Here is a 111832-nt window from a genome sequence, read left to right as displayed (position 1 = left end):
CGGCCACCGGGTCGACCACGCCGGCATGGCCCAGCCCGTCGAGTCGCCACAGCGCGATGTCGGCCAGCTTTCCGACCTCCAGCGACCCGATCTGGTCGTCCCAGCCGAGCACCCGGGCCCCGCCGATCGTGGCCAGCTCGAGCGCGTCCCGCACCCCGAGCGCCTCCGGACCGCCTCGGGCCCGGGCGAAGAGCAGCGCGTGGCGTGCCTCCTCGACGAGGGAGGACGCCTCGTTCGACGCCGCACCGTCCACCCCGAGCCCCACCGGCACCCCTGCGTCGCGCAGGTCGCGCGTGCGGGCGATGCCGGCACCGAGGCGGGCGTTGGACGAGGGACAGTGGGCGACACCGGTGCCGGTGGCCGCCAGTGTGCGTATCGCGACGTCGTCGAAGTGGATGCCGTGCGCGAGCCACACGTCGTCGCCGAGCCAGCCGAGGGACTCCAGGTAGGCCAGCGGGCTCAACCCGAATCGCTCGGCGCAGTAGCGCTCCTCGTCGGTCGTCTCCGCCAGGTGGGTGTGCAGCCGCACCCCGCGGTCACGAGCCAGGGCCGCGGACTCGCGCAAGAGGTCGGCGGTCACCGAGAAGGGCGAGCACGGGGCCACGCCGATCCGCAACATCGAGTCGGGTGACGGGTCGTGGTGCGCGTCGACGGCGGCCGCCGKCGCGGCGAGGATGGTGTCGAGGTCCTCGACCACGTGGTCGGGGGGCAGTCCGCCCTGACTCTCGCCGAGATCCATCGAGCCGCGAGCCGCGAGGAATCGCAGGCCGATCCGTCGCGCCGCGTCCACCTCGGCACCCAGGACGTCGCCTCCGTGGCGGGGGAAGACGTAGTGGTGGTCCATCGACGTCGTGCACCCCGTGCGGGCCAACCAGCCGAGCCCGGCTGCTGCGGCAGCACCGACCACGTCCTCGTCGATGCCACCCCAGACGGGATAGAGCTCGGTCAGCCAGCCGAACAGCGTGGCGTCGACCGCCAGGCCCCGGGTGGCCCACTGGTAGAGGTGGTGGTGGGTGTTGACCAGGCCCGGCGTCAGCAGGCAGCCGGTCGCGTCGACCACCTCGGCCGCACTCCCGTCGTCCACGTGGCGACCCGGTGCGACGGCGACGATGCGCGACCCCTCGACGACCACGTGGCCGACGGCGTGCTCGGTCCTGGCCGGGTCCATCGTCACCACCGTGCAACCGTCCAGGACCAGCCGCGCGACGGTCGCCACGGTCACGACCCCCGGTAGGTGGAGTAGCCGAACGGGTTGAGCAGGACCGGCACGTGGTAGTGCTGGTCGGCGTCGGCGATGGTGAAGACCACCACCACCTCGGGGTAGAACGCCTCGACGCCACGCCCTGCGAAGTAGCCACCCGAGGCGAACCGCAGGCGGTAGTCGCCCGCCTCCAGCCGCTCCGGACCGATGCTGCCGACCCGCCCGTCGCCATCGGTGATGCCGTCACCGATCGCCTGTCCCCCGGAGCCAGTCGTATCAACGGTTTCCAGCACCACCGTGATGCCGGCCGCGGGCTTGCCGAGGCTGGTGTCGAGGACGTGCGTGCTGAGGGTTCCCATCAGGAGGCCACCTGTCGGAGTCGGAGCAGCGCGATCTCGCGCAGCTGGGTCACGGTCTCTTCGCGCTCGGCGGCGTCGTCGTTGCCGAGCCGGCGGTCCAGCTCTGCGAGGATCTCGGGCGCGGAGCGGCCTGCCGCCCGGATGAGGAACACCCGGTCGAAACGCGCCTCGTATGCCGCGTTGCCCTCGGCGAGCGCGCGCGCCACCTCGGCGTCGGCCGGGTCCACCCCGGACTGCTCGCGTGCACTGGCGGCCGCGTTGTGGTGCGGCCCCTCGGCCCGTTCACCGATCCTCGGGTGGCCGGCCAGCGCCGCCTCCAGCTCCTCGTCGTCGAGGTGCTGGGCGGCGGCGCCGGCGGTCGCCTCGAGGTCCTGCCACGCGGCATACGGTCGGCCGTCGCGGACGGCGGCGACCCAGCGAGGCACCGGGAGGCACGCAGTCAGCTGCCCCTCCAGGGCCGACGCCGGCAGCGCGTTGAGGTTCTCGAGGGTCATCGACCCTCCACGAACCGGGTGCGGGCGGAGTGGATCGGGTTGGCGTCGGCCACGAGGTCATCAAACCGGTAGCCGGCGATCTTGGCGATCTCCACCAGCGCCGAGGCGTGTTCCTGCGCCTGGGAGTTGTTCAACCGCTCCCAGCCGGTGCGCACCACCTGGTCGAAGGAGTCGCGGTCGCGGACACACGTGACGAGGGGGAAGCCGAACCGGTCCCGGTACTGCGAGGTGAGCTCGGCCAGCTCGCCGTGACCCTTCTCGTCGAGACGGGTGAGCCCGAGCGAGGACTGGTCGCGCAGCGAGTCCGGCCCCTCGTCGCCCTCCGCCACGCTGTCGGCGCCGAGGTCGGGGTAGGAGTCGATCAGCTGTCGCTGCTCGTCCTCGTTGGCCGAGAACAGCGCCTCCTGGAACGCGCGACGCAGGTCACTGGTGTCGCTGAACGGCCGTGAGTCGAAGGCGCGCTCGACCACCCAGCGCGGACCCTGGAACAGGCTGCCGAAGGTGTCGGCGAAGTCCTCACGCGACATCTGGTTGACCTCGCTCAGCCGCACCAACGACCCAGGAGCGCCGGCCACGGCCGGACCCCGGCTCGACCCGACGTGGTGGAACAGGAAGTTGAGCACGATGGCGGTGATCGAGCCGAGGGTGATGCCCGAGCCGAGGATGATCTGGGCCCAGTCCGGGACGGCCTTGGCCACGTCGGGCTGTGCGGTGACGTACATCGCGAGGCCGACTGCGGTGGCGACGATGACGACGTTGCGGTGGTCGTGGAAGTCGACCCGCGACAGGGTCTGGAAGCCCACGACGGCGACGGTGGCGAACATCGCCAGCGCGGCACCACCGAGCACCGGGTGCGGGATGCCCGCGACGATGGCGCCGGCCTTCGGGATGAGGCCGATGACGACCATGATCAGCCCTGCCGTGGCGACGACGTAGCGGCTCTTGACCCGGGTCAACCGCACCAGGCCGACGTTCTCGGCGAAGCAGGTGTAGGGGAAGGAGTTGAAGACACCACCGATCGTGGTGGCCAGACCGTCGGCGCGCAGGGCACGGGCGATGTCCTCCTTGCCGACGCGCTTCTCGACGATCTCGCCGGTGGCGAACACGTCACCGGTGGTCTCGACGGCGGTGATGAGCATGACGACGATCATCGAGATGATCGCGGCCACGGAGAACCTGGGCCAGCCGAAGTGGAACGGCGTCGTGACCCCGATCCAGCCCGAGTCCGAGACCGAGTTGAAGTGCGCGTCACCGAGGATCCAGGCGATGAGCGTGCCGACGACCAGTCCGATGAGGACTGCCACGGTGGCCATGAATCCCTTGAAGATCCGCTGGATCGCGACGATCAGCCCGAGCGTGCCGAGCGCGTACGCGAGGTTGCGCCCGCTGGTGGGGTCGAGGGTGGGGCCCGCGCCACCGGCTGCGTCCGCAGCCGCGACCGGCAGCAGCGCGAGGCCGATGATCGTGATGACCGAACCGGTGACCACCGGGGGGAAGTAGCGGATCAGCCGGCTGAAGTAGGGCGCGACGAGGAAGGTGAACAGGCCCGCCACGATCACCGCCCCGTAGATCACGAGCAGGCCGTCGGTACCGCCGCCCGCGGCCATCCCGATGGCGATCATCGGCGAGACGGCGGTGAACGTGACCCCTTGCAGGAGAGGCAGTTTCACGCCGACCTTCCAGAACCCGACCGACTGGATGATCGAGGCGATGCCGCACGTGAAGAGGTCGGCGTTGATGAGGTGGATGAGCTCCTGGGTCGACAGCCCGATGGCGCTGGCCAGGAGGATCGGCACGATCACCGCACCGGCGTAGAACGCCAGCACGTGCTGGAAGCCGTAGATCGCGAGCTTCGGGATGGGCAGGACCTCGTCGACCGGGTGGCGGGAGGCGCGCTGGGACTGGGGTGTTGCGGTGGCTGCGCTCATGACAGGCCTTTCTGTCTGGAGCTATGTCGGGAGGCTCCGGGAGGAGGAGAGGGAATCAGATGCGTGCGGGAGCCGGCGCGGGCGTCGTGGGGTGTACGGGCGCCGGCCCCGAGGAGCGGGGACGAGGAGTGGCGACGAGGAGCGGAGGGGCGTCAGCAGAAGCCGGGCACGGTGAGCCAGGCGTCGCCCGCGTCCGAGCCGCTCTCGCGCTGGACCGTGGCCTCGATCAGCCCGTACGGGCGGTCTGCGGCGATGAACACCTCACCCGGGTTGTCCAACCCGAACGGGGACAGGTCGACCAGGAAGTGGTGCTTGTTGGGGGCTGAGAACTTGATCTCCGCGACCTCGGGGTGAGCGGCCAGGACGGCCGACCCCATCGCGTAGAGGCTCTCCTGCAGTGCGCGGCTGTAGGTCGTCGCGAACGTCTCGAGGAGGAGCGACCGCACGTCGTCGAACGACTTGTTCCAGTCCACGCCCTCGGTGGACTCGTAGCGCCAGCGCGCCACGAGCGAGGTCGCGAGGATCCGGTCGTCGGTCTCCTTGAGGGTCGTGTACTCGTCCTTGAGGTAGCCCTTGAACTCCGAGCCGGTCGACTTGAGGACCACGAGGTCCTTGACGCCGGAGACGACCCAGGCGCGCGGCTCGTCGCCGCTGCGGTCGCGGGTGACGACGGTGGTGCGTACCTCGCCGCCCCGCTTCACGAACGCGTGGTCGTGGCCGGTGCCGCCGACCTCGATGCGGTCCCAGGCATACTCCTCGACCTCGATCCGGCTGGCGGTCGCGGCGGGCGTGACGTCGAGGAAGCGCTGGCCGAGGGTGAGGGCGTAGTCCTCCGGTGAGGTGACGCCGTGCTCCTTGGCGAACGCGAAGGCGGTGTTCTTCTGGGTGTCGGTGGGCAGGATGCTGGCCTGGTCACCGGTCGTGTGCGCCTCGGTGAAGTCGCCGCGGAGGGCGGTCGACACGTTGAGGTCGCGGATCTCGTGGCGGGCGGTGTCGCGATAGACGCGGACGACGCGGTTCTCCGCCTTGCCGTACTGGTTGGGTCCGAGGACGAAGCTCATGGTGCTCCTTGCGGTGCCCGCCGACCCTGGCGGGGTCGGCGTGGGTGGCGCGGGGATGGCTTCCCGAGCGATTCGGAGATCTTCCGAATGGTGGAAACCTGTTTACGGATGATGGAAGGATAGGCGCGCCAATGTGACCCAGTCAACAATCTGTTGAAAGTTTCTCCGGTGCAGGCCTGCGGGGGCGGCGAGCAGTCGACAGTCCCAGGACGACCGGGTATGCCGCGTCAGCCGGCGGGCTCGGCCGCCGAGTCCCGGATCCGGTTGAGGTAGTTGTAGACGGTGAAGCGGGTCAGGCCCAGGGCCTCCGCGACGGTCTCCGCGCTGCGGCGCATCTCGAACGCGCCGCGCTCCTCCAGCAGGCGCACGGCGTGCTGCTTCTCGGCGCGCGGCAGGGTTGCGAGCGAACCCCCTAGCTCGCGCTCGACGTCGGCGATGAGCCGCGACAAGCCGTCGGTGAAGTCGGTGGCCCCAGCACCGGCCCCAGCACCGGCCCCGGCACCGGCCGCGGGGGCGGCGGCGGTCACCGCGTCGACGTCACCGAGGGTGAGGGTGACCCGGGTCGCGCCGTGGGACAACGCCTCCTTGAGCGCGGCGCCCACCGCGTCGACGACCACCTCGGCCTCGCCCTCGACCGACGTGCCGAGCGGTCCCAGATCGGGTGACAACCCGGCATACCGGAGTGCGTCGGCGGACGCGGTCACGTGGGCAGGCAGCTGGCCGTCCTCGCCGTGGAACGGCTCGGTCGTGAACTCCACCCGCACGCGCATGCGGCCAACCTACCGGCGGACGGCAGACAGGTCAGGTGGTCGGGCCCGTCAAGCGCCCTGACGCGTCAGGCGGTGGTGCGGCGGGCCAGGCGGTCGATGGCGGGGCGGTCCAGGCCGGTCAGGCGATGGACCTCCTGCTCGTCGGTCGCCCCGCAGTCGAGCGCACGGACCACGAAGTCGGACAGCGCTCGGGCTGTCGCGGGTTCATCCATGACGCCCGAATCCACCTGTCCCACATAGTTCTTCAGCCGTTGGCCGGCGGCCGAGAGCCCCTCGCGGTAGAACGCGTAGGTGGCGAGGTAGCGACTCGGGAACTGTGCGGGGTGCAGGTCCCAGCCCTGGTAGTAGCCCCGCTCGAGCGAGCGTCGCACCAGCCGCCCGTGCAGCCGCCAGGCGGCCAGCACGTCGTCGTGACTGCCCACGGGGAGCACGTTGGTGGAGCCGTCGGACAGGTGCACGCCCGTGCCGGCCGCAGCGACCTGCATGACCGCCTTGGCGTGGTCGGCGGCCGGGTGCTCCATCGACTGGTAGGCGGCGGCGATGCCACACGAGGCCGAGTAGTCGTAGGTGCCGTAGTGCAGCGACGTGCACCGGCCGGCGGAGGCATGGACCATCCGGGCGACGAGCGCCGTGCCGTCAGGTCCGCAGATCGCCTGCGGCGTCTCGACCTGGATCTCGAAGCGGATCGCCCCCGGCGAAAGCCCGACACCCTGCTCGACCCTCTCGCAGGCCACCACCATCGCCTCGACCTGGTCGACTGACGTCACCTTCGGGAACGTCACCACGAAGCCGTCTGGCAGGCGACCGTCCCGGGCCACCGCAGCGACGAACCGGGCGAAGGTGCGCAGCCCGCGTGCGCGCGTCGGCGCCTCGAAGCTCTTGAACCGGATGCCGCTGAAGGCAGTCGCCCCACCGGCGTCCACGGCACGGAGGAGCGCCGCAGCCGCCGCGTCGACGGCGGCATCCTCCTCGTCGTCGGACCGCGTGCCGTAGCCGTCCTCGAAGTCGATGCGCAGGTCCTCGATGGCCTCGCGCGCGAGCTTGGTGCGCACACGCGCGTACAGCTCGGCTGCCAGCTCCGACGGAAGCCCGAAGGCCTCGGCCGCCCCCTCGGCGCCGCCGCCGTGCTCGTCCAGCGCGGCGACCGCCTCGGCCTGCCACCGCGACACCAGGTCGGCGTCGTAGCGGTCAGCCGGCACGTAGACCGTGTGCACCGGCTGGCGCACCGGCCGCTCGCCGGGGAAGCGTGCGGCCAGCTCGGCATCCGCGTCACGCAGGTGCTCGTCGAGGGCGGCGCCGAGGGCGCCCAGGTCCACGGTCATCGGGCCGGGGCCTGGCTCGTCGGGATGGCGGGGGTGGCGGCGGGCGGCGCGGTCGCCTCCCGCGTGGCGCTGCCGGTATGCCGCGTGGCCGGGTCGGCGTGCCGTCCACCGGCCGCCTGCCGCACGGCAGCTGCCACCGAGGGCGCGACGTCGGCGTCGAAGACGCTCGGCACGATGTAGCTCGCGTTGAGCTCGTCGGGGTGGACGCAGTTCGCGATGGCCGCGGCGGCGGCGATCATCATCTCGTCGGTGATGTCGCGGGCGCCGGCGTCGAGCAGACCGCGGAAGAAGCCGGGAAAGGCCAGCACGTTGTTGATCTGGTTGGCGTAGTCGGAGCGTCCGGTGGCGACGACGGCCGCGTGGTGGCTCGCCGCGACGGGGTCGACCTCGGGGTCGGGGTTGGCCATCGCGAAGACGATGGCACGGTCCGCCATGGTGGCGATGTCGTCGCCGTCCAGCAGGTTCGGTGCCGAGACGCCAATGAAGACGTCGGCCCCGCGCAGCACCTCCTTGAGCGTGCCGGTCGTGCGGGAAGGGTTGGTGTTGCGGGCGATCCAGCCACGGAACTCGTCCGCGTGGTCGGCCTCCGGGTCCAGCGCACCGCGGCGGTCGCACCCGATGATGTCGGTCGCGCCCTGGGCGTCGAGGAGCCGGACGATGGCGTGGCCGGCCGCACCCACCCCCGAGACCACGATCCGCACGTCCTCCAGCGTCTTGCCCACCACGCGCAGGGCGTTGCGCAGGGCGGCGAGGGTGACGATCGCGGTGCCGTGCTGGTCGTCGTGGAAGACGGGGATGTCGAGCTCGTCACGCAGGCGCGCCTCGATCTCGAAGCACCGCGGCGCGCTGATGTCCTCGAGGTTCACGCCGCCGTAGACCGGGGCGATCGCCTTGACGATCATGATGATCTCCTCGGTGTCCTGGGTGTCGAGGCAGACCGGCCACGCGTCGACTCCGGCGAACTGCTTGAAGAGCGCAGCCTTGCCCTCCATGACGGGCAGGGCAGCGGCCGGGCCGATGTTGCCGAGGCCGAGGACGGCGGACCCGTCCGTCACGACCGCGACCGTGTTGCGCTTGATGGTGAGGCGGCGCGCGTCCTCGGGGTTCTCCGCGATCGCGAGGCAGACGCGGGCCACCCCCGGGGTGTAGGCGCGGGACAGGTCGTCGCGGTGCTTCAGCGGCACCTTGGGCACGACCTCGAGCTTGCCGCCGAGGTGGAGCAGGAAGGTGCGGTCGCTGACCTTGCGGACCGTGACCCCCGGGACCGCCGCGATCGCCGCGGTGATCCGGTCGGCATGGTCGGCGTCGGAGGCGTTGCAGGTCACGTCCACGACCAGCTTGTCACCGTGGGACTCCACGACGTCGAGGGCCGTGAGCGCACCGCCCGCCGACGCCACGGCGGCAGCGACGGCACCCGTGGTGTCGATCGCGGCAGGCGCCTCGGCGCGGACGGTGATGGAGTATCCCGGGCTCGGTGCAGACATCGCTCGACCTCAATCTTCCACGATACGGACTTCAATTTCTGTTCAACGGAACTCTAGAGCGATGAATCTCTCCAGACAAGGCCGCCCCGGGGCCGAGCGGACCGCACCTAGGCTTTCGCCCATGGCCTCCACGCGCGTCTCCGTCGTCATCGCCAGCACCCGCCCGCACCGGATCGGTCACCTCGTCGCGCAGTGGGTGCTCGACGCAGTCCCGGCGGGCTCCGAGGTCACCGTCCACGACCTGCGCGAGCTGGCGCTGCCGTTCCTCGACGAGCCCGGCCAGCCCGCCGACGGCAACTACGCCCACGAGCACACGCGGAAGTGGTCGGCCGCGATGCAGGCCACGGACGCGCTCGTGCTGGTGATGCCGGAGTACAACCGCGGCTACAACGCGGCGCTCAAGAACGCGATCGACTTCCTCTACGCCGAGTGGGAGGGCCTGCCCGTGGGCTGCGTCGGCTACGGCTGGCACGGCGCGAGCTATGCGAAGTCGGCCCTGCGGCAGACGCTCGAGCGGGTCAAGATGACGGTCGTCGACGGCCCCGGTCTGGCGTTCGGGAAGACCCTCACCCAGGAGGGTGAGGTGCTCGCCGGCGAGGCCGACCAGCTGGAGCTCGCCGCGATGTTCGCCGAGCTGCTCGCCACGGCTCGCACGTAGGATGGGCAGCTGGAACAACTGGTGTGCCGGGAAGCCTGGTCGGCGGCGTCTGCGGACGTCTGACCCGACGTCGACCCCGAAAGGCCCGGTGTGAGCCTCAACCCCCTGCGCCCACGGCTCTTCGCCCGCACGACGTGGCAGGAGGCGCAGCGCGTCAGCGGCGCCCTGCGCACCGAGACCGTCGGCGGCGCCCTCCTGCTGTCCGCGGCGATCGCCGCACTGGCCTGGGCCAACTCGCCCTGGTTCGAGACCTACGCCTCGCTGCGCGACTGGCAGGCAGGCCCCCAGGCGTGGCACCTGCACCTCACCCTGGGGCAGTGGGCCGCCGACGGACTCCTTGCGCTGTTCTTCTTCGTCGCCGGCCTCGAGCTGAAGCGCGAGTTCCTCGTGGGCGAGCTGCGCACCCCCGCAAGGGCCGCGCTGCCGGTGGCCGCCGCCCTGTGCGGGGTCGCGCTTCCCGCGATCGTGTATGCCGTGACGGTCACCCTCCTCGGTGCCGGCGCTGGTGCCGGTGGTGGGGCCGTTGGTGGGGCGGGTGGCGGGGCGTTGCGCGGTTGGGCGGTCCCGACGGCGACTGACATCGCCTTCGCGCTCGCGGTGCTGGCGGTGATCGGGACGCACCTGCCATCGGCCCTGCGGAGCTTCCTGCTGACCCTCGCCGTCGTCGACGACCTCGTGGCGATCACGATCATCGCGATCTTCTACACCCGGAGCCTCGACCTGGCCGAGCTCGCGCTCGCGCTGGTGCCGCTCGCGCTGTTCGCTGCACTGGTGCAACGACGGGTGGCGCACTGGTGGTTGCTGCTCCCGCTGGCGGCCCTGACGTGGGGGCTCGTGCACGCCTCCGGCATCCACGCCACCGTCGCCGGGGTGCTGCTGGGGCTCGTCGTGCCGGTGAAGCCCCGGGGTCGGGCCTCGCGGGTGTCCCGGGTGCCGCGGGTCCGCCCCCTGGACGCCGACGTCGACGTGGCCGAGCGGTTCGAGCACCGGTTGCGGCCCCTGTCGGCCGGGGTGGCCGTGCCGGTCTTCGCGTTCTTCGCGGCCGGCGTGCGGGTGGTGGGGGGTGGCTTCGGCGACAGCCTCGGGGACGAGGCGGCCCTCGCGGTGGTGCTCGGGCTCGTCCTCGGCAAGCTGGTCGGTGTCTTCGGTGGCACGTGGGCGTTCGCCCGGTTCACCAGGGCCGAGCTCGACGAGGACCTCGCGTGGTGGGACGTCTTGGGGCTGTCCCTCCTGGCCGGGATCGGCTTCACCGTCTCGCTGCTCGTGGGCGAGCTGGCGTTCGGGACGGGCAGCCCCCGTGACGAGCACGTGAAGCTCGCCGTCCTGGTCGGGTCGGCCACTGCGGCGGTCCTGGCGACCGTCGTGCTGCGTGCCCGGAACCGCGTCTACCGGCGCCTGGCCGAGCTCGAGTCCCGCGACGACGACGGGGACGGGGTGCCGGACTGCTTCGAGGTCTCGGATGTGGAGCCCGGACGACGCCGTTAGGGTTGGGACGCCGCACCACCGGACTTCAGGAAGCGCAGGTGAACGCGCATGGCCACCAACCGCGTGAACGACCAGACGGGCACCCAGGCGGGCACCGGCTCAGGCGCCGAACGGACCATCGGACAGCTCGTCGCCGATGCGACCCACGACGTCTCGACGATCGTCCGCAGCGAGATCGCGCTGGCCAAGGCCGAGATCGCGGCCGACGCGAAGAAGGCCGCCGCCGGTGCGGGGATGTTCGCGGCCGCGGGCTTCGTCGCCCTGCTCGGCCTGATCTTCCTGTTCCACACCGTCGTCGCCGTGATCGACATCTGGCTCCCCGAGTGGGCCGGCTACCTCATCACCACCGGGCTGCTCTTCCTCGTCGCCGCGGTCCTGGCGCTCGTCGGCCGCAACAGCGTGAAGAAGATCAAGGGCAAGCCCGAGCGCGCCATCAAGAACGCCCAGGACACCGTCACCGCCGTCAAGTCCGGGTCCTGACCCGGCCAACGCCCCCTTCTCGACCCGGCCAGCACGACCCGCGACCCGCCCCCGTCACCAGCCGAACGGCATACCCAGTCATGAGTCTCGATGCCTCGATGGCCCTCATCGAAGGCCCGTGGGAGCACCGGTTCGTCGCCGCGAACGGTGCCCGCTTCCACGTCGCCGAGCAGGGTGAGGGGCCGGTCGTCCTGCTGCTGCACGGGTTCCCGCAGTTCTGGTGGGCCTGGCGGCACCAGATGCAGGCGCTCGCCGACGCCGGCTACCGGGCGTGCGCGATGGACCTGCGCGGCTACGGCGCGTCCGACAAGCCACCGCGCGGCTATGACACGCGCACGTCGGCCACCGACGTCGCCTCGGTGCTGCGCTCCCTCGGGGCCTCGCGCGCGGTCGTCGTCGGACACGGGTGGGGCGGCTGGATCGCGTGGAGCATGCCTACCCTGCAGCCGACCGTCACCCGCGCCATCGCGTCGCTGTCGATGCCGCACCCGCTGGTGTTCCGCAGGGCGTCCTTCGCGAACCCCCGCCAGCTCAAGGCCAACGCCTACCTCGGCGGCCTGCAGCGGCCGTTCGTGCCGGAGCGCCAGATGACGGTGCACGGCGGCTACGTCCAGCGGCTGCTGCGCGAGTGGGCCTCACCCGAAGGCATCTGGCCCTCACCCGAGGAGGCGCGGACCTACGCCGACGCGATGGCCCTGCCGTTCGTGGCGCACTCTGCGGCGGAGTACTACCGCTGGGTCGTGCGCAGCCAGTTCCGCCCCGACGGCTGGCGGTTCGCCGCGAGGATGCGCACGACCATCACGCTCCCCGTGCTCCAGCTCCACGGCGAGCACGACCGGGCGGTGCTGCCCGACACGTCCAGCGACTCGGCGGACTACGTCACGGGTCCGTTCCAACGACACCTGGTGCCCGGGGCCGGCCACTTCCTGCCCGAAGAGGCTCCGGGGGTCGTCAACGACCACCTCTGCGCCTGGCTCGCCACCCTCCGCTGACCCGCTGGCCCGCTGTCCCGCTGCCCCGTGGGAGCAGCGGGGTATGCCGCGTGGGTCAGCCGGCGACGCAGGCGCCGGTGTCGACCGGTGAGGCGGCGCCTGACGCTGCATCGAGGACGGGACGGGCCTCGTCCATGGTCAGGGCATAACCCGTCCTGGAGTCGTCCAGGGACTTGGCGAAGACCACCCCGACGACCCGGCCGTCGGAGGACAACAGCGGACCCCCGGAGTTGCCGGGCTGGATCTGGGCGAAGAGCGAGTAGACCTCACGACTGGTCCCCGGGCTGCCGTAGATGTCCGAACCCCGCGCGTCGACCACCTCGCGGACACGGGCCGCGTCGAGCCGGTAGGGCCCGTCCAGCGGGAAGCCGGCCACCACGCCGCTGTCGCCGCGGGAGAGGTCCGGCCCCTGGCGCAGCGGCTCAGCGGGAAGGCCTGGCACCGAGAGCACGGCGAGGTCGCGCTTGGCGTCGAAGACGACGACCTTGCCGGTGTAGGACCGGCCGGTGCCGTGGATGCGCAGCGTGGCGCTCTCCATGCCGGCCACGACGTGGGCGTTGGTCACCACCCGCTCGCGGGCGACGACCCAGCCGCTGCCCTCCTGACCGCGGTTGCAGGCCGCCGCGACTCCGGTGATCTTGATGACTGAGGCCGCGGCGTCACGAACTCCGGCGGTCTGCGCCACGGACGGGTCCGGGGGCGCGACCGGCGCGATCCGCTCAGTCTCGAGCCCGTCGAACACCCGCGGGAACCCCTCGCGGTCGAGCACCTCACGGAACGATGCGAAGAGCCTCGACGTGCCGGGGGGCACCACGTTGTCGATGGTGCGCAGCACCCGGGACTCACCGATCGCCTTGGCGATGGGTGCCGGGGCGCCACCGCGCAGGGCGCCGGCGATGAACCACACGAGGATCGCTGCGGACAGCACGACGGCCACCGCTCCGAACGTCGCGTCGAACCACTGGGCCGGCTTGATCTTGAGCCGCGACCGAAGCGATCCGCCGATCGCCACGGCCACCGCCTGCCCGCTCGAGGCGAGGATGAACACGCCGGCGATGAGGACGACCGAACGCAGCAACGGTGACGACTCGAGCTCGGTCCAGTGGCCGATCGCCAATGGCAGCAGCCACATGGCGAGTGCACCGCCGAGGAAGAAGCCGGCGAGGGACAGCACGCTGACCACCAGACCCTGTCGGAAACCGGTGAGGCCGTAGCTGATGAAGAGCAGGATCAGGAGGTAGTCCAGGACGGTCAGTCCGAGGAACATCAGGCTCGGCCTTCCGTCGCGGTCTTGGTCAAGGCGTCCTGTGCCCCACCCGGCCGGTAGCGGTCGGGGAGTGGACGCTCAACGCTACGGTCCCACGGAACGGTCAAACCTCCGAAATCGAGCACAGCGGACAACAGCCCCGCGGTGAATCCCCACACGAAGAGGCCGTCGAACTCGAAACCCGGCCCTCGGTAGCCACTCGGGTGGGACACGGTGAACCGGGCTGCCGGGTCGAGCAGGTCGGCCAGGGGCGCCCGCACGGCCCGGTGCACCTCGACCGGGTCGACGGCATCGAGCGGCCCGGCCTCGCGCCACCACCCCAACACGGGCGTGACGACGAACCGGCGTGGGCTGAGGTAGATGTCAGGAAGGGTCGCCACCACGTCGATCGTCCCCGGGTCGATGCCCACCTCCTCCTGCGTCTCGCGCAGGGCGGCCGCGGCGGCCGAGGCGTCCGAGGGCTCGCGCTTGCCACCGGGGAAGGAGATGTCGCCGGGCTGGGTGCGCAGGGTGTGGGCGCGCTCGGTCAGCACGACGTCCTCGCCCTGGCCGTCGTCGGAGGGGCCGAACAGGATCATGACGCTGGAGCGCTGCCCGCCCTCGGGCGGCGGCGCGAACGTCTCGAAGTACCCCTCGTCGGCGGCCGCGATCGCGTCGCGGGCACGGTCCAGCCAAGCGGGTCGTGCCGTGGTCACGAGGCGGAGACCTCCGCCGCGGGTATGCCGCGTGGCTGCGGCGGCGCGGCACCGGGGGCGGGTGCCGCCGCGGCATACGGATTGGTCGCGCCCGGGGCGAGCTCGAACTTGAGCAGCTTGTCGGCCTTGACGGGGTCGGTCTCGCCGATGCCGTACGACGGGCACAGCCGCGCGACGGGACAGGCTCCACAGGCGGGCTTCTTGGCGTGGCAGGTGCGCCGGCCGTGGAAGATGAGGACGTGCGACAGCATCGTCCACTCCTTGCGCGGGATCAGCGCCCCGACGGCGTGCTCGACCTTGACCGGGTCGTCCTCGGCGGTCCAGCCGAACCGGCGGACCAGCCGCCCGAAGTGGGTGTCCACGGTGATGCCCGGGATGCCGAAGGCGTTGCCCAGCACGACGTTGGCCGTCTTGCGCCCCACGCCGGGCAGCGTGACGAGGTCCTTCATGCGCGGGGGGACCTCGCCGTCGAAGCGCTCGACGAGCTCGGCGCCGAGCTTCATCACCGAGCTGGTCTTGGCGCGGAAGAAGCCGGTCGGCTTGAGCAGCGTCTCCATCTCCTCGCGGTCGGCACCGGCGAGCGCGGCCGCGTCGGGGTAGCGCGCGAACAGCTGGGGCGCGACCTTGTTGACCATGACGTCGGTCGTCTGGGCGGACAGCACGGTCGCCACCAGGAGCTGGAGGGGGTTCTCGAAGTCGAGCTCGCAGTGGGCGTACGGGTAGTGCTCGTGGAGCGCCCGGTACATCCGCCGGGCACGCCTGGTGAGGGCGACGGGGGACTCTTCACGGGCGGCCGGCACAGGGGATCCAGACACCTCCACAGACTACGGGGCGGCGCGGACATCCGACGTGGCACACTGTCGCCCGTGGATCACGACGTGGTGAAGAAGGCCCCTCTGTTCGCTGCGCTGGACGACGAGGCGTCCTCGACGCTGATGGCCTCGATGACGCAGACCCGTCTCGAGCGCGGCGACGTGCTGTTCCACGAAGGCGACCAGGGCGACCGGCTCTACGTCATCCGTGAGGGCAAGGTCAAGCTCGGTCGCCGCAGCGCCGACGGCCGCGAGAACCTCGTGGCCATCCTCGGGCCCGGCGAGATGTTCGGCGAGCTGAGCCTGTTCGACCCGGGCCCGCGCACCATGACGGCGACCGCGGTGGCCGAGACCCAGCTGCTCGGCATCGGCAACGACGACCTCAACGGCCTGCTCGAGGGCCGCCCCAGCGTGGCGAAGGTCCTACTCGCGGCCCTGGCGAAGCGACTGCGGCGCACCAACGAGAACCTCGCGGACCTGGTCTTCACCGACGTGCCCGGCCGGGTCGCCAAGGCGCTGCTCGACCTGTCGGCCCGCTTCGGCCGTCCCGTCGAGGAAGGGGTGCTGGTCGCCCACGACCTCACCCAGGAGGAGCTGGCCCAGCTGGTCGGCGCCTCCCGCGAGACCGTCAACAAGGCCCTCGCCGACTTCGCGACCCGCGGGTGGCTGCGCCTCGAGGCCCGCGCAGTGCTGCTGCTCGACGTCGAGCGCCTCCAGCGTCGCGCCCGCTGACTCCGAGCGCCCGGTGACTCAGCGCAGGTAGTCCAACTGGGCTGCCACGCTCTGAGCCGCTGCCGGCCAGACCTCCCGGGGCACGTCGGCATACACCCGCTCGACCACGGCCTGGACCACGTCCGGCGCCTCCGCCGCTCCGTCAGCCAGCGCCTGCCGCACCTGCTCCAGCCGTTCGGCGCGGTGGGTGCGGTAGAACGCGACCATCGCCGCGGCGTCCGGCACGACCGGCCCGTGCCCGGGGAGGATCGCGGTGACCTCCCCGTCGCCGGTCAGGCGGGCGATGCGCTCCAACGACGCGAGGTATGCCGCCAGCTCACCATCGGGGTGCGCCACCACCGTGGTGCCGCGGCCCAGGACGGTGTCGCCGGTGAGCAGCGCATGGTCGGCTGCCAGGGCGAAGGACAACGAGTCGGAGGTGTGACCGGGGGTCGCGACGACCCGCAGCTCGAGGCCGCCGGCCGTGACGAGGTCACCGTCGGCGAGGTCGTCGTGCCCGCGCCCGACCGCCCGGGTCGGGGCACCAGTGAGCTCTGCGAAGCGGCCCGCACCTTCGGCGTGGTCGGCGTGACCGTGCGTGAGGATCGTCTGGGCGACCCGGGCCCCGCGGGCCGACACGGCCTCGACGACCGCCTGCAGGTGGCCCTCGTCGAGCGGGCCGGGGTCGATGACGACCGCATCGGTGGCACCGGGCTCGAGCAGCACCCAGGTGTTGGTCCCGTCGAGGGTCATCGGGCTGGGGTTCGGGCACAGGACACACAGGGCACGTTCGGTGACCTGACCGCCGTGCCAGTCGCCGAACGCCGCCGACGGAGCAGGCGGCTGCGCCAGGCTCATCGCGGGAGTTCCGCCCGCATCACCAGGCCGTCGCCGGTGTCGACCAGCTCGGGCTGCACGGGGGCGATCACGGGACGTTCGGCGATGAACTCCGCGGCCGACGTCGCGGCGGCGACCTCTTCGACGGCCACGACGGTGGGCGGCAGCATCAGGGCGGCGCCGTCCTGCCAGGCTCGCAAGAGGTCCGCAGGGCGGACCCAGTCTGCGACGTCCGCCTCCGTGGTGTCGTCGTCGGCACGCTGGCCCTGCGGGACGGCCGCGCTGAAAAACCGGGTGTCATAGCGCCGCACCTCGAACTCGGGGGTGACCCAGTGGGCGCGGTAGCCGAGCAGGTCGGACCGCAGCAGCAGGTCGTGCTCGCGCAGCACCTCGGACAGCGAGGCCTCGCGCTGGAGCAGGCGTCGGCGCTGCTCGTGCCAGTGCGCCCCGCTGACGTCGGCGATCACCCGGTCGGGCGTCGGACCGGCCAGCAGGACCCCGCACTCCTCGAAGACCTCGCGGACCGCAGCCGCCACGAGCACCCGAGCCGTCGCCTCGTCCACGTCGAGCCGCGCCGCCCACTCGGCCGGCGTCGGTCCGGCCCACGGCAGACCGGGGTCGGCGTCGCGCGGGTCGACCCCGCCACCGGGGAACACCATCATCCGCGGGGCGAACTCCATCGTCGCGACCCGGCGCAGCATGAAGACCTCGACCCCCGAGTCACCGTCGGAGGCCCAGTCGCGCACGAACATGACCGTGGCGGCCCGCTTGGGCACCACCGGGCCGTCGGGCGAGGGCGCACTCAGCCAGGAGTCCGCCCTGGCCCGGAGCGATGGTGAGTCGGCGATCGGGAACTCGCGCCTGACCAAGCGCCGGACCACCCGGGACTACTCGTCGGCGAGGGCGACGACGATCTCGACCTCGACGGGGGCGTCCAGGGGGAGCACGGCGACCCCGACGGCCGACCGGGCGTGGATGCCCGCGTCGCCGAAGGCCTTGCCCATCAGCTCGCTGGCGCCGTTGATGACGCCGGGCTGACCGGTGAAGGACGGGTCGGAGGCGACGAACCCGACCAGCTTGACCACCTGGGCCACCTTGTCGAGGTCGCCCACGATGCTCTTGACCGCGGCGATGGCGTTGAGCGCACAGATCTCCGCCAGCTTCTTCGCGTCCTCCGGCGGCACGAGGCCGTGGCCCTCGCCGACCTTGCCGGTCTGCACGATGGCACCGGAGACCATGGGCAGCTGCCCGGAGGTGTAGATCCGGCGCCCGTCCTGGATCGCGGGGACGTAGGCGGCCACCGGCTTGGCGACGTCGGGAACGGTCAGGCCGAGCTCGGCCAGACGATCTTCAACTGCACTCATCAGGCTCTCTCCCGCTTCAGGTAGGCGACCAGGCCGTTGCCGTCGGGACCGGTGAGGACCTGGACGAGCTCCCAGCCGTCCTCACCCCACTGGTCGAGGATCTGCTTGGTGGCGTGGACGATGAGCGGCACCGTCGCGTACTCCCATTTCTGCATGTCCCGCAGCCTATCCCCGTGATGACCGGGCGCCGACGGGCAGGAGTGCACGAGGATGGCCCCATGGCCACCCACCGCGACCCCAGCCAGGTGCTCGACGAGGTGGCCGCGCCCCCCACGCGCACGACAGCCTACGGCGACGATCCCGCGCAGGTGTACGACGTGCGCCTGCCCGACCGGGTCACCCGCGGCCTCACGGTGGTCGTCGTGCACGGCGGGTTCTGGCGTCCCGAGTACGACCGCACCCATGCCGGTCGGCAGGCCCAGGCGTTCGCGGATGCGGGCTACGCGACAGCCGTCGTCGAGTACCGCCGGCCGGGCATGCCCGGTGGCGGGTGGCCGGGCACCGCTGACGACGTCGCCGCCGCCATCACCGCCGTGCGCCGCGACCCCGACCTGGGCCACCCGCCGGTGCTGGTCGGCCACTCCGCGGGTGGCCAGCTCGTCGCCTGGGCCGCCGCCCAGCCGTGGGCCCACGGCCTGCGCGGCATCGTGAGCCTCGCGGGCGTCCTCGACCTCGGCCACGGCGCCGAGACCGGCGTGGGCGACACCGCTATCACCGACTTCCTCGGGGGGTACCCCACGGATGCCCCAGATGCCTACGCCGCGGCCGACCCCGTCAGGCTCGCACCCGGCATACCTGCGCTGTTGGTGCACGCGCGCGACGACGACGTAGTGCCCTTCGACCAGAGCGAGCGGTATGCCGCGGCGCACCACGCGCCGAACGTGCGCCTCACGCCGGTGAACAGTGGCGGGCACTACGGGCTGATCGACCCGGAGCACCCGGCGTTCGCGCAGGTCCTCGCAGCGGTCGACCTGCTCGCCTCCTAGGCTGGCGACATGCCCGAGACCACCCATGACCTGTCCAAGGTCCGGCTCCACGTGGTCACCGGCAAGGGCGGCACGGGGAAGACCACGGTGGCTGCCGCGCTCGCGCTGGCCCTCACCCGGCAGGGCAAGCGCGTCCTGCTGGCCGAGGTCGAGGAACGCCAGGGGATCTCGCAGACGTTCGACGTGGCGCCCCTGGGGCACACCGAGACGCGCATCCTGACCGACCGCAGCGGCGGACAGCTGTGGGCGATCTCGATCGACGCGAAGGCCTCGCTGCGGGAGTACCTCCAGAAGTTCTACAAGGTCGGCAAGGCGATGACCGTGCTCGACCGGTTCGGCGCGGTCGACTTCGCCACGACGATCGCACCGGGGGTCCGTGACGTCCTGCTGATCGGGAAGGTCTACGAGGCCGCGGGGCGCCGCACCGGGAAGGGTCCGACGGCTCCCGCCTACGACGCCGTGGTGCTCGACGCCCCGCCGACCGGGCGGGTGGTGCGGTTCCTCAACGTCAACGCCGAGGTCGCCGACGTCGCCAAGGTGGGTCCGATCCGCTCGCAGGCAGACTCGATCACCCGGATGCTCCGCAGCCACACCACCGCGGTCCACGTGGTCACGCTGCTCGAGGAGATGCCCGTGCAGGAGACCGTCGACGCGCTGGCCGAGCTGCGCCGCACCGACCTCCCGCTGGGTGCCATCGTCGTCAACCAGCTGCGCGACCCGCTGCTGACCGACAGGGCCTTCAAGGCGGTGCGCGGCCGGCGGACGGCCAAGCTGGTCGAAGGGGTGGCCGCAGACCTGGCGGGCGTCGGCGTCCGCGTCACGAACGGCATGGTCGCGGGCCTGCTCGCCGACGGCGCCAACCATGCCGACCGGATCGCCCTCGAGCGCGAGCAGGACGCGATCCTCGAGGAAGAAGGCCGGCTCACGATCCGGCTCCCCTTCCTGGCGGAGGGCACCGAGGCCGGTGGCATCACGGTGCTGGCGCAGTCGCTGGACGAGCAGGGGATGGTCTGATGGCCTCGCGCACGCCCACCCGGGGCACGCCCACCCGGGGCACGCCCACCCCGGGCAGAGCGGCCACGCTCGACCTGGCGGCTCTCCTGACCGACCCTCGGACAAGGATCGTCGTCTGCTGTGGAGCGGGTGGCGTGGGCAAGACCACGACCGCGGCCGCGCTGGGGCTGTGGGCGGCGGAGCACGGCCGCAAGGTCGTCGTCCTCACCATCGACCCGGCTCGTCGGCTCGCCCAGTCGCTGGGCCTGACCGAGCTCGACAACACGCCTCGTCCGGTGGCGGGGGTGCGGATGACCGGCGGTCCCGGCGACCCGGAGCCCGACGGATCGCTCGACGCGATGATGCTCGACATGAAGCGCACCTTCGACGAGGTGGTCGAGCAGCACGCCACCCCTGACAAGGCCGCCCAGATCCTCGCGAACCCCTTCTACCAAGCGGTCTCCAGCTCGTTCGCGGGCACGCAGGAGTACATGGCGATGGAGAAGCTGGGTCAGCTGCGAGCCGAGGCGGGCCGCGACGGCCGCTGGGACCTCATCATCGTGGACACGCCCCCGTCGCGGTCGGCGCTGGACTTCCTCGACGCACCCAAGCGGCTCGGCTCGTTCCTGGACGGCCGCTTCATCCGGCTCCTCTCCGCCCCTGCCAAGGCGGGTGGGCGCGCGGGTTTCAAGGTCTTCAGCGTCGGGGTCAACGTCGTGACCAACACCTTGTCAAAGGTGCTCGGGGGCCAGCTGCTCCAGGACGTGCAGACCTTCGTCGCGGCCCTCGACACGATGTTCGGTGGGTTCCGCGAGCGAGCCGACCAGACCTATGCGCTGCTCAAGAACTCGGAGACCGCGTTCGTCGTGGTCGCCGCCCCCGAGCGCGACGCGCTGCGCGAGGCCTCCTTCTTCGCCGGCCGCCTCGACGAGGAGGGTATGCCGCTCGCCGGGCTCGTCGTGAACCGGATCCAGCGCGTGGCCGCACCCACCCTGACGGCCTCACGAGCCCTGGCGGCCGCGGAGCAGCTCGCCGATGCCGACGACCCCTCCCCCACGGCGGCGACGGCCGAGGGCCTGCTCCGCCTGCACGCGTCCCTGGCCGAGACGGCGGCGCGACAGGAGCGGCTGGCCGCCCGGTTCACGGCTGGACACCCCGGCATACCGGTCGTCGAGGTCCCGGCGTCCGCGCAGGACATCCACGACCTCGACGGCCTGCGCGAGATCGCCGCTGCCCTGACCCGAACGCCCTGACCCGCACACCCCAGTCGCGCACACCCCTGACCCGCACACCCCAGACACGACAAAGTCCCTGGAACCGGGGGGATGGCCAGGGACTTTGTCGGGCTGTGAGGGAGTCAGGCGCTCTCGGCCTCGGCCGGGGTCTGGCTGCGGGCCTGGGCGAACAGTGCAGCCCAGGAAGAGATGTTGGGTCGGCGCTTGAGCAGCGCCCGACGCTCGCGCTCGGTCATCCCGCCCCAGACGCCGAACTCGGTGCGGTTGTCGAGGGCGTCCGCGAGGCACTCGGCGATGACCGGACACCGCTGGCAGACGACCTTGGCGGTCTGCTGCGCGGCCCCCTGGACGAACAAGGCATCAGGGTCGGACTTGGAGCAGGAGCCCATGGGCGCCCAGTCATCCATCCATGCCGTGCCGACAGCCTGTCCGCCCGGTCGCGCTGGTGCGATGGTCATCTCAGTGCCTCCAGATACTGCTGATTCAGACGCTTCACAGTGCGTCTTATGTCCGTATCGACGTTTGAAAACGATAGGAAGTAAAGGCACCTTCATGACATGGCCCATTCGTGTAGTTCTGCGATGGCCAAAGGGACTAGTCATTTCGAACCATGCCTTCCCTGCACGGAGGGGTGATGGCCAAACACGGCAAACGTCACGAGTGGGAGCAAATCGAAGCGCTCGTCGTCCGGAGCCGGGTTACCCCATGTTCGGCAGTTACCCTGTGGCCATGCACGAACGCGCCACCGACCTCGGAAAAGTTGTCAGCCTGCTCGGAGCCTTCGTCGCCACGGCGATGGTTGCGGGCATCTTGGCGGCCGGTCTGCTGATCCCCGCAGCCTTCGCCACGGGCCGCACGGCCACCGGTGGAGTGAAGATGTTCGACGACCTCCCGGGGGAGTTCACCGCCACCCAGCTGTCGCAGCAGTCCACGATCAAGGACGCGCGCGGCGGGATCCTGGCGACTCCCCAGCAGGAGAACCGGATCATCGTCAACCTCAAGGACGTCGCGCCGATCATGCAGAAGGCGCAGATCGCGATCGAGGACAGCCGCTTCTACGAGCACGGTGGCGTCGATCCCCGCGGCATCCTCCGCGCGGTGGCGTCCAACGCCCAGGGCGGTGACGTCCAGGGTGCCTCGACGCTGACCCAGCAGTACGTCAAGCTCACGCTGCAGGAGAACGCCCTGCGCAACAACGACGAGGAAGCCGCCCAGGCGGCGGTGCGCAAGAGCGCCTCTCGCAAGGTGCAGGAGATCAAGTACGCGGTCACCCTGGAGAAGGAGATGACCAAGGACCAGATCCTGCAGGGCTACCTCAACCTGGCCTACTACGGGGACCTGGCGTACGGCATCGAAGCCGCAGCCCAGCACTACTTCAGCGTCAGTGCCAAGAAGCTCAACCTCCCCCAGGCAGCCCTGCTGGCCGGCCTCGTCCAGAACCCGGGCAAGACCGACCCCCGCAACAACCCCGAGAAGGCCCAGGCCCGCCGCGACGTCGTCCTGGACCGGATGCGCGCCCTCAACATCATCACGGACAAGGAGCTCAAGGCCGCCAAGGCCATCCCGGTCCGCAAGATGCTCAAGCTGAAGAACCCGCTGAGCAACTGCGCCGCGTCGTCCGAGCCGTACTTCTGCAACTACGTCATGGCCTACCTCAAGGACACCAGCAACCACGCCCTGGACGCCCTCGGCAAGTCGGAGCCGGAGCGGATCAAGAACATCACCGGCGGTGGCCTCACCATCCAGACCACCCTCGACCCGGTCGTGCAGAAGATGGCGCTCAAGGAGCTGACCAAGCGCGTGCCGGTCGGCAACAAGGCGCTCCGGCGGGCCAAGGGCGACAAGTCCAAGAGTGGCAAGACGCAGTTCGTGGGCGCCGCGGCCAGCGTCGTGGCACCGGGGACCGGCCGGATCGTGGCCATGGTCCAGAACACCAGCTTCCCCAGGTCCAGCAAGGACACCAGCGTCTCCTACAACCAGGTGAACTTCAACGTGGACCGCAAGTACGGCGGCACGGTCGGCCAGCACTTCGGCTCCACCGCCAAGATGTACGCGATCGTCACGGCGTTGCAGAAGGGCATGTCGGTCAACGGCACCGTCCCGTCCAAGTACGCCAACACCAAGCGGCCGGCCGTCTACACCCCCCAGGAGCAAGGGTCGTGTGGCTCCCAGGTCCCGTGGGAGGTCCGCAACGACGAGTCGATCGGCGGCAAGCCGATCCCCTTCAAAACCGCCACCGCGAAGTCCGTCAACACGGCGTTCGCCTCACTGGTGCTCAAGCTGGGTGTGCCGAACGTCCGCAAGACGATGACGACGATGGGGCTGCACCAGGGCAGTGGCGCACAGATCGAGTGCTACCCCTCCCCCGTGACGCTCGGCTCGTCCGACGCGACCCCGCTGACCCTGGCCGCGTCCTACGCGACGCTCGCCGCGGACGGCAAGTACTGCCCGCCGAACCCCATCCTGTCGATCACCACCGCGGACAAGAAGCCGCTCAAGATCGGTGCCAATCCGTGCAAGCAGGTCATCGACAAGGACATTGCCCGCGGCACGACCGAGCTCCTCAAGGGCGTCATCAAGGACGGCACCGGTAAGGGCGCGTCCCTCGGCAGCCGGCCCGCCGCGGGCAAGACCGGAACCACGGAGGACAACGCCGAGGGCTGGTTCATCGGCTACACCGCCCAGCTCTCGACGGCGGTCTGGATCGGCACCCCCGACAGCCAGTCCAGCCTGCGCAACCTGACGCTCGGCGACCGCAGCTACGGCGACATCTTCGGTGGCACGCTGTCGGCCCCGACGTGGCGGGCGATCATGCTGGGAGCCTCCGAGGGGATGCCCGAGCGCCAGTTCGGCGAACCCAGCACCAAGGTGCTCAACGGCGATCGCATCGCGGTGCCGGTCGTGAGCGGCATGTCGGTCGCCGAGGCCAGCGCGCGGCTCAGGGAAGCCGGCTTCCTTGCCCAGATCGCCGGCCTGACCAACAGCGGACTCCCGCAGGGCGTGGTGGTCTACACCGACCCGAGCGGCACAGCCATCCGCGGGTCGACGGTCGGCCTCTACGTCTCCTCCGGTTTCGCCCCGATACCGAAGCCGACGAAGACCCCGGACCCGAAGCCGACCAAGCCCAGGAAGCCCGGCCCCGGGCCGGGCCAGACGCCGCCACCTCAGTGAGCAACGGGGCCCCTCACCACAGCGGTGAGGGGCCCCGTTCGTTCGGTATGCCGCGGAGCCCGCCCCGCGGCATACCTCAGGCTTTGGTGAGTGAGGCCTTGACGGCAGCGGCCACGCGGCCGCCGTCGGCGCGCCCTGCCACGACGCCCTGGGCGACCTTCATGACCTGGCCGAGCTGCGGCATACCGGTCGCGCCGGTCTGCTCGATGGCAGCGGCGACGATGGTCGTGAGCTCCTCGTCGGAGAGCTGGGCGGGCAGGTAGGCCTCGAGCACGAGGAGCTCGGCCTCCTCCTTGGCCGCGAGCTCGGGACGGGCCGCGCCGGCGTAGGCAGTCGCGGCCTCCTTGCGCTTCTTGGCCTCCTTGGCGAGGACCTTGAGGACCTCGTCGTCGCTGAGCTCACGGGCTTCGGTGCCGGAGACCTCTTCGTTGGTGATCGCGGTCAGCGCCAGGCGCAGGGTGCCCGAACGCACCTGGTCGCGCTGACGGATCGCGTCGGTGAGGTCGCTCTGGATGGTGGCCTTGAGGCTCTGCTCGGTCATGCAGCCAGTCTCTCAGGCGGGTGGTGGTCCGACCTACGGGGTTTCGTCGTGAAGGCAGGGAGCCTGCACGCATTTCGTGTGCGAGCAGGGCGTTTGCAAGGATGGCGGCGATGAACACGATCCTGGGGGCAGCAGCCGGCGTCGCCGCGCTCGGCGTGGCCGGTGTCGGCTATGCGAGCGTGGTGGAGCGGAACTGGTTCGCGCTGCGCCGGTTCACCGTGCCGGTCCTGGCTCCGGGCGCTCGTCCCCTGCGGATCCTCCAGATCTCCGACCTGCACCTCGTGCCCCGGCAGCGCCGTCGCATCGAGTGGGTGCGTGGGCTCGCGACGCTGTCACCCGATCTGGTCGTCAACTCCGGTGACAACCTCGCGGCGCTCGACGCAGTTCCGGGGGCGCTGCACGCGATGGAGCCGTTGTTCGCGTTCCCCGGCGTCTTCGTCATGGGCTCGAACGACTACTACGCGCCCGTCCCCAAGAATCCCGCTCGCTACCTCACGCGGCGCCACGCGGAGGCGCCGGCCAGCCTGGTGCACCTGCCCATCGAGGACCTGCGCGCGGGCCTGCGCGACGGTGGCTGGGTGGACCTCGACAACGTGCGGACGACGCTCACGGTGGCGGGCACCGAGGTCGAGCTGGTCGGCACGGACGACGCCCACATCCGCAAGGACAGGTATGCCGCGGTCGCCGGACCCGCATCCACCTCGGCTGCGCTGACCATCGGGGTCACGCACGCGCCGTACCAGCGGGTCCTGGACCCGATGGCGGCCGACGGTGCGCGGCTGCTGATCGCGGGGCACACCCACGGTGGGCAGCTCGCGCTGCCGTTCCACGGTGCGCTCGTGACCAACTGCGACCTGCCGACCGACCGCGCCAAGGGGGTCTCGCGGTGGTGGCCTGGGGCAGGTTCGGCGCCCTCCTCGGCGGCCCCGGCGGACGCCGCGTGGCTGCACGTGTCGGCCGGGCTGGGCACCTCGCCCTACGCACCCGTGCGGTTCGCCTGCCGCCCGGAAGCCAGTCTGCTGACCCTGGTGCCCGTCGGCTCCTGAGCAGGCCCCGGGCCGCCGGCATACCGATTGGGAGCGGCCGGGTGTGGTGGGCTATCCTTCACTGTCGCTGCTCCCGTCGAACTGGCGTGGGTGGCGATTGCCACGGGGTGTGGCGCAGCTTGGTAGCGCGCTTCGTTCGGGACGAAGAGGCCGCAGGTTCAAATCCTGTCACCCCGACCAACAAAACCGCAGGTCAGAGGCCCTCCGTCAGCACCGCGACGAGGGCCTTTGTCGTGCCTGAGTGCGTGCCTGAGTGACCAACTGGCTTCCACGGATCTCGAAGTCCGCCACCTCGGAGGCCGAGGTGGCTGCGAGACTTCTCATCGGCTGCGACCGCCGGTGACAACGCGCTGCGCGCATCAAGGGAGGTCAACGAGATGAGACCACTTCGCTACTCGATCAACGTCACCCTCGACGGCTGCTGCCACCACGAGGCAGGGCTCCCACCCGACGAGGAGTCGATGCGCTACTGGACCGCTGAGATACAACGAGCCGATGCCCTGCTCTTTGGCCGGGTGACCTACGAGATGATGGAGTCGGCGTGGCGGCAGCCGGCCACGGGCGGGTGGCCCGAGTGGATGGACGAGGTGCAGATCCCGTTCGCCGAGGCCATCGACCGGACCAAGAAGTACGTGGTGTCGAGCACGCTGAGCAGGGTCGACTGGAATGCGGAGCTGGTGCGAGGCGACCTGGGGGCGGCTGTTCAGCGGCTCAAGCAGGAGCCGGGTGAGGGCCTGTTCGTGGGTGGCGTGACCCTTCCCCTGGCGTTGGCAGATCTGGGACTGATCGACGAGTACGTGTTCGTGGTGCAGCCGGTCCTTGCCGGACACGGGCCGACGTTGCTCGCCGGTCTGCGCGAACGCATCCAGCTCGAGCTCGTGGATCGCCGTGAGTTCCGGTCGGGGGCGCCCCGGCCATTGGGCCGGGGCCTTCCGCGTTGGACGAACTCCGTTGCTACTGCACCACTCCCAGGGCGTTGACGATCCCCGCGCCGTAGAAGGCGTTGAAGTCGTCGGTGCCGTTGCAGGTGGCGGTGTATGCGGCCGAGCGGCCCTCCTGCAGGTAGGACTGCACGCCGCCCGGCGGGCAGGCGTGGTTGGTGGCGGTGGCCATCATGAGCGAGGCCACTGCGTCAGGCGACATGGTCATGCCGCGGTTGCCGTCCACGGTGCCGTGGGCGCTGACCGCGAGGGCGGCGACGCCGGCGGCGTGCGGTGACGCCATCGAGGTGCCCTGCAGGAACTGGTAGTAGCCGCAGGCGGTGTTGGCGCCCTTGGTCACGCAGTCACGCTGGACGCCCGCTGCCAGGCCGTCCTCGTTGATGGTCCCGTCGGCGTCGACCAGACCCTCGGCCTGGAGCACGTGCAGCGGAGCCGTGGAGAGGATCAGGTTGCCGTTGGTGCGGTAGGTCGGGGTGCCGAAGCCGTCACGGAACCATCCGCCCGGACCAGACACCTCGAGCTCACCGGACGTGAGGTCGGTGGCCCAGTTGGAGTAGTCCGACTTCTTGCCCGACGGGCCGAGTGCGGAGACGCCGATGACGTGCGGCCCCTCGACCGGCAGGTCCTTGCAGGTGGCGTTGTCGATGGTCCGCTCGTAGGGCGTGTTGTCCCAGGAGAGGGCCGGGTTGTCGTAGTCCGGGCTGGAGAAGTCGTGCCGCGGGCTCGAGATGTTGTCGTGGTCGTTGCCCAGGGCCGCGACCTGCGTCACTCCGTGGGCGTACGCGTAGTTGAGCGCACGCGTCATACCCTCGATGATGACCTGCTGGTCGGCCACCGCCGGAGCTGAGTCCTGCGGCGCACCGTTGGCGCAGTTGTAGAGCCACGGGTCGACGTAGAAGGACATGTTGACGACGTCGATGCCGGTGTCGCCGGAGTAGGTGAGCGCACTGGTCACCGGGCCGAGGAAGAAGTAGCCGCTGTCCTGGCCGCCGCGGACGTTGACCAGGGTGACGCCGGGGGCCACACCACTCACGCCGAGGCCGTTGAGGGCCGCGCCGATGGTGCCGGCGACGTGCGTGCCGTGCCCGTTGTCGTCCACATCAGCAGGGTCGACACAGCCCGCGTACTCACAGGGACCGTCGATGCCGACGATGTCCGTGGTGAAGTTCCGCGACTTGGCGAAGTCGAAGTTGGCCTTGAGGTCCGGGTGGTTGCCGTCCACACCGGTGTCGATGATGCCGACGGTGACGCGCTTGTCGCCGCTCTCGATGGCGTGGGCCGCGGAGCGGTTCAGCATGTCCATGCCCCACAACTGGTTGTCGAGGGGGTCCTCGCCGGACTTGCGCGCCTCGTGCTTGGCCTGCCCGGAGCCCTTCGTGGTCGAGGCGGCGGCGAGGTGCTCGCGCTCCACGGCGTCCTTGGACACGGCGCCCTGCGGAGTGGAGCCGATGGACACGTCGGACGCGACCCCCTTGACCCCGGAGATGGCGCCGGCGGAGGCGCGGAATGCACTGTCGCGTGACGTCACGCTGATCAGGCCGATCGCGGTGTTGGCCCGGGTGACGGTGGCTCCGGCGGCGCTGAGCTGGGCGGCGACGGCTGACGTCGACGCACCCGCGTCGAGCAGGACCACGTAGTTTGCCGCAGCACCGGCGGCGGTGACCGCCGTCGTCGCTGCCGAGGCTGTGGTCACTGCACCGGTGATTCCGGCCGCAACCATCGCCCCGGCGGTAGCCGTGGCGAGTAGGCGTCCTCTACGCATGGGTAACTCCCTTCGTGTGTCACGACCTCGTTGTCGCGCACGATTTGCAACCTACGACCCTTCGACGCCAGGCGGAAGATGCAGCGGGGGGACAGTGCACCGGGAGTGGTGGGCCCCTGCGGCTGGGCCGACGCCGTCGTCATCCGCCTCCACTGATGCCGTACGCGACGACACCCAGGAAGGCCACGAGCACGAGCAGGAGGACGGGGATACTCAGCGCGGTGGCCACCCAGCCCTGAACGTCAGCGAGGGCCATCAGATGTGGCGTGACCGCCACCAGTGCCACCACCACGGTCCACCCCTGCTCGGGGCGTTGACCGCGCTGGCGCCGCGTCGACACAACTCGACGATAGGGGCTGCGCGCCACACCGTCACACCTGGCAACGCACGTCGGCGCGGGGCGCTGACCAGCAGTTACTGACCAAGAATTTACCCATACCACCCATATCGCCGGCCACAACTCGGGTCACACTGACTCGGTTCGCCCCCGGCCAACCCGGGTGCGACGCCTGCAGCTCAGGAGGACCTGCAGGATGACTGAAGGGACACCACCGTGACCGGACGCATCACGCGCCGCGGCATCACGACGATCGCTGGGATCGCTGCGGCAGGACTTGTCGCAGCAGCAACCGCCCCCATGGCGGGCGCAGACCCCGGAGACCGCGTAGCCGGAAATGACAAGACCCCCACGGCCCAAACGGCCCAGGGCAAGATCAAGAAGCCGAAGGCGAACGACAAGCTCGGTCAGCACGACCGCGAGCTGCTCACCCGGGCCCAGGACAAGGGCACCCCGCGGGTGACCATCATGGTCGCCACCGGCAAGGGGCAGGCCACCGCAACCGCCAAGAGCATCAAGGCCGCCGGCGGCTGGGTCGCCAAGGTCAGCGACAAGTACGGCTACGTGAGCGCCAGCGTGCCGACCGGCAAGGTCGACGCGCTGGCCAAGTCCTCGTCCGTCCTCGCGGTCGACCTCAACGAGTCGATCCCGCTCCCCAAGCCCGAGGCGGAGCAGCCCGCCGGGGCAGCCCTGGCCGCGCCGCAGCCGGCACCTGGTGCGGGCACGCCGAACGACAACCCCTACATGCCGACCCGCGACATCGGCTCGATCGCCTTCAAGAACGCCCACACCACGTGGGACGGGCGGGGCATCACGATCGGTGTCATCGACTCGGGCGTCGACCTGGACCACCCGGCCCTGCAGACCACCAGCACCGGCGAGCGCAAGATCGTCGACTGGGTGACGGGCACCGACCCGCTGATCGAGAGCGACGGGTCCTGGCGCGCCATGCTCACGAGCGTGACCGGTCCCAGCTTCACCGTGGCCGGCGTCGCCGGCACGTGGACCTCGCCCGAGGGCACCTACAAGTTCCAGCGCGTGGCGGAGAGCATCTCGGCCAACGACGAGGCGGCCGGTGACTTCAACCGCGACGGTGACAAGACCGACCGCTGGGGCATCCTGTACAACGAGACCACCCACGACATCTGGGTCGACGCCAACCAGGACCAGACGTTCTCCGCCGCCGAGAAGATGCGGCCCTACAAGGAGCACTTCGACGTCGGCCACTTCGGCACGGACAACCCGGCCACGGCGATCGCCGAGTCGATGCCCTTCACCGTCGAGTACCGCGAGGACGTCGACCTTGCCCCCGCGGGCCTGCCCGGCCAGAAGGCCGACTTCGTCAACATCGGCGTCGTGGAGGCCGCCCACGGCACCCACGTCGCCGGCATCGCAGCCGGGCACAGCCTTTTCGGCGGAGCGATGGACGGTCAGGCGCCCGGCGCCAAGATCGTCTCGACCCGCGCCTGCTCGTGGGGCGGTGGCTGCACCGCCGTCGCGCTGACCGACGGCATGGTCGACCTCGCCGAGAAGCGCGGCGTCGACGTGATCAACATGTCGATCGGTGGCCTGCCTGCCCTCAACGACGGCAACAACGCCCGGGCCCGGCTCTACGACGCCATCATCGACGGCGGCGTCCAGCTGGTCATCTCGGCCGGCAACAGCGGCCCCGGCATCAACTCGATCGGTGACCCGTCGGTCGCCACGAAGGTCATCAGCGTCGCCTCCTCGGTGACGAAGGAGACCTGGCTGTCCAACTACGGCGCGGAGGTCTCGTCGGCCTTGGCACTGCACAACTACTCCTCGCGCGGCCCTCGTGAGGATGGTGGCTTCAAGCCCAACGTCATGGCCCCCGGGTCGGCGGTCTCCTCGATCCCGACCTGGCAGCCTGGTGGCGCCGTCCCCGAGACCGGCTACTCGCTGCCTCCGGGCTACGCGCACTTCAACGGCACGTCGATGGCTTCGCCGCAGACTGCCGGCGGCGTGGCACTGCTCCTGTCGGCTGCCAAGGCCACTGGTGTGGACGTGACCACCCGACAGCTGCGCGACTCGCTCTACAGCTCGGCCGACTACGCCACGAACGTCGAGGCCATCGGGCAGGGCGCGGGTCAGGTGGACGTCCCCGGAGCCTGGGAGCTGCTCAAGACCAAGCCGTCCGCGCAGGACATCACCACGACGGCCCCGGTCTGCACGCCGCTCTCGGACCTCCTCGCGACGCCCAAAGAGGGTCCGGGTGTCTTCAACCGCTGCGACGCAGCGCACGGCGGCCAGGTATCCGGCGAGACCAAGACCTACATCGTCAAGGCGACGCGCACGAGCGGAACCGGTGGCCGGGTGGCGCACAACCTGCGCCTCGTCGGCAACGACGGCACGTTCTCGCTGCCGACCACCAGCCGTCCGATGCCCAAGGGTGAGTCGGTCGACATCCCGGTGAAGGCCCGCACGAGCACCCCGGGTACGCACTCGGCGATCCTGGAGATCGACGACCCGGCGACCAAGGTCGTCGACCAGCGCGTGCTGCTCACCGTGGTCCTCTCGCAGGACCTGGCGGCACCGTCCTACGCGAAGTCCACGTCCGACTCCGTCGAGCGCAACCTCACCAAGAAGGTCTTCGTGACGGTCCCGCAGGGCGCCAAGGCCCTGCAGGTCAACCTGAGCGGTGTGCAGGCAGGTGGCCAGGTTCGCTGGATCGCCTTCAACCCGTATGGCGTTCCGGTCGAGTCGACGTCGTCGCTGGTGTGCTTCACCAACTTCAGCGACCCGTCGTGCAACAGCACCTCACGGAGCTATGCCAACCCGCTTCCCGGCATCTGGGAGCTGGAGGTCGAGGCCCGGCGCACCACGCCGACCCTCGCCAACCCGTTCACCATCGCCGCCGCGGTCCAGGGTGTGGTCGTCGACCCGGCGTCCCAGACCCTCGCCTCGGTGACGGCGGGCCAGCCGGCTCCCGTGTCGTGGACGGTGACGAACCAGTTCGGCCAGGTCAGTGCCACGCCTCAGGGTGGGGTCCTCGGCAGCGCGGTCTCCGGCCGCAACACGATCGCCAACCACGAGGTGAAGGAGTTCCAGGTCGTCGTGCCCGCGGGCGCCACTCGCCTCACGGCAACGATCGGGCGGCCGTCCGACCAGGGCGCCGACCTCGACCTGTTCGTCCTGCGCGGCGGCGCGATCGTCGCCCAGCAGGCCGACGGCGACTCCGAGGAGTCGGTGACCATCACCAACCCGGTGGCGGCCACCTACACCGTGCGGGTCGACGGTTACGCCGTGCCGAGCGGCAGCACCCAGTACGACTACCTCGACGTGTTCTTCAGCCCGGCGCTGGGTTCGTTGACGGTCCCCGCGACCGCCCTCGACCTCGCCCCCGCTGCCTCGGCGCCGGTCTCGGGCCAGCACCCCCCAGCCATCGTGGCTGCGGGGTCCAGTGCTTTCTCGCCGGTATGCCGCGTGCCCGAGCACCCGGCCCACGGAAAGTCAGCGCTCCAGCACCTCGTCCACCCAGAGCGGCCGGCCCTGTTGGCAGGTGGTCGCCATCCCGTTCACCGCGGTGCCCCGCAGGGTGACCGTGTCACCGGCCGCCAGCCCCGCCGTGTGACCCACCAGGAGCCACAAGCCTTCGCCCTCGCCCAACAGCAGGCAGCCGGCCCCCACCCCCTCGACCACCGTGCCGGCGACCGTGATCACTCGCCCCCGGCCCGCGGGAGAGGTGACAGTGAGGTCCTCGGTGAAAGAGGACGGCGAGGACGAGGCCGACGACGCTGAGGACGACGACGCTGGGGTGGTCGACGCTGGGGTGGTCGACGCTGGGGTGGTCGACACTGGGGTGGTCGACACTGGGGTGGTCGAAGTCGGGCCCAGCGCAGGGGTGTCCCCGGCCGCGCTGCAGCCCGTGACCGCCAGCAGCAGGCACCCCGAGATGACCATCCGCATCCTCACGCTCCCATCATCCCCCGTGCAGGACTCCCGTCACTCAGTGGCTGCGCAGGGCGTTGACCAGCTCGGCCTTCGACATGGAGGACCGACCGTCGATACCGATCTCCCTCGCACGCTTCATCAGCTGGTCCTTGGTCCAGTCGTCGTAGTCACCACTCTTCCCGCCCTTCTTCCCGACCGCGGAGCGGGACGAGTTGGCAGCGGCGTTGGAGATGCGGGCGGCCTTCTCCTTGCTGGCACCGTCGTCGCGCAGTGCTTCGTACATCTCCGGGTCCTTCACGGACGGCCCTGGCTTGCGTTGCGGCATGACAACCTCCTGATCCGTCGAGGCGCCGGTCGGGGACTCCGACCGGGCGACTTCCACGCTCAGCCTCGTGCCCACCGACCGCCACCCCAAACCCCTCCTGGGCCGGATCGGGTGACGAGCTTTGCTGTGGTGGTGGTTTGGACCGGCACCTGTGAGGTACATGTGGACCATGACCGAGGACACTCTCAACCGTGGGCGCCACGAGACCCCAGAGGAGAGGCTCGACCGCAACTGGGACGAGCTGCTCCAGGAGCTGCGCGTCGTGCAGACCGGTGTGCAGATCTTGGCGGGCTTCCTGCTGACCCTGCCGTTCCAGCAGCGGTTCACCGAGATCGAGGACGTCGACCGGACGGTCTACCTCGTCGCGTTCTGCCTCACGGTGGTGGCCACGGCGTTCCTCGTCGCTCCGGTTGCCTCCCACCGCCTGTTGTTCCGCAGGCGTGAGAAGGCCACCCTCGTCGCCATCGCCCACGTCTGCGCGCGCATCGGCCTGGTCGCCCTCGCCCTCGCGGTCAGCACCGTGGCCTTCGTCATCTTCGACGTCGTCACCGGCACGGGCGGGGCGGTCACCGCCGCGACTGCCATCCTCCTGCTCTTCCTCGTGAACTGGCTGGTGCTGCCCCTGGGGCTGCTGCGCCGCGACCAGGCCTCCGGGCGACGGGCCTCCGCGGGTGACCACACCTGAGGTGCGCGAGGATGAGGGTATGCCGGACATCGCACCTTCCCCGGGCGGCGTGCGCATCCAGCGCGTCGTCACCGCAGGCACCTTCGACCGACCCGAGGGCGCGCTCACCCTCGAGAACAACACGTGGGTCATCGGCGACGACTCGGAGTGCCTGGTCATCGACGCCGGCCACGACGGCCGCGCCATCGTGAAGTCGATCCCGCGCGAGCAGCGGGTTCAGGGCGTCCTCGTCACCCACGGTCACTTCGACCACCTCGATGCGGTCGGTGAGGTCTGCGACGGCACCCGCGCCCCGGCATACCTGCATCCACGGGACCGGTTCCTGTGGGACGAGCTCTATCCGGTGACGCCGGACCGCGAGCTGGCCGACGGCCAGGCGCTGACGGTCGGCGACGTGGAGCTGCACGTCCTCCACACGCCGGGCCACACGCCCGGGTCGTGCTGCTTCCACGCACCCTCGCTCGGGGTCGTCTTCACCGGCGACACCCTGTTCCCGGGCGGGCCCGGCGCGACGCGGCACGACTACAGCGACTTCGCCACGATCATCGAGTCGGTGCGCAGGCTGTTCAGCCTGCCCGAGGACACCGTGGTCCTTCCCGGGCACGGGGACTCGACCGTCATCGGCAGGGAGCTACCCCACCTGCAGGAGTGGGTCGAACGAGGCTGGTGAGGTCAGGTGAAGAGCAGCACGCCGGCGATGACGAGCAGGACCGCAGCCGCGTAGACGAGCAGGACTGCGACGGCGATGGCAGCGGCGCTGTGGCTGAGCCACCACTTGGTCTCGTGGTGGGGGACGTGCAGGTGGGCGAGTGCTGTGCGCATGGGCGCACCCCCTCGGGGTTGGGAACCGGCCTGCTTCGAGAGTAGGACGCCCACCCGATATGTCCAGTCAGCCACGCCGCCCACCGGGTGGCTGCGGGCCTCAGCCCCGGTAGTTCTCCACCGTGCCGGCGTCTCGCACCTCGGCGCTGGCCGGGTCGTCCCCGAACTCGCGCTTGGCCCGTCGCTGACGAAGCAGGTCCCAGCACTGGTCCAGCTCGACCTCGATGGTGCGAAGCCGCTGGTTCTCCTCCTCGACGCTGATCTCGCCGGCGCCCAGGCTGCTCCGGAGCCCGTGCTCCTCGTCGATGAGTCCCCTGATGTGCTGCTGGATGTCGATGTCGTCGGCCACCCGCTCACTATGGCACCGCCCACTGTCGGTGGCGAGGACGCGCTGGTTTCATTGACGCGTGGCACCGCTGGGCGTGCCGAGCCGGGATCCGCTGGCCTGCATCGTGGTCAGGGGCGGGGACGTCGACGCCCTGGCCACCGCCGCCCGCCGGCTGGACGCCTCTTGGCAGGGACCCGCCCTCGTCCTCGCCCGCCTCTGCCAGCCGACCCCCGTGAGTGCCGTCGCGGTCCACGCGGTGGTCGACCTGCTGCACGATCGGGGATGCGCGCCGGTGACGGTCGGCACCAGCCTGCATGCCTACGACCGCGACCGCGGGCACCACTCGGTGGCCGACCTCGCGCGCCGGGCCGGCCTGCAGGGCCGCACGTCGCGGGGCCGGTCCTATGACGTGGTCGACCTCGGCGCAGCGCTCGTCGAGGCGCCGGTGCCCGACACGAGTGTGCTGGCCGGTCACCAGGTCTCGCGCCTGTGGGCCGAGGCCGGTGCGCGGGTGGTGCTCGCCCGGGCCGTCACCGACCTCGTGCACGGGTATGCCGCGTGCCTGGCCACGCTGCTGGGTGCGGCACCGGAGGTCGCCGGCGCAGATCCCGGCGACGTCGCGGCCGACCTGCTCGCGCACCTACCCCCCACCCTCGCGGTCGTGGATGCCCTGTCCGCCAGCGTGGGACCGGACGGCGCCCGACTCCCGCGGGTCATCGACAGCAACGTGATCGTGATCGCGACCGACGTGCTCGCCGCCGACAGCGCGTGTGCCGCCCTGCTCGGGCTGGACCGCTCCGCGTCAGGCCTGATGGAGAGGTCGATCCTGGCCCATGGCGCCCCGGCGGGCCGCACCGAGGGGCTGCTGGCGCCCCTCGCCGGTGCGCACACGACGCACCCCCTCGCCCGCGCCGCCGCGCGATCGGTCGCTGCCGAGCCGCGACTGGCGCGAGTGCTGAGCGCGGCCACCGGCGGTCCGGACGAGGGGGCGCGACCTCCCGATCCGGTGCTCTCCACCGTGCGAGCCGTGCTGACCCCGCTCGTGGGCGCGGCGGACGACACCGTGGGACACCTGCCCCTCACGACGATCCTCGGTGGCGTCGCCACCCTGCGACAGGGGACGCTCGCCTGGGCGACCGGCGCGGACAAGGCGACCGTCGACCGCCGGGAGGTGCCGCTGGGCTTCGACCTCGCGGCATACGAGGAGGCGGACTTCGACGGACTCCCGGCCTTGGTCGCACCGTTCGAGGCCCTGCTCGACGGCGTGCCGGACAACGCCGACGGGATGCGCTGGCGGCTCGTGGACGGCGCCACGGTCTTCGAGGTGGGGCGCGACATCCGGGCCGACTTCGACGAGTTCGTCGCCCGCGTGGACGTGGCGGCCGGGATCAGCCTGATGGCCGACTACCTGGGTGGCCGACGGGTCGTCCTGTCGAGTCCGGCCGGCGGATCGGAGAAGGCCGCCGTGGCTCGCACCAGACAGGCCGAGCGCAACCTCTACCTTCCCCAGCCCAACTACCTTGCCGCCTGGGGCGGCGAACCGATCGACGTCTGCAAGATCGAGCTCGTCGAACGAAGCGCCGACTGGCACCGGCTCACGTGGCGAACTGTCAAGAGCCCCAACGGTTCTGCCGAGTTCGACGACGGCAGCCTGACGTTCAGCCGCACCACGTCAGGCACGCACGCTGTCGTGCGTGGCCGACAGCTGTTCGCCCTCCCCAACGCTTGGGCCGGGGTGGACCTGGCGGCACTGCCAGAGCTGCGCAACCCACTCCTCGAGGAGGCCTACCGGAGGTTCTTCACCACGACGTTCGACAACCTCGAGGCATGCTTCGAGGGACGCGAGTTCCGCATCGGGCGCCCAGCGATGGACCCCACCGAGCCGTTGCTCACGCAGTCCCTCGACCTGCTGCTCGGCGCCGTCAGCCAGTGGCTGGGAGACACGACCGACCGTGGAGATCCCGCGACTGCGGCCGGGCGCAGCGGACCGGGCACGGGCGGGTCAGCCGTCGACGACGTGGACTCCCAAGGCTTCCGGCACGTCAGGGGGCACCGGTGAAGGTCGCGATCACGGGCGCCACGGGCATGGTCGGCGGACAGGTGGCGAGCGCCGCGCTCGCGGCCGGTCACGAGGTCCTGGCCGTCACCAGGCCCGACCCCGAGCGGCGCGAGGCGACCCTCCGGATCGGCGGACACCCGGTGTCGAGGGCCGCGGCGGCCCTCACGGACAGCGCATCCCTCACCCGAGCGCTGCGCGGCTGCGACGGCCTGGTCCACTGCGCCGCTGTCTACGCCTTCGGGGCGGCGCGCGCGGGCGAGGTCGAGCAGGTGAACACCGAGGGCACCAGCGCCGTCCTGCATGCAGCCGCCGCGGCGGGAGTCTCCCGCGTCGTCGTGACCACTTCGTCGGTCACGTGCGGTTCGAGCCTGCTCCCTCGGGCGAGGTCGGAACACGACCACCTCGGCACCGAGCCGGCACCCGCCTACTACGCCAGCAAGGTCGCCCAGGAGGAGGTGGCGCTGGAGACCGGGCAACGCCTCGGCCTACCGGTGGTGCTGGCCCTGCCGACCGTCGTGCTCGGCGGGCCGTTCACCCGCCTGGCACCCAGCAATGCCATCGTGCTGCGCTACCTCCTCGACCCCACCCGCAGCACCTTCGCGGGTGGCTGCAACGTGGTCGACGCGCGCGACGTCGGCGCCGGACACGTCGCGCTGCTCGAGCGCGGCGTCGCCGGCGAGCGCTACCTCCTCGGCGGCGAGGACCTCGGCTGGCGGATGCTGCACGCGCTCGTCTCCGACCTGGCGGGGCTGCCCGGACCGTTCGCCGAGATGCCCGCCGGGAGCGCGTGGGCCCTGTCCGCCGCCGCCGAGTGGTGGGCCGGGCTGCGCGACGAGACCCCGCTGACCACGCGCGAGGAGGCCTCCACGGTCGGCCGGTTCTACTGGTACACCTCGGCCAAGGCGCAGGACCTCGGGTATGCCGCGCGACCGGCTCGCGCCGCCGTCGCCGCCTCCTTGGCGTGGTTGGCCGTCAGCCCCGACCTGCCGAGGTGGGCGCGAGAGGGCCTGCGGCTGCACCCGGAGGTGCGCGCCGCCCGAGAGCTGGTGGCGGCCCCCCTGGCGGGTACGAGCGACCTCAGTCCGCGACCTCGACGGTCACCTCCAGCGTGGCCTCGTCGCCGCCGCTGACCTCCACCCGCCCGACGTACTGCTCACCCGGCTGGACCACGTCCTCGTCGAGGTTTGCCTCGATCCGCACCTGGTACTCACCGCCGGCAGGGATCGTGACCCGGTCGGGGTCGACGGTCAGGGTCACCGCCACCACGGTGCCGGTGGCGTCACGCAGCTCGCTCGGCTCTAGCTCGACTCGACGCGCGCGCGGGTGGCGGTTCACGACCGTGACCGAGGACTGCGCGGTCTGCCCGACTGCGGCCCGCAGGAGCACCCGCGCCCGCCGCACCCCGTCGTCCTCGTCGTGCGGGGGTGCCGGCGGGGCTGCGCCGTTGCGGGTCTCCGCGGCCCCTCGGCGCGTCCGGGAGCCAGCACCGGCCGTCGTGGCGTCGCTGATGATCCGGGCCGCGCTCCGAGTGCCCAGCGCCATCAGGTCACTCGCGTAGTCGAAGCCGAGCGCGCCGGCCTCCCGCCAGTAGCGCGCACCCTCGCGACTCACGGCGTCGAGGTAGGCCCGGCTCGTCGACGACCGGTCCACGTCGCCGGACAGGGTGGCCCGCCCCAGCTCGAGGGACTGCTTGGCGAGGGCCGCCTGGGCCTGAAGGGCTTGTCGGGCGAGCTCGGTGATGCGCGCCAGGGTCTCGTCCGCAGCGGCGGTGTTCTTCGAGTCGGTCATCTCGGTCCTCCTGTCAGCAGCAGCATCCGCAGTCACACCCGACCTCGACGGCGTCGCAGTCCGCGGGGAGCACCACGACGGCCACGCGCTGCGACCGGGCGCACCCCTCGAAGCGGACGTCCGCGTAGGCGCTGGCGCACGAGTCCACGTCGGTCGCCCGTCTCGTCCTCGCGACCGTGACGTCACCGGCGACATCGAGCGTGGCTGTCGCGCCCCTGCCCTCCTTGGTGTCCTTGGTGTTCGACGAGCCGTCGTCGGCTGGGCCACGGGTCGAGAGGAGCAACCGGACGACCCGGTCCTCACACGGCCCCAGGACGAGCTTCTTCTCCTCCAGCTCGGCGCGGATCTGGAGGTCGTCGCCCGAGCAGCGGTGCCATGGCCCGATCTCCAGGGACACCTCGCGCTCCCGGCGCCACGGATTGTGCAGCCGGAAGGGCACCACCCGCACCTCACCAGCCCTGGCATGCACGACGACATCGGCCTCCGGTACGCAGCAGTCGCACGCGTCGCCGCACCCACAACTGTCGTGACACCCACAGTCCTTCGCGCCGCAGTCCCTCTCGCCGTGGTGGTGACCCTCGTGCTGGTGACCGCGTGCGCCGCCGGGAGCACCCGGCATACCCAGGCCGGCGGCGGCCACCACCGGCGACCAGGCCTGTGACCACTGGTCCCAGGCCGCGGTCGACTGGTCCATCCACTGCTGCACGGCGCCGGCGAACCCGTCGCGGAGGGTGGTGAGGTACTCGGGTGCGGTCGTGCTCATGCTGATCACTCCGATGGGTCGCGGGGCAGGATGATGACGTCGAGATCGGCTGTGCCGACAGGGATCCGTGCGGTATGCCGCCTGGTCGGGTCGAGCTCCTCAGGCACCGTGAGGTGGCCCTCGAGGACGGTCGTGCTACCGGGTGCCAAGGTCGCCGCAGCAGTCAGCGTCAGGGTGACGTCTGGACCGGCGTCGGGGTCCGGGCTGCCGTCGTCGGTGTGAGCGCGCACGACCGAGGCAAGGGGGATGGTGATGTTGCCGTCGTTGGTGACGGTCAGGGTGAGCGCGTTCGCTCCCACCTCGGCGAGGACGCGGCGCGGCGAGACGTGCATCGAGAGGTCGGCCTCGACCCGGAGCACCGCTTCCCGGCGGATGCCCCCGACCTCGACCTCCGCGGCGTACTCGCCCGGTGGGGTGTCCGGATCGAGCCGGAACGACACCGGCAGGTCGGCCGTGGCGCCGGGCGCGATGACCGCGGCGCCAGACCCGGTCAGGGCCGCTCGACCAGTGCGGTGCAGGGTCAGTCCCCGGACGGCGACCCGTTGGTCGACGGCGTTCTCGACCGAGACCGTGGCGCGCACCAGGCTCGGCGGCCCGGTCAGGACGATGGTGTCCACGGCTGGCTTCTTCGCGGGAGCGCGCGTCGCGCCCGCGGCCGCCTTGGTCCCGGCGGCCGCCTTGGTCGCGGCGGTGGTCGCCTTGGTCGCGGCGGTGGTCGCCTTGGTCGCGGCGGTGGCCTTTGTCGGCTTGCGTCGGGCGGTCGTCATGGAGGGCTCACAGGTCGATCACGACGGGACCGTGGTGCTCGGGCCGGATGTGCGTCGTGGTGCTGCCGCGCACCGTGATCGCGAAGAGCTCCAGTCCGAGCACCGTCCAGCCCCAGGTCTGTTCGTACGGCATGCAGACCTCGGTCGCCGGCGGGGGACCCAGCTCGAGCCGGACGCAGGTGTCCACCGCCACGGGCTTGAGGTCGACCGAGGACGTGGAGTCCACGCTCGAGGTGGTGTTGACGGTCGACGTCGTCGTGACGGGTTCGAGCGTGACGGGTTGGAGGGTGATCGTCGAGTCGGTGTGGACGGTGTTCTCGCCGTTGTTCGTGTTGGTGGTGCCCCCGGCGAGGGTGAGGTTCATCTTGTCCAGCCCGGTCAGGGTCGAGGTCACGTCCGCGGTGACGTCGGAGCTGAACGTGTTCCCGCCGAAGACGGTGGTGTCGATCGAGTAGTCGGCCATCAGAGTGCTCCTGCGGGACGGTGTGCATCGGACGAGGGGGCGTCGGGACTGACGAGGTAGGAGTGGTGGAAGCCCAACCGGGGGTCGCCCCAGGCCCCCAACCGCGAGTCGAACTCCTGGAGCTCGGGCATGACGATCCGGTCGCGGACCTCCAGGGACGGGTAGTCGTAGACGGTGATGTGGTTCTGCCCGCGGTTCGCGGTGAACAGCAGGGTCTGGTCGGCCGAGAGCTGGCAGGCGTAGATCCCGTCGACCAGGGCGCCACGGCTGACTCGCAACGACTCGGCATACAGCTGGGAGTTGCTGAAGAAGTTGCCCCGCATGACCGACTCGGCCAAGGTCGTGGCCGACTGGCGGGTGAGCGCGAGGCTCTCCAACGCCCCCGGGTGCTCGTCGATGAGCCGGTGCTGGCTCAGCGTGAGCAGGTCGACGAAGACCACGGTGTGGCTGCCGCCGGTGCAGAAGATGAGCTCGGAGTCGGAGATCGTCACGTCGGAGTTGATGTGGGCCGGCAGGTCGCGGTCGGCCGCCCAGTGGCGCACGATGCGGCCGTCCTCGGCGTCGATCTCGAAGGCGTACTGCCGGAGCCAGGCCATCCCCCAGTGCTCCCAGTCGGAGCGGTCAGCAGCATTGACCCTGAAGGAGATTGCGTAGAAGACGTCGAGGACCGGGTGGCAGACCACGTGCCAGCAGGTCGTGGGCAGCACGATCCGGCGAACCTCCCCCGTGACCGTGTCGAGGATGCCGACCTCCTTGGCCTCACCCCGGGTCGGGTGGTCCATCCCGCCGTAGATGATGTACCGACCGGAGGCGGTCCGTTTCATGGCGTGGGGGATCTTCAGCCCGTGCGGCGCGATCTGCTCGGCCTTGGTCAGCCGGTTCACGTCGAGCTTCCAGAGGTGCTCGCCGATCGAGGTGACGAACTGGGTGTCGTCCAGCCAGACGACGTGGGTGCTGCCCTTGATGGTGGTGTCGGGGACCTCGAAGCGCAGGGTCGAGACCCGGTCGGCCTCCTCCAGCGTCGCGAGGTCGTAGAAGAGCAGGTGCTGGCCGGTGTTGCCCAGGAAGCCGATCCGCCTGCTCGGGTCCACGCTGGGCGCGTGACCGCCCGAGGCGCCTGCGAAGTAGGTGACCTTGTAGGCATGGTCCCCGGTCACCGGGTCGTAGTGGAACAGGCACACGCCAGCCCTGCCCTCGAGACCGTTCAGTCCGTTGCCGTCGAGGGCGACGTGAAACGCGTATGGGTAGGTCCGCACAGGCAGCCCCGGCCTACTCGAGTACCCGACGGACCCCGGCGGACCGCCGCTTTCACCGTACTCGGGGTCCAACGGCCTCGAAAGGGCCCAAGGGCCACCCAGTGAGACCAACCGGGTCCACCCACACCAGGATGCCCGTAATGTCGGAATGACCGGTGCGGTGGCCGGAACCGGGACACGGCCGAAGGTAAAGACTTCGTCAACTACGTCATGGTGCGTAACCCCTGTGACCGCCAGGGCGATGACCACCGTGGAACCCCGTCCCCGCGAGTTAGGACCGTCATGCCCCGCTCTCTCCCCGTTCGTCGCAAGGTCCTCGGCGCCGGCGCCGCCGCAGCGGTCCTCGGAGCCATCGGATTCAGTGCCGCGCAGGCCGCAACCGCGCCGGTCTCCCACCCCCGACCCGCCGTCTCCGCGACCACGAGCGCGGACGAGAGCGAGAGCCCCGAGCCCACCGAGTCCGACACCACCGAGTCCGACAGCGAGTCCGAGCCCACCGAGTCCGAGACGTCGGAGACCTCGGAGGCATCGGAGACCTCCGAAGCCACACACGCCGAGCCCTCGACCCACTCGCACACCACCACGGCGACCCACACCGAGTCCGGCGACGACCAGGGTGAGGATGCCGACGACCAGGGCGAGGACGGTGACGACCAGGGTGAGGACGACGACCAGGACGAGCACGAGTCGTCCAGCTCGACCAGCACCCACGGCGACGACCACGGGGACGACCAGGGCGATGGCGGTGACGACGACCACGACGGCGGCGACAACGGCTCCGACGACTGACCGGCGGTTCGCGGACGCATTCGCGACCCTCGGGTACCCAGCGCTGTCACCCTGACATCCGTGAACGCGGTCACCGACGAGCTGGTCGCTGCGGCCGTTGCCGGTGAGCCCGGGGCGCTGCGGTCGATCTACGACGCGCTGGCGCCTCGGGTCGCCGGGTACCTCCGCGGCCACGGGTCCACCGACCCGGAGGCGCTCACGCAGGACGTGTTCCTCACGTTGTTCCACCGCCTTCCTGAGCTCACCGGTGGTGCCGCGGGCCTGAGGACCTTCGCCTTCTCGCTGGCGCATGCGCGGGTGGTCGACGAGCTGCGGGCCCGCCACCGTCAGCCGGTCAGCGTGCCGTACGTGCCCGAGGACGACCACCGCGCCACTGAGTCGGCCGAGGCCGTCGCCGTTCGCACCCTCGGGTCGCAGCGGGCCCTGGCGCTGGTCGAGTCGCTCAACGACGGGCAGCGCGAAGTGGTCCTCCTGAGGGTCGTGGCGGGCCTCAGCCTCGAGGAGACAGCCGCCACGACCGGCCGCAGCATCGGCGCGGTCAAACAGCTCCAGCGTCGCGGCCTCCTGGCCCTGCGCACCACGGCTCGAGCACAGGGCGTAACCCCAGGACCGGACCGACGATGACACCTAGCGACATGAACTCCACTCCCGAGCGCGCCCCGCAGACCGATCTCGACGCGGGCACCGTCGAGGCGGTCCTGACGGGTGCCCAGCCCACCGGCGACCCCGCGCTCGATACCGCTCTCGACGTGCTGCGCGCCCTGGTCACGGCGGCACCCGAGCCGAACGCCGAGCTCACCCGACTGCTGGGGCCAGTGGTCGCTCCGACGTCGGCTCCCGCGTCGGGGGACGAGCTGGGGCGGCGCAGGCAGGGCGGCGCCCGCCACGTCGCGACCGGCACGACGGTCGTCGCGGGGATCCTGCTCGCCACCGCGACGGCGGCGGCCGCCATCGGCGGCCTGGGAACCAGCGACCGCTCGACGTCCCCGGGGCCCCCGACGCCCCCGCCGACGGTGGTGTCACCCGGGACGCCACGGGCCCCGCACATCGCCGACACCACGTCGACCCAGTTGCCCGTCCTCCCGGTCGGCTCGCCGGATGCGACCCACGAGGAGTCCGACCCGGCCACACCCAGTCATCATGAGAAGGCGGGCCCCGCCGTGGCGACCACCAACGCTCGCCASGGCGACGACGCGGACGAGGCCGACGAACCCGCTGAAGCCGCTGAGACCGAGGACGGTGGCCACGAGGGTGAGGACGAGCCGTCGAGCGCGCACAGCACAGAGCCCGCGGACGACAACGAGGACTGGTCGGGCCCGAGCACGGGCGACGACGACACGGAGGACTCCGGTCGGAGCTCCGCTGACGACTCCGGCTTCGGATCGGGCGGCGGCTCCGGCGACGAGGCCATCACGCGCTAGCCACCGCCACGATGTTGCCTGCCGCCTGGAAGGGGCCGGTCAGCCGACTGGGGTCAGGTGTCGGGCCAGATCATCGACCACCGCGAGGCGAGAGCCTTGCGCGTCCGGGGCGACAGGTTGAGGCCGACGATCTCCGGCAGGCTCCACCACAGCGCGGACGACCCGGTCACCGTGGGCAGCAAGGAAGGCTCGGCTCCGCACTCGAAGACCAGGTGCACCACGTGCAGGTCTCCGTCGACGACGCTGTCGACGTCGATGACCTCGGCCCTGGTGGCTGTCAGCGCACCCGCGGCGGAAACCAGCCGCCGGACGCGGATGACCGGGTCCTCGCCCACCTCGATGACTGCGCTGGGCAGGCCCCAGAACGGCTGCTCCGGCGGCTGGGCCCGGTCGAGGAGCACGCGACGGTCGGGGTCGATGCTGAGCACGTGGACGGCGATACAGGTCCTCACCGGCACGGCTTTGGCCAGTCGTAACATGCCAACTTCCCATCAGGCAAACGGTCGGTAACCCCCCAGTCCCCACTGTTTGTCGGACAGGACCGCTCCCGGTTCCGGTTCGACGGCGCCAGACTAGTCGAGCGGCCCGGTCAAAGCCACGGGCGTCTCGCGGGCCCCTCCCGCTCCGACCCGACACCCGCGTCCCTCGGGCCCCGGAGCGCCGCTGGTCACCCCTTGAGGTCGGGGAACTGGTCGTCCCGGAACTCCTCCGACAGAGACCTCCCACCGTCGAAGGCCTGCTGCTCGCGGTCGCGCAGCTCAACCCGGCGGATCTTGCCGGAGATGGTCTTGGGCAGCTCGAAGAACTCGACGCGTCGCACCCGCAGGTAGGGCGCGAGGTGCGTGCGGGCGTGCGCCAGGATCGCCTTCGCGGTGTCGGCGTCGGGCTCCCAGCCGGGAGCCAGCGCGATGTAGGCCTTCGGCACCGCCAGCCGGGTCGCATCGGGCGCGGGCACGACCGCCGCCTCGGCCACCGCCGGGTGCTCGATCAGCACGCTCTCGAGCTCGAACGGCGACACCTTGTAGTCGCTCGCCTTGAAGACGTCGTCGGTGCGGCCGATGTAGGTGATGTAGCCCTCCGCGTCCCGCTGGGCCACGTCCCCCGTGTGGTAGTAGCCACCGGACATCGCCTGGGCCTGCCGCTCGTCGTCACCGAGGTAGCCGGTCATCAGGTTGACCGGGTGCCGGGACAGGTCGAGGACGATCTCCCCCTCGTCGGCGGGCTCGCCGGTCAGCGGGTCGACGAGAGCCACGGGCACACCGGGCATGGGTCGCCCCATCGACCCGGGCTTGAGTGGCTCACCGGCGATGTTGCCGATCTGGAGGGTCGTCTCGGTCTGGCCGTAGCCGTCGCGGATGGTCAGGTCCCACGCGCGCTGGACCTGGCTGATGACTTCGGGGTTCAGGGGTTCGCCCGCAGCCAGGAGCTCTCGCAGGTCACCGCTCCCACCGCTGAGGTCGGCCTGGATCAGCATGCGCCACACCGTCGGTGGCGCGCAGAACGTCGTGACCCCGGCCCGCCGGATCTGGTCCAGCAGCGCCCCTGCGTCGAACCGCGTGTAGTTGTGGACGAAGATCGTGGACTCCGCGATCCACGGCGCGAAGAAGCACGACCACGCGTGCTTGGCCCACCCGGGCGAGCTGATGGCCAGGTGGACGTCGCCAGGTCTGGCACCGATCCAGTACATCGTCGACAGGTGACCGACCGGGTACGAAACCTGAGTGTGCTCAACGAGTTTCGGCTTGCTGGTCGTGCCCGAGGTGAAGTAGAGCAACAACGGGTCCGTTGCCGCGGTGACGGTCTCGAAGGGGTGCGGCTGCACGGCATACGCGTCCGTGTAGGTGTGCCAGCCGTCCACGTCGCCGACGCTCACCCGCACGTAGTCGCCGGGCACCTCCTCGAACTTGGCGGCGTCCGCGCCGTTGGCCACGACCACCCGGGCGCCCCCGCGCTCGACGCGGTCGCGCAGGTCCGCCGGACCGAGGGCCGCCGTCGTCGGCATGATGACGGCGCCGAGCTTGAACACCGCGAGCATCGTCTCCCACAGCTCGACCTGGTTGCCGAGCATGAGCAGCACCCGGTCGCCCTTGGCCACGCCGAGCCCCGACAGCCAGACCGCGACCTGGTCGGAGCGCGTGGCCATCTCGTCGAAGGTCAGCCGCTGCTCGGAGCCGTCCTCCTCCACGAGCCACAGCGCCGTCGCGTCGTTGCCGCGGGCGATGGCGTCGAACCAGTCGACCGCCCAGTTGAAGCGCGCCCCGACGTCGGGCCAGCTGAACTCGCGGACAGCCCGGTCGTGCTGCCCGGTGAGCGCGACGAGCGTGTCGCGAGCCTTTCGGTATGCCGTCGTGCTGGGACTGGGCTCGGCCGCGGACGTGGGTGCCATGGCACCGACTGTGCTACGCCTGCCCGAGGTCAGCAAGCAGGGTGGTGAACCAGTCGACGGAGGAGTCGAACGCCTTGCCCCCCTTGATCCGGTCGAACTCGATGGCGCGCAGCGTGTCGCCGCGCTCCTCGTCGTGCCCCACGACACCGGACTCGCCACGCAGCGCCGCGTCCACGGCATACGTCGTGCAGTCCTTGATGAGGGCGAGGTCCGCGTCGTTGGCCGCGGCCGACCGCGCGAAGTAGCCGCTCTTCTGCACGAGCACCTTGTCGGCCCCGAGCTGGTCGGCGAACTGCTTGGCGAACCACGCCCCTGGGTTCACCTTGTCGAGCTGGACGTGGCCGAACGGGTCGCGCGGCACGTCCTGCCCGGCGGCCTCCATCGCCTCGACGATCTCGGTGACGCCAGCGCCCTCGGAGACGAAGAGGTTCACGCCGTCGTAGTCGTCCATGACGCTGCGGAGCCGCTTCGCCTCGCTCGCGATGTCCAGCGGACGTTCCGGCACGAAGACACCGTGGACGTCCCACCGCTCCGCGGAGTTCTCCAGCCAGCCGCTGAACTCGGCGCCCTGGACCCATCTGTGGTGTGCGAGAGCCGTTGCGGCAGTGAGCCATCCGCAGTTGCGGCCCATCACCTCGTGCACGATGAGCATGCGAGGGTTGGCGGAGTGCTCAGCGATCACGTTGCGCGCGAACGACGCGCCCTGCTCGGCGGCGGTCCAGGCTCCGAGGGACTGCCGGATCGGGATCACGTCGTTGTCGATCGTCTTCGGGAGCCCGACGACCGTGAGCTCGTAACCGTTGGAGTGCAGGAAGGCCGCGAGATCGGCCGCCGTGCCGTTGGTGTCGTCGCCACCGATCGTGTGCAGGACGTCGACGCCGTCGCGGGTGAGCTGCTCGGCCGCGACGTGCAGGGGGTCCTGGCCCTCCTGGACCAGGCCGCGCTTCACGCAGTCCTTGACGTTGGTGAGCTTGACGCGGCTGTTGCCGATCGGGCTGCCGCCGAAGCCGTGCAGCAGGTGCGCCTTGGCGCGCACCTCGTCAGTGACCTCCACGGAGTCACCGGTGAGCAGGCCGGCATACCCGTTGCGGTAGGCAATGAGGCGCACGTCGGGCGCGACCTCGGAGTAGCGCTCGATGAGCCCACCCACAGCGGACGAGAGGCAGGGGGCGAGGCCACCAGCGGTGAGCATGGCGACGGTTTTCACGGTCATGGGCCCACTCTGCCGTGTCGGAGAGGGCACGGCCACCGTGGTCTCAGCCGGTCGACTCAGCTGGTCGCCGGGCTCAGCTGATCGACATCACGGCGCCGGAGCGTTCCCAGCGCATCACGGCCAACAGCGCCGACGTCGGCAGGGAGACGCAGCCGGCCGTCCCCCTGCCGGTGTCGACGTGGAAGAAGATCGCCGAACCCCGCCCGGGCGTCCGCCCCTCGTTGTAGCCGATCACCTGGGCGTAGTTGTAGGCAGGCGTGTTGAGCAGGTTCTCCGCCGAGGTCCACCGGCCGTTGGCCGGCTTGCGCTGGTGGGTGTTGTAGAGGCTCGACTGGCTGTCGTCGACCCAGACGTCGGAGCCGTCGACGCGGAACCAGCCTTGGGGGAGACCGGGATTCGCGCGAGCACCGAAACCACCCCGCAGGGGGAAGGTGCCCGCCGGTGTCTTGAGGTCACCCTCGCGCTTGGACCAGCTGACGCCGTTGAGCCCGACGTGGCCGTGGTAGGGACCGAGGTCGAGGACGTAGCCAGTGGAGGTCCGGCGGCAGGCGCGTACGGTCGCGCTGGAGCCCGCCGACCTGACCGTCACGACCTGCGACGCGCGCACCCCCGAGGGAACGGAGCAGCTCGGCGCGGCCTGGGGTTTCGGACTGGGCTTCGGACTGGCCTTGGTGCTCGGCGGGGTGGATTTCGGCGTCGACCGGGTGGTGGTGGACGGCTTCGGCTTGGGTGCCGTCGTCGTCGTGGTCGAGGTGGTCGTGGCCGGTGTCGTCGTCGAGACGGTGGCGCGCGACGTGCGGGCCGTGGCCTCCGGCTGGCCGGAGCAGGCGGCGAGCGCCGCGACCGCCGTCAGGCAGAGCGCAGCCGACACGGCACACCTGCCACGTGGGTGGCGAGGGAGAACCCGCGTCATCGGTCGAAGTGCTGATAGTCGGGGTGTGACCACAGGCCGCCCCAGCGCAGGCCCTGGCTGGTGAACGCCCGCACTGCGGCACTCCCGCTGGACGAGAAGACGCCGGGCGCCGGGCCGCGCCGGCTCAGCCAGTAGCGATCGGGGTAGACCGTCCCGTTGTCGGCGACGTAGGGGTTCTCGAAGTCGTTGACGTCGATCGCCGTGCCGTAGGCGTGCTTGCTGTAGACCTTGCTCGCCTCCTGGCCCCCGACGTAGCGGCAGTTGAACGCGGAGGTGTTGTCCGCCTCCATCGCCGCGTAGTCGTTGGCGCCCGGGCCCTTGGGGTTGCGGCCCCACGACGAGTCCATCGGCTTCATCTGGCGGATGCGGAACTGCAGAGCGTAGAGCCGGGCGAACGCAGCGGCCGTCTCGTCGGCGATCGACGCGTTCACGACGAGCGACCCCCTCGACCGCTTGCCGTCGAAGCCCCAGAAGTTGACCCGCACGTACCGCAGCTGCGAGCGCCCCACCGGGCACCCCGCGGTCCACGAGTAGCCCACCATCGCGTTCCAGACGCCGTCAGGGACGCGGGCGACCGAGGCGTTGGCGCCCGAGCCGACTGCGGATTCGTTCCGGGGGAAACGCACCGCGGGCTCGGCACCCGCCCGCGGGACCGGTGCCAGGCTCGTGGCCGCCGGGCGCTTCGCAGCAGCCGTCGTATGCCGCGTGGCCGGCGCCGGGGGCTTGGTGGCCTTCGAGGGCGTGGCGGCAGGCTTCGTGGTGGTGGTTGTCGTGGTCGTCGCGCTCGTCGTGGCCGAGGTCGGCGCGGGCGACGTGGACGCAGCGGTGGTGGCGGCGGAGTCGGGCTGACCGCCACCGCACGCGGAGGCGAGGACGGCACACAGGAGGGAAACGGCATACACAGGGCGAGACGTCATGGGGCACCCACTGTGCCTGTTCGCCCGCTCCGATGCCAAGCCCGGGACGCGGACGCTCTCAGGTCGTGGTCACTTGCAGGGACGAGCCACCGTGGGCACCGCCTGCGTGGGTCGGGGAGGCAGCGGGGGCACGTCGGCGACCGGAGTCAGCTCCGTGAACGCGTTGCCGATGACGAGGTCCACCCCCGCTCCGAGGCGGTCGTCCTTGACCAGCTGGGCGCCCGGGACGTGTCCCTGCAGCAGGGTCGCGGCCAGGTCACCCTCCTCGCCGTAGCGGATGACGGCGGTGCCCATCTGCAGGGTCCGCAGCGGGTCGTTGGACACGTCCTTGACCTTGAACCCGCGGGCGGCGACGGCGTCGGCGACGGTCTTGGCCAGCCCGGTCTTGTAGGTCGTGTTGTAGACGTTGACCTTGACCTCGGACGGAATGGGCTTGAGCCGCGCCGGAATCGCAACCAGCTGCTGGTAGCCCAGGCCCACGACGACGTCGACCGAGGTGCCCGTCCGGGTGTCCGCGAACAGCTTCGCGCCGGGGATCTGGGAGGCCGCCAGGAGCGCCTGGTCGAGCCCCTTCGGGCCGTGGTGGACGACGGCGGTCTGGGTGACGTACCAGGACTCGGGGGCGTTGCTGATGCCCCCGACGGTGAACTTGCGCTTGGCCAGGCCGACGGCCACCTCGGCAGCCACGCCCTGGCGTCCGGTGGCGTTCATGACGTTGACGGTGAAGGAACCTCGTGCCGGCGCGGGGACGACGACAGGGGTGCAGGCGGGCTTGGGCGGCGGCGGGCTCATCCAGCCCGCCGAGTAGGCAGCCGTGATGCTGGCCGTGCCCAGCAGGACGCCGGGGATGGTGACGAAGAGCATGACCTGGCGCATCCGGTGCTTGCGCCACAGCTGGGTGGGTGTGAGGTCCTCGTCCTTCATCTGGTGCCCCCTGGCTCGTCCCTGATCGTGAGTCACAATCGTCACACCAGTCACACCAGTCACATGTCAAGCGACACGCGGACGACACGATTCGTCATCCACCCGTGATCCCGCGGCCCGACGAGGGCGTGCGCGAGGATGTGGGCCCATGACCCCCACCAGCACCCAGGCCGCCAGCGCCCCGCGACGCGGTCTCGTCGGCGCGATCGCGACCGTGCTGCTCGCCGTCGCACTGGTGACCGTGGCGGGTTGCGGCGGACCGGACGGGATCGAGGGCCAGGTCATCGCGGTCGACGACACCGGCCAGAAGGACCGGCCCCTCGGGGGCGGTTGGGTGGCCGTGCTCGAGGACGGCTCGCTGTTGGACTTCCTCGGGAAGGCCGGCATCGACGTCCCCAGCAGTGACGACCTGCCCTACGTAGGCGGACGCGTCCTGCACGACGACGTCACGGCTGCCGGCGGTGTCCTGGCGACCATCGACGAGGACGGGAAGTTCGCGCTCGAGGTGAGCGGGCGGCATACCGTGTGCCGGATGACGGAGGCGGCGCAGGTGGACGTGCTGCACGGCTGTGCCGTCGTCGACCTGCCGCAGGACGGCAGGCTCCAGCTGTCGGTCGGGGAGGCCGGCCTGCGCGCGACCCTCGACGACTGAGGGCCAGCCGACGACTGACGGTCAGCCGACGACGGTCAGGTCCTTCGCGACCAGCTCGGCGACCTGCACCATGTTGAGCGCAGCGCCCTTGCGAAGGTTGTCGCCGCAGATGAAGAAGTCGAGGGTGTTGGGGAAGTCCAGCGCCTGGCGCAACCGCCCCGCGAACCGCGGGTCGGAGCCGACGATGTCAGACGGCGTGGGGAACTCGAGGCTGTCGGGGTCGTCGAGCACCACCACCGCGGGCGCCTCGACCAGGGCCTGGCGGGCTTCGGCCACGTCGATCTTGCGGGCGAACGTGGCGTGGACCGCGACGGAGTGCGTCGTGATGACGGGGACCCGCACACAGGTCGCCGAGACGCGCAGGTCGGGCAGCCCGAGCACCTTGCGGGTCTCGTTGCGGATCTTGAGCTCCTCGGAGGTCCAGCCGTCCTCGGCCGCCACCCCGATCCAGGGGATGACGTTGAGGGCCAGGGGCGCCGGGAACGGCGACTCGGCGCCGAGCTCGTGCTCGATCAGCCGCCGCACGTCACCCGGCTGGTGGCCGAGCTCGCGGTGGCCGGCGACGACCTCGAGCTCGTCGTAGAGCCGGCCCATGCCGACCCGTCCGGCACCGGAGGCCGCTTGGTAGGAGGCCACGACCAGCTCGGTGAGCTCCCAACCGGCGTGCAGGACGCCGAGGGCGTCGATCATGGTCAACGTCGTGGCACCGGGATTGGCGATGATGCCCTTGGGCCGGTTGCGGATCTGCAGGGGGTTGACCTCGGGGACGACCAGGGGGATGTCGGGGTCGCCGCGCAACGCCGAGCTGTTGTCGATGACGACCGCACCACGGGCTGCGGCGATGGGCGCCCACAGGGCAGCCACCGGGGCAGGGACGTCGACGAGGGCGATGTCGACGCCGTCGAAGAACTCGGGCGACAGCTCCTGGACGACCACCTCGCGGCCGCACACGACCAGCACGGTCCCGGCATCCTCGGCGCAGGCGGCGGCCCGGATCTCGCCCCAGATGTCGGCCCGCATCGCGAGCACCTGCTGGGTCACCGCCCCCACGGCTCCGGTGGCTCCGACCAGTGCGAGGGTCGGGCGCGGGGCCCTCGAGGCGAGTGAGGTCACCGGCCGGTGCCCCCGTAGACCACGGCTTCGCCCTCGGTGGAGTCCAGCCCGAAGGCCGAGTGGACCGCTCGCACGGCGTCGTCGAGGACCTCGGCCCGCGTCACCACCGAGATGCGGATCTCAGACGTCGAGATCATCTCGATGTTGACGCCGGTGTCGGCCAGCGCCTTGAAGAACGTCGCGGAGACTCCCGGGTGCGACCGCATCCCGGCGCCCACCAGCGACAGCTTGCCGATCTGGTCGTCGTACTGGATCGAGGCGAAGCCCACCGACTCCTGCACCTTCCTCAGCGCATGCACCCCGGTCTGGCCGTCCGTCTTGGGACAGGTGAACGAGATGTCCGTGAGGCCGGTCTCGGTCGCGGACACGTTCTGCACGATCATGTCGATGTTGATCTCGGCGTCGGCGCAGGTCTGGAAGATCGCCGCCGCCTTGCCGGGATGGTCCGGGACGCCGACGACGGTGATCTTGGCCTCGCTGCGGTCGTGGGCGACACCGGCGATGATGGGGGCTTCCACGGTGTCTCCTTCAACTGGTTTGTCCGTGACGATGGTGCCCTCCTTCGCTGAGAAGGAGCTGCGAACGTGGATGGGGATGTCGAAACGGCGGGCGTACTCGACGCTGCGCAGGTGCAGGACCTTCGACCCAGAGGCCGCCAGCTCGAGCATCTCCTCGTTGGAGATGCGGTGGATCTTCCTGGCAGCCGGGACGATTCGCGGGTCGGCCGTGAAGACCCCGTCGACATCCGTGTAGATCTCGCACACCTCTGCGTTGAGGGCGGCCGCCAGCGCGACGGCGGTCGTGTCGGTCCCGCCGCGGCCGAGCGTCGTGATCTCCTTGGTGTCCTGGCTGACGCCCTGGAACCCGGCGACGATGACGATGTGGCCCTTGTCGAGGGCGTCGGTGACCCGACCCGGGGTCACGTCGATGATGCGGGCCCTGCCGTGCGACGAGTCGGTGATGACGCCCGCCTGGCTGCCCGTGAACGAGCGCACGGTGTAGCCCAGGTCGGCGATCGCCATGGCCACGAGCGCCATCGAGATGCGCTCCCCCGCAGTCAGCAGCATGTCCAGCTCGCGGGGCGGGGGCTGCGGGCTCACCTGGTTGGCGAGGTCGAGCAGCTCGTCGGTGCTGTCGCCCATGGCGGACACGGCGACGCACACGTCGTTCCCGGCCTTCTTGGCCTCGACGATCCGGCGGGCGACACGCTTGATGCTGGCTGCATCGGCCAGCGATGAGCCGCCATATTTCTGGACGACGATCGGCACGGTTGGAACTCCTGTGGACCCGAGACGGCGGTGCGGCGGTGCGGAGTCGCCAGCATAACTGCCGTCCTCATCGTGGGACGTGGGTGCCGCATGCCGGACGCGGGTGAGTACGAAAGCCCATGGCAGGCGGGTCCTGCACCGCTAGCCTTCGCGCATGAGCATCGAGGTACAGGGGGTGCGGCGAGCGTTCGGGGACGTGCTCGCCGTCGACAGCATCAGCCTCACGGCCCAGCCGGGCGAGGTCACGGCGTTGATCGGTCCCAACGGTTCGGGCAAGACGACGCTGCTGCTGATGATGGCGACGTTGCTCGTGCCGGACCAGGGGCAGATCCGCATCGACGGGCTCGACCCCGTCAGCCAGCCGACCGAGGTCCGGGCCAAGATCGGGTGGATGCCCGACGGCTTCGGCACCTGGGACGCGCTCACGGTGCGCGAGGTGCTGCACACCATCGCCGCGGCATACCGGATGCCGGCGGACCGGGCACGGGCCCGCACCGACGAGCTGTTGCACACGGTGCACCTCGACGACCTCGCGGACCGTCGCGCGCGGGTGCTCTCGCGAGGGCAGAAGCAGCGGCTCGGCCTGGCCCGCGCCCTCATCAACGACCCCAGCGTGCTCCTGCTCGACGAGCCGGCTTCCGGACTGGACCCGCGCAGTCGCATCGAGCTGCGCGATGTGTTGAGATCCCTTGCGGCACAAGGCAAGACGGTGCTCGTTTCCAGTCACATCCTCACTGAGCTCCAGGAGGTCGCCGACCGCGCCGTCATCGTGGCGCGCGGGCGGAGCCTCGAGACCCAGAGCCTCGACGCGGACTTCGTCGCGACGGCGATGGCCTCCTGGCGCATCGACTCGCTCGACCCCGAGGACCTCACCAGCTGGCTCGAGGAACACCACGTCCCCGCGATCCGGGTCGGAGGCGGCCTCACCGAGGTCGAAGTGGCCGGGGAGGAGAACGCCGCGCGGCTGCTCGCCGACCTGGTCCGCGACGGCATCCGGGTCATCGCCTTCGCTCCCAGTCAGGGCGCCCTCGAGTCCGCCTACCTCGCAGCGACGGAGGACCGGCGATGAGCTGGCACGGCATCCGGACGATCGCAGCCCTCGAGCTGCGTCAACGAGTCCGCACCTCGCGCTGGCCGATCGTGCTGGCGGTCTGGGTCATCCTCATCGCGGGGGTCACCTTCCTCGCCTACTGGGCGACGAACGACCCCGACCTCAGATCGGGATCGGCGATGTACGACATCGTCGTCTTCTTCGTGCTGGGCCTGTCCATGCTCATCGTCCCCTCGCTCACCGCGACCTCGGTCAACGGCGACCGTGAGCACGGGGTCCTCGCGACCCTGCAGACGACGCTGCTCTCACCCTGGGACATCGCGCTCGGCAAGCTGCTCTCGGCGTGGGCGATCTCGCTGGCCTTCCTCACCAGCGCGCTGCCGTTCCTGGCCTGGGCCTGGTTCGAGGGAGGCATCTCGGCGGGGGGCATCGTGATGTCCCTGGTGGTGCTCGTCCTCGTGCTGGCGGTGGTCTGCGCGATCGGCCTGATGTTCTCCACGCTGACGGCGCGACCTGTCGCCTCGGCCGTGCTGACGTACCTGACGATGGGAGCCCTGGTCTTCGGCACCACCATCGGGTTCGGGCTCAGCGCCTTCCTCGTGACCCAGGAGGAGACCCAGCAGGTCTTCGGCATCCCCGAGTCGTGGTACCAGACCCACCAGGCCCCCGCCTTCGACCCCAACGACCCCAACCTCACCCCCGAACAGCTCGAGCAGATCCAGAAGAGCCAGGTCGAGCCGACGCGCGCGGACTGCACCACGTTCACGCGTCGCACGACCGTGGCGCACACGGAGCGCATCTGGTGGATGCTGCCGCTCAACCCGTTCGTCGTGGTCGCCGACGCCGCGCCCTCCCAGCCCCGCAAGACCAACGGGATGTACTCCAGCGGCTTCACTCCCATGCGCTGGATCAGCGCCGGCTCACGGATGGCGCGCAACGGGCCGGACGCCGTCGCGCAGGAGTGCGCCGGCTTCGTGGGCCCAGGTCAGGGGGACTTCACGGACGAGAGCTATGTGGACCCGCTGGACGAGGCCCTCGAAACCGCTCCGGTCTGGCCGTTCGGTCTCGGGTTCCTGCTGATCGCCGGCGTCGGCGCCGGGGTGGTGGCGGGTCAGCGGCTGCGGACGCCGATCCGCCGACTGCCCAACGGGACCCGCATCGCCTGACCGCTCGCGCCGCCGGAGATGCGTCGCACTTCCGGCGAGACGGGTATGCCGTACCTCTAGTACGTCGAGCCCCTGCGCCAGGCCATCTCCTGCAGCTCGAAGCTGTTGCCGTCAGGATCGGAGAAGTTCGCTCCCTTGACACCGCCGCCGAAGTCGTGGATCTCGCTGACCTCCACGCCTCTGCGGACGAGCTCGGCACGGGCCTCCGTGATGTCCTCCACGACCAGGTGCAGGCCCCTGGCACTCCCCGGCTCACCCGCGTACACCTCCAGCCCCGTCCCGAAACCGATCGAACAACCCGAGCCCTCTGGCGTCAGCTGGACGATCCGGACACCCTCGGCGGGCCGCACGTCAACGTCCTTGGTGAAGCCGAGCTTGTCGCCGTAGAAGGCGATGGCCCGGTCAACGTCCGCCACCGGGAGCGGAATCAGTTCCAGCTTCATCTGCATCGCAGTCGAACCCCCTCGGTCTGCTCTCGTTTCACGTGCTCTTGCAGCGCGTCTCAGTGATCTTGCAGCACGTCCGCACGTCCGCGCGTCCGCACGCCCGCACCGCCGCGCGGGTGTCAGGGGTGCAGGGCGTCGAACTCGGCCTCGGAGACCCGCTCCTCGTCGGCGTCGAGCCGGATGTGGCCGAGCAGGGACTGCAGGACCCGCAGGGCGGAGGCCGCCCGCTCGCCCCAGTCGGAGAGATAGCTGAACTGCCACCACCAGAGCGCCTCGGACATCCGCCCGGCGTCGTAGTGCCGCAGCCCGTGGGCGAGTGCGGAGGCGACGACCGTCACGTCGTTGGACAGTGATCCGGTGGCGAGCTCGGTGGAGGTGACGGGGTCGACGAGGTCGGCGTACTCGTCGAGTCCCTCGAAGAGGTTCGCGACGCCCGTGCGCAGCGGGTCGAGCTCGGCCTCGACCGTGTCGGCCTCGAACCGCTCCGCCGGGAGGATGTCCTCGATGGCGCCGAGCCGGGCACCCATGACGAGCGCCTGGGACAACGCGAGGAGCGTCATCGGGATCGCCGCGTCCGGCGCCGTCCCCGAGGCCACCTCGGTGACCGTCGAGAGATAGGCGCGGGCGTCGGCGGCCGACTCGTCGGCCAGCACCCGCAGGTCGTCAGACATCGAGAAGCCTCCTGCCTTCGAACGCCCGGCCGAGGGTGACCTCGTCGGCATACTCCAGATCGCCACCCACGGGCAGACCCGACGCGAGCCGGGTCACCCGCAACCCCATGGGCCGCAGGAAACGGGCCAGGTAGCTGGCCGTCGCCTCGCCCTCGAGGTTGGGGTCGGTCGCGATGATGATCTCGGTGACCTCGGCCGACGCGAGCCGGGTCATCAGCTCCTTGATGCGCAGGTCGTCCGGCCCGACACCGTCGATCGGGCTGATCGCCCCACCCAGCACGTGGTAGCGCCCGCGGAACTCACGGGTGCGCTCGATGGCGACCACGTCCTTCGGCTCCTCCACGACGCAGATGGCGGTGCCGTCACGGCGCGGGTCGGCGCAGATCCGGCACTGCTCGGACTCCGCCACGTTGCCGCAGGTCTCGCAGAACCGCACCTTGGCCTTGACCTCGGTGAGCACCTCGACGAGGCGCTTCACGTCGACCGCGTCGGCCTGCAGCAGGTGGAAGGCGATCCGCTGGGCGCTCTTGGGACCGACTCCGGGCAGTCGCCCGAGCTCGTCGATCAGGTCCTGGACCACGCCTTCGTACACACCAGTGAGCCTATGCCCTCGCGGTGTCGCTGGTGGGCTGGACCCGCTCGCGAAGCCCTGCCGCCAGGCCCATGACGGTGAGCTGGTCGAACAACCCGCCCAGGTGCTCCGCCACGAACCGGTGCCTGACCGGCGCCAACCGCAACCGCAGCTGCACCCGGGTGCGTCGGCCACCGACAGATGTCAGCCGCAGGCACCAGGTCAGGTGGGTGCGGCCGCGGGTCGAGCCGTAGAGCAGGTGCCGGGCCGGTGCGAGCTCCACGACGGTGAACGTCGCGTCCGCTCCACCCCAGTCCGGGATGACGTCGCCGACCGAGAGTGCCTGGTGGCGGTCATCGAGCCTCCGCAGCCCTCGACGGGCGGGCGGCACGAACCGCTCGACCGCCGCGGGGAGGTACCACCCGGCTCGCCGCTTCCCCAGCTGGACGATCCACGGCCACACGGCGTCGGGGGGAACCTGAAGGGTGAAGGCACGGTCCATCACGACGTCCGCGGGGGCCACGACGTCGTCGCCGGGCAGCGACGACGCCCGCTCGGCTGCGGTCGGACGCGTGAGGAGCTCGGCGACCTGCATCGCAGCGGTCAGGGACCTTCGTCGATGACCTTGCCGCCGAGCAGTCGCTCGATGACCGGCCTGCCGACCTCGCCCAGCTCGGCGATGTCCTCGTCGTCGGCACTGGCGGCGCTGTCATCGGCGACATAGGTGTCAGGCGTGCGCGCTGGCTCCTCCGCCGCCACGGCAGCCTTCGCCGCGGCCAGCCTCGAACCGGTGCCCGGCTCGGCGGCGGGCGCGGTCGCCGGCTCGGGGGGTGGGGTCGACGCAGCCCCCGCCACGTCGTCGCTGGCCCAGCTCGGGCCGTTCGACGGGCCGGACGAGGCGGTCGCCCAGCCGCCACCTGTCTCCGGGGGTGGGCTCGAGGCAGCGAGGCCCGCGTATGCCGCCGGGCCGCCAGAGCTTCCCGCCGCACCGCCGTCCGTCCCGCCCCGGGCGCGCGACGGCGCGGGGTTGTCGCCCTTGACTGCCGGGTCGTCGGACGGGAACCGGTTGGCGGGAGCGACGGTGGGGTGGGCCTCGCCGCTCGGTGCGGAGACGGCGGCATCGGGGGTGGGGATCCCCTCGACGCGTGCGTCCACGCCGAGCACGTCGATGAGCGCCTGACGGACCAGGTCGGCGTGCGGGCCGTGCCGGAAGGTGTTGGCGATGCCGACGGTCGAGATGCCCAGGACCACCTTGGAGCCGTCGTAGTCGTAGACGGTCGCATGCTCGGAGAGCAGGGTCCACGTGGTGCGCTTGTGCTTGAAGATCCAGCCGAGGATGTCCGGCCACGCCCGGCGGATGGCCGCGACGTCGATGCCGCCGGTGGGGGTGCTGGTGCGCGGCGCCTCTGCGGCAGCGGCCGGCTCGGTCGCCACTGGCTCGGTCGCTGGGGGCTCGGTCGCCACTGGCTCGGTCGCCACACGCTCGGGCGGCCCTGACTGGTGCTGCGGCTCCGTCGACAGGTCGTGCGGCTCGACCGCCCGCGCCGGTGCGGGGGTCGGGACGGGCTCGGGCTCGGACGCAGGCACGGCTACCGGCTGCGGGGTGGCCGGCGCCGCGGGGGCCGAGGGCGACGTGGGGGGGACGGGTGCTGCCGCTGCACGGGCCACTGACGGGACGCCCTCGACGTCGAGGCGACGTTCGAGGCGGTCCAGGCGCGCGGCATACCCGGACTCACCGGAGGCGGCGGGGAGCAGCACGCGCGCGCAGATGAGCTCGAGCTGGAGTCGCGGCGCGGTGGCGCCGGTCATCTCGGTGAGGCCGGCGTTGACGATGTCGGCGGCCCGCGACAGGGCACCGCCGCCGAAGGCGGCCGACTGCTGACGCATGCGTTCGAGCTGGTCCTCGGGCACGCCGCGCAACACCGAGGACGCGCCATCCGGAACCGCCGCCACGACGATGAGGTCGCGCAACCTCTCCAGCAGGTCCTCGACGAACCGACGCGGGTCGAGGCCGGTCTCGATGACGCGGTCGACCTGGTGGAAGACCCCTGCGGCGTCGGCCGCGGCGAAGGCGTCGATGATCGCGTCGAGGAGCTCGGCATCGGTGAAGCCCAGCAGGGCGGCCGCACCCTCGTAGGTCAGCCCCTCGTCGCTCGACCCGGCGATGAGCTGGTCGAGCACCGACAGCGAGTCACGCACCGAACCGCCGCCCGCGCGCGTGACGAAGGAGAGCACGCCGGGGGCCACCGCGACGCCCTCCTGCTCGCACAGGCTGCCCATGTAGTCGGAGAGCTGGCCGGGTGGGACCAGCCGGAACGGGTAGTGGTGGGTGCGGCTGCGGATCGTGCCGATGACCTTCTCGGGCTCGGTCGTCGCGAAGACGAACTTCACGTGCTCGGGCGGCTCCTCGACGATCTTGAGCAGCGCGTTGAAGCCCTGCGGCGTGACCATGTGGGCCTCGTCGATGATGTAGATCTTGTAGCGGCTCTGCGCCGGACCATAGGACGCGCGTTCGCGCAGGTCACGGGCGTCGTCGACACCACCGTGGCTGGCGGCGTCGATCTCGATGACGTCGACGCTGCCGGCGCCACCGCGGGCGAGCGCGACGCACGAGTCGCACGTGCCGCACGGGGTCGGCGTCGGCCCCTGCTCGCAGTTGAGGCAGCGGGCCAGGATGCGGGCGCTGGTCGTCTTGCCGCACCCGCGAGGCCCCGAGAACAGGTAGGCGTGGTTGACCCGGCCCGTGCGCAGCGCTTGCATCAGGGGCTCGGTGACGTGCTCCTGGCCGATGACGTCGGCGAAGGTCTCGGGCCGGTAGCGGCGGTACAACGCGGTGCTCACCTCGGGAACCCTAGTCGCCCCCGACGACATCCGCGGCGTCCGCGCGCGTCGGGCGTCCAGACCCGGGTGGCACACTGACGGCGACGAAGGAGGCAGATGTTCGCACGGCGCAGACAGCCCACCGCCGAGCCGGATCCGGGCGGGGAAGGGACGACCCAACCGCTGACCCTGACGGCCACCGGAGTCGCCAAGGAGATCGACGGCAACGTGCTCCTGCGGCCCGTCGACCTGGCCGTCACCTCCGGGCAGTGCGTCGTCCTGCGCGGGGAGAACGGCAGCGGCAAGACCACCCTGCTGCGGATCCTCGCCGGCACCCTCGACGCCTCGTCGGGCACTGCCGGCCTCGACGGGCAGCCGCTCGACGAGCGCGACCCGGCCACGCGCGCCCGGGTGGCCGCGCTCATCGGCTCGCCCACGGCATACCGCGACCTGACCCTCATCGACCACCTCGTCCTCATCGACTCGACGTGGGGCGGGGCCATCGGCACCGCGGACGAGCGGGCCGACGCGATGCTGGCCGAGCTGGAGGTGGACCACCTCTCCGAACGGTTCCCCCACGAGCTCTCGTCCGGGCAGCAACACCTCTTCCACCTCGCGATGGTGCTGTTCCGCCCGGCCCGGGTGCTGCTGCTCGACGAACCTGAGCAGCGGCTCGACACCCACAAGCGCGCGCTGCTCACCGACATCCTGCTGGCCCGCAAGGCCACCGGCGCCGCGCTCGTCGTCGCCTGCCACGACCCCGGCATGACGGCCGCCCTGGGTGACGCGGTGGTCGACATCGTCGGCCCATGAGCGACCCCTCCGTCGAGGTCGCCGGACCGGCGACCGACCGCGAACGCCTCGCCCAGGCGCGCGAGGTCATCCGAGGCGGCCTGCCCGACAAGGGCAACGGCAATGCCGTGTATGCCGCCTACGTCGCCGTGATCGCGTCCCTCGTCTACGGGGTGCCGGCGTCGCGGGCCTTCTTCGAGTTCGTCGACCCGGCGTGGCTCTCACGTCACCTGACCGGGGTCCAGGGTGTCCTCGTCGTCGGTGCCGTCGTCGTGGCACTCCTGCTGCTCGCGCACCGGCTCGGCTCGGTGCGGGGCCCGGTCGTGCCCGACCTGCCCTACCTCGACCACGTCGTGGTCAGCGGCCTCGACCGCGCCGTCGTGCTGCGCCGCTCATGGCGGCTCAGCCTCCTCGGCTGCCTGGTCGGCGGGCTGCTCACCGGTGCGGTGATCGGCACCGGCATGGTGGTCGCCGCAGTGGCGTCGCCGCTGGCCCTCGTCCCGACCACTCTCGGGGGCCTGGCGGTCGGGCTCGGCTTCGCCGGCGCGTGGCTGTGGGGGCAGGTACGGTCCTGGCCCACCGGCACGAGAGGTCCCGGGACGGTCCTGCGCGAGGTCCGTTCGCTGCGGGCCCTGCACCACGTCAGCCTGCGGACCCAGGCCGCGCGCGCCGTGACGATCGGGGGTGCGGTGCTCGCGGGTGACCTGCGCGCTGCCCGGCTCGACGTCGCCTCCCCCACGACGCGGCTTCGTCGTCGGCGGCTGCGTGCCCGCGGGCCGGTGGCCGTGGTCGCCGCGCGTGACTGGCTGGGGCTGCGACGATCACCCGGAGCGCTCATGGTCGGCGCGATCCTTTCCGGTGGCGGGTGCTGGGCGCTCGCCCACGCGGCGACCCCAGGGGTCCCGAACATCGTCGCCTTCGTCGGCATCGTCGCCTGTTACCTCGGCTACGGCGCCTGGGCCGAGGGGATGCGACTGCAGGGGGACAACGCCGGGACGACGCCCCTCATCGGGCTGGCGTACGGGCAGGAGGCGCTGGCCCACCTGGTCGCCCCCTCCCTGTTGTATGCCGTCGTGGCGCTGCTCGCGGGCGCCGCGGTCGCGTTGACGTCGACAGGCGGCGTCGCCGTGGTGGTCTGGCCCCTTGCCATGGTCGCCCTTGTGGCGGGCGCGCACCTCATGGCCGCCTTCCGCGGCCTGCCGCCGGTGTCCTTGTTCTCGCCGGGCTCGGCCGTGATGTCGGTTGCCTTCTGGTACGCCCGCCCGCTGCTGCTCACGGTCATCGGCGGGGTCGCCGCCTCGGCGCTGCTCACCCGGTCCGGCGCGTCGAACGCGCTCATGGTCCTGGTGCTCGCGTCCTACGCGGCCGTCACCTTCGGCCGGCGCCGCGTCCGGCTGCTCGACGAGGGCCACCGGACCTGAGCCGGCCGCGCCAGGCATTCGGGGCGAGTGGCCGAAAGTACGGCGTCAGGACCCGCCAAGCGCCCGTGCTTTCGGGCGAGTGGCCGAAAGTACGGGCGGGCACACACGGGGACACCCCGCGTACCTGGAAGAGCTCTCCTACCCTTGCTGCATTCCTGCCCTGGGGGAGTTCGGAGAGGTACCACCACACGGGGTGCCTGCCGCCAGTGTAGACGGGGGGCCAGCGGGTCTGCGAATCCGCTGGCCCGGCCGGCACGCCGGACCTGGCCGGACCTGGCTGCGCCATCTGAGGCGATTTCAGGGCAGGCCGTTCGCTCAGGTAGCCTCCTCGGCGGAGGATTCGCATAGTGGCCTAGTGCGCACGCTTGGAAAGCGTGTTGAGTGAAAGCTCTCAGGGGTTCGAATCCCCTATCCTCCGCCAACCAGACAAGGCCCCCCACGCAGGTGCAGGGGGCCTTCGTCATGGATGAGGCGACCGGAGGGCTTTAGAAACTCCGGCGCCCACCCGACAACCGGGCGCGAGACTGGCTCAGCGCAGGGTTCCGAGACAGGATGTCAACACATCGCTCGGAGGGAGCACCAACCAGATGGCTCGACAGATCTCGTGGCGCGGAGTGCTGAGCCCGGACGGCCCCGGTGACGGGCGGCCCGAGGCCCAGCGGTTGTGGCGGCCGGGCAGCCCGGTGGTCCCGCCGCGCTCGATCGTCGACAGCGTCCGGCTCATGCAGTTCGGCGCCGCGCTCGAGGTCGCCGAGATCGTTCGTGGCTTCCTCACTCGGGGCCAGCTGCACGACGCCATCGCCCGCGAGGCCGCCGCCAGCCACCTCGTCGCGACCGAAGCGGACATCGACGGCGTGCTGCGAGTCAGCCTCACCGTCACCACGGTGACCGCGGCGCTGGCCTGCGCCCTCTGGCTCTACCTCGCCCGCGTGACGGCACGCGGGTCCCGATGGGGACGCATCGTCGCCAGCGTGTTGTTCGCGCTCGCGGTCGGGAGCTTCTTCGGCGGACTGCTGCCCACCGCCGGCCTCTTTGCCCAGGCCTTCGCCCTGGCCCTCCTCGCGGTCGGCGCCTGGACCCTGGTCCGCTTGTGGCACCGGGACTCGAGCGCCTACATCAAGTACCAGACCCGCCCTCAGGAATGACCGCCGCCGCCTGACGGGGCGGCTTCGCACCCGCACCGCTCTGGCGGGTCCCCCCGTGGTGCCGCACGATGGCGGGATGGACGATCGCGGGATGGACGATGGCGGCAACGGCGGTGCCGGCCTCAAGGGTGGCGGACTGGGCAACGGCGCGTACCGCGCGGCATACGAGCGGAGCCTCAGGGACCCGGACGGCTTCTGGGGCGACGCGGCGAAGGCGATCGACTGGATCACTCCCCCGCAGCGGGTGCTGGACGACGACCGGCCGCCGTTCTACCGGTGGTTCACCGGCGGCACCCTCAACACCTGCTTCAACGCCCTCGACCGGCACGTCGCCGCCGGGCGCGGCGACCAGGCTGCGCTGCACTACGACAGCCCCGTCACCGACACCCACGAGACGATCACGTATGCCGCGTTGCTCGACCGCGTCGCGACGTTCGCCGGCGCCCTGGCCTCGCTCGGGGTAGAGAAGGGTGACCGGGTCGTCATCTACATGCCGATGGTGCCGGAGGCAGTCGTCGCGATGCTGGCGTGCGCGCGCCTCGGCGCCGTCCACTCGGTCGTCTTCGGGGGCTTCGCCGCCGCGGAGCTCGCGGCACGCATCGAGGACGCCAAGCCCACTGTCGTCGTCGCGGCGAGCTGTGGCGTGGAGCCGACTCGCGTGGTCGAGTACAAGCCGTTGCTCGACGCGGCCCTCGACCGCAGCTCGCACAAGCCGGAGTCGGTGATCGTCCTGCAGCGCGAGCAGGCCCGCGCGGCAGTCGGCGAGCGCGACACCGACTGGGAGGAGCTCGACTGGGACGAGCTGGTCGCCGATGCCGAGCCCGCCGACTGCGTCGAGGTCGCCGCGACCGACCCGCTCTACATCCTCTACACCTCTGGCACGACCGGGCGGCCGAAGGGGATCGTGCGCGACAACGGCGGCCACGCCGTCGCGCTGCGGTGGTCAATGGGCAACGTCTACGGCATCGACCCGGGCGACACCTGGTTCACGGCCAGCGACGTCGGCTGGGTCGTCGGCCACTCCTACATCGTCTACGCCCCACTCCTGACGGGCGCGACTTCCGTTCTCTACGAAGGGAAACCGGTCGGCACACCGGACGCGAGCGCGTTCTGGAGGGTGATCGCCGAGCACGGGGTGAAGGCCATGTTCACGGCCCCCACGGCCTACCGGGCCATCAAGCGCGACGACCCTGACGGCGCCTTGATGAAGGGGCACGACCTCTCCTGCCTCCAGACGGTCTTCCTCGCCGGGGAGCGCCTTGATCCCGACACCTACGAGTGGGCGAGCGAGCGGCTCGGGGTGCCCGTGGTCGACAACTGGTGGCAGACCGAGACTGGCTGGCCGATCGCGGCCAACCTGCGCGGCCTGGAGCCGATGCCGATCAAGCCGGGCTCCCCCACGGTGCCCGCGCCGGGTTACGACGTGCGGATCCTCGGCGAGAACGGGCAGGAGCTGCCCGCCGGCGAGGAGGGCGCCATCTGCATCAGGCTCCCGCTCCCCCCAGGCACCTTGCCCACCCTGTGGGGCGACGACGACCGGTACGTCGCCGGCTACCTTTCCGCCTTCGACGGTTACTACCTCACCGGTGACGGCGGCCTGGTCGACGAGGACGGTTACCTCTACGTCATGGGCCGCACGGACGACGTGCTCAACGTCGCTGGGCACCGGTTGTCGACGGGCTCGATCGAGGCTGCTCTCGCCGGCCACCCCGCCGTGGCGGAGTGCGCGGTGATCGGGGTCAACGACCAGCTCAAGGGACAGGTCCCCCGCGCGCTGGTCGTGCTCAAGGCCGGGGTCGACGGTGCGGCCGACGGTGAGCGGATCCGCGCCGAGCTCCACCAGCGGGTGCGCGACGAGGTGGGTGCGATCGCGTCCCTGAAGCAGGTCGACATCGTCACCGCGCTGCCCAAGACCCGCTCCGGCAAGATCCTGCGCAAGACGATGCGCGAGATCGCCGACGGCAAGACCCCCAACGTGCCGGGCACCATCGAGGACGCCTCGGTCCTTGAGACCCTTGCGCCGGTCCTGCGCCCGCCCACCTAGCCTGTCGGTGTGCAGGGCGTACTCAACGGGTTCACGACGATCGCCGTCGTCATCGCCGTCGGCGCCCTGCTCGCCCACCTGAGGATCGTCGACCTCGGTGCACAGCAGGTGCTTTCACGCATCGCCTTCTTCGTCGCCAGCCCTGCCCTGATGGTGATCACGCTGTCTCGGGCCGACGTCCACCAGGTGCTGTCGGCCAACCTCATCGCATCGGTCGCCGGCGTTGCAGCGGCAGCCGGCATCTACATCGCGCTGGCACGGCTGGTCTGGCACCGCTCGCTCGGTGACACCACGATCGGCGCCCTGTCCGCGGCATACGTCAATGCCGGGAACCTCGGCATCCCGGTGGCGAGCTATGTGCTGGGCGACGCGGCGTTCGTCGCGCCCACCCTGCTGCTGCAGCTCCTCGTCCTGCAACCACTCGCGCTGGGTTTCCTCGACGCCGATGCGCACGGGCGGTCACGGTGGTGGCAGCTGCTGACCCGTCCGTTCCGCAACCCGCTGACCGTCGGTTCACTGGTCGGGCTCGGCCTGTCGATCACGGGCTGGACGCTGCCCACGATGGTCGCCGCGCCCCTGGGGCTGCTCGGCGACATGGCCGTGCCGTGCATGTTGGTCGCCTACGGGATCGCGCTGCGGCTGGGCCCGGGGCTGGGCCGGGCCGGCTCGGTGGCCGAGCTCGCGTCGACGTCGGCCCTCAAGCTCTTCGTGCAGCCAGCGGTGGCCTGGTTCGTGGCGAGCGTCCTGCTCGGCGTCGACGGGCACGCGCTGCTCGCGATCGTGGTCACCTCGGCGCTGCCGACGGCGCAGAACATCTTCGTGCACGCGACCCGCTACAACCGCGCCACGGTGCTGGCCCGCGACACCATCCTCATCACGACGGTGGGCGCCGTGCCGGTCATCCTGCTGGTCGCCGCCCTCCTCGGCTGAGCCACTCAGCGGGAGCGGCGGGCGGTGCCGAAGATCGAGCGGGTGATCTCGCGGCCGAGCACCGTGCCGGCCGAACGCAGTGCCGACTTGAAGGCGCTCGACCTCACGACCTGCTCGACGATGCCCGGCTCCTCCTTCGGTGCCCGCGGAGCGCGCTCCGGTGCCGGGGCCTTCGGAGCCGGAGCCTTGGGAGCCGGGGCCTCCTCGGGAGTGGGCGCCTGCTGCAGTCGCGCCTGGAGCTTCTCGTAGGCGGACTCGCGGTCGACCATCTCGGCATACTTCGACGACAGGGGCGACGCCGCGATGATCTGCTTCACGGTGGCCTCGTCGGACGGGGCCATCAGCGACTGCGGCGCGATCATCCGGGTCCACGCGACAGGTGTCGGGGCGCCCCGCTCGGACAGGACGGTGACCACGGCCTCGCCCGTGCCGAGCGAGGTCAGCAACTCGGCCAGGTCGTAGCCGCTGTGCGGATACGTGGACACAGCCGCCTTGAGGGCCTTGGCGTCGTCGGGCGTGAAGGCCCGCAGCGCGTGCTGCACCCGGTTCCCGAGCTGGGCCAGGACGTCGCCGGGCACGTCCTTGGGTGACTGCGTCACGAAGAAGACGCCGACGCCCTTGGAGCGGATCAGTCGCACGGTCTGCTCGATCGCGTCCTGGAACGCCTTGCTCGCGTCGCTGAACAGCAGGTGGGCCTCGTCGAAGAAGAACACCAGCTTGGGCTTGTCGACGTCCCCCACCTCGGGCAGGTCGTGGAAGAGGTCGGCCAGCAGCCACATGAGGAACGTGGAGAACAGCGCGGGCCGGTCCTGGACGGCGGGCAGCTCGAGGCACGTGACGAGGCCCTTGCCGTCCGCAGCGGTCCGCAGCAGGTCCTGGGTATCGAACTCCGGCTCACCGAAGAAGGCATCGGCGCCCTGGTCCGAGAACGAGATCAGCTCACGCAGGATCACCCCGGCCGTCGCCGACGACAGCCCGCCGAGCGACTTCAGGTCAGCCTTGCCCTCGTCGGAGTTGAGGAAGGCGATGACCTCGCGGAGGTCCTTGATGTCCAGGAGCGCGAGGCCGTTCTTGTCCGCGTAGTGGAACACCAGTCCGAGGCTGGACTCTTGGGTCTCGTTGAGCCCCAACACCTTTGACAGCAGCGTGGGTCCGAACGACGTGATCGTGGCGCGAATGGGGATGCCGTTGCCGAGTCCACCGAGCGACAGGAACTCGGTCGGGTATGCCGTGCCGACCCATTGCTGCCCGACGTCCGTCGCGCGGGCGGTGATCCGGTCGTTGGCCGTCCCCGCGGTGGCCATGCCGGACAGGTCACCCTTGATGTCGGCGAGGAAGACCGGCACGCCCTGGCCGGACAGCTGCTCGGCCATGAGCTGAAGGGTCTTGGTCTTGCCGGTGCCTGTCGCGCCGGCCACGAGGCCGTGCCGGTTGAGCGTCGACAGCGGGATGCGTACCGGTGCGTCAGGATGGGCCACGCCGTCGACGACAGCGGCCCCGAAGTGGAGCGCGCCACCCGCGAAGGAGTACCCCGCGCGGATCTCGTCGAGCTGGGGAGTGGACGTGGCCGGCTGCTCCGGCGTCGCGTTCTCGGTCACCTTCGGCACTCTAGTGCGGCCCACACACGCTGGGGCAGGTGGAACGAGACGTGAAGGGCCGACCGCGCGGCATACGCCTATGGTGGCTGGGTGATCTTCAAGAAGGTGGGCGAGGGCAGGCCGTACCCCGACCACGGAAAACAGACGCCCCGCGACTGGGCCGACGTGCCACCGCGCCTCGTGCGCCTCGAACAGCTCGTCACCACCAAGCGCACCCTCGACCTCGGCCACCTGCTTGCCGAGGACTCCACGTTCTACGGGGACCTCTTCGCCCACGTGGTCGAGTGGGAGGGCACGCTCTACCTCGAGGACGGCCTGCACCGCGCACTGCGTGCCGCCCTTCAACAGCGTCCTACCCTCCACGCGCGCGTCCTCGTGCTTGACTGACCCCACGCAGCGGGGGGCCGCACGGGCCCCACGCACGCAGGACCCGCGGGTGGAGGTGGGCGAATGAGCTACGTCGTGGAGGCCGGTGCCTCGCGCACCCGCCGTGCCCGCCGACGCCGCGCACTCATCACGCTCGGGATCGTCACGCTCATGCTGTTCTTCGCCTTCTGGTACGCGTACTCGTACTTCCAGGACAGCAACAAGCCCCGCGCGGCACCGACCTCGACCTGCACGGCGACCTCCACCGTGAGGGTCCCGTCACAGGTCACGGTGAACGTCTACAACGCGACGGACCGCACGGGACTGGCCGCCAAGACCGCTTCCGACGTGCGCAAGCGTGGCTTCAAGGTTGCGGCCGTGAGCAACGACCCGCTCCAGAAGAAGGTCGCCGTCGCGGCGGAGGTGCGTTACGGCGCCACGGGGACCACGTCGGCCAAGCTCGTGCTGGCCCTGGTCAAGGGATCCAAGGGCATCAAGGACAGTCGCACGGACTCCTCTGTCGACCTCGTGCTGGGCGCAAGGTTCACCGCCCTGACGGCACCTCCCAAGGCGGCGGCGACCACGACCGCACCCAGCTCGTCCGGCTGCTGAGCCGCGCTGCGTCTCGCCGAGTCTCGCCGAGTCTCGTCGGGCCGCGCCGAACACGCTCACGTCGACCGCCTGTCGGGTCGAACCGCCCGCTCGCCTCAACTCTCGGGACGGCCGGTGACAGGCGTGGCGGCGCCCCGCACACTGACGAGGTGGAACCGATGACGGCCGTCCGCGCCCAGGTGGCGGACTCCTGGGTGAGGTCTGCTGCCGCCGGCGTGGAGGCCGACCGGATGGAGGCGCCGATCACGCTGCCCGCGGACGCCCTGCGCGACCACCGCGAGGCCCATCCGCTGGCCCAGGTCTTCCCACTGCTCGACGACGTGCTCGGCCGGGCAGCGCGCGACTGCGACGCGATCATGGCCGTCTCGGACGCCGCCGGCCAGCTGCTCTGGGTGTGCGGCACCCCGAGCGTGCTGCGCCGGGCCGAGAGCATCGGCTTCGTCGAGGGCAGCAACTGGGACGAACGCCTCGCCGGGACCAACGCGCCGGGCATGGCGCTGGCCCTCGACCAGCCCGTCAACATCATCGGGGCTGAGCACTTCCGCCGGTCGGTGCAGCGCTGGAGCTGCGCGGCCACCCCGATCCATGACCCCACCACGGCCACCTTGCTGGGCGTCCTCGACATCACCGGCGGCGAGCAGATCGTCGTGCCGCAGACGATGGCGATGGTGCGGGCCGCGGCGCGAATGGCGGAGGCGGAGCTCGCTCGGGAGCTGATGACCCGCGCCAAGGACTCGTCGCGACCCAGCCATGCGGGAATCGTCCTGTCGCTGCACGGACTCGGCCGCAACGACGCGCTGCTCACGGTCGACGACGGTCGCGGTGCGAGCAGGACGCTGCGGCTCAGCCCTCGGCACAGCGAGATCGTGCTCCTGCTGGCTGCCGCACCACGAGGTCTCTCGGGCGACGAGCTCGCCGTACTCCTCTACGAGGACGACGTGACCACCTCGACGCTGCGGGCCGAGCTCAACCGGCTCCGCACACTGCTGGGCGAGGACGTGCTCCCTTCGCGCCCGTACCGCTTGGCCGCCGAGGTCACCGCCGACTGGCTCGCGGTCGAGGCGCACCTGGCCGCGGGGTCGGTCGACGTCGCCCTGCGGTCCTACCGCGGCCCATTGCTGCCCCACTCGAGCGCACCCGGCGTCAGGCGCCTGCGCAGCAACGTCGAGGGGCAGCTGCGACGGGCTGTGCTCGCCAGCCGCGAACCCGACCTCATGTCCACCTGGACCCGGTCGGCCTGGGGCGCGGACGACTACGAGATGTGGACGGCGCAGATGGCCTGCCTGACCGCGTCGTCGCCCCTGCGCCCCCTCGTCGCCGGACAGCTCGCCCGCCTCGACCGCGAGCACGGCCTCTGACGCCTGCGCGCCGCGCGGCATACCTGCCGGTCGCTCTCAGCGTGCAACGTCGTCGCAACGTTGCGCTGCCTAACGTCAGCCCAACCCCACAGCGGGGCACCACCAAAGACGTTGGGAGAACAGCGATGACGGTCTACGCACCCCCCGGAACCGAGGGCTCGAAGGTCACGGTCGAGCCGCGCTACGGGCACTTCATCGGCGGCAACTGGGTCGAGCCCAAGAAGGGCGAGTACTTCGAGAACATCTCACCCGTCACCGGACGGGCCTTCACCGAGGTGGGCCGCGGGACCGCCGAGGACATCGAGGCGGCCCTGGACGCCGCCCACGCCGCGGCGCCCGCGTGGGGGAAGACCTCGCTGGGCGAGCGGTCGCTGGTCCTCAACCGGATCGCCGACCGGCTCGAGGAGAACCTCGAGATGCTCGCCATCGCCGAGACCTGGGACAACGGCAAGCCCGTCCGCGAGACCCTGGCCGCCGACCTGCCGCTCACCATCGACCACTTCCGCTACTTCGCCGGGGTGCTGCGCGGCCAGGAGGGCTCGAGCAGCGAGATCGACGAGAACACCGTCGCCTACCACTTCCACGAGCCCCTGGGCGTGGTCGCACAGATCATCCCCTGGAACTTCCCGATCCTCATGGCCACCTGGAAGCTCGCCCCCGCTCTGGCCGCTGGCAACGCCGTGGTGCTCAAGCCGGCCGAGCAGACGCCCTGGTCGATCCTCAAGGTGCTGGAGCTGATCGGGGACCTCATCCCGGCCGGGGTCCTCAACGTGGTCAACGGGTTCGGCGTCGAGGCGGGCAAGCCCCTCGCGTCATCCCCCCGGGTCGCCAAGGTCGCCTTCACCGGCGAGACGACGACGGGCCGGCTGATCATGCAGTACGCCTCGCAGAACATCATCCCGGTGACGCTGGAGCTCGGCGGCAAGAGCCCGAACGTCTTCTTCGACGACGTCGCCGAGAGCAGCGACGCGTTCTACGACAAGGCGCTCGAGGGCTTCTCGATGTTCGCCCTCAACCAGGGCGAGGTCTGCACCTGCCCGTCGAGGGCGCTCGTGCAGCAGTCGATCTACAGCGACTTCGTCGGCGATGCCATCGAGCGCGTGGAGAAGATCACCCAGGGCAACCCGCTCGACACGACCACCATGATCGGCGCCCAGGCAAGCAACGACCAGCTCGAGAAGATCCTGTCCTACCTCGACATCGGCCGGCAGGAGGGCGCCAAGGTCCTCACCGGCGGTGAGCGCAACATCCTCGACGGCGACCTGGCCGAGGGCTACTACGTGACCCCGACCGTGTTCGAGGGCAGCAACTCGATGCGGGTCTTCCAGGAGGAGATCTTCGGACCCGTCGTCTCGCTGACCAGCTTCACCGACGAGGCCCAGGCGCTGGAGATCGCCAACGACACCCTCTACGGACTCGGGGCCGGCGTCTGGACCCGCGACGGCTCACGGGCCTACCGGATGGGGCGCGGCATCAAGGCCGGGCGCGTGTGGACCAACTGCTACCACCAGTACCCCGCCCACGCGGCGTTCGGTGGCTACAAGCAGTCCGGCATCGGCCGTGAGAACCACAAGATGATGCTCGACCACTACCAGCAGACGAAGAACCTCCTCGTCTCCTACTCGCCCGACGCGCTCGGGTTCTTCTAGGCCGGCGTGGACACGACCCAGCACAGCCGGGTCGACTTCACGGGTGAGGCGGCGGACCTGCTCCGCCGCCTCACCGCGAAGCACGGCCCCCTGATGTTCCACCAGTCCGGCGGGTGCTGCGACGGCAGCTCCCCGATGTGTTACCCCGCAGGGGAGTTCATGACCGGCGACGCCGACGTGCTGCTCGCCGAGCTCGCCGTGGGCGGAATCCTCGACCCGGTCGAGTTCTGGATGTCCCTGTCGCAGTATGCCTACTGGAAGCACACCCACCTCACGGTCGACGTGGTCAAGGGACGGGGCAGCGGCTTCTCCGTCGAAGCCCCCGAGGGCGTTCGCTTCCTCATCCGCTCGCGGCTGATGTCCGAGGACGAGCTGCGCGCCTTCGACCTCCTGTGAGGTCACCACCGACGGAGGTATGCCGCGTGCGCGCCCGGCCGCGCGGCGTACCTCTGCGTCGTAGGCTCGGCCCATGATCACGGTCGAGCTGTCACGCAGCCTCAGCCAGGGCGGGGTGCTCTGGGAACCCATGCCGGGCGACCGGTTCACGATCGACCAGCCCAACATCGTGGGTGAGGTGTTCTGGATCAGCCACCTGACCATCGACGTGCACACGTTCAAGGGACAGCCGCTGCTCGGCTTCAACGGCACCACCGAGTGGGCACTGGACTCCGTCACCCTGGACACCGCTCTGTGGATGCCGCGGGAGGACCAGCTGCGGGTCCTGCTCGGCGACCGGTTCGTGGGGCTGCACCGCGACGGCAACGACTGGATCGTGCAGGTGGACAGCGAAGGGGGCCGGGGCACCTTCAGTGACCCCGACCCCGAGTGCGCCTATGCGCTGGCGTTGTTGAGCGTCGTGTGACGGCCCCCTAGTGCGAGGTCGCCATGGTGCCCCTGTGGTGCGATCTGGTGACCTGCAGATCGGCGGCGCCGACGACGAGGACGACGGCACCGACGATCCACGCGGTCCACGAGATCGGCCGGGTGCCGCTGAACCCCATCACCCAGGGGGCGGCGATCATGCAGGCGCCCATGAGGGCCGTGAGCCCCTCGACGGACATCATGTCCGGCCTGAACAGCTCGGCGAGGGCGAGGAGGGCGGTGATGGCACCGAGCACGACCATGGTTGTGGTCGCCCGCGTCGTCGTGGTGGTCCACAACGGCGATAGGGCTGCGTAGGCGCCAGCGATCAGAGCAACGAGATCCTGTGGATGGGTCCATCGCTTCATGGTTGTCACAACCAGCTTTCCTTGAAGTTGGTCCGTCGATCCGAGGCGGGCCGAACACTTCGATTGTCTTCCCTCCCAACGGGGTTGGCAATGATTCGTCACCCCGTCAGTCCGTCGCGCCCATTCGCCGTAGCGTGGCGAGCCGGCGCTCGTACTCCTGCTCGTCGATCTCGCCGGCGGCGTAGCGCTCGGCGAGCTTGGCCTCCCCGGCGCGCGTCCCGGCGTGGCCCTGGAACTGCCTCCAGCGACGCATCCCGAAGAAGCGGAACGCGGCGAAGATGCCGACGATGAACAACAGCCACACGAGGGGGAAGAGGGGCCACCAGGGGCCCGGGCCGTTCCAGTGGTCGTCATTCGCGGCGAGGGTGGCCGCGGTCGCGGCGCTGGCGATGAGGGTCGTCATGGTGACTCCTTGGTCGGATTGGGCTGACGACCCAATCCTTCGACGGGACAGCCCTTCTCGAATCCCACGCGGGGCGACACCTCGACTGCTCCCGCTGGTGTAGCCGGTGGTTGCCCGGCTACTCCAGCGCGCAGCTACTCCGACCAGCCCGGGCGGACGAGACCGGACTCGTAGGCCAGCACCACGAGCTGGGCGCGGTCACGGACCTGGAGCTTGACCATCGACCGGCTGACGTGGGTCTTGGCGGTCGCCGGGCTGAGGAACAGCCGTCGGGCGATCTCGTCGTTGGTCAGGCCCTCCCCGACGAGCGCGACGACCTCGCGTTCCCGCTCCGTCAGCGCGCCGAGGCGGTCGGCAGCCGGCGACGCGTGGGGTCGGCTGCGGGTGGCGAACTCCCCGATGAGCCGCCGCGTGACGCCAGGGCTCAGCAGGGCGTCACCGGCGGCGACGGCACGGATCCCGCGCAGCAGCTCGGCGGGTTCGGTGTCCTTGACGAGGAAGCCGCTGGCCCCGATCCGGACCGCCTCGAAGACGTACTCGTCGAGGTCGAACGTCGTCAGCATGACCACCCGCGTGCCCGAGAGTCGGTCGTCGGCAGCGATCTGGCGAGTGGCCTCCAGTCCATCGGTGCCGGGCATCCGGATGTCCATGAGCACCACGTCGGGCTCGGTCGCACGGACGACCGCGACCGCCTCGGCGCCGTCGGCCGCCTCGCCCACCACGTCGATGTCGTCCTCGGCGTCGAGCAGCGCGCGGATCCCTGCCCGGAGCAGCGCCTGGTCGTCGGCCAGCACCACCCGGATCACCGCGGGCCACCCGTCGGGAGGTCCGCCTCGACGCGCAGGCCACCACCCGGCGCGGCAGCAACGCGGAGCTCGCCAGCCAGGGCACGAGCGCGTTCCTGCATGCCGCTGATCCCGTTGCCCTGCACCAGGTTCGACAACCCTGCGCCTCCGTGGCCGTCGTCCTCGATCGTGACCGAGAGCATGTCCTCACCGTAGTGGAGGGACACCGTGGCCCGCGTCGCCTGCGCGTGCCGGACGATGTTGGTGATCGCCTCCTGCACGATCCGGTATGCCGCGAGCTCCACTGCGGCGGACAGTGGCCTCGGCTGCCCGGTCACCGTCTTGGTGACCCGCAGCCCCGCATGACCGCTCCGCTCCACGATGTCGTCGAGGCCGGCGAGGTTGGCCACCGGAGAGCGCGGCGCGGGCGCACCGTCGAGGCGCAGGACGTCGATGAGGGCCCTGAGCTCGCCCAGCGCTTCCTTGCTCGCGTCGCGGATGGCGACGAGGGCGGGCTCGACCTGCTCGGGCCGTCGGTCGGCCAGGTGCAGGGCGACCCCGGCCTGGACGTTGATGAGCGACATGTGGTGCGCCACGACGTCGTGCAGGTCCTGCGCGATCCGCAGTCGCTCTTCACCGGCTTGCCGAAGCCTCGTCTCACGCGCCACCTGCCGGAAGGTCGCCGCTCGCTCCCGCCAGCTGTGCACCACCTCGCCGGCCGCGAGCACCACCAGGGTCCAGGCGAGCAGTGCGCCCTGCGCAGGCCACGACCACGTGGCCGTGTCGAACGCGAGGCGGCCCACGGCGTCACCGGCGAGCACGACGGCCGCGCCCAGCCAGGCGACGATCCGGTGACCGCGGACGACGGTGGCCACGAGCCCGATCGCGAGGCCGAGGAAGACCGGCCCGTAGGCGTAGCCGCGAGAAAGGTAGAGGGCCGATGCCAGGGCAATGGCGGCCATGCTCTGGACGGGGAACCGGCGGAGCACCGTGATCGCCAGCGGGGCGACGAGGAGCAGGACGACAGCCAGTACGTCGAGCGACCTCCGGTCGGGCTGGGCGTGCGAGGCACCCGCGCTGCCGCCGAGCTGGATTACACCGACCACGAAGGCCAGGACGTACCGCCCCACCCGCGGCGCGCTCCGATGGGCCCACTGTTCCCGGCCACGAATCCACGGGGGATCCCAGGGCAGGTCGGCGGGCTCACGCATACCGCCAGCGTAGGGAACCCCGCGCACGGGAGGCGTCCCCCACAGGGGGCACCGCGGCATACCTCCTCGGGTGTATCCGCCAGCTGGTCACCCTGGGTCACGAACGAGCCATGGCGCGGACCACGAAACTGCGGGATCCTGCGACTGAGGGCGCCCCTTCGCCCACTAGGAGGTGCGGCAATGACTGCGACCGTCTCTCCCGCTGGCTCACCCGCCGACGCCGGAGGCGAGCAGCGCCGACGCGCTGCAGGCGAGCAGCGGATCGTGCGCTCGCCCTTCCCCCGCATAGGTGACTACGCGTTCATCTCCGACTGCCAGGTCACGGCGCTCATCGCCCCCAGCGGCAACGTCGAGTGGATGTGCCTGCCGCGCATGGACTCTCCGAGCGTGTTCGGCTCGATCCTGGACCGGGACGCCGGCGGCTTCCGGCTCGGGCCGGCCGACATGCTGGTCCCGACCGCACGCCGTTACCTCCCCGGGACGATCATCCTGGAGACCTCGTGGGGGACGCCGAGCGGTTGGATCATCGTGCGCGACGCCCTGCTGATGGGGCCGTGGCACCACGAGACCGAGCGCGCGCACCGCTACCGGAGGGCGCCCACCGACTACGACGCCGAGCACGTGCTGCTGCGGACGATCCGGTGCGTCAACGGCGAGGTTCAGCTGGCGCTCAACTGTTCGCCCGTCTTCGACTACGGCCGGCAGCAGGCGATCTGGTCGTTCTACGGCGACGACTACCACTCGGCCGTCGCCGAGGGCGACGGCGGCGAGCTCAAGGTCCGCCTCACCACGGACATGCGCCTGGGCATCGAGGGACCGCAGGCCACGGTGCGGACGCTCATGAAGGAGGGTGACACGCACTACGCCGCCCTCTCGTGGACCGAGCACGACCCCCCGCAGACGTTCGAGGACGCCTACCGCCGGCAGGTGTGGACGGCCCACCACTGGCAGCACTGGCTGGCCCGCGGCAAGTTCCCCGACCACCCGTGGCGGACCCACCTGGAGCGCAGCGCCCTCACCCTCAAGGGTCTGTCCTACGCGCCGACGGGCGCCCTGATCGCCGCGCCCACGACGTCGCTGCCGGAAACGCCCAAGGGAGAACGCAACTGGGACTACCGATACACGTGGATCCGCGACTCGACGCTGGCTCTCTGGGCCCTGGACACCCTGGGGTTCGACTGGGAGGCCAGCGACTTCTTCTGGTTCATCGCCGACCTCGCCGAAGCCTCCGACGGGCTGCAGATCATGTACGGCATCGACGGGGAGAAGGACCTGTCCGAGAGCACCCTCGACCACCTCACGGGCTACGACGGTGCGCGACCGGTCCGGATCGGCAACGGTGCGTTCGACCAGAAGCAGCACGACGTCTGGGGCGCCATCCTCGACTCGGTGTGGATCCACACGAAGTCGCGAGACACCCTGGACGAGCGGCTGTGGCCAATCCTCTCCGGCTTCGTCGAGGCAGCGATCGAGCACTGGCGTGAGCCGGACCGCGGCATCTGGGAGGTGCGCGGCGACCCCAAGCACTTCACCTCCTCGAAGGTCATGTGCTGGGTGGCGGCCGACCGTGGCGCCAAGCTCGCGCACGTGCGCGAGAACTTCGAGCTCGCGCAGCGCTGGCAGGAGGCCGCGGACGAGATGCACGCCGACATCTGCACCAATGGAGTCGACGAGCGGGGCGTCTTCACCCAGCACTACGACACCGACGCCCTCGATGCCTCGAACCTGCTCATGCCCCTCGTCGGCTTCCTCCCGCCTGACGACCCGCGGCTGCACGACACCGTGGTCGCCATCGCGGACGAGCTCACCGACGACGGGCTGGTGCTGCGCTACCGGGTGGAGGAGACCGACGACGGGCTGTCAGGTGAGGAGGGCACGTTCACCATCTGCTCGTTCTGGCTGGTGTCGTGCCTGGCGATCGTGGGCGAGAAGCCGCGTGCGCGTCGCCTGTGCGAGCGCCTGCTCAACCTCGCGACGCCGCTGGGCCTGTATGCCGAGGAGATCGACGCAGCGAGCGGGCGTCACCTGGGGAACTTCCCCCAGGCGTTCACCCACCTGGGCCTGATCAACGCGGTGCTCAAGGTGATCGCCGCCGAGGAGTGGGAGGACGAGGAGCCGCTCTCGCCCTAGGTGGCAGCGGTGGGCTCAGGAGAGGGCGGATCAGGAGAGGGCGGATCAGGAGAGGGCAATGAGGGCGCCGATCGCGAAGCCGGTGGCGGCGAGCCACAGCAGCGTCGGGAGCACGGACCAGAGACGCGACATGGCCTCTCCTCAGGTGGTCGAGTAGACGACGCCGTCGCGCACGACCACGGCGACGGGCGGCAGGGGACGGGTGGCGGGGCCGGTGAGCACCGCGCCCGTGGTGGCGTCGAAGCGACTGCCGTGGCACGGGCACACGATCGCCCCTGCTGCGACCGATGACACCGGACACCCTTGATGGGTGCAGATCGCCGAGAACCCGTGGACGACGTCGTCCGTCCCCCGGGTGAGCACGACCTTGTCGCCCTCCACGACCACCCCTCCGCTCCTCGGCACCTCATCGAGCCGAGCCAGCTCACGCTCCTGGTCGGGGGCGCCCGGGCCGTAGGCGTTGGCCGCCGTCCCGGGTCCGGGTGCACCGGCACGACCGGCGCGGGCCACCGCGAAGCCGACCACGGCGGCGACGCCCGCCACCGCTGCGCCTCGCAGCGCGGATCGACGCGAGAGCGGCTGGATCGCCACGGAGGACTCCTCTCAGAACAGCGGCAGGCCGGAACGGGTGAAGAACCAGAGGGCGGCACTCAGCCACGTGACCACGAGTGAGCCGAGCACGGTGCCGCCGAGCACGGGCAGTGCCCAGCCGGGCGCTCCCCGGAGGCGCAGACCGAGCATCTTCGCGGCATACGCCCCGTAGAACAGGCACCCGGCGACGCCGTGGAGGACCGCCCGTGGGCTGGCGACCCCGAAGCCCAGGGCCCACAGGCAGTGGAAGGCGACGGGGAGCGTGACCACGAACGCGACGCTCCCGCTCCACCGGTGGGCGGGCGCAACCCAGTCGGGTGCCGCACCGGCTCGCGGCAGGCGACCCCACATCCACAGGGCGGTGAGGAGCTGCACGACCAGGAGGACGACGGCGAGGGTGCCGAGCCAGACCTTCATCTGGAGCATGCCCGAGAAACCCAGGGTGACCAGCGGTCGCGAGCTCGGCGGGTGCACCTTGGCGTAGGCACCCAGTGCGACGCTGACGCCGGCGCCCAGGAGCAGCGCGGCGCTCAGCCCACCCCGAGCCAGGACGCCTGGGTCTCGAACGTCGTGCGACGCCATGGCGACCATCGTCCCACTGGCGGCCGGAGCATCGCTCCGCCAAACAGCGGGGACACCTCGCCGCTGCACGTATGCCGCGTGCTCACCCCTTCGGGGTCAGCGGCTGCCGCGACCGGCGGAGAAGGCAGCGATGCCGCCGCCCGAGCGCGAGGTGCCCTGCGAGCCGCCGCCCTGCCGCGAGCCCGAGCTGCGCTGCGAGGAGCCGCCCGACGAGCGGGAGCCCTGCGACCTGGGGGTCTCGGTGCGGTAGGACTCGGTGCCCGAGGACTGCGTGCCTCCGCGACGGCCACGAGCGTCGCCGGCGGCGCCACGACCGGCGCTGCCTGCGGACGAGCGGCCGGAGCCGCCCTGGCGGGGCGCGCCGGAGCCGCCACGGCCACGCTGCGAGCGGCCACCGTTGCCGTTGCCCGACTGCTCGACCACGGGCGCAGGGGTGACCAGCTCGGCCAACGGGCCGGTCAGGTCACCGATGGCGGGGTGGCCGGGCGCGACGTCGACGGCGGTCGGCTTGATGCCGGCCTGACGCATGAGGGTGCGGGTGTCGCCGCGCTCCTCGGGGGTGCTGACGGTGACGACGACGCCCTCGGCACCGGCCCGGGCGGTCCGGCCCGAACGGTGCAGGTAGGCCTTGTGCTCGGCCGGCGGGTCGACGTGCACGACGAGGGTGACGTCGTCGACGTGGATGCCTCTGGCCGCGATGTCGGTGGCCACCAGCACCCGGCTCGAGCCCTCACTGAAGGCGGCGAGGTTGCGCTGACGGGCGCTCTGGGACAGGTTGCCGTGCAGGTCGACCGCCGGGATGCCCGACGCGGTGAGCTGCTTGGCCAGCTTCTTGGCAGCGTGCTTGGTGCGGGTGAAGGCGAGGGTTCGGCCTTGTCCTGCAACGAGTTCCCGCACGACAGCCGGCTTGTTGTCGCGCGACACGTTGAACAGGTGGTGGGTCATCGCCGGCACCGGCGAGGCGGCGCTGTCGACACTGTGCGTGACCGGGTTGTGCAGGTAGCGCTTGACCAGCTGGTCGATCGCATTGTCGAGCGTCGCGGAGAAGAGCAAACGCTGAGCGTCGCGCGGGGTGGCGTCGAGCAGGCGCTTCACTGCGGGGAGGAAGCCCAGGTCGGCCATGTGGTCCGCTTCGTCGAGGACGGTCACCTCGATCTCGCCCAGGCGCACGTGTCCCTGACCGATGAGGTCCTCGAGCCGTCCGGGGGTCGCGATGACGATGTCGATGCCGCGACGCAGCGCGGAGACCTGCGGGTTCTGGCCCACGCCGCCGAAGATCGTCATGGTGCGCAGCTCCATGGCCGCCGCGAGGGGCGTCATGGTCTCGGCGACCTGGATGGCCAGCTCACGAGTGGGGACCAGGACGAGCGCACGCGGGGTGTGCGGTGCGCGACGGCGACCGGACTTGGCGAGGGTCGCAATGGTCGGCAGCGCGAACGCGACCGTCTTGCCGCTGCCAGTGCGGCCACGGCCGAGGACGTCGCGGCCGGCGAGGGAGTCAGGCAGCGTCGCGGCCTGGATCGGGAACGGGGTGTCGATGCCGCGCTCACGAAGGGCTGCGACGACGCGAGCCGGGATGCCGAGGTCGGCAAAGGGCACAGGTGTGTGGTGCGTAGACAAAGGAAAGCCTCATCAGAAGTAGGGAGTGGCCGAAGATGCTGAACCACTCACGAACCTGTGAGCTGACGGCGCCAACCAGTAGTTGGGGCGCGGAGCAGACGACCTTGGGTGCACGACGGTGCGCACGCAGTGGTTGCAACCCTATCGGGCCGGGCGTTCATTCCCGAATCGCCCGAACGGACAGGACGCCCGACGTCAGTTCTCCACGAGAGCCTCAGGAGCCTCACGCCTGGCCAGTCGCAACCATGTCTCGACGACGGTGTCGGGGTTCAGGGACATCGACTCGATGCCCTGGTCCATCAGCCAGTCGGCGAGCTCGGGGTGGTCCGAGGGTCCTTGGCCGCAGATCCCGACGTACTTGCCCCGGGCCCGGCAGGCCTCGATCGCCATGGTGAGCATCTTCTTCACGGCGGGGTCGCGCTCGTCGAAGCCGCCAGCCACCAGGGCCGAGTCGCGGTCCAGGCCCAGGGTCAGCTGGGTGAGGTCGTTGGACCCGATGGAGAACCCGTCGAAGTGGTCGAGGAAGGCGTCGGCGTTGACGGCGTTGGAGGGCACCTCGCACATCATCACGACCTGGAGGTCGTTCTCGCCGCGGCGCAGTCCGTTCTGGCCGAGCAGGTCGATGACGCCCTCTGCCTCCTTCAACGTGCGGACGAAGGGGATCATCACCTTGACGTTGGTCAGGCCCATCTCGTCGCGCACCAGTCGCAGAGCCTCGCACTCCATGGCGAAGCAGTCGGCGAACTCCGGTGACAGGTAGCGCGCCGCGCCGCGGTAGCCGATCATCGGGTTCTCCTCGTTCGGCTCGTACCGCTCGCCGCCGAGCATGTGGGCGTACTCGTTGGACTTGAAGTCGCTCATCCGCACGATCACCGGCTCGGGCGCGAACGCGGCCGCGAGCATGGAGACGCCCTCGGCGACGCGCTTGACGAAGTAGTCGCGCGGGCCGTCGTAGGCCGCGATGAGCGCCTCGATCTCGGCCCTGATCGCGGGCTCCTGGTCCTCGAGCTCGAGCAACGCCTTGGGGTGGATGCCGATCTGGCGGTTGATGATGAACTCGAGCCGGGCGAGCCCAATTCCCTTGTGCGGCAGGCGAGAGAACTCGAACGCCTGGTCCGGCGTGCCCACGTTCATCATGATCTTGACCGCCACGTCCGGCATGTCGTCCAAGGCCGTCTCGGTCACCGAGAACGCCCGGAGGCCGTCGTAGACGAAGCCGGTGTCGCCCTCGGCTGCGGACACCGTAACCTCCTGCCCGTCGGACAGTGAGGTCGTGGCCGAACCGGTGCCGACCACCGCGGGGATGCCGAGCTCGCGGGCGATGATCGCCGCGTGGCAGGTGCGGCCGCCACGGTTGGTGACAATGGCGCTGGCGCGCTTCATGACCGGCTCCCAGTCGGGGTCGGTCATGTCGGCGACGAGCACCTCGCCCGGCTGGAACTCGTGCATCGACTCGGCACTGGTCAACACCCGCACCGCACCCGCGCCGACCTTCTGCCCGATCGCCCGACCCTCGGCGATGACCGGACCCCGCTCATCCATGCGGAACCGCTGCAGGGTCGATCCGGACTGCCGCGACTTCACCGTCTCGGGTCGGGCCTGCAGGATGTACAGCTGCCCGTCGACGCCGTCCTTGCCCCACTCGATGTCCATCGGGCGGCCGTAGTGCTCCTCGATCTTGAGGGCGTGAACGGCGAGCTCGGTGACCTCGTCGTCGGTCAGGCTCAGCCGGCCCCGGTCGGCCTCGTCGACCGGCACGAAGTCGATCGAGCGACCCACCGCGGAGTCCTGCGTGTAGACCATCTTGGTGGCCTTGCTGCCCACACCACGCTTGAGGATCGCCGGTCGCCCGGCCCTCAGCGCCGGCTTGTAGACATAGAACTCGTCCGGGTTCACCGCACCCTGCACGACCGCCTCACCCAGGCCGTAACTGCTGGTGATGAACACCGCATCCGGGAAGCCGGACTCGGTGTCGATGGTGAACATCACACCGGAGGACCCGATGTCGGACCGCACCATCCGCTGCACACCCGCCGACAGCGCGACGACGTCGTGGTCATAGCTGCTGTGCACGCGGTAGGCGATCGCGCGATCGTTGTAGAGCGAGGCGAAGACCTTCTTGATCGCCAGCAGGATGTTGTCGATCCCCAACACGTTGAGGAACGTCTCCTGCTGTCCCGCGAAGGACGCGTCCGGCATGTCCTCGGCCGTGGCGCTGGAGCGCACGGCCCAGCTCACCTCGCCGGGGGCGCCGCCCACGAGCTGCTCGTAGGCCGCGCGGATGTCGGCCTCGAGGTCCTCCGGGAACGGCTGCTCCTCGACGAGGTCACGGATCTGCGCGCCGGCCTCGGCCAGCGATCGGGTGTCCTCGACATCGAGGTCGGCCAGCGTCGCGCTGATCCGGTCGGCGAGCCCCTCGTGGGCCAGGAAGCGGCGGTAGGCGTCGGCCGTGGTGGCGAAGCCGTCAGGGACCCGCACTCCTGCCTTCGACAGGTGCTGGACCATCTCGCCGAGCGAGGCGTTCTTGCCACCCACGGACTCGACGTCCCCCAACCCGAGGTCTTTGAACCAGGAGATGTTGCCGGTCACGGCGATCCTTTCGACGGGCGGCGGGGGCCGCGAGGGTTCCTAGGCAAGATTGTCGAGGCGACTGTTCTGCATGATGACGGCTGCCATCTCCTCGACCGACATCGAGGCCGAGTTGATGGCGGGGATCCGGTGCGCACGATAGAGCGCCTCGGCCCGGCGCAGCTCGAAGCTGCACTGGGCGAGACTGGCATACGTCGAGCCCGGCCGCCGCTCGCCCCTCACCTGGCTGAGCCGCGCCGGGGTGGAGAGCAGCCCGAAGCACCGGTCCACGAGCCCGCGGATCGGACGGGGTATGCCGCCCGCATCGAAGTCCTCGTCGACCAACGGGTAGTTCGCGACCTTGAGGCCGTGCTGGAGGGCGAGGTACATCGAGGTGGGCGTCTTGCCGCACCGCGAGGGCGCCACGAGGATCAGGTCCGCCTGCTCGAGGTTGCGCAGGCTCGCCCCGTCGTCGTGTTCCATGGCGAACTCGATGGCCTTCATCCGGGCGTCGTAGCGACCCTTGTCCCCGACGCCGTGCAGGGCACCGACACCGTGCGTTGCGTTGACGTGCAGCACCCGCTCGACGGTGTCGAGATGGGAGCCGAAGAGGTCGATGAAGGCGCACTGCGTCGTCTGCAGCTCGGCCCGGATGTCCTCGTCCGAGACCGTCGAGAACACCAGGGGCACCACCGAGTCCGTGACCGCGGCGTCCAGCTCGAGGACGACCTGCTGCGCCTGCTCCACCGTGGTGATGAACGGGATCTTGCGCCGGGTGAAGGTGACCGAGGGAAACTGCTGCAACATCATGTTTCCCAGCGTCTCGGCCGAGATCCCGGTGCCGCCGGCGAGGAAGAACACCGGAGTGGGGGCTGCTGGCTCGACTGACTCCGGGATCACGCCCCCACCGTTCCACGTGGCGCACCATTTGCACCAGTCACAGTGCCGGGCCACCCGTTCCTGCACTAGTCCGGTTGCGGTATGCAACCAGACCGGCCCTGCGGGTAGCGTTCGCGCAACGCCACACGCACGGCGCCAGCTGCCCACGTCGGAACCCCTGTCCGACGTGGGCAGCGACCCCTAAGGGATCAACCCCAGACAGCAAGAAACCCCGAACCCTGAGGGTTCGGGGCCTTGCCGATGTCTTGAGACATCACCATGGCGGTGGCGGTGGGATTTGAACCCACGGTGGAGTTTCCCCCACACACGCTTTCGAGGCGTGCTCCTTAGGCCGCTCGGACACGCCACCGCGGAGCAGGTTACTAGAGCGGCCGACGGCGACGAAATCGCCCCGAGACCGCCCGCCAGGCGCCCTCGGAAGGCGCGCAGCCGGCATACCGGAGGATTGTCGGGGGAATGCGCGGCGTCCCCGGGCACTTGTCACCGGAGATGACCTCCACGACCACGAGCACCGCTGGAGTGGGCCTGCGCTCGGACCGCGGGCCCATCCTGCTGGCCCTGATGGTCTCGACAGGGCTCATCGCCATGGATGCGACCATCCTCGCCACGGCCGTGCCATCAGTCGTGCGCGACCTCGGCGGCTTCTCGCAGTTCCCCTGGCTGTTCTCGGTCTACCTGCTGGCGCAGGCCGTGTCGGTCCCCATCTATGCCAAGCTCGCCGACATCGTCGGGCGCAAGCCGCTGATGTTGTTCGGGATCGGCCTGTTCCTCGCCGGGTCGGTGCTGTGCGGCTTCGCCTGGAGTATGACCTCGCTCATCGTCTTCCGCGCGGTCCAGGGACTCGGCGCCGGCGCCGTGCAGCCGATGGCGATCACGATCGCGGGCGACATCTACACGGTTGCGGAGCGCGCCAAGGCCCAGGGCTACATCGCCAGCGTCTGGGCGGTGTCGTCAGTCGTCGGCCCCACCCTCGGCGGGATCTTCTCCCAGCTCGGCATCTGGCGCTGGATCTTCTTCGTCAACGTGCCGCTGTGCCTGCTGGCCGGCACCCTCATCGTCCGCGACTTCCACGAGCGCGTCGAGCGTAAGGCGCACCGCATCGACTTTGCGGGCGCCGCACTGCTCACCGTCGCCATGTCGCTGCTCATCCTCGGCATCCTGGAGGGTGGCCAGGCCTGGCCGTGGTCGTCGCCCACCAGCTTCGGCGTCCTGGGCGGCGGATCGTTGCTCCTGGTCGCGTTCCTCCTCGCCGAACGCCGAGCGGCGGAGCCCGTCCTGCCCCTGTGGGTGCTGAGCCGCCGCCTGCTCGCCACGACGACGATGCTGGCGCTGGGCGTCGGCGTGATCCTGATCGGCCTCACGTCGTTCGTCCCGACCTACCTCGAGAACTCCCTGGGCATCGACCCCCTCGTCGGCGGTCTCGCCCTCGCGGCCTTGACCATCGGCTGGCCGATCGCCGCCACGTTCTCAGGACGCCTGCTCTACCTGCGGTTCGGGTTCCGGCCGGCGATCCTGGTCGGCATGGCGCTCGTCGTCGTGGGCACCGGCACGCTCGCCCTGTTGTCGCAGCACCCTTCGGTGGCCGTGGTCGCGGCGACCTGTTTCGTCACCGGTCTCGGCCTGGGACTGGTTGCGAGCCCGTCGCTCATCGCGGCGCAGGCCAGCGTGGAGTGGCACGAACGCGGGGTCGCGACGGGCACCAACCTGTTCGCTCGCTCCATCGGCAGCGCGCTGGGCGCGGCGGTCCTGGGCGCCGTCGCGAACGGCGTCATCGCCCGCTCCGGACGTCCTGAGACCGACCCCGGCACCGCTGCCGACGCCGGCACCGCGGTGTTCGTCGGCGTCCTCGTAGCGGCGCTGATCACGATCGTGGCCGCGCTCCTGATGCCGAAGGTGACGGCGGACACCTCGCCCTCCTCTGCCTGACCCCACTTGTTGCCGACCAGCCGTCACGAGACCCCCGATCCGGGCCCTCCGTGACGCACAGGTGGCAACAAGTGGGAGATCAAGCGGAGGTGGACTCCTGCGACCGGTGGCGGCGGATCGCCCAGACTGCGATCGCCACCACCACGATGAGCCCGACGACGCCGGCAGCGCCGCGACCGAGCCACTTCTCGACCCGGTGGTAGGACTCGCCCGCGAGATAGCCGGCCGTGACTGCCGTGGCGCCCCAGGCGATCCCGCCGATCGCGTTCCACGGCAGGAAGACGCGGTACTTCATGCCGGAGAGTCCCGCGAGCGCCGGCATGACGGCCCGGAAGAACGCGGTCCACCGGCCCAGGAACACGGCCGACCCACCCCGGCGACGCAGGAAGTCCTGCGCCGACTCCAGCCGCTCCTGCCGCCTCTCCAGGATCTTCAGACCCATGACGCGGGGCCCGAACAGCCGGCCGATCTCATAACCCACCGAGTCGCCGATGACCGCCGCGAGGATGACCACCACGAGGACCCAGGCCAGCGACGTGTGCCCCAGGCTGGCGGTCACGCCGCCGATGATGGCCAGCGTCTCCCCGGGCAGCACGAACCCCACGAACAGCGCGTCCTCGGCGAACACCACCAGCGCCACGATGAGGTAGACCAGCCACGGGGGCGCCCCGAGCACCTGGTTGACGAGGTCGTTGATGAGCCCGCTCACGCCCCTGCTTCCTGTTCGCCCTCATGTGCCGACCTGATGGTCGCCGGCGCGACCGCGATCCGGCCGGCCGCCCGCTGTTCCTCAAAGAATGACAGCAGCACCTGAGAGCACTCTGACTCCCGCACTCCGCCGATCACCTCGACGCGATGGGTCGCCCGGCGGTCGCGGACCAGGTCCCAGACCGATCCGGTGGCCCCGAGCTTGGGATCCCAGGCGCCGAGCACCAGTCGCGAGATGCGCGACAGCATCAGCGCCCCCGCACACATCGGGCACGGCTCGAGCGTGACCACGAGCGTGCAGTCCTCCAGCCGCCACTCCCCCAGCGAGCGCGCCGCTGCGCGCAGCGCGACCACCTCGGCGTGCGCCGTCGGGTCGCCCTCGACCTCGCGCAGGTTCCGACCCTCACCGACCACCTCGCCCCCAGGCGAGACCACGACGGCCCCCACGGGCACGTCCCCGTCCCGAGCCGCAGCGGCGGCGAGGTCGAGCGCGAGACCCATCCACGCGGCATACCGCTCATCGACCGAGGGTCCGCGGGTGGAGGTCACGGGCCCAGTGTCGCCCATGGCCCGCGATCGGCACCGCGCGCCCGCCTACGGGCTTCCACGGATGTCGGTCGGATACCGCGAGGAAAGCATGTCCCTGAGGCCGCGGCACGAGGCCGCGACCCGTGGAGGAGGTGGCAACATGCCCGGATCACGACGCCGACTCGCAGCCGTGGCAGTCACGGTGGTCGCGATGAGCATCACCGGGGGGTGGTCGACCACGGCAGCTGCGTCTCCTGCGCCGGTCGACCCGACGACCCTCACCCCGGCGCCGCCGGCCTTCTTCAACGCCACGTGCACCCGCAACGGCGTCAGCATCATCTGCGACCTGCACTTCACCGAAGTCGTCCTCGACCACGAGCCGAACGGCGTGGTCTGCGACTCCGCTGCCGGGCCGGTCGAGCTGATCGAGGTCAACACGCGTTCGGTGGTGGGCAAGCGCTACTACGACGCGGACGGCAACCTGTTGCGCCGGCATTTCCGCGACGAGTGGACGGGCACCATCACCAACCCGGCAACCGGGAGGTCGGCTACCTACCTGCAGACCGACCGCATCCTCCACGACCTGGCCGTGCCCGGGGACAACACCACCGGCACCGAGGAGATCACCACGCGGCTGCGCGTGATCAACGACGCGGGCTCGACGATCTTCGTCGACGCGGGCCGCACCATCGTCCGTGAGGCCGACGGGTCGATCGAGTTCCAGGCGGGGCAGCACCGGTTCGACGACTACTTCGTCAACGGCAACACCGCCGCGGTCAAGCCGCTCTGCGACGCCCTGAGCTGAGCCCACGTCCCGGCCGTGGACGCGCTGAAGGCGTCACGCGCTAAGTTTCGCGTATGCGCGTACACGTTGCCGACCACCCGCTCATCACGCACAAGCTGACGTACCTGCGCGACAAGCGCACGGACAGCCCGACGTTCCGGCGGCTGGCCGAGGAGCTGGTGACGCTGCTGGCCTACGAGGCGACCCGCGACGTGCGCGTGGAACCGTTCGAGATCGAGACGCCGGTCGCCCCGACCACGGGCATCAAGCTGTCCAACCCCAAGCCGCTCATCGTGCCGATCCTGCGCGCCGGCCTGGGCATGCTCGAGGGCATGGTGCGCCTGCTGCCGAGCGCCGAGGTGGGCTTCCTGGGCATGCAGCGCAACGAGGAGACGCTCGAGGCGATCACCTACGCCAACCGGCTGCCCGACGACCTCAGTGGTCGGCAGTGCTACGTCATCGACCCGATGTTGGCCACCGGCGGCACCCTCGTCGACGCCATCCGCTACCTCGCCGACCGAGGCGCCGACGACATCACTGCGGTCACGCTGCTGGCCGCGCCCGAGGGCGTCAAGCACGTGGAAGAGGCTCTGGCCGACCTCACCATCCCGATCACCATCGTCACGGGTGCGATGGACGAGCGGCTCAACGACAAGGGCTACATCGTGCCCGGCCTCGGCGACGCGGGCGACCGCCTCTACGGCGTCGTCTGACCCTTCCGCCCGCCACGCCGCGCTTCGGCACGCCCCAACACCCCTTGGTATGCCGAGTGGCTGGGTCCTCCGGCGGCGCGCCTCTCAGGCTCGGGGCACCATCTGGTGCACGGTGGACGGTGAGGTGTGCCTTGTGGCGTGCCCACCGACGACCGATCAAGGAGATTGACATGCAGCGCGTGAAGAAGATCCTGCTGTGGGTCCTCGTCGCGTTTGCCGCCTACGCGATCTTCACCTCCCCGGACCAGGCAGCGGACATCGTCAGGACGTCCGCCTCGATCATGGGTGACGGCGTGAAGAACATCGGAAACTTCTTCGACGCACTGCTCGGCCGGTAGCAGGCAGGGGCGCGATGGCTGCCGCAGACCGGCGCCACGAGGAGCTCGACCGCTACCTGCTGGACGGCGAGCGCCTCGTCACTGCGGTGCACCAGCACTGGGGCAAGGTCGCCGAACCGGTCGGTTCGGCGGTCCTGGGCTGCGTCTTCGCGTTCTGGGTGGACGCCCGGATCGACCCAGCCCTGGGGTTGCTCAGCACGGCCGTGTGGTGGGCGTGGTTCGCGGTCGTCGCACGGATGGCCTACGAGCTGGCGCAATGGCGGCACGACTGGTTCGTGGCCACCGACAAGCGACTGCTCCTGTTCTACGGCTTCATCACCCGGAAGGTGTCGATGATGCCGCTGATGAAGGTCACCGACATGTCCTACGAGCGGTCCGTCCCCGGGCGGATCCTGGGCTACGGCCGCTTCGTCATGGAGTCGGCCGGCCAGGACCAGGCGCTGCGCGAGGTCAACTGGGTCCCCGAGCCCGATGAGCACTACCGCGCCATCTGCGCGGAGATCTTCGGCGTCGCCGACCACGCTCGACTCGACGTCGACGAGTACGGCGGCGAGTACTTCGGCGAGCACGGCGGCTCGTACCGGGGCGAGTCCAGCCGCGAGCACCGGTGGGACGACGAGCAGAGGCCGGCACCCGGCATACCCGATCCGTATGCCGGGTGGGACGACCCGCGGCACTCGCCCCGGCAACCCTCCCCGGCCTCTGAGGATCCGACGGACTCGCTGTATCGCAGCCCCGACCTGAGGGCTCGGGACCGCTCCGCGGAGACCGGTCCGATCCCGATCCGACCGCGGCGCGACTGGGACGACTGACGTCTCACCCTCGCCTCCTCCAAGGAGCGAGGTCGGGAAGGCGCCGCTAGCGTGTCCCGGACCGGGCCGCGAGAGCGGCGAACCGTCCGAGCCGGGAGGCGATGCGATGTCCGTCATGAGGACCAAGTCGATCGAGCAGTCGATCCGCGAGACCGACGAGCCGGAGTACCAGCTCAAGAAGAAGCTGACTGCCCTCGACCTCACCGTCTTCGGGATCGGCGTCATCATCGGCGCCGGCATCTTCACGCTGACGGGTCGGGCGGCAGCTGACTACGCCGGACCGTCCATCGCGATCTCGTTCGTCATCGCCGCGATCTGCTGCGCCCTGGCGGCGCTCTGCTATGCCGAGTTCGCCTCCACGGTGCCCGTGTCCGGATCGGCCTACACGTTCTCCTACGCCTCCCTCGGCGAGCTGGTCGCGTGGATCATCGGCTGGGACCTGCTCCTGGAGCTCATGCTCGGCGCCAGCGTCGTGGCCCAGGGCTGGTCGCAGTACGCCACCCTGCTCCTCGACAAGCTCGGCCTCACCGTGCCCGCGGGCCTGGCACCGGGGTCGCACTTCGACCTGCTGGCCTTCATCCTCGTCGTCGCGCTCACGGCGCTGATCTCCATCGGCATCAAGGAGTCGCTGCGCGTCAACCTCGTCCTGGTGGGCGTCAAGCTGTTCATCGTCCTGTTCGTGATCATCGCCGGGATCGGCTACATCAAGTCGGCCAACTACTCGCCGTTCATCCCGCCTTCGGTGTCCGGCAAGACCTCTGAGGGCATCCACGCGCCGCTCATCCAAGTACTCTTCGGGGTGACTCCGTCGACCTACGGCATCGCGGGCATCGTCGCCGGCGCCTCGATCGTGTTCTTCGCCTACATCGGCTTCGACGTCGTGGCGACCACAGCGGAGGAAGCCAAGAACCCCCAGCGTGACCTCCCGATCGGCATCATCGCCTCGCTGGTCATCTGCACGGTCCTCTACGTCGCCACGACCCTCGTCATCACAGGCATGGTCAAGTACACCGAGATCGATCCCAAGGCGGCGCTCGCCTCGGCGTTCGAGTCGGTCGGCAAGCCCGGGTTCGCCACGATGATCGCGGCCGGAGCGGTGGCCGGCCTGATGACCGTCGTCATGACGCTGATCATCGGTGCCACCAGGGTCACCTTTGCGATGTCGCGCGACTGGCTGCTGCCGCCGGTGCTGGGTCGCACGAACCGCAGGACGGGCACCCCTGTCCGGTTGACCGTGATGATCGGCGCGGCGATCGCCCTCATCGCGAGCCTGACCCCCATCGGCAAGCTCGAGGAGATGGTCAACATCGGGACGCTCTCAGCGTTCGCCCTGGTGTCGGTCGCGGTGCCTGTCCTGCGCAACAGGCGACCCGACCTCAAGAGGTCCTTCACGGTGCCCTTCTCACCGGTGCTCCCGATCGTGGCCGCGTTGATCAGCGTCTACCTGATGCTCAACCTGTCCGTCGAGACGTGGCTTCGTTTCATCGTCTGGATGGCCCTGGGCTTCCTCATCTACTTCACCTACGGCGTGCGCAACAGCCGGCTGTCGGGCAAGGCCAAGGAGGGGCAGCTTCCGAGCATGACGAGCACCTGAGTCGCGCGCGGAAGCTGCAGTGGACACCTGCCCGCCAGGGGCCAGGCCCCTCGCCAAAACTTGATGCTCACGCCGCGTCACTATCGCGGATGACCGACGTCTTCTTGGTTGACCGACCATTGTGACGATGCCGGTCAGGAACGGCGGGCGGCACCCGCAAACCCGCCCGCCGTTCCCCTTACGCTCCACGAGCATCTCGCACCACGTCACTTTTCCGTGCCCTGCGGCGTCTCCATGGATGACAAACCATTGGGGGGAATGGTCGGTCACCAGAAACGGCGGGCGGCACCGCACCCCCGCAACCCCGCCGCCCGCCGTTTCGCCGGATCACCGCGCAACCAGGGACGCGCTCCCACGACACGGGCTTGGAGACGGAGCGTGGTGCAGGGAGGAGCATGGTTGGCGACGGCCGCTGGCAACCGCGACTGGGTGCATGCCAGGAGGTATGCCGCCGCCCTGCAGTCATCCAAGCCCCTCCCGGTCCTCGACGGGTTGCCCGTGCGCCTGGCCCCCCACGAGACGGCCACCCTGCGCACGATCGCGACCTACGAACGCCTGTACCCGGCCCTGCCCACCTCACAGTGGGGAGACAGGCACAGCGCCTCGATCGTGGCCACGACCGACCGGCTGCTGGTCAACCACCGCCTCCGCGGCTGGATCTCCTTCTGGTTCACCGATCTGGCCCTCTACGAGCTCACGCTGGACGACAGCCCTTGGCGGATCGACATCATCTGGCGCAACGCTGACGAACCTCTCCGGCTGAGCGGGACAACGGGACCTCTGCTCGCCGTCCACGTCGCGGCGCACACCGGCGGGGCGCGGTGGCCGCAGCTCCCAGAGCTCCGACCGCTCCTGGACCCCAAGCAGCAGTGGGGCCAGCGGTAACAGCAGCCTCTCGTCGCTGAACGCGGCAGCTGAGTGCTCTTCCGTGGGCCCCGAAGCCGGTGTCACTCGGGCTGAGGCTGGGCCCCGAACCGGCGCACCTCCTGGGGCCATCCACATCCCTCCGCGAGCCGTCCGGCCCACAACGTGGCAGCCTCGTCGTCGGCAACGTCCACCACGGCGAAACCACCCAGGAACTCCTTGCTCTCGACGTAGGGACCGTCGGTGATCATCGCCGTGCCACTGGAGGGGTCGGCGCTGTACACCGGGCCGTCTTCCTCCAGCCCGCCGGCGAAGACGTACACGCCTGCAGCCTTCATCTCATCCACGACCGCCATGGCGAGCGGTCCGCGCCCGCGGAACCACTCCTCCGTGTGGTCGCCCACCCACTGCTGGTTGAAGTAGATGAGGTACTCGGCCATCACTGCTCCTTCTGCTCTTGCGGACCCCGTGGACCGCGTTCACCTGTGCCACGAACGGCGACAACCAAATACGACACCGTTGTACCGGAAGATCGACGCCGACCTGGGCGTCGCAACGAAGAGCACTCGCCCGCAGATCGAGACGACCCCGCGGACCGCGGCATGAGCGGACATTGACTCCTAGCAGGACTCCTCGACAACCAGCAGGTGACGACGCTCCTCGTCGCGGAACTCCGCTACGCAGAAGTCCGCTGGCACTCGGGTCGAGAAGTCTCTATCCACCACCCCCGCCACCGATCGCCAACAAGCCGAATGCGCTGAGGATGACGGCCGGAACGCTCAGGATGCACGCCAGCACGCCGAAAAAGCGCTCACGGAGGCCGGCTGCACTGTAATCACTGAGCGTTCGAGTCGATCTGACCAGGGCCCAGGCTCCAAAGCCCAACGTGAAGGGCAGGCTCAGGAAATAGATCGAGCTGAACTCGTTGGTGACCTCCTCGTGCCCGATCCAGCCCGCCACGTTGGCCAAGGCAAGCGCGTTGGGCGCCAACGCGCACAGGGCGAGTGCAACGGTCCACTCCTGCTCGGTGCGATACATCCTGTGACGTGTTGTCGACACATGAGGAGCGTAGCCCGGCGTCTGGCGGAAATTCGGCGTGGCGGTCGTGCCAAGCGAACTCAGTCAGTTCCAGCACATCGATAGCCGCGTCAGCGGCTGGACCCAACTCTGCCCGCGACCGAGCCTCCAGTCCCCACCCCTGCCTGCCCTCCCTATCGCCATGGCCGACCCCTGCCACCAGCGCTGCGCGAACATCCGCACATTGGCAGATCCGGTAGACCACCATTCCTGCCGAGCCCCGCTCCAGGCACACACGATGCGAGGGTGAGCATGCGGCTCCGCGGTGGCCACGCGGCATACTCGCGCTATGAGGCTTTCGGTCGTCCTCGACGGACGTGACCTGTCCCTGTTGGTGCCGTTCTGGACGGCGGCGCTCGGCTACGACGCGGTGTTCTCGCTGCCGGAGTTCGAGGTGCTGCGGCCGCGCGAGGGTGAGCCGCCGGGGCCGGTGTTCATCCTGCAGCGCGTGCCGGAGGAAAAGGCCGGCAAGAACCGCATGCACGTCGACGTCCACCCGCCACTCGAGCTCGGGGTGCCCGCGCTGGTCGAACGGCTGGAGGCGTTGGGGGGCAGGCGGATCGGCGATCCCGTCACCGACCTGCTCGAGGCGATCGACTCCTGGTGGCAGGTGATGGCCGACCCCGAGGGCAACGAGTTCTGCGTCGTCGCCGACCAGGGCCACCCACCGCCCGCTTGATCGTGGAGCCCGCAAGTCTGAAGGATCTGCCGGGTCTGGACCCGCCAGATCCTTCAAACTCGCCGGGGCAACGACCTCACAAAGCCTTGATGATGTCCTCGACGCGTTCCTTGGCGTCCCCGAAGAGCATCTGGCTGTTCTCCTTGAAGAACAGCGGGTTCTGCACTCCTGCATAGCCGGTCGCCATCGAGCGCTTGAACACGACGACGTTGCGCGCCTTCCAGACCTCGAGGACCGGCATGCCCGCGATCGGGCTGGTGGGGTCCTCCGCGGCGGACGGGTTCACGGTGTCGTTGGCGCCGATGACGAGGACGACGTCGGTGTCGGACAGGTCGCCGTTGATCTCGTCCATCTCCAGGACGATGTCGTAGGGCACCTTGGCCTCGGCGAGCAGGACGTTCATGTGCCCGGGCAGGCGACCCGCGACGGGGTGGATGCCGAACCGGACGTTGACGCCCTTCTTGCGCAGCTGGCTGGTCAGCTCCGCGACCGGGTACTGCGCCTGGGCGACGGCCATGCCGTAGCCGGGCGTGATGACGACGGTCGAGGCGTCGCGCAGCAGCTCCGCGACGTCGGCCGCGATCGTCTCGTGGTGCTCGCCGTAGTCCTTGTCGTCGCCGACGGACACCTCCTGGCCGAATCCGCCTGCGATCACGGAGAAGAAGGAGCGGTTCATGGCCCTGCACATGATGTAGGAGAGGATCGCACCGGAGGAGCCGACGAGCGCGCCCGTGACGATGAGCAGGTCGTTGCCGAGCATGAAGCCCGCCGCGGCCGCGGCCCACCCGGAGTAGCTGTTGAGCATCGACACGACGACGGGCATGTCCCCGCCGCCGATCGAGGCGACGAGGTGCCAGCCGAACGCCAGCGAGATGACCGTCATGAGCAGCAGTGGGACGACCGAGTGGGACTGGACGAACCAGAAGAGCAGCCCGGCCGACACGACCAGGGCCGCAAGGTTGAGCCAGTGCCGCGCCGGCAGCATCAGCGGTGAGGACTTGATCCGTGCGCTGAGCTTGAGGAACGCCACGATCGACCCGGTGAACGTCACCGCACCGATGAAGACACCGAGGAAGACCTCGACGAGGTGCAGCTTGTCGTCGGTCCCGGCGTCGCGGGACTCGAGGAAGGAGCTGTAGCCCACGAGCACCGCCGCCAGACCGACGAAGCTGTGCAACATCGCGACCAGCTCGGGCATCTGCGTCATCTCGACGACCCGCGCCCGCCACAGCCCGATCGCCGCGCCGACGGCCATCGCGCCGACGATGAGGCCGAGGGTGAGCACGGGGTGGGCCGCGCGGTCGACCGAGAGCCAGATGGTCGCGACGAGCGCGAGGACCATGCCCGCCACGCCGAAAGCGTTGCCCTCCTTGGCCTTCTCGTGCTTCGAGAGCCCCGCGAGGGAGAGCACGAAGAGCACAGCCGCGACGATGTATGCCGCCTGCACCAGGTTGTTGGTGACGTTGCCGCTCATACCGGTTCAGTCCTTCCTGAACATCTGGAGCATCCGGCCGGTCACGGCGAACCCTCCGAAGATGTTGATGCTGGCCACGAGCGTGGCGAGGAACGCGAGGACCTGGATCAGGGCGTTGGAGCTGCCGAGCTGGAGCACGCCGCCGACGAGGATGATGCCGCTGATCGCGTTGGTCTCGGCCATCAGCGGGGTGTGCAGGGCGTGGGCGACGTTGGAGATGACGTAGAAGCCGACGATGACCGCGAGCGCGAACACGGTGAAGTGGCCCAGGAAGACCGCGGGCGAGTTCGCCGCGACGAGGCCGAAGACGACGGCGGCCAGGGCCATCACCGCGTACTTGCGCCGCGGGTCCGGCGGGGGTTTCGGCGCCTTCGGTTCGGGCGCGGCCGTGGCCGCCGCGGCCGGTGCCGCACTGACCTGCACGGCCGGGGGCGGCCAGAGCGTCTGGCCGTCACGACACACGGTCATGCCGCGCTGGACCACGTCGTCGAGGTCGAGGACGACGCGCCCGTCCTTGCCCGGCGTGAGCAGCTTGAGCAGGTTGACGAGGTTGGTGCCGAACAGCTGGCTCGCCTGCGTGGGCAGCCGCCCGGGCAGGTCGGTGTAGCCGATCAGCTTGACGCCGTTGGCGCTGGTCACGATCTGGTCGGCCACGGTGCCGGCGACGTTGCCGCCGTTGGAGGCGGCCATGTCGACGACGACCGAGCCGGGCTTCATCGACGCCACCATCTCCTCGGTGATGAGGCGTGGGGCCGGCTTGCCGGGGATGAGTGCGGTGGTGATGACGATGTCGACGTCCTTGGCCTGCTCGGCGTAGAGCTCGGCCGCCTTGCGGTTGAAGTCCTCGCCCATCTCCTTGGCGTAGCCGGTGGCCGACGGGCCTTCGTCGTCGACCGCGATCCGCAGGAACTCGGCACCCATCGACTCGACCTGCTCGCCGACCTCGGACCTCGCGTCGAAGGCCCGGACGATCGCACCCAGGCTGCTGGCCGTGCCGATCGCTGCGAGACCGGCCACCCCGGCACCGACGACCAGCACCTTGGCGGGCGGGACCTTGCCGGCCGCGGTCACCTGGCCGGTGAACAGCGACCCGAACTCGTGCGCGGCCTCGATGACCGCGCGGTACCCGCCGATGTTGGCCATCGACGACAGGACGTCGAGGGACTGCGCACGCGAGATGCGGGGCACCGCGTCCATCGCGAGCGCCGTCACGCCCGCAGCGGTCAGCTTGTCGACCAGCGCAGGGTTGAGGGCAGGCGAGATGAGCGAGGCGAACAGCGAGCCGGGACGCAACCGCCCGATCTCCTCGTCGGTGGGCCCGTTGACCTTCAGCACGACGTCGCTCGTCCACGCGTCTGAGTCATCGACCGCCGAGCCATTGACCCCCGAGCCCTTGACCACCGAGCCGTTGACCACGGAAGCTCCAGCCGCGGCATACGCGTCATCGGAGAACGACGACCGCGCGCCGGCGCCCGCCTCGACCACCACGTCGTACCCGAGGCCGACCAGCTGGCCCACAGTCTTGGGCGTGGCGGCGACCCGGGTCTCGCCCGGCTTGGACTCTGCTGGAACACCGATCCGCACTACTGCTCCCGTCGCTGGAAGGCCGTGGAACGCCGCATGACGCAGCTGACGCCGCCCGCCGTCCATTGGCTGGACGACGGGCGCGAGGCGGTGCGGGGGGACGGCTCAGACGAGGCCGATCACGATCAGGGTCATCAGGGCGATGAGCGTGATCGCACCGAGGAAGAGGCCGCCGCCGATGTCGGACTGGGTCTCGGCGTACGTGCGGTCGGTGTGCAGGTAGTCGTGGGGGTACTTGCCGGCGTGGCCGCGCGAGTGGCGGCCGGCGCGCTCGGCGGCGCGGGTACGGGTTCGGGTGGTGGAACGGGTCATGTCACTCACTCCTTTCAATACGCTACGTACCGTATCGTAACTCGTCCGACAGTGCAAAACTGCGATGAGTTCGCCGACCGGCGCAGGTCGATACTGGTGACCCCGAGGAGGACCTGTGACGGACCGAACGCACCCCGAAGCGAGCCGCAACCGGCTGCGGTGGAGCGACCCCTTCATGCCGACGTTCGTGCAGCTGCTCGCGAACGTGCTGCTGGTCTCGGTCATCAACTTCACGGTCTGGTTCGCCATCACGTTCTTCGTCTACCTCGAGACGCGCTCGGTCTTCGCGACGGGCATGATCGCCGGCATCTTCCTCGTGGCCACGATGCTCACCGGGATCTGGTTCGGCAGCCTCGTCGACCACCACTCCAAGAAAGCCGTCATGCAGGGGTCGGCCCTCGCCTCACTGGTCCTCTACGCCGCCTCGTTCGGGCTCTATCTCGTCACGCCGCGCGAGGAGTTCACCGACCCGACGAGTCTGCGCCTGTGGGTCTTCGTGGTCCTCCTCATGACCGGCATGATCGCGGGCAACCTGCGCACCATCGCGCTGCCGACCGTGGTGACCGCGCTCGTCCCAGAGCACCAGCGCGACCGGGCCAACGGGCTCGTCGGCACCACGTCGGGGGTGTCGTTCCTCGTCACGTCCGTGATCAGCGGCCTGCTCGTGGGCGCCAACGGCATGCTGGGCGTGCTGGTCCTGGCCCTCGTGGTCATCGGACTCGCACTGGTGCACCTCCCCTTCGTGAAGCTCCCCTCCGACGTCGACTCGGCGGCCGACGGCGGCGACCGCAAGGTCGACCTGGCGGGCACGGTGAAGGTCGTGCGCGGCATACCGGGCATGCCTGCGCTCATCGCGTTCTCGACGATCAACAACTTCCTCGGCGGCGTGTTCATGGCCCTCATGGACGCCTACGGCCTGTCGATGGTGTCGGTCCAGACGTGGGGGTTCCTGTGGGGCGCCCTGTCCGGCGTCCTGATCATCGCGGGGCTGCTCATCACCCGCACCGGCCTGTCCTCCAATCCGGTGCGGCTGATCCTGCTCATCAACCTGGCACTGTGGACGACGACCGTGGTCTTCCCGATGCGCAACTCGATCATCTGGCTGGCGGTCGGGATGGTCGTCTACATGGCGCTCGTCCCGTACGTCGAGGCCTCCGAGCAGACGGTGCTGCAGAAGGTCGTGCCCTACGAGCGGCAGGGGCGGGTCTTCGGGTTCGCCCAGAGCGTGGAGCAGTCGGCCTCGCCACTGACCGCGTTCCTGATCAGCCCGCTGGCCCAGTTCGCCTTCATCCCGTTCATGACCGACGGGCTCGGCGCGAAGTGGATCGGCTCGTGGTTCGGCACGGGGCCGACGCGAGGGATCGCCCTGGTGTTCGTCCTGGCCGGGCTGCTGGGCCTGGCCCTGACGGCCTACGCGCTCACCAGCCGCTTCTACCGCCAGCTGCGCGACCGGTATGCCGCGGCGCCGGCAGCCGTGCCGCAGCAGGCTCCGGCGCCCCGAGTCTGAAGGATCTGCCGGGCCAGGGGTCCCAGGCTCCTTCAGACTCGCGCGGGCGGGTGACGCCGCCGCCCAGGTGCGCGGTCAGGCGCTGGCGCCGCCGACGTCGCCGTGGGGGACGGGCTGGCCGAGCCGGCCGGCCTGGTAGTCCTCGAAAGCCTTGCGGACCTCTGCCTCGGTGTTCATCACGAACGGGCCGGCCCAGGCGACTGGTTCGCGGATGGGCAGGCCGCCGAGCACCACGACGTCGAGCCCCGCGGCATACCGCTCCTGCTGGGTGCGGGCCGAGGACAGCTGGATGGCGTCGCCGGGTCCGAAGACGGCGAGCTGTCCGGGACCGACGGGCGTCTGGTCGGGGCCGACGAAGCCGTCACCGCTCATGACGTAGACGAGGGCGTTGAAGTCGCGACGCCACGGGAGGGACAGCTCGCCACCGGGAGCCACGGTCGCGTGCACCATCGCCATGGGGGTGTGGGTCGAGCCGGGACCCTGCACTCCCCCGACCTCGCCGGCGATGACGCGCAGCAAGGAGCCGCCGTCGGCGGAGGTCAGCAGCCCGACCTCGCTCGACCGCAGGTCCTGGTATGCCGGTGCCTTCAGCTTGTCGACCTTCGGCAGGTTCACCCAGAGCTGGAAACCGTGGAACAGCCCACCGCTGACGACGAGGTGCTCCGGCGGGGCCTCGATGTGCAGGATCCCCGAACCGGCCGTCATCCACTGGGTGTCGCCGTCGGTGATCGTGCCGCCGCCACCGAAGGAGTCCTGGTGGTCGAAGATGCCGTCGATGATGTAGGTGACCGTCTCGAAGCCGCGGTGCGGGTGCCAGGGCGTGCCCTTGGGCTCGCCCGGCGCATACTCGACGGCGCCCATCTCGTCCATGTGGATGAACGGGTCGAGGTCGCGCAGGTCGACACCGGCGAAGGCGCGCTTGACCGGGAACCCCTCCCCCTCGAGGCCACTCGGGGCGCTGGTCACGGAGCGGACGCGGCGCTGCTCGGCGATGGCGCCCGGCGCGGGGACGCGCGGCAGAACCGTGAGGTCGGCGACGGAGACAGCAGGCATGGGCACTCCCGATCTAGTTCGAATTTCAACTATCCCGTAGAACCAGCGCGCCCGTCAACCCATTCCCCCACCGCTCGCCGACGACGAAGCCCGGCCGCAGGAATGCCTGCTGACCGGGCCTCGGGTGCCGTCAGACCTGCGGGCGACGGTCCCCGCGGTCGGCGGCCTCGCGGTCGGCGGCCTCGCGGTCAGCGTCCACGGTCTCGGCCTCGCGGTCGCCGGCTCGGTCAGCGTCCACGGTCCCGGCCTCGCGGTCGCCGGCTCGGTCAGCGTCCACGGTCTCGGCCTGGTTCTCGGCCTCGGTCGTGGACACGTTCTCGGACACGTCGACGTCGGGGTCGCGCTCGTCAGCCGCACGCAGGTGCTCGTCGCGGTTCTCGCGCGCCCTCTCGGCGTCCTCGGCCCGTCGCTGGGCCTCCGACTCGAGCTGGACAGCCCGGGCCTGCTGCTCCTGCGCCTCGGCCCTGGCCTTCTCGGCCTGCGCCTGGGCCTCGGCTGCTGCAGCGTCCCGCTCGCGGTGGTCGCGGTCGTGCTGCTCAGCCTCGGACCGCAGGTCGGCGGCCTCCTCGCGACGGGTTTCCAGCTGGCGGCTCCTGTTCATCATGACCAGCCAGGCGACGACAGCCACGGCGACGATGATGACGATGATCCAGACGATGGGTTTCATGAGCCCTCCTGGGTTGGGCCGGAAGGGGGTCCCCGGCACTGGCAACCTAGGGCAGCCCAGCGCAAACGTCCACCGCCGAGGTGGCCGTTTGCGCAGGTCAGCGCCCCACATGCGCCCTCAGGCCGCTGCTCCGGCTGCGGGCTGGGGCCGGTGCGGAGCGTCCACGTCAGTCCGGGCGAGCCGCTCGTCCAGTCGCGTCGAGGACGTCGTTGAGGAAACGCAGGACCAGCTCCTGCTCCTGCCGGTCGTAGCGGTTGATAGCCGCCAGCATCTCCACCGCGAGCGGCCCGAACACCTGCCGCCCGACGGCCATGGCGTCGTCGGTCATCTCGATCGAGACCCGTCGGCGGTCGCTGCTGGCGTGGGTGCGCTGGACGTGCCCGACGGACTCGAGGCGGGTCAGGAGCGCGGAGGTGGCCGGCGCGCTGAGGTTGAGGGCCGCCGCCAGCTCGCTGGGGGTGAGGTGCTCCCCCTGCCGGCCGGCGTCCATGACGTGCCCGAGCGCCACCAGATCGGTGCGGTGCATCCCCACGGCCCCGCCATGCACGTCGATGTAGCGATCCATCGCCGTGGTGAAGGCGCGGAGCGCGTCGACGATGGCAGCAGGCACCGGCTCGCGGGAGTCATGGCCCTCGGGCTGGCGCGTCGTCATGCCAGCAGTCTAGTATTTCCATCATGGAACTGTTCCATAACCGACAAGACGCAGGAGGGGCTGTGGACCACGGGCTCTTCGGACCGGCCGCCCGCGCCCTCGGAGCGCTCGCCACCCCCCGCACGAAGTGGGCCACCGTGGTGCTTGCACTGCTCGTCTCTGGGGCTGCCTTCGCGTTCGCCGGCGAACCGGCTCCGGTCTCGACCACCGCGGCATCCCTGCCCGCGAGTGCCGAGGCCGCGAGGGCGGCTGTGCTGCGAGACGGCCTGCCGTCGAGCGGCGTCTCGCCGGCCGTCGTCGTCTACACCCGCGACGGGGCCAGCCTCGACGCGGGCGCCCTCCGGGCCGTGGAACAGTCGCGTGACCGTGGCACAGCTGCCGTGTCGGCCTGGGCCCCGGCGAGCCAGGACGCCGGCAGCGGCTCGGGCGGCTCGGGCGGCTCTGGCGGCTCGCCCGCCCAGGGCGCCGCGGCCGGCGCCGGTGGCATCCCGCCGCTGGTGTCGGACGACGGCTCGACCGCGCTGGTCATCGTGCCTCTGCGCGCCGACCTCGCCGACGACGACGTCTCGAAGGCGGTCGCCGCGCTGCGCCAGGGCGTCAACACGGGTCTACCCGAGGGCATCTCCGCGACCGTCACCGGCGGTCCGGCCTTCTCCGCCGACATCGGGGCCGTGTTCGACGGCGCTGACATCCGCTTGCTCGGGTCCACCGCGGCGGTCGTCGCCATCCTGTTGCTGCTCACCTACCGCAGCCCGTGGCTCTGGCTGGTGCCCCTGACCGTCGTCGGCACGGGCGACCAGGTGGCGAGCAAGGCCATCGCCTTCCTCAGCCGGACCACCGAGCTGCGGGCTGACGGGGCCGTCACGGGGATCACCTCGGTCCTCGTCTTCGGCGCCGGGACCAACTACGCCCTGCTACTGATCGCGCGCTACCGGGAGGAGCTGCGCCGCACCGAGGACCGCCATGAGGCCATCCGCGCCGCCCTCCACTCCGCCGCGCCGGCGATCCTCGCCAGTGGGGGCACCGTGATCCTCGCCCTCCTCAGCCTCGGTCTTGCCGACGACCCGTTCGCCCAGTCCCTCGGCTATGCCGGTGCCACGGGGATCGCGATCGCGCTCGCCTACGCCTTGCTGTTCCTCCCCGCAGCGCTGGTGCTGTTCGGCCGGCGACTCTTCTGGCCCTTCGTGCCGCGGATCGGCACGCTCGACCCCAGCCACGCTGGAGCCTGGCGGCGGATCGGAGAAGCAGTCACCCGCCGCCCCCTCCTGGTAGGGCTGGGGTCCGTAGTGGTGCTCGCCGTCCTCGCTCTCGGCGGCACCGGCCTGTCGGTGGGCCAGTCGCCGCAGGAGCAGTTCCTCGACAAGCCGGAGGCCGTGGTGGGACAAGAGCAGCTGGCCAGGGCATTCCCGGCTGGCACGAGCGACCCCGCGGTCGTCGTGGCCGACCGGGCGTCGACCGACGCCGTGACCTCGGCAGCGAAGTTGGTGCCCGGCGTCCAGACCGTGCGCACTGCCGGCAGCGATGCGCGACTCGTCCAGCTCGACATGGTGCTGACCGCGGACCCGGGAACGCCGGCGGCGTTCGACCAGGTCAGGGCACTGCGCAAGGCAGTTCACGCGGTGCCCGGCGCCAACGCGGTCGTCGGCGGGTCCGACGCCGAGTCGCTGGATGCGCGCACGACCGCCGAGCGCGACCGGTTGCTGCTGTTCCCCCTGATCCTCGGGATCGTCCTCGTCGTCCTGCTGGTGCTGTTGCGCTCCGTGGTGGCCGCACTGGTCCTCGTGACGACCGTCGTGGCCACCTACGTCGCCAGCATGGGCGCCAGCTGGTTCGCCTTCCAGCACCTGCTGGGCTTCCCGCCACTCGACGTGAGCACGCCACTGCTCGCCTTCCTCTTCCTCGTGGCGCTGGGTGTCGACTACAACATCTTCCTGGCCACCCGAGCCCGCGAGGAGGCGTCCGGCGGCGCGTCCGCCCGCGAGTCCATCGTCACGGCCCTGGCCGTGACCGGCGGGGTGATCACGAGCGCCGGGATCCTGCTCGCAGCGGTCTTCGCGGTCCTCGGCGTGTTGCCACTGGTGCAGCTGGCCCAGATCGGTGTGATCGTCGGGTTCGGTGTGCTGCTCGACACGCTGCTCGTGCGGTCGGTCCTGGTCCCTGCGGTCGTCAGCCTGCTCGGCGAGGGGTTCTGGTGGCCCAGCCACCCGACTGCCCGAGCAGACCACCCGACCAGCGCCGAGCCCGCCTCAACCGAGGCCCAGCTCAGCCACTGACTTCTCACGCATCTCGACCTTGCGGACCTTGCCGGTGACGGTCATCGGGAACTCGTCGACGATCGTGACGTAGCGCGGGATCTTGTAGTGCGCGAGCTTGCCCGTCGCGAACGCTCGAACGGACTCGGCATCGAGCGGCTTTGCGCCCTCCCGCATGCGGATCCAGGCGCACAGCTCCTCGCCGTACTTCTCGTCGGGCACCCCGATCACCTGGGCGTCGAGGATGTCGGGGTGGGTGTAGAGGAACTCCTCGATCTCGCGCGGGTAGACGTTCTCCCCACCTCGGATGACCATGTCCTTGATCCGGCCGGTGATCTGGACGTAGCCGTCATCGTCCATGACCGCGATGTCGCCGGTGTGCATCCAGCCGTCGACCAGCACCTCGTCGGTCTTGTCCTGCTGCTCCCAGTAGCCCAGCATCACCGAGTAACCCTTGGTGCAGAACTCGCCGGCCTCACCGCGCGGCAGCGTCTCTCCCGTCACCGGGTCGACGACCTTGATCTCGAGGTGGGGGCCGACCCGGCCGACCGTGCCGACCTTCTGCTCGAAGGTGTCGTCGGTGCGGTTCTGCGTGGAGACCGGTGACGTCTCGGTCATCCCGTAGCAGATCGTCATCTCGGTGATCCCGGCGTCGATGAGCTTGGTCATCATCGTTGCAGGACAAGGCGATCCGGCCATGATCCCGGTCCTCACCGAGGACAGGTCGTATGCCGCGAAGTCCGGGAGCGACCACTCCGCGATGAACATCGTGGGGACGCCGTAGAGCGAGGTGCACTTCTCGTCGGCCGTCGCCTTGAGCGTCGCAGCCGGATCGAAACCGGGCGCAGGGATCACCATCGCGGCGCCGTGGGTGGTGCAGGCGAGGTTGCCCATGACCATCCCGAAGCAGTGGTAGAAGGGCACCGGGATGCACACCCGGTCGGCCTCGGTGTAGCGGCACAGCTCGCCCACGAAGAAGCCGTTGTTGAGGATGTTGCGGTGCGACAGGGTGGCGCCCTTGGGGAAGCCGGTGGTGCCCGACGTGTACTGGATGTTGATCGCGTCGTGCGGATCGAGGGTCGCCTGGACCTGCGCGACCTGCTCCGACGTGACCTCGTCGGACCGCGACAGCAGGGCATCCCACGAGGCCTGCCCGAAGACGTAGGAGTCGCGGACACCGGGGCAGCTCGCCCGCACCTCCTCGAGCATCGCCACGTAGTCGCTGGTCTTGAAGGACTCGGCGAGGAAGACGGCGCAGATGCCGGCCTGCTTCAGGACGAACTCCAGCTCGTGCGTCCGGTAGCTCGGGTTGATGTTGACCAGGATCGCGCCGATCTTGGCGGTGGCGTACTGCACCACGGTCCACTGCGCGCAGTTCGGCGCCCAGATGCCGACCCTCTCGCCCTTGGTCACCCCGCTGGCGAGCAGCGCACGGGCGAGCCGGTCCACCTCGGCGGCGAACTCGGCATACGTCCAGCGGATCCCCTGGGCCACGTCCACCAGCGCGTCGCGGTCCGCGAACCGGGCCACGGTCGCATCCAGGTTGTCGGGGATCGTCTGCTCCAGGAGCGGGACGTCGGTCTCACCCGCGGCGTGCGACAGCGTTGTCATGCCTGTCATCCCACCGCTCACGCGGGCATCCCACAACCCCGGTGCTCCCGACCGTCGGCGCACACCAAACCCGGTGTCGGCGGGCGGTGGGCTACGGGTACCGTCCGTCGGGACATGAGCACCACACTTCAGGCCACCAACCTCGCCGCCGGGCACGGCGCGCGAGCCCTCTTCGCCGGACTCGACCTGATCGTCGGTCCCGGCGACGTCGTCGGGCTCGTCGGAGCGAACGGCGCGGGCAAGTCGACGCTGCTGCGACTGCTCGCCGGCGAGCTGGAGCCGGAGGAGGGCGCGGTCACGCTGACCCCGGCCAGCGCGACCGTTGGGCACCTGCCCCAGGAACCGGAGCGCCGACCGGGCGAGAGCGTGGCCGGGTTCATCGCGCGCCGCACCGGCGTGAGCCACGCCGAGGACGCGATGAACGCCGCCGCCGACGCCCTCGCCGATCCGACGCCGGGGGCCGATGACCGGTATGCCGCGGCGCTGGAGACGTGGCTCGCACTCGGTGGCGCGGACCTCGAGCAGCGGGCCGCCACCACGGTCGCCTCGCTCGGGCTCGGGGTCGATCTGGACATGCCGATGACCGCCCTCTCCGGTGGACAGGCGGCGAGGGCGGGACTGGCGGCCCTGCTGCTGTCGCGCTACGACGTGCTCCTGCTCGACGAGCCGACCAACGACCTCGACCTCGACGGCCTCGAACGGCTGGAGCAGTTCGTCGCGGGTCTGCGCAGCCCGGCGGTCATCATCAGCCACGACCGCGAGTTCCTGGCTCGCACGGTCACTCGCGTCGTCGAGCTGGACCTGGCGCAGCAGCAGGTGGGGGTCTACGAGGGCGGGTACGACAGCTACCTCGCCGAGCGCGAGGTCGCGCGGCGGCACGCGCGCGAGGAGTACGAGGAGTACGCCGACACCCGGGGCCGGCTCCAGCAGCGTGCGGTGACCCAGCGCAACTGGATGGCGGTGGGCGTCCGCAACGCGCGTCGCAAGGCCACGGACAACGACAAGTTCATCCCGGCCTTCCGCGCGGAGTCGGCCGAGAAGCAGGCCGCCAAGGCCCGACAGACCGAGCGCATGATCGAACGCCTCGAGGTGGTCGAGGAGCCGCGCAAGGAATGGGACCTGCGCATGACCATCGCGGCTGCTCCGCGCTCCGGCTCGGTCGTGGCCTCGGCTGCGGGAGCGGTCGTGCGGCGGGGCGACTTCACCCTCGGGCCGATCGACGTGCAGGTGGACTGGGCCGACCGGATCGTCGTCACCGGCGCCAACGGCTCGGGCAAGACGACGCTGCTCGGCGTCCTGCTCGGCACGATCCCCGTCGACGCAGGGACAGCCGGCCTCGGGTCGTCGGTCCGGGTCGGCGAGGTGGACCAGGCTCGTGGGCTCTTCGTCGGGCACCAGCCGTTGGCCCGGGCGTTCGGGGATGCCCTCCCGACGTGGCCGGACGCCGACGTGCGCACCCTGCTCGCGAAGTTCGGGCTCGGCGCCGAGCACGTCCACCGAGCGGCCGACTCGCTGTCCCCCGGCGAGCGCACCCGCGCGGCCCTGGCGCTGCTGCAGGCGCGCGAGGTCAACCTGTTGGTCCTCGACGAACCCACCAACCACCTCGACCTGCCCGCCATCGAACAGCTGGAGCAGGCGCTCGACTCGTTCGGCGGGACGGTCCTGCTCGTCACCCACGACCGTCGGATGTTGGCCGACGTCAACGCAACCCGTCGCTGGCACGTCGAAGACGGCCGTCTCCGCGAGCTCTAGGCGAGCGACGCGCCGCGCCGCGCCAGCGCCGCGGCATACGGTCGATCGGTCAGCTGAGGAAGAGGTCGGGCGCGAGGCCCTCGTCCCTGCCCGTCATCGAGTAGGCCGCGAAGTCGGCGACGCCGCGGGCGCGCAGCAGGTCCTCGTCGATCACGGTCTGGCCGTTGAGGCCCTGGCCCTCGGTGGTGAGGATCTCCCAGGCGGCGTCCGCCACGATGTCGGGCTTGCGGCTCACCTTGACCATCTGGTCGCCGCCGGGCAGGTTGCCGATCGCGTCCGTCGCGACGAGGGTCGCCGGCCACAGACAGGTGGACGAGACGCCCTTCTGGCCGAGCTCGTGGGCGAAACCCAGCGCCGCGAGGGTCATCCCATACTTCGCCATCGTGTATGCCGGGTGGCCGGCGAACCAGCGCGGGTCCAGGTTGATGGGCGGCGACAGGGTCAGGACCTTGGGGTCCGGCGAGGCCAGCAGGTGCGGGAGGGCCGCCTTGGTCAGCATGAAGGTGCCGCGGACGTTGACGTCCTGCATGAGGTCGTAGCGCTTGGGGTCGAGCGTCGCAGTGGGGCTGAGGTTCAGCACGCTCGCGTTGTTCACGACGATGTCGATCCCGCCGAACGCGTCCGCCGTCTGCTGGACCGCATCTGCGAGGGTCTGGTCGTCGCGCACGTCGCCCACCACGGCGAGCGCCTTGCCGCCAGCCGCCTCGATCGCCTCGGCCGCCGTGTGGATCGTGCCGACGAGGCGCGGGTCTGCCTTGTCGGTCTTGGCGATGAGGGTGATGTTCGCGCCGTCGCGGGCGGCCCGCACGGCAATCGCCAGGCCGATGCCACGGCTGCCGCCGGACATGATGATGGTCTTGCCGGAGAGCGTCGTCATGGCCGAGAGCCTAGTTACCGATCGGTAGCCCCGGTACCGCCAAGCCCCGTGGCCCTCGTCACGCCAACCCGACTCGGCTGCGTCAGCTGGTGATGTCCTTGCCCGCGAACCGCGCCCACGCGGCCAGCCAGAACACCACGGCATACCCGGCGGCAGTGAACAGGCCACGTCCGATCTCGCCACCGGCCATCGGGTCGCGGAGCAGGTCGCCGAACGCCAGCCAGTGGTCGACGAGCAGCCACGGGTGCAGCCAGCCCAGCTGGGGCACCGCGTCGAGGATCCACGACACGATGGTGAACACCATCAGGGCGATCGCGGCGGCGATCGGCACCTCGGTGAGGGTCGAGATGAACAGGCCCACGGCGGCGAGGCCGGCGAGCCCGGCCGCGAGGTAGAGCATGACCAGCACCACGCGCCACACCGCTGCGCCGAAACCGAGCTGGGTGCCCGACAGCGTGGTCAGCGGACCCGTGCCGAACAGCGCAATGCCGATCACGGCACCCGGGATGGCCACCGCTGCAATGCCCCACACCGCCCCGATGCACAGCGACGCGTACTTCACCAGGAGCAGGCGCGTGCGGTTCACGGGGACGGTGAGGAGGTAGCGCAGGGTGCCGAGGTTGGCCTCACCGGCGATGGCGTCGCCCGACAGCATCGACATCGCCAGGGGCAGGAACATCCCCATCTCGACACCGAGGGCGGCCAGCGGGACGAACAGGCCGTTGGAGGTGATCGACGAGAGGAAGTCAGGTCCTTCTCCTGTCTGCGGCGCCGACACCTTGACGGCGATCGCCATGATGATCGGCACCGCGGCGAGGACGAGCAGGCCCGCCTGGTTGCGTCGACGCCCGGCGATGATGCGCAGCTCGGAGCGCAGCAGCCGCGTCGAGAGTGGGCGGCCCCTCGGACGGGTCACCACGCCTGGGGAGCCCCCGGAGCCCGTTACGTGCACCTCAGCCGCTGACATCGAAACCCTCCCCCGTGAGCGAGACGAACAGATCCTCGAGGCTCGGCGAGCTCGCGGTGAACGACCGCACCCCGACCCCCGCGCGGACCAGCGCCGCGACGATGGCCTCCGGCTCGAGCTCGCCGGGTATGCCGCGCACCTCACCTGCGTGCGCGGTGACCGACTGCACGCCGAGCCCAGTCAGCACCGCAGCAGCCTCCGCCGGCTGGGCGGTCACGAGGTGCAGCGTCACGATGCCGCCGCCGCGCACCTCCGACGTGGTGCCTTGTGCCACTAGGCGCCCATCCCGCATGACGCCCAGGTGGCTGCAGATCTGCTCCACCTCGGCGAGCAGGTGGCTGGAGACGAAGACCGTCGTGCCGTCGGAGGCGAGCGACCCGATGAGGGAGCGCACCTCGCGCGTGCCCTGCGGGTCGAGCCCGTTGGTGGGTTCGTCGAGCACGAGGAGGTCGCGGGGGGCGAGGAGGGCGGCGGCGATGGCCAGCCGTTGGCGCATGCCGAGCGAGTAGGCGCGGTAGCGCTTGCCGGCTGCGGCGGTCAGGCCGACCCGGTCGAGGGCGGTGCCGATGCGGGCTCGGGTGGTCCCGGGATCGGCGAGGACGTCCGCGGAGTCGAGCCGCACGAGGTTCGCCCACCCCGACAGGTACGGGTGGAACGCAGGACCCTCGACGAGCGAGCCGACCCGGTGCAGGGCGATCGTGGCCTGCTGCGGGATGGCCATCCCGAGCAGGCTCCGGCTGCCCGATGTGGGTTCGACCAGTCCGAGCAGCATCCGGATGGTGGTGGTCTTGCCGGAGCCGTTCGGCCCGAGGAAGCCGTAGACCGCGCCGTGGGGAACGCGCAGGTCCACGTCGTCGACGGCGACCTGCGAGCCGAACCGCTTGGTCAGGCCCCTGGTCGAGATCGCGAGGCCCGTCTCGGGTGATGCTCCCGGACCTGTGTCGGACCTCGCGAACTGGCGCGCGGGGGTCACCCGCCCGCTCGGCGCAGCCTGCTCACCCGCCGTGGTGAGCTGGGTCATTTCGCCGCCAGCGCGGCATACACCCGCTCTGGGGCGACGGCGCCCACGGCGACCCGGCCGTCATCGGTGACGACCACGGTGAACAGGGTGCCCTGGAGCACGTGACCGGTGCCCCAGGAGCCGGACGCCTTGGGCAGCAGGCTGAGGACGCGCTGCAGCTGGCCCGCGAGGTCCCCCTGGCTCGCCCGGGACCCGGCGGCCGAGGCGTCGGGCAGCCGGGAGACCACGACGGTGGTCCAGCCGATGCCCACGATCTTGGGCTTGGCGCCTGCGGGAGCGGAGCCCGGCGCGGAGGGCTTGGTCGCCGCCGCCTTGCCGGCATCGCTGCCCAGGGTCGACTGGGTGACCTTGGTGCCGGGCGGAGGGTTGAAGGCGAACTGGCGAGCGGCCGGCTTGGCGAAGTCGACGTGGGTGAACCCGACCTCGAACGCCGGGTTGGCCGTCTTGGTGGAGAACACCTGCACCCGCAGAGGCACGTGGTGGACGGCGTCCAGCGAGATCCGCACGGACGCGACCAGGCTGGCGGTGTCCTTGGGCTTGAGGACCAGGTCGTAGGCCTGCTGCCCCGCGACCACGGACGCACCCGAGGTGGCGACGCTCGTGGTGGGTTCGATCGCCGACAAGGCGAGCTGAGCTGCCTCCTGCGGTGTCTTGGGCAGCTGGTCGGGCGTCGGGGCCGGCTTGGCGCCCTCGGCCGGCAGCAGCGTGTGGGTCGCGGTCTTGTCCTTGCTGGACCACACCCACAGGTCGCGTCCGTTGCGAATCACGTCGGACTCGCCGAGGCTGCCGACCAGGGCGAGCCGCTGCTGCTGCGGCCCCGCGAGCCAGACGCGCCAGGTGTGGGTGCCCGAGACCAGCGAGGTCAGTGACGACGATCCGCCCTGGGTCGACCCGCCGAGATTGATGTCCGGCAGCCCGAGGTTCGAGGTCTGCACGACGGTGCCGGACAGGCCCTTGAGGTTGGCCTGCTGCACGTCGACGAGCAGCTGCGCGGCGGAACGCGGCGGCAGGCTCGGGTCGGCGCTGGCGACGTGGTTGGCCGTGAGGGCGACGGCACCGATCACGGCGAGTGCGCCGGCGGGTGCTGCCCAGCGGGCGGCAGGGTGGTCCGTGAACAGGCTCATGGGTCCATCCTGCCGCGCGGGACCTGTGAACTTTCTAAGGGTTTCAGACCGGGAATGTGGGCTGAGGGCTGGGACTCTCGTGCCACAGTGGCGGGGTGCGGGTGCTGGTGGTCGAGGACGAGCCCCGGATGGCCGCTGCCCTTGCGAAGGGCCTTGTGGCAGAAGGGTTCGTGGTCGACACGGCGGTCGACGGACCGAGTGGGCTGGAGGCTGCGCGGTTCGGCGGGTACGACGCGGTCCTGCTCGACGTCATGCTGCCGAGGATGTCCGGCTACACGGTGGTCCGGACGCTCCGGGCAGAGGAGAACTGGGTGCCGGTCATGCTCCTGTCGGCCAAGGACGGCGAGTACGACCAGGCCGACGGGCTTGACTACGGCGCCGACGACTACCTCACCAAGCCGTTCTCCTTCGTCGTCCTGCTCGCCAGGCTGCGGGCCCTGGTCCGTCGCGACCCGGTGCCCCGCGCCACGACGCTGGCAGCCGGAGGCATCCGGCTCGACCCCGCCTCGCGCCGGGTCGAGGTGGCGGGCGCGGTGGTGGCCCTGTCCCGGACCGAGTACCTCGTCCTCGAGCACCTGCTGCGCGCGCACCCGGCCGTCTC

General features: G+C 70.5%; 112 protein-coding genes, 3 tRNA genes and 1 other RNA gene (2 of these 116 only partly in view). 49 read left to right on the top strand and 67 right to left on the bottom strand.

What is annotated here, in order from left to right; translation table 11 throughout:
* The 8 genes from AC1DS4_RS15280 to AC1DS4_RS15245 all read right to left on the bottom strand — a co-directional run.
* Positions 1-1216 carry the 5' portion of an 8-oxoguanine deaminase gene (locus AC1DS4_RS15280; protein ID WP_477646067.1) on the bottom strand. It extends 182 nt beyond the left edge of the window, so the window shows 1216 of its 1398 coding nt (coding positions 1-1216); the start codon lies at positions 1214-1216; the stop codon falls past the left edge of the window.
* 2 nt (positions 1217-1218) lie between these two features.
* Positions 1219-1560, bottom strand: a complete 342-nt coding sequence (gene uraH / locus AC1DS4_RS15275; protein ID WP_477614581.1) for a hydroxyisourate hydrolase — start codon at positions 1558-1560, stop codon at positions 1219-1221.
* Positions 1560-2054: a 2-oxo-4-hydroxy-4-carboxy-5-ureidoimidazoline decarboxylase gene (uraD, locus tag AC1DS4_RS15270; RefSeq protein ID WP_477614580.1), complete on the bottom strand. Its 495-nt coding sequence runs from the start codon at positions 2052-2054 to the stop codon at positions 1560-1562. The genes uraH and uraD (AC1DS4_RS15270) overlap by 1 nt, the downstream gene beginning before the upstream one ends.
* Entirely contained in the window at positions 2051-3982 is a 1932-nt protein-coding gene (gene uraD, locus AC1DS4_RS15265) for a 2-oxo-4-hydroxy-4-carboxy-5-ureidoimidazoline decarboxylase (protein WP_477614579.1), read from the bottom strand. The genes uraD (AC1DS4_RS15270) and uraD (AC1DS4_RS15265) overlap by 4 nt, the downstream gene beginning before the upstream one ends.
* 152 nt (positions 3983-4134) lie before the next feature.
* Entirely contained in the window at positions 4135-5043 is a 909-nt protein-coding gene (gene pucL / locus AC1DS4_RS15260) for a factor-independent urate hydroxylase (protein WP_477633143.1), read from the bottom strand.
* Positions 5044-5270: 227 nt separating this feature from the next.
* Complete coding sequence (locus AC1DS4_RS15255) at positions 5271-5813, bottom strand: helix-turn-helix domain-containing protein (protein WP_477633142.1); 543 nt, start codon at positions 5811-5813, stop codon at positions 5271-5273.
* Positions 5814-5878: 65 nt separating this feature from the next.
* On the bottom strand, positions 5879-7135 hold the full coding sequence (locus AC1DS4_RS15250) for a DUF6986 family protein (RefSeq protein ID WP_477633141.1): 1257 nt from the start codon (positions 7133-7135) through the stop codon (positions 5879-5881).
* On the bottom strand, positions 7132-8619 hold the full coding sequence (locus tag AC1DS4_RS15245; RefSeq protein WP_477633140.1) for an NAD-dependent malic enzyme: 1488 nt from the start codon (positions 8617-8619) through the stop codon (positions 7132-7134). Before AC1DS4_RS15245 ends, AC1DS4_RS15250 begins: the two co-directional genes overlap by 4 nt.
* 121 nt (positions 8620-8740) lie before the next feature.
* Here AC1DS4_RS15245 and AC1DS4_RS15240 point away from each other — a divergent pair, with 121 nt between their 5' ends.
* The 4 genes from AC1DS4_RS15240 (at position 8741) to AC1DS4_RS15225 (ending at position 12234) form a co-directional block, all read left to right on the top strand.
* Positions 8741-9277, top strand: coding sequence for an NADPH-dependent FMN reductase (locus tag AC1DS4_RS15240; protein WP_477633139.1), 537 nt, complete (start codon positions 8741-8743; stop codon positions 9275-9277).
* 90 nt (positions 9278-9367) lie between these two features.
* Complete coding sequence (gene nhaA, locus AC1DS4_RS15235) at positions 9368-10762, top strand: Na+/H+ antiporter NhaA (protein WP_477633138.1); 1395 nt, start codon at positions 9368-9370, stop codon at positions 10760-10762.
* 48 nt (positions 10763-10810) lie between these two features.
* Positions 10811-11242: a phage holin family protein gene (locus AC1DS4_RS15230; protein WP_477633137.1), complete on the top strand. Its 432-nt coding sequence runs from the start codon at positions 10811-10813 to the stop codon at positions 11240-11242.
* Between the two features lie 80 nt (positions 11243-11322).
* Positions 11323-12234: an alpha/beta fold hydrolase gene (locus tag AC1DS4_RS15225; protein WP_477633136.1), complete on the top strand. Its 912-nt coding sequence runs from the start codon at positions 11323-11325 to the stop codon at positions 12232-12234.
* A 55-nt stretch (positions 12235-12289) separates the two neighbouring features.
* Here AC1DS4_RS15225 and AC1DS4_RS15220 read toward each other — a convergent pair whose 3' ends face one another.
* The 3 genes from AC1DS4_RS15220 to nth are packed head-to-tail and all read right to left on the bottom strand — an operon-like array spanning position 12290 to position 14942.
* Complete coding sequence (locus tag AC1DS4_RS15220) at positions 12290-13501, bottom strand: MarP family serine protease (RefSeq protein ID WP_477614570.1); 1212 nt, start codon at positions 13499-13501, stop codon at positions 12290-12292.
* The gene (locus AC1DS4_RS15215) at positions 13501-14196 is read right to left on the bottom strand and encodes an NUDIX hydrolase (RefSeq protein ID WP_477633135.1); all 696 of its coding nucleotides are present in this window, start codon (positions 14194-14196) and stop codon (positions 13501-13503) included. Before AC1DS4_RS15215 ends, AC1DS4_RS15220 begins: the two co-directional genes overlap by 1 nt.
* Positions 14193-14942, bottom strand: coding sequence for an endonuclease III (nth, locus tag AC1DS4_RS15210; protein WP_477633195.1), 750 nt, complete (start codon positions 14940-14942; stop codon positions 14193-14195). Before nth ends, AC1DS4_RS15215 begins: the two co-directional genes overlap by 4 nt.
* A 120-nt stretch (positions 14943-15062) precedes the next feature.
* Between nth and AC1DS4_RS15205 the strand changes: the two genes are divergently transcribed.
* Positions 15063-15740, top strand: coding sequence for a Crp/Fnr family transcriptional regulator (locus tag AC1DS4_RS15205; RefSeq protein ID WP_477614568.1), 678 nt, complete (start codon positions 15063-15065; stop codon positions 15738-15740).
* Positions 15741-15758: 18 nt separating this feature from the next.
* Here the strand turns inward: AC1DS4_RS15205 and AC1DS4_RS15200 are convergent, their stop codons facing one another.
* The 4 genes from AC1DS4_RS15200 to AC1DS4_RS15185 are packed head-to-tail and all read right to left on the bottom strand — an operon-like array spanning position 15759 to position 18075.
* Positions 15759-16577, bottom strand: a complete 819-nt coding sequence (locus tag AC1DS4_RS15200) for an MBL fold metallo-hydrolase (RefSeq protein ID WP_477614567.1) — start codon at positions 16575-16577, stop codon at positions 15759-15761.
* Positions 16574-17437: an NUDIX hydrolase gene (locus AC1DS4_RS15195; RefSeq protein ID WP_477614566.1), complete on the bottom strand. Its 864-nt coding sequence runs from the start codon at positions 17435-17437 to the stop codon at positions 16574-16576. Before AC1DS4_RS15195 ends, AC1DS4_RS15200 begins: the two co-directional genes overlap by 4 nt.
* Positions 17438-17443: 6 nt before the next feature.
* Positions 17444-17920 carry a RidA family protein gene (locus AC1DS4_RS15190; protein WP_477614565.1) on the bottom strand — a complete coding sequence of 159 codons (477 nt, stop codon included), beginning with the start codon at positions 17918-17920 and terminating at the stop codon, positions 17444-17446.
* A complete protein-coding gene (locus tag AC1DS4_RS15185; RefSeq protein WP_477614564.1) occupies positions 17920-18075 on the bottom strand; it encodes a DUF4177 domain-containing protein in 156 nt (51 codons plus the stop codon). The genes AC1DS4_RS15190 and AC1DS4_RS15185 overlap by 1 nt, the downstream gene beginning before the upstream one ends.
* Positions 18076-18138: 63 nt before the next feature.
* Here AC1DS4_RS15185 and AC1DS4_RS15180 point away from each other — a divergent pair, with 63 nt between their 5' ends.
* From AC1DS4_RS15180 to bagB, 3 genes are read left to right on the top strand one after another with little or no spacing between them, the layout of a single operon-like run.
* A complete protein-coding gene (locus AC1DS4_RS15180) occupies positions 18139-18906 on the top strand; it encodes an alpha/beta hydrolase family protein (RefSeq protein WP_477614563.1) in 768 nt (255 codons plus the stop codon).
* 9 nt (positions 18907-18915) lie between these two features.
* Positions 18916-19920 (top strand): ATPase BagA, encoded by a 1005-nt coding sequence (gene bagA, locus AC1DS4_RS15175; protein ID WP_477633134.1) that lies wholly within the window; start codon positions 18916-18918, stop codon positions 19918-19920.
* Positions 19920-21152 carry an ATPase BagB gene (gene bagB, locus AC1DS4_RS15170; RefSeq protein ID WP_477633133.1) on the top strand — a complete coding sequence of 411 codons (1233 nt, stop codon included), beginning with the start codon at positions 19920-19922 and terminating at the stop codon, positions 21150-21152. The genes bagA and bagB overlap by 1 nt, the downstream gene beginning before the upstream one ends.
* A gap of 104 nt (positions 21153-21256) precedes the next feature.
* Here bagB and AC1DS4_RS15165 read toward each other — a convergent pair whose 3' ends face one another.
* Positions 21257-21592, bottom strand: a complete 336-nt coding sequence (locus AC1DS4_RS15165; RefSeq protein WP_477614560.1) for a WhiB family transcriptional regulator — start codon at positions 21590-21592, stop codon at positions 21257-21259.
* Between the two features lie 271 nt (positions 21593-21863).
* Here AC1DS4_RS15165 and AC1DS4_RS15160 point away from each other — a divergent pair, with 271 nt between their 5' ends.
* Positions 21864-24305, top strand: coding sequence for a transglycosylase domain-containing protein (locus AC1DS4_RS15160; protein ID WP_477614559.1), 2442 nt, complete (start codon positions 21864-21866; stop codon positions 24303-24305).
* 76 nt (positions 24306-24381) lie between these two features.
* Here the strand turns inward: AC1DS4_RS15160 and AC1DS4_RS15155 are convergent, their stop codons facing one another.
* Entirely contained in the window at positions 24382-24846 is a 465-nt protein-coding gene (locus AC1DS4_RS15155) for a GatB/YqeY domain-containing protein (RefSeq protein ID WP_477614558.1), read from the bottom strand.
* 110 nt (positions 24847-24956) lie between these two features.
* Here AC1DS4_RS15155 and AC1DS4_RS15150 point away from each other — a divergent pair, with 110 nt between their 5' ends.
* From AC1DS4_RS15150 to AC1DS4_RS15140, 3 genes are all read left to right on the top strand, one after another.
* Positions 24957-25892: a metallophosphoesterase gene (locus AC1DS4_RS15150; protein WP_477614557.1), complete on the top strand. Its 936-nt coding sequence runs from the start codon at positions 24957-24959 to the stop codon at positions 25890-25892.
* A 103-nt stretch (positions 25893-25995) separates the two neighbouring features.
* Positions 25996-26072, top strand: a tRNA-Pro gene (locus AC1DS4_RS15145).
* Positions 26073-26269: 197 nt separating this feature from the next.
* On the top strand, positions 26270-26872 hold the full coding sequence (locus AC1DS4_RS15140) for a dihydrofolate reductase family protein (protein WP_477646066.1): 603 nt from the start codon (positions 26270-26272) through the stop codon (positions 26870-26872).
* On the opposite strand, the gene AC1DS4_RS15135 is transcribed toward AC1DS4_RS15140, so the two are convergent.
* Together AC1DS4_RS15135 and AC1DS4_RS15130 are read right to left on the bottom strand one after the other, a co-directional pair.
* Positions 26847-28595: a S8 family serine peptidase gene (locus AC1DS4_RS15135; RefSeq protein WP_477633132.1), complete on the bottom strand. Its 1749-nt coding sequence runs from the start codon at positions 28593-28595 to the stop codon at positions 26847-26849. The two genes, AC1DS4_RS15140 and AC1DS4_RS15135, sit on opposite strands and share 26 nt — an antisense overlap.
* Positions 28596-28734: 139 nt before the next feature.
* Positions 28735-28935, bottom strand: coding sequence for a hypothetical protein (locus AC1DS4_RS15130; protein WP_477614554.1), 201 nt, complete (start codon positions 28933-28935; stop codon positions 28735-28737).
* 213 nt (positions 28936-29148) lie between these two features.
* Here AC1DS4_RS15130 and AC1DS4_RS15125 point away from each other — a divergent pair, with 213 nt between their 5' ends.
* The gene (locus AC1DS4_RS15125; protein WP_477646065.1) at positions 29149-32691 is read left to right on the top strand and encodes a S8 family serine peptidase; all 3543 of its coding nucleotides are present in this window, start codon (positions 29149-29151) and stop codon (positions 32689-32691) included.
* A gap of 208 nt (positions 32692-32899) precedes the next feature.
* On the opposite strand, the gene AC1DS4_RS15120 is transcribed toward AC1DS4_RS15125, so the two are convergent.
* Entirely contained in the window at positions 32900-33169 is a 270-nt protein-coding gene (locus AC1DS4_RS15120) for a DUF7218 family protein (protein ID WP_477614551.1), read from the bottom strand.
* Between the two features lie 169 nt (positions 33170-33338).
* On the opposite strand from AC1DS4_RS15120, the gene AC1DS4_RS15115 reads away from it, so the two are divergent.
* Complete coding sequence (locus AC1DS4_RS15115; protein WP_477614550.1) at positions 33339-33854, top strand: DUF6328 family protein; 516 nt, start codon at positions 33339-33341, stop codon at positions 33852-33854.
* A gap of 19 nt (positions 33855-33873) precedes the next feature.
* The gene (locus tag AC1DS4_RS15110; RefSeq protein ID WP_477633129.1) at positions 33874-34524 is read left to right on the top strand and encodes an MBL fold metallo-hydrolase; all 651 of its coding nucleotides are present in this window, start codon (positions 33874-33876) and stop codon (positions 34522-34524) included.
* A 2-nt stretch (positions 34525-34526) separates the two neighbouring features.
* Here AC1DS4_RS15110 and AC1DS4_RS15105 read toward each other — a convergent pair whose 3' ends face one another.
* Positions 34527-34676, bottom strand: coding sequence for a hypothetical protein (locus tag AC1DS4_RS15105; RefSeq protein WP_477614548.1), 150 nt, complete (start codon positions 34674-34676; stop codon positions 34527-34529).
* 100 nt (positions 34677-34776) lie between these two features.
* On the bottom strand, positions 34777-35025 hold the full coding sequence (locus AC1DS4_RS15100; protein ID WP_477614547.1) for a DUF2630 family protein: 249 nt from the start codon (positions 35023-35025) through the stop codon (positions 34777-34779).
* A 58-nt stretch (positions 35026-35083) separates the two neighbouring features.
* Between AC1DS4_RS15100 and AC1DS4_RS15095 the strand changes: the two genes are divergently transcribed.
* Both AC1DS4_RS15095 and AC1DS4_RS15090 read left to right on the top strand, forming a co-directional pair.
* Entirely contained in the window at positions 35084-37063 is a 1980-nt protein-coding gene (locus AC1DS4_RS15095; RefSeq protein ID WP_477633128.1) for a DUF362 domain-containing protein, read from the top strand.
* Complete coding sequence (locus tag AC1DS4_RS15090) at positions 37060-38193, top strand: NAD-dependent epimerase/dehydratase family protein (RefSeq protein ID WP_477633127.1); 1134 nt, start codon at positions 37060-37062, stop codon at positions 38191-38193. Before AC1DS4_RS15095 ends, AC1DS4_RS15090 begins: the two co-directional genes overlap by 4 nt.
* On the opposite strand, the gene AC1DS4_RS15085 is transcribed toward AC1DS4_RS15090, so the two are convergent.
* From AC1DS4_RS15085 to AC1DS4_RS15065, 5 genes are read right to left on the bottom strand one after another with little or no spacing between them, the layout of a single operon-like run.
* Positions 38141-38851, bottom strand: a complete 711-nt coding sequence (locus AC1DS4_RS15085) for a hypothetical protein (RefSeq protein WP_477633126.1) — start codon at positions 38849-38851, stop codon at positions 38141-38143. The genes AC1DS4_RS15090 and AC1DS4_RS15085 overlap by 53 nt on opposite strands.
* 13 nt (positions 38852-38864) lie before the next feature.
* Positions 38865-39614, bottom strand: coding sequence for a hypothetical protein (locus AC1DS4_RS15080; protein ID WP_477633125.1), 750 nt, complete (start codon positions 39612-39614; stop codon positions 38865-38867).
* A 5-nt stretch (positions 39615-39619) separates the two neighbouring features.
* Complete coding sequence (locus AC1DS4_RS15075; protein ID WP_477633124.1) at positions 39620-40381, bottom strand: hypothetical protein; 762 nt, start codon at positions 40379-40381, stop codon at positions 39620-39622.
* 7 nt (positions 40382-40388) lie between these two features.
* Entirely contained in the window at positions 40389-40844 is a 456-nt protein-coding gene (locus AC1DS4_RS15070; RefSeq protein WP_477614541.1) for a hypothetical protein, read from the bottom strand.
* On the bottom strand, positions 40844-42100 hold the full coding sequence (locus AC1DS4_RS15065; protein WP_477633123.1) for a hypothetical protein: 1257 nt from the start codon (positions 42098-42100) through the stop codon (positions 40844-40846). Before AC1DS4_RS15065 ends, AC1DS4_RS15070 begins: the two co-directional genes overlap by 1 nt.
* 282 nt (positions 42101-42382) lie before the next feature.
* On the opposite strand from AC1DS4_RS15065, the gene AC1DS4_RS15060 reads away from it, so the two are divergent.
* From AC1DS4_RS15060 to AC1DS4_RS15050, 3 genes are read left to right on the top strand one after another with little or no spacing between them, the layout of a single operon-like run.
* Positions 42383-42889: a hypothetical protein gene (locus AC1DS4_RS15060; RefSeq protein WP_477633122.1), complete on the top strand. Its 507-nt coding sequence runs from the start codon at positions 42383-42385 to the stop codon at positions 42887-42889.
* A 60-nt stretch (positions 42890-42949) separates the two neighbouring features.
* On the top strand, positions 42950-43513 hold the full coding sequence (locus tag AC1DS4_RS15055) for an RNA polymerase sigma factor (RefSeq protein WP_477633121.1): 564 nt from the start codon (positions 42950-42952) through the stop codon (positions 43511-43513).
* A gap of 11 nt (positions 43514-43524) precedes the next feature.
* Positions 43525-44310 (top strand): hypothetical protein, encoded by a 786-nt coding sequence (locus AC1DS4_RS15050; RefSeq protein ID WP_477646064.1) that lies wholly within the window; start codon positions 43525-43527, stop codon positions 44308-44310.
* 53 nt (positions 44311-44363) lie between these two features.
* Here AC1DS4_RS15050 and AC1DS4_RS15045 read toward each other — a convergent pair whose 3' ends face one another.
* The 5 genes from AC1DS4_RS15045 to AC1DS4_RS15025 form a co-directional block, all read right to left on the bottom strand.
* Entirely contained in the window at positions 44364-44789 is a 426-nt protein-coding gene (locus AC1DS4_RS15045) for an NUDIX hydrolase (protein ID WP_477633119.1), read from the bottom strand.
* A 188-nt stretch (positions 44790-44977) separates the two neighbouring features.
* Positions 44978-46696 carry an AMP-binding protein gene (locus AC1DS4_RS15040; RefSeq protein ID WP_477633118.1) on the bottom strand — a complete coding sequence of 573 codons (1719 nt, stop codon included), beginning with the start codon at positions 46694-46696 and terminating at the stop codon, positions 44978-44980.
* Positions 46697-46709: 13 nt separating this feature from the next.
* Positions 46710-47909 (bottom strand): pyrophosphate--fructose-6-phosphate 1-phosphotransferase, encoded by a 1200-nt coding sequence (locus tag AC1DS4_RS15035; RefSeq protein ID WP_477614537.1) that lies wholly within the window; start codon positions 47907-47909, stop codon positions 46710-46712.
* Between the two features lie 73 nt (positions 47910-47982).
* The gene (locus tag AC1DS4_RS15030) at positions 47983-48780 is read right to left on the bottom strand and encodes a L,D-transpeptidase family protein (protein ID WP_477624750.1); all 798 of its coding nucleotides are present in this window, start codon (positions 48778-48780) and stop codon (positions 47983-47985) included.
* Positions 48781-48818: 38 nt separating this feature from the next.
* Complete coding sequence (locus AC1DS4_RS15025) at positions 48819-49448, bottom strand: M15 family metallopeptidase (protein WP_477624751.1); 630 nt, start codon at positions 49446-49448, stop codon at positions 48819-48821.
* A gap of 40 nt (positions 49449-49488) precedes the next feature.
* Between AC1DS4_RS15025 and AC1DS4_RS15020 the strand changes: the two genes are divergently transcribed.
* On the top strand, positions 49489-49671 hold the full coding sequence (locus AC1DS4_RS15020; RefSeq protein ID WP_477624752.1) for a hypothetical protein: 183 nt from the start codon (positions 49489-49491) through the stop codon (positions 49669-49671).
* Between the two features lie 137 nt (positions 49672-49808).
* On the opposite strand, the gene AC1DS4_RS15015 is transcribed toward AC1DS4_RS15020, so the two are convergent.
* Positions 49809-50663, bottom strand: a complete 855-nt coding sequence (locus tag AC1DS4_RS15015) for a LytR C-terminal domain-containing protein (protein WP_477614532.1) — start codon at positions 50661-50663, stop codon at positions 49809-49811.
* 148 nt (positions 50664-50811) lie between these two features.
* On the opposite strand from AC1DS4_RS15015, the gene AC1DS4_RS15010 reads away from it, so the two are divergent.
* Positions 50812-51315 carry a hypothetical protein gene (locus AC1DS4_RS15010; RefSeq protein ID WP_477624753.1) on the top strand — a complete coding sequence of 168 codons (504 nt, stop codon included), beginning with the start codon at positions 50812-50814 and terminating at the stop codon, positions 51313-51315.
* 21 nt (positions 51316-51336) lie between these two features.
* Here the strand turns inward: AC1DS4_RS15010 and AC1DS4_RS15005 are convergent, their stop codons facing one another.
* Positions 51337-52428, bottom strand: a complete 1092-nt coding sequence (locus tag AC1DS4_RS15005; protein WP_477614530.1) for an aspartate-semialdehyde dehydrogenase — start codon at positions 52426-52428, stop codon at positions 51337-51339.
* Positions 52425-53696, bottom strand: coding sequence for an aspartate kinase (locus tag AC1DS4_RS15000; RefSeq protein ID WP_477614529.1), 1272 nt, complete (start codon positions 53694-53696; stop codon positions 52425-52427). The genes AC1DS4_RS15005 and AC1DS4_RS15000 overlap by 4 nt, the downstream gene beginning before the upstream one ends.
* 154 nt (positions 53697-53850) lie before the next feature.
* Here AC1DS4_RS15000 and AC1DS4_RS14995 point away from each other — a divergent pair, with 154 nt between their 5' ends.
* Together AC1DS4_RS14995 and AC1DS4_RS14990 are read left to right on the top strand one after the other, a co-directional pair.
* Positions 53851-54765, top strand: coding sequence for an ABC transporter ATP-binding protein (locus tag AC1DS4_RS14995; RefSeq protein WP_477614528.1), 915 nt, complete (start codon positions 53851-53853; stop codon positions 54763-54765).
* Positions 54762-55913, top strand: a complete 1152-nt coding sequence (locus AC1DS4_RS14990; RefSeq protein ID WP_477624754.1) for an ABC transporter permease — start codon at positions 54762-54764, stop codon at positions 55911-55913. Before AC1DS4_RS14995 ends, AC1DS4_RS14990 begins: the two co-directional genes overlap by 4 nt.
* A gap of 56 nt (positions 55914-55969) precedes the next feature.
* Here AC1DS4_RS14990 and AC1DS4_RS14985 read toward each other — a convergent pair whose 3' ends face one another.
* From AC1DS4_RS14985 to AC1DS4_RS14965, 5 genes are all read right to left on the bottom strand, one after another.
* On the bottom strand, positions 55970-56356 hold the full coding sequence (locus AC1DS4_RS14985) for a VOC family protein (RefSeq protein WP_477614526.1): 387 nt from the start codon (positions 56354-56356) through the stop codon (positions 55970-55972).
* A 122-nt stretch (positions 56357-56478) separates the two neighbouring features.
* On the bottom strand, positions 56479-57030 hold the full coding sequence (locus AC1DS4_RS14980; RefSeq protein WP_477614525.1) for a DUF5063 domain-containing protein: 552 nt from the start codon (positions 57028-57030) through the stop codon (positions 56479-56481).
* The gene (gene recR / locus AC1DS4_RS14975; RefSeq protein WP_477614524.1) at positions 57023-57622 is read right to left on the bottom strand and encodes a recombination mediator RecR; all 600 of its coding nucleotides are present in this window, start codon (positions 57620-57622) and stop codon (positions 57023-57025) included. The genes AC1DS4_RS14980 and recR overlap by 8 nt, the downstream gene beginning before the upstream one ends.
* Positions 57623-57632: 10 nt before the next feature.
* Entirely contained in the window at positions 57633-58196 is a 564-nt protein-coding gene (locus tag AC1DS4_RS14970; protein WP_477624755.1) for a hypothetical protein, read from the bottom strand.
* A gap of 8 nt (positions 58197-58204) precedes the next feature.
* Positions 58205-60442: a DNA polymerase III subunit gamma and tau gene (locus AC1DS4_RS14965; protein WP_477624756.1), complete on the bottom strand. Its 2238-nt coding sequence runs from the start codon at positions 60440-60442 to the stop codon at positions 58205-58207.
* A 96-nt stretch (positions 60443-60538) separates the two neighbouring features.
* On the opposite strand from AC1DS4_RS14965, the gene AC1DS4_RS14960 reads away from it, so the two are divergent.
* Both AC1DS4_RS14960 and AC1DS4_RS14955 read left to right on the top strand, forming a co-directional pair.
* The gene (locus AC1DS4_RS14960) at positions 60539-61234 is read left to right on the top strand and encodes an ABC transporter ATP-binding protein (RefSeq protein ID WP_477624757.1); all 696 of its coding nucleotides are present in this window, start codon (positions 60539-60541) and stop codon (positions 61232-61234) included.
* Positions 61231-62634, top strand: coding sequence for a hypothetical protein (locus tag AC1DS4_RS14955; protein WP_477614520.1), 1404 nt, complete (start codon positions 61231-61233; stop codon positions 62632-62634). The genes AC1DS4_RS14960 and AC1DS4_RS14955 overlap by 4 nt, the downstream gene beginning before the upstream one ends.
* 102 nt (positions 62635-62736) lie before the next feature.
* Here AC1DS4_RS14955 and ffs read toward each other — a convergent pair.
* Positions 62737-62835, bottom strand: an RNA gene (ffs, locus tag AC1DS4_RS14950) — signal recognition particle sRNA small type.
* Positions 62836-62967: 132 nt separating this feature from the next.
* On the opposite strand from ffs, the gene AC1DS4_RS14945 reads away from it, so the two are divergent.
* The 4 genes from AC1DS4_RS14945 to AC1DS4_RS14930 all read left to right on the top strand — a co-directional run bounded on the left by AC1DS4_RS14945 (position 62968) and on the right by AC1DS4_RS14930 (position 66753).
* A tRNA-Ser gene (locus tag AC1DS4_RS14945) sits at positions 62968-63055 on the top strand.
* 166 nt (positions 63056-63221) lie between these two features.
* Positions 63222-63779: a hypothetical protein gene (locus AC1DS4_RS14940; protein ID WP_477614516.1), complete on the top strand. Its 558-nt coding sequence runs from the start codon at positions 63222-63224 to the stop codon at positions 63777-63779.
* A 91-nt stretch (positions 63780-63870) separates the two neighbouring features.
* Positions 63871-65823, top strand: a complete 1953-nt coding sequence (locus AC1DS4_RS14935) for a propionyl-CoA synthetase (RefSeq protein WP_477624863.1) — start codon at positions 63871-63873, stop codon at positions 65821-65823.
* A gap of 9 nt (positions 65824-65832) precedes the next feature.
* Positions 65833-66753 carry an AEC family transporter gene (locus AC1DS4_RS14930; protein ID WP_477614515.1) on the top strand — a complete coding sequence of 307 codons (921 nt, stop codon included), beginning with the start codon at positions 65833-65835 and terminating at the stop codon, positions 66751-66753.
* Between the two features lie 5 nt (positions 66754-66758).
* Here AC1DS4_RS14930 and AC1DS4_RS14925 read toward each other — a convergent pair whose 3' ends face one another.
* Complete coding sequence (locus AC1DS4_RS14925; protein ID WP_477614514.1) at positions 66759-68351, bottom strand: helicase HerA-like domain-containing protein; 1593 nt, start codon at positions 68349-68351, stop codon at positions 66759-66761.
* Between the two features lie 90 nt (positions 68352-68441).
* Here AC1DS4_RS14925 and AC1DS4_RS14920 point away from each other — a divergent pair, with 90 nt between their 5' ends.
* The 6 genes from AC1DS4_RS14920 to AC1DS4_RS14895 all read left to right on the top strand — a co-directional run bounded on the left by AC1DS4_RS14920 (position 68442) and on the right by AC1DS4_RS14895 (position 73198).
* Positions 68442-68738 carry a type II toxin-antitoxin system VapB family antitoxin gene (locus tag AC1DS4_RS14920; RefSeq protein ID WP_179421136.1) on the top strand — a complete coding sequence of 99 codons (297 nt, stop codon included), beginning with the start codon at positions 68442-68444 and terminating at the stop codon, positions 68736-68738.
* Between the two features lie 63 nt (positions 68739-68801).
* A complete protein-coding gene (locus AC1DS4_RS14915) occupies positions 68802-69329 on the top strand; it encodes a LytR C-terminal domain-containing protein (protein ID WP_477624758.1) in 528 nt (175 codons plus the stop codon).
* Between the two features lie 158 nt (positions 69330-69487).
* Positions 69488-70687, top strand: coding sequence for a GAF domain-containing protein (locus AC1DS4_RS14910; protein ID WP_477624864.1), 1200 nt, complete (start codon positions 69488-69490; stop codon positions 70685-70687).
* 125 nt (positions 70688-70812) lie between these two features.
* On the top strand, positions 70813-72336 hold the full coding sequence (gene exaC, locus AC1DS4_RS14905) for an acetaldehyde dehydrogenase ExaC (protein ID WP_477614512.1): 1524 nt from the start codon (positions 70813-70815) through the stop codon (positions 72334-72336).
* A 6-nt stretch (positions 72337-72342) separates the two neighbouring features.
* Positions 72343-72732, top strand: a complete 390-nt coding sequence (locus AC1DS4_RS14900; RefSeq protein ID WP_477614511.1) for a DUF779 domain-containing protein — start codon at positions 72343-72345, stop codon at positions 72730-72732.
* Positions 72733-72805: 73 nt separating this feature from the next.
* Positions 72806-73198: a hypothetical protein gene (locus AC1DS4_RS14895; protein WP_477614510.1), complete on the top strand. Its 393-nt coding sequence runs from the start codon at positions 72806-72808 to the stop codon at positions 73196-73198.
* Positions 73199-73205: 7 nt separating this feature from the next.
* On the opposite strand, the gene AC1DS4_RS14890 is transcribed toward AC1DS4_RS14895, so the two are convergent.
* The 4 genes from AC1DS4_RS14890 to AC1DS4_RS14875 form a co-directional block, all read right to left on the bottom strand.
* Complete coding sequence (locus tag AC1DS4_RS14890; RefSeq protein WP_477614509.1) at positions 73206-73565, bottom strand: SPW repeat domain-containing protein; 360 nt, start codon at positions 73563-73565, stop codon at positions 73206-73208.
* Between the two features lie 106 nt (positions 73566-73671).
* Positions 73672-73968, bottom strand: a complete 297-nt coding sequence (locus tag AC1DS4_RS14885; protein WP_477624759.1) for an SHOCT domain-containing protein — start codon at positions 73966-73968, stop codon at positions 73672-73674.
* Between the two features lie 134 nt (positions 73969-74102).
* Positions 74103-74774, bottom strand: a complete 672-nt coding sequence (locus AC1DS4_RS14880) for a response regulator (RefSeq protein WP_477624760.1) — start codon at positions 74772-74774, stop codon at positions 74103-74105.
* Positions 74771-75964 carry a sensor histidine kinase gene (locus tag AC1DS4_RS14875; protein ID WP_477624761.1) on the bottom strand — a complete coding sequence of 398 codons (1194 nt, stop codon included), beginning with the start codon at positions 75962-75964 and terminating at the stop codon, positions 74771-74773. The genes AC1DS4_RS14880 and AC1DS4_RS14875 overlap by 4 nt, the downstream gene beginning before the upstream one ends.
* A 180-nt stretch (positions 75965-76144) precedes the next feature.
* Between AC1DS4_RS14875 and AC1DS4_RS14870 the strand changes: the two genes are divergently transcribed.
* Positions 76145-78094 (top strand): glycoside hydrolase family 15 protein, encoded by a 1950-nt coding sequence (locus AC1DS4_RS14870; protein WP_477624762.1) that lies wholly within the window; start codon positions 76145-76147, stop codon positions 78092-78094.
* A gap of 141 nt (positions 78095-78235) precedes the next feature.
* Here AC1DS4_RS14870 and AC1DS4_RS14865 read toward each other — a convergent pair whose 3' ends face one another.
* The 6 genes from AC1DS4_RS14865 to AC1DS4_RS14840 form a co-directional block, all read right to left on the bottom strand.
* Positions 78236-78685, bottom strand: coding sequence for a Rieske (2Fe-2S) protein (locus AC1DS4_RS14865; RefSeq protein WP_477624763.1), 450 nt, complete (start codon positions 78683-78685; stop codon positions 78236-78238).
* 12 nt (positions 78686-78697) lie between these two features.
* Complete coding sequence (locus AC1DS4_RS14860; RefSeq protein ID WP_477624764.1) at positions 78698-79267, bottom strand: DUF6529 family protein; 570 nt, start codon at positions 79265-79267, stop codon at positions 78698-78700.
* A 96-nt stretch (positions 79268-79363) separates the two neighbouring features.
* Complete coding sequence (locus tag AC1DS4_RS14855; protein WP_477646063.1) at positions 79364-80866, bottom strand: DEAD/DEAH box helicase; 1503 nt, start codon at positions 80864-80866, stop codon at positions 79364-79366.
* 216 nt (positions 80867-81082) lie between these two features.
* On the bottom strand, positions 81083-83476 hold the full coding sequence (gene ppsA / locus AC1DS4_RS14850) for a phosphoenolpyruvate synthase (protein ID WP_477624766.1): 2394 nt from the start codon (positions 83474-83476) through the stop codon (positions 81083-81085).
* Positions 83477-83515: 39 nt separating this feature from the next.
* Complete coding sequence (locus AC1DS4_RS14845) at positions 83516-84355, bottom strand: pyruvate, water dikinase regulatory protein (RefSeq protein WP_477614500.1); 840 nt, start codon at positions 84353-84355, stop codon at positions 83516-83518.
* A gap of 259 nt (positions 84356-84614) precedes the next feature.
* Positions 84615-84704: transfer RNA gene (locus tag AC1DS4_RS14840), tRNA-Ser, on the bottom strand.
* A 140-nt stretch (positions 84705-84844) separates the two neighbouring features.
* Here AC1DS4_RS14840 and AC1DS4_RS14835 point away from each other — a divergent pair.
* Positions 84845-86281 carry an MDR family MFS transporter gene (locus AC1DS4_RS14835; protein WP_477633712.1) on the top strand — a complete coding sequence of 479 codons (1437 nt, stop codon included), beginning with the start codon at positions 84845-84847 and terminating at the stop codon, positions 86279-86281.
* 79 nt (positions 86282-86360) lie between these two features.
* On the opposite strand, the gene AC1DS4_RS14830 is transcribed toward AC1DS4_RS14835, so the two are convergent.
* Entirely contained in the window at positions 86361-86990 is a 630-nt protein-coding gene (locus AC1DS4_RS14830; RefSeq protein ID WP_477633713.1) for a DedA family protein, read from the bottom strand.
* On the bottom strand, positions 86987-87490 hold the full coding sequence (locus AC1DS4_RS14825; RefSeq protein WP_477633719.1) for a nucleoside deaminase: 504 nt from the start codon (positions 87488-87490) through the stop codon (positions 86987-86989). The genes AC1DS4_RS14830 and AC1DS4_RS14825 overlap by 4 nt, the downstream gene beginning before the upstream one ends.
* Positions 87491-87677: 187 nt before the next feature.
* Between AC1DS4_RS14825 and AC1DS4_RS14820 the strand changes: the two genes are divergently transcribed.
* From AC1DS4_RS14820 to AC1DS4_RS14795, 6 genes are all read left to right on the top strand, one after another.
* Positions 87678-88322 carry a hypothetical protein gene (locus AC1DS4_RS14820; protein WP_477624768.1) on the top strand — a complete coding sequence of 215 codons (645 nt, stop codon included), beginning with the start codon at positions 87678-87680 and terminating at the stop codon, positions 88320-88322.
* Positions 88323-88375: 53 nt separating this feature from the next.
* Positions 88376-89014: a uracil phosphoribosyltransferase gene (gene upp, locus AC1DS4_RS14815; RefSeq protein ID WP_477614495.1), complete on the top strand. Its 639-nt coding sequence runs from the start codon at positions 88376-88378 to the stop codon at positions 89012-89014.
* Between the two features lie 170 nt (positions 89015-89184).
* Entirely contained in the window at positions 89185-89352 is a 168-nt protein-coding gene (locus AC1DS4_RS14810; RefSeq protein WP_477617180.1) for a hypothetical protein, read from the top strand.
* A gap of 14 nt (positions 89353-89366) precedes the next feature.
* Positions 89367-90164 (top strand): PH domain-containing protein, encoded by a 798-nt coding sequence (locus AC1DS4_RS14805; RefSeq protein WP_477633714.1) that lies wholly within the window; start codon positions 89367-89369, stop codon positions 90162-90164.
* A 106-nt stretch (positions 90165-90270) separates the two neighbouring features.
* Positions 90271-91758: an amino acid permease gene (locus AC1DS4_RS14800; protein ID WP_477633715.1), complete on the top strand. Its 1488-nt coding sequence runs from the start codon at positions 90271-90273 to the stop codon at positions 91756-91758.
* Between the two features lie 399 nt (positions 91759-92157).
* Positions 92158-92643: a hypothetical protein gene (locus AC1DS4_RS14795; RefSeq protein ID WP_477624771.1), complete on the top strand. Its 486-nt coding sequence runs from the start codon at positions 92158-92160 to the stop codon at positions 92641-92643.
* A 62-nt stretch (positions 92644-92705) separates the two neighbouring features.
* Here the strand turns inward: AC1DS4_RS14795 and AC1DS4_RS14790 are convergent, their stop codons facing one another.
* Together AC1DS4_RS14790 and AC1DS4_RS14785 are read right to left on the bottom strand one after the other, a co-directional pair.
* On the bottom strand, positions 92706-93062 hold the full coding sequence (locus tag AC1DS4_RS14790; protein WP_477624772.1) for a YciI family protein: 357 nt from the start codon (positions 93060-93062) through the stop codon (positions 92706-92708).
* Positions 93063-93336: 274 nt separating this feature from the next.
* Positions 93337-93660: a hypothetical protein gene (locus AC1DS4_RS14785; RefSeq protein WP_477624773.1), complete on the bottom strand. Its 324-nt coding sequence runs from the start codon at positions 93658-93660 to the stop codon at positions 93337-93339.
* A gap of 328 nt (positions 93661-93988) precedes the next feature.
* On the opposite strand from AC1DS4_RS14785, the gene AC1DS4_RS14780 reads away from it, so the two are divergent.
* On the top strand, positions 93989-94378 hold the full coding sequence (locus tag AC1DS4_RS14780) for a VOC family protein (RefSeq protein WP_477614488.1): 390 nt from the start codon (positions 93989-93991) through the stop codon (positions 94376-94378).
* A gap of 76 nt (positions 94379-94454) precedes the next feature.
* Here AC1DS4_RS14780 and pntB read toward each other — a convergent pair whose 3' ends face one another.
* From pntB to AC1DS4_RS14765, 3 genes are all read right to left on the bottom strand, one after another.
* Positions 94455-95852, bottom strand: a complete 1398-nt coding sequence (pntB, locus tag AC1DS4_RS14775; RefSeq protein WP_477624774.1) for a Re/Si-specific NAD(P)(+) transhydrogenase subunit beta — start codon at positions 95850-95852, stop codon at positions 94455-94457.
* Between the two features lie 6 nt (positions 95853-95858).
* Entirely contained in the window at positions 95859-97436 is a 1578-nt protein-coding gene (locus AC1DS4_RS14770) for a Re/Si-specific NAD(P)(+) transhydrogenase subunit alpha (RefSeq protein ID WP_477624775.1), read from the bottom strand.
* Between the two features lie 105 nt (positions 97437-97541).
* Entirely contained in the window at positions 97542-97748 is a 207-nt protein-coding gene (locus AC1DS4_RS14765) for a hypothetical protein (protein WP_477614485.1), read from the bottom strand.
* Between the two features lie 115 nt (positions 97749-97863).
* Between AC1DS4_RS14765 and AC1DS4_RS14760 the strand changes: the two genes are divergently transcribed.
* Positions 97864-99255 carry an MFS transporter gene (locus tag AC1DS4_RS14760; protein WP_477633716.1) on the top strand — a complete coding sequence of 464 codons (1392 nt, stop codon included), beginning with the start codon at positions 97864-97866 and terminating at the stop codon, positions 99253-99255.
* Between the two features lie 75 nt (positions 99256-99330).
* Here the strand turns inward: AC1DS4_RS14760 and AC1DS4_RS14755 are convergent, their stop codons facing one another.
* From AC1DS4_RS14755 to AC1DS4_RS14745, 3 genes are all read right to left on the bottom strand, one after another.
* Positions 99331-100308, bottom strand: coding sequence for a pirin family protein (locus tag AC1DS4_RS14755; protein WP_477614483.1), 978 nt, complete (start codon positions 100306-100308; stop codon positions 99331-99333).
* 130 nt (positions 100309-100438) lie between these two features.
* Positions 100439-100975, bottom strand: coding sequence for a hypothetical protein (locus tag AC1DS4_RS14750; RefSeq protein ID WP_477633717.1), 537 nt, complete (start codon positions 100973-100975; stop codon positions 100439-100441).
* Between the two features lie 166 nt (positions 100976-101141).
* Complete coding sequence (locus tag AC1DS4_RS14745) at positions 101142-101627, bottom strand: MarR family winged helix-turn-helix transcriptional regulator (RefSeq protein WP_477614481.1); 486 nt, start codon at positions 101625-101627, stop codon at positions 101142-101144.
* Positions 101628-101650: 23 nt separating this feature from the next.
* Between AC1DS4_RS14745 and AC1DS4_RS14740 the strand changes: the two genes are divergently transcribed.
* A complete protein-coding gene (locus AC1DS4_RS14740) occupies positions 101651-103900 on the top strand; it encodes an MMPL family transporter (RefSeq protein WP_477646062.1) in 2250 nt (749 codons plus the stop codon).
* On the opposite strand, the gene AC1DS4_RS14735 is transcribed toward AC1DS4_RS14740, so the two are convergent.
* Positions 103874-105499, bottom strand: a complete 1626-nt coding sequence (locus AC1DS4_RS14735; RefSeq protein WP_477614623.1) for an AMP-binding protein — start codon at positions 105497-105499, stop codon at positions 103874-103876. The two genes, AC1DS4_RS14740 and AC1DS4_RS14735, sit on opposite strands and share 27 nt — an antisense overlap.
* A 105-nt stretch (positions 105500-105604) precedes the next feature.
* Here AC1DS4_RS14735 and AC1DS4_RS14730 point away from each other — a divergent pair, with 105 nt between their 5' ends.
* The gene (locus tag AC1DS4_RS14730) at positions 105605-107242 is read left to right on the top strand and encodes an ABC-F family ATP-binding cassette domain-containing protein (protein ID WP_477614479.1); all 1638 of its coding nucleotides are present in this window, start codon (positions 105605-105607) and stop codon (positions 107240-107242) included.
* Between the two features lie 49 nt (positions 107243-107291).
* Here the strand turns inward: AC1DS4_RS14730 and AC1DS4_RS14725 are convergent, their stop codons facing one another.
* The 4 genes from AC1DS4_RS14725 to AC1DS4_RS14710 all read right to left on the bottom strand — a co-directional run bounded on the left by AC1DS4_RS14725 (position 107292) and on the right by AC1DS4_RS14710 (position 111231).
* Positions 107292-108119 (bottom strand): SDR family oxidoreductase, encoded by an 828-nt coding sequence (locus AC1DS4_RS14725; protein ID WP_477614478.1) that lies wholly within the window; start codon positions 108117-108119, stop codon positions 107292-107294.
* 82 nt (positions 108120-108201) lie between these two features.
* Positions 108202-109035 carry an ABC transporter permease gene (locus AC1DS4_RS14720; protein ID WP_477614477.1) on the bottom strand — a complete coding sequence of 278 codons (834 nt, stop codon included), beginning with the start codon at positions 109033-109035 and terminating at the stop codon, positions 108202-108204.
* A gap of 37 nt (positions 109036-109072) precedes the next feature.
* The gene (locus AC1DS4_RS14715) at positions 109073-110107 is read right to left on the bottom strand and encodes an ABC transporter ATP-binding protein (RefSeq protein ID WP_477614476.1); all 1035 of its coding nucleotides are present in this window, start codon (positions 110105-110107) and stop codon (positions 109073-109075) included.
* Positions 110104-111231, bottom strand: a complete 1128-nt coding sequence (locus tag AC1DS4_RS14710) for a LolA family protein (RefSeq protein WP_477614475.1) — start codon at positions 111229-111231, stop codon at positions 110104-110106. The genes AC1DS4_RS14715 and AC1DS4_RS14710 overlap by 4 nt, the downstream gene beginning before the upstream one ends.
* 95 nt (positions 111232-111326) lie before the next feature.
* On the opposite strand from AC1DS4_RS14710, the gene AC1DS4_RS14705 reads away from it, so the two are divergent.
* Positions 111327-111832 carry the 5' portion of a response regulator transcription factor gene (locus tag AC1DS4_RS14705; RefSeq protein WP_477614474.1) on the top strand. It continues 151 nt past the right edge of the window, so only the first 506 of its 657 coding nucleotides appear in the window; its start codon is at positions 111327-111329; the stop codon falls past the right edge of the window.

It is taken from the genome of Pedococcus sp. P3_C7, assembly GCF_056402615.1.
The sequence above is the reverse complement of the archived record's forward strand: the minus strand, read 5'-3'. Positions and strand labels throughout refer to the sequence as shown.

Coding starts and splice junctions, on each gene's coding strand:
- AC1DS4_RS14785 (WP_477624773.1), bottom strand. CDS start 93,660: ATGTATCGCACCGAGCAGGAGTGGACCGTTGCACTCGCCCTGTGCGCG.
- AC1DS4_RS14715 (WP_477614476.1), bottom strand. CDS start 110,107: ATGACCCAGCTCACCACGGCGGGTGAGCAGGCTGCGCCGAGCGGGCGG.
- AC1DS4_RS15035 (WP_477614537.1), bottom strand. CDS start 47,909: ATGACCGTGAAAACCGTCGCCATGCTCACCGCTGGTGGCCTCGCCCCC.
- AC1DS4_RS15240 (WP_477633139.1), top strand. CDS start 8,741: ATGGCCTCCACGCGCGTCTCCGTCGTCATCGCCAGCACCCGCCCGCAC.
- pucL (WP_477633143.1), bottom strand. CDS start 5,043: ATGAGCTTCGTCCTCGGACCCAACCAGTACGGCAAGGCGGAGAACCGC.
- AC1DS4_RS14735 (WP_477614623.1), bottom strand. CDS start 105,499: ATGACAGGCATGACAACGCTGTCGCACGCCGCGGGTGAGACCGACGTC.
- AC1DS4_RS14955 (WP_477614520.1), top strand. CDS start 61,231: ATGAGCGACCCCTCCGTCGAGGTCGCCGGACCGGCGACCGACCGCGAA.
- AC1DS4_RS14980 (WP_477614525.1), bottom strand. CDS start 57,030: ATGTCTGACGACCTGCGGGTGCTGGCCGACGAGTCGGCCGCCGACGCC.
- AC1DS4_RS14870 (WP_477624762.1), top strand. CDS start 76,145: ATGACTGCGACCGTCTCTCCCGCTGGCTCACCCGCCGACGCCGGAGGC.
- AC1DS4_RS14740 (WP_477646062.1), top strand. CDS start 101,651: ATGGAACTGTTCCATAACCGACAAGACGCAGGAGGGGCTGTGGACCAC.
- AC1DS4_RS15105 (WP_477614548.1), bottom strand. CDS start 34,676: ATGCGCACAGCACTCGCCCACCTGCACGTCCCCCACCACGAGACCAAG.
- AC1DS4_RS14940 (WP_477614516.1), top strand. CDS start 63,222: ATGGCTCGACAGATCTCGTGGCGCGGAGTGCTGAGCCCGGACGGCCCC.
- AC1DS4_RS15190 (WP_477614565.1), bottom strand. CDS start 17,920: ATGAGTGCAGTTGAAGATCGTCTGGCCGAGCTCGGCCTGACCGTTCCC.
- AC1DS4_RS14910 (WP_477624864.1), top strand. CDS start 69,488: ATGACGGCCGTCCGCGCCCAGGTGGCGGACTCCTGGGTGAGGTCTGCT.
- AC1DS4_RS15075 (WP_477633124.1), bottom strand. CDS start 40,381: ATGACGACCGCCCGACGCAAGCCGACAAAGGCCACCGCCGCGACCAAG.
- AC1DS4_RS14935 (WP_477624863.1), top strand. CDS start 63,871: ATGGACGATGGCGGCAACGGCGGTGCCGGCCTCAAGGGTGGCGGACTG.
- AC1DS4_RS15225 (WP_477633136.1), top strand. CDS start 11,323: ATGAGTCTCGATGCCTCGATGGCCCTCATCGAAGGCCCGTGGGAGCAC.
- AC1DS4_RS15070 (WP_477614541.1), bottom strand. CDS start 40,844: ATGGCCGACTACTCGATCGACACCACCGTCTTCGGCGGGAACACGTTC.
- AC1DS4_RS15080 (WP_477633125.1), bottom strand. CDS start 39,614: ATGAGCACGACCGCACCCGAGTACCTCACCACCCTCCGCGACGGGTTC.
- AC1DS4_RS14860 (WP_477624764.1), bottom strand. CDS start 79,267: ATGGCGTCGCACGACGTTCGAGACCCAGGCGTCCTGGCTCGGGGTGGG.
- AC1DS4_RS14960 (WP_477624757.1), top strand. CDS start 60,539: ATGTTCGCACGGCGCAGACAGCCCACCGCCGAGCCGGATCCGGGCGGG.
- AC1DS4_RS14895 (WP_477614510.1), top strand. CDS start 72,806: ATGATCACGGTCGAGCTGTCACGCAGCCTCAGCCAGGGCGGGGTGCTC.
- AC1DS4_RS15180 (WP_477614563.1), top strand. CDS start 18,139: ATGGCCACCCACCGCGACCCCAGCCAGGTGCTCGACGAGGTGGCCGCG.
- upp (WP_477614495.1), top strand. CDS start 88,376: ATGCGCGTACACGTTGCCGACCACCCGCTCATCACGCACAAGCTGACG.
- AC1DS4_RS14725 (WP_477614478.1), bottom strand. CDS start 108,119: ATGACGACGCTCTCCGGCAAGACCATCATCATGTCCGGCGGCAGCCGT.
- AC1DS4_RS15015 (WP_477614532.1), bottom strand. CDS start 50,663: ATGAAGGACGAGGACCTCACACCCACCCAGCTGTGGCGCAAGCACCGG.
- AC1DS4_RS14995 (WP_477614528.1), top strand. CDS start 53,851: ATGAGCATCGAGGTACAGGGGGTGCGGCGAGCGTTCGGGGACGTGCTC.
- AC1DS4_RS14875 (WP_477624761.1), bottom strand. CDS start 75,964: ATGCGTGAGCCCGCCGACCTGCCCTGGGATCCCCCGTGGATTCGTGGC.
- AC1DS4_RS14800 (WP_477633715.1), top strand. CDS start 90,271: ATGTCCGTCATGAGGACCAAGTCGATCGAGCAGTCGATCCGCGAGACC.
- AC1DS4_RS14985 (WP_477614526.1), bottom strand. CDS start 56,356: ATGAAGCTGGAACTGATTCCGCTCCCGGTGGCGGACGTTGACCGGGCC.
- AC1DS4_RS14780 (WP_477614488.1), top strand. CDS start 93,989: ATGAGGCTTTCGGTCGTCCTCGACGGACGTGACCTGTCCCTGTTGGTG.
- AC1DS4_RS15040 (WP_477633118.1), bottom strand. CDS start 46,696: ATGGCACCCACGTCCGCGGCCGAGCCCAGTCCCAGCACGACGGCATAC.
- AC1DS4_RS15010 (WP_477624753.1), top strand. CDS start 50,812: ATGACCCCCACCAGCACCCAGGCCGCCAGCGCCCCGCGACGCGGTCTC.
- bagA (WP_477633134.1), top strand. CDS start 18,916: ATGCCCGAGACCACCCATGACCTGTCCAAGGTCCGGCTCCACGTGGTC.
- AC1DS4_RS14990 (WP_477624754.1), top strand. CDS start 54,762: ATGAGCTGGCACGGCATCCGGACGATCGCAGCCCTCGAGCTGCGTCAA.
- uraD (WP_477614580.1), bottom strand. CDS start 2,054: ATGACCCTCGAGAACCTCAACGCGCTGCCGGCGTCGGCCCTGGAGGGG.
- AC1DS4_RS14750 (WP_477633717.1), bottom strand. CDS start 100,975: ATGAAACCCATCGTCTGGATCATCGTCATCATCGTCGCCGTGGCTGTC.
- AC1DS4_RS15045 (WP_477633119.1), bottom strand. CDS start 44,789: ATGTTACGACTGGCCAAAGCCGTGCCGGTGAGGACCTGTATCGCCGTC.
- AC1DS4_RS14825 (WP_477633719.1), bottom strand. CDS start 87,490: ATGGGTCTCGCGCTCGACCTCGCCGCCGCTGCGGCTCGGGACGGGGAC.
- uraH (WP_477614581.1), bottom strand. CDS start 1,560: ATGGGAACCCTCAGCACGCACGTCCTCGACACCAGCCTCGGCAAGCCC.
- AC1DS4_RS15135 (WP_477633132.1), bottom strand. CDS start 28,595: ATGCGTAGAGGACGCCTACTCGCCACGGCTACCGCCGGGGCGATGGTT.
- AC1DS4_RS15140 (WP_477646066.1), top strand. CDS start 26,270: ATGAGACCACTTCGCTACTCGATCAACGTCACCCTCGACGGCTGCTGC.
- AC1DS4_RS15165 (WP_477614560.1), bottom strand. CDS start 21,592: ATGACCATCGCACCAGCGCGACCGGGCGGACAGGCTGTCGGCACGGCA.
- AC1DS4_RS14890 (WP_477614509.1), bottom strand. CDS start 73,565: ATGAAGCGATGGACCCATCCACAGGATCTCGTTGCTCTGATCGCTGGC.
- AC1DS4_RS14835 (WP_477633712.1), top strand. CDS start 84,845: ATGACCTCCACGACCACGAGCACCGCTGGAGTGGGCCTGCGCTCGGAC.
- AC1DS4_RS15110 (WP_477633129.1), top strand. CDS start 33,874: ATGCCGGACATCGCACCTTCCCCGGGCGGCGTGCGCATCCAGCGCGTC.
- AC1DS4_RS14885 (WP_477624759.1), bottom strand. CDS start 73,968: ATGACGACCCTCATCGCCAGCGCCGCGACCGCGGCCACCCTCGCCGCG.
- AC1DS4_RS14745 (WP_477614481.1), bottom strand. CDS start 101,627: ATGACGACGCGCCAGCCCGAGGGCCATGACTCCCGCGAGCCGGTGCCT.
- nth (WP_477633195.1), bottom strand. CDS start 14,942: ATGTACCGGGCGCTCCACGAGCACTACCCGTACGCCCACTGCGAGCTC.
- AC1DS4_RS14710 (WP_477614475.1), bottom strand. CDS start 111,231: ATGAGCCTGTTCACGGACCACCCTGCCGCCCGCTGGGCAGCACCCGCC.
- AC1DS4_RS14820 (WP_477624768.1), top strand. CDS start 87,678: ATGCCCGGATCACGACGCCGACTCGCAGCCGTGGCAGTCACGGTGGTC.
- bagB (WP_477633133.1), top strand. CDS start 19,920: ATGGCCTCGCGCACGCCCACCCGGGGCACGCCCACCCGGGGCACGCCC.
- AC1DS4_RS15255 (WP_477633142.1), bottom strand. CDS start 5,813: ATGCGCGTGCGGGTGGAGTTCACGACCGAGCCGTTCCACGGCGAGGAC.
- AC1DS4_RS15200 (WP_477614567.1), bottom strand. CDS start 16,577: ATGAGCCTGGCGCAGCCGCCTGCTCCGTCGGCGGCGTTCGGCGACTGG.
- uraD (WP_477614579.1), bottom strand. CDS start 3,982: ATGAGCGCAGCCACCGCAACACCCCAGTCCCAGCGCGCCTCCCGCCAC.
- AC1DS4_RS15245 (WP_477633140.1), bottom strand. CDS start 8,619: ATGTCTGCACCGAGCCCGGGATACTCCATCACCGTCCGCGCCGAGGCG.
- AC1DS4_RS14730 (WP_477614479.1), top strand. CDS start 105,605: ATGAGCACCACACTTCAGGCCACCAACCTCGCCGCCGGGCACGGCGCG.
- AC1DS4_RS15115 (WP_477614550.1), top strand. CDS start 33,339: ATGACCGAGGACACTCTCAACCGTGGGCGCCACGAGACCCCAGAGGAG.
- AC1DS4_RS15230 (WP_477633137.1), top strand. CDS start 10,811: ATGGCCACCAACCGCGTGAACGACCAGACGGGCACCCAGGCGGGCACC.
- AC1DS4_RS14810 (WP_477617180.1), top strand. CDS start 89,185: ATGCAGCGCGTGAAGAAGATCCTGCTGTGGGTCCTCGTCGCGTTTGCC.
- AC1DS4_RS15160 (WP_477614559.1), top strand. CDS start 21,864: ATGCACGAACGCGCCACCGACCTCGGAAAAGTTGTCAGCCTGCTCGGA.
- AC1DS4_RS14915 (WP_477624758.1), top strand. CDS start 68,802: ATGAGCTACGTCGTGGAGGCCGGTGCCTCGCGCACCCGCCGTGCCCGC.
- AC1DS4_RS15250 (WP_477633141.1), bottom strand. CDS start 7,135: ATGACCGTGGACCTGGGCGCCCTCGGCGCCGCCCTCGACGAGCACCTG.
- exaC (WP_477614512.1), top strand. CDS start 70,813: ATGACGGTCTACGCACCCCCCGGAACCGAGGGCTCGAAGGTCACGGTC.
- AC1DS4_RS14765 (WP_477614485.1), bottom strand. CDS start 97,748: ATGACCCGTTCCACCACCCGAACCCGTACCCGCGCCGCCGAGCGCGCC.
- AC1DS4_RS15150 (WP_477614557.1), top strand. CDS start 24,957: ATGAACACGATCCTGGGGGCAGCAGCCGGCGTCGCCGCGCTCGGCGTG.
- AC1DS4_RS15060 (WP_477633122.1), top strand. CDS start 42,383: ATGCCCCGCTCTCTCCCCGTTCGTCGCAAGGTCCTCGGCGCCGGCGCC.
- AC1DS4_RS15120 (WP_477614551.1), bottom strand. CDS start 33,169: ATGCCGCAACGCAAGCCAGGGCCGTCCGTGAAGGACCCGGAGATGTAC.
- AC1DS4_RS15185 (WP_477614564.1), bottom strand. CDS start 18,075: ATGCAGAAATGGGAGTACGCGACGGTGCCGCTCATCGTCCACGCCACC.
- AC1DS4_RS15155 (WP_477614558.1), bottom strand. CDS start 24,846: ATGACCGAGCAGAGCCTCAAGGCCACCATCCAGAGCGACCTCACCGAC.
- AC1DS4_RS14755 (WP_477614483.1), bottom strand. CDS start 100,308: ATGCCTGCTGTCTCCGTCGCCGACCTCACGGTTCTGCCGCGCGTCCCC.
- AC1DS4_RS15220 (WP_477614570.1), bottom strand. CDS start 13,501: ATGTTCCTCGGACTGACCGTCCTGGACTACCTCCTGATCCTGCTCTTC.
- AC1DS4_RS15085 (WP_477633126.1), bottom strand. CDS start 38,851: ATGACCGACTCGAAGAACACCGCCGCTGCGGACGAGACCCTGGCGCGC.
- AC1DS4_RS14805 (WP_477633714.1), top strand. CDS start 89,367: ATGGCTGCCGCAGACCGGCGCCACGAGGAGCTCGACCGCTACCTGCTG.
- AC1DS4_RS14970 (WP_477624755.1), bottom strand. CDS start 58,196: ATGCAGGTCGCCGAGCTCCTCACGCGTCCGACCGCAGCCGAGCGGGCG.
- pntB (WP_477624774.1), bottom strand. CDS start 95,852: ATGAGCGGCAACGTCACCAACAACCTGGTGCAGGCGGCATACATCGTC.
- AC1DS4_RS14790 (WP_477624772.1), bottom strand. CDS start 93,062: ATGGCCGAGTACCTCATCTACTTCAACCAGCAGTGGGTGGGCGACCAC.